This window comes from Cupriavidus sp. IDO (assembly GCF_000812465.1).
Taxonomy (GTDB): Bacteria; Pseudomonadota; Gammaproteobacteria; order Burkholderiales; family Burkholderiaceae; genus Cupriavidus.
The window spans coordinates 55,090-164,090 of sequence record NZ_JWMA01000018.1 but is presented as its reverse complement, the minus strand read 5'-3'; the positions used below and the strand labels follow the sequence as shown (position 1 = coordinate 164,090).

Genomic DNA, 109,001 nt, shown 5'->3' with positions numbered 1-109,001 from the left:
CACGGCGCCGCAAAGTTAACATTGCGGCTCACGGTTTACAACTGCTTCTGCGGCTAACAACGAAAAATGCCGTTCAGCGCTTAACTGAACGGCATTACACCCGAGGGTGCCTTTTTCGTTGGTGCCACGCAAGCCGTCAGGCCTGCGCGCCGAAGTTGGGGTCGTTGCGATCGCTGGAGTCGCCGGACTTCTTGTCGCCCTTGACCAGGTCCTCGCGCTTCACGCCCAGCCACATCGCCAGCGCCGCCGCCACGAACACCGACGAGTAGATACCGAACAGGATACCGACCGTCAGCGCCAGGGCGAAGTAGTGCAGCGTCGGGCCGCCGAAGAAGAACATCGACAGCACCATCATCTGGGTCGAGCCGTGGGTGATGATGGTCCGCGAGATGGTGCTGGTGATCGCGTTGTCGATGATCTCGTGCGTGGTCATCTTGCGGTACTTGCGGAAGTTCTCGCGCACCCGGTCGAAGATCACCACCGATTCGTTCACCGAGTAGCCCAGCACCGCCAGCACCGCCGCCAGCACCGACAGCGAGAATTCCCACTGGAAGAAGGCAAAGAAGCCCAGGATGATCACCACGTCGTGCAGGTTGGCGATGATACCCGCCACCGCGAACTTCCATTCGAAGCGGAACGACAGGTAGATCACGATGCCGACCACCACGCACAGCAGTGCCAGCAGGCCGTCGGTGGCCAGTTCCTTGCCCACCTGCGGGCCGACGAACTCCACGCGCTGGAGCTTGACCTCAGGCGTGGCGGCCTGCAGCGCGCCCATGACCTGCTCGCTCTGCTGGGCCGAGGTGACGGGCTTGCCGTCCGGGCCCTTCTGCAGCGGCAGGCGGATCATCACGTCGCGCGAGGTGCCGAAGTTCTGCACCTGCACGTCGGTGTAGCCGAGCTTGCCCACCTGGCCGCGGATCTTTTCCAGATCGGCCGCCTGCTGGTAGTTGACCTCCATCACCGTGCCGCCGGTGAACTCGATCGACAGGTGCAGGCCCTTGTGCCAGAGGAAGAACACAGCGGCGGCAAACGTCAGGAAGGAGATCACGTTGAAGACCAACGCGTGCTTCATGAACGGAATGTCGCGCCGGATGCGGAAGAATTCCATGTTGAATCCTGTTTCGTACTGCTGATTGTTCTGCTAATCGTTCTGCTGATCGGCTGCCGCGGCCCGGGCTTCGTGCGGCGGCAGCCTCGTGCCTTACTTGGCGACCGGCGTGTCGGTGGCGTTGCCCGGCTTCCAGATCTGGCCGATGGCGACGCTCTGCAGCTTCTTTTTGCGGCCGTACCAGAGGTTGACCAGGCCGCGGTTGAAGAATACCGCCGAGAACATCGAGGTCAGGATGCCCAGGCAGTGCACCACGGCAAAGCCGCGCACCGGGCCCGAACCGAAGGCCAGCAGTGCCAGGCCGGCGATCAGCGTGGTCACGTTCGAGTCGAGGATGGTCGCCCAGGCGCGGTCGAAGCCGACCGCGATGGCCATCTGCGGCGAGGCGCCGCCGCGCAGTTCCTCGCGGATTCGCTCGTTGATCAGCACGTTGGCGTCGATGGCCATGCCCAGCACCAGCGCGATAGCGGCGATGCCCGGCAGCGTCAGCGTGGCCTGCAGCATCGACAGCACCGCGATCAGCAGCAGCAGGTTGATGCCCAGCGCAGCCACCGAGAACATGCCGAACAGCATGTAGTACAGCATCATGAAGACGGCGATCGCGCCAAAGCCGTAGGCGACCGAATCAAAGCCCTTCTGGATGTTGTCGGCGCCCAGCGACGGGCCGATGGTGCGTTCTTCGATGATCTCCATCGGCGCGGCCAGCGAGCCGGCGCGCAGCAGCAGTGCCAGGTCGTTGGCGGCTTCGGTGGAGTAGGAGCCGGTGATCTGGAAGCTGGAGCCCAGTTCGGACTGGATCGTCGCCACCGTCAGCACTTCGCCCTTGCCCTTTTCGAACAGCACGATGCCCATCGGCTTGCCGATGTTCTCGCGCGAGACGTCGCGCAGCACGCGGCCACCCTGGGCGTCGAGCTTGATGTTGACTGACGGGCGCTGGTTCTGGTCGAAGCCGGCCGATGCGCTTTCAATGCGGTCGCCGGTGAAGATCACCTGCTTCTTCAGCACGACCGGGGCACCATTGCCCTGCGTGAAGAGTTCGCTGCCGAACGGGATCGGGTCGCCCGGACGCGGGTTGCGCGGGGCGTCGGGATCGGCCAGGCGGGCTTCCAGCGTGGCGGTGCGGCCGATGATGTCCTTGGCCTTGGCGGTGTCCTGCACGCCGGGCAGTTGCACCACGATGCGGTCAGAGCCTTGCTGCTGGATCACCGGCTCGGCCACGCCAAGCTCGTTCACGCGGTTGTGCAGGGTGGTGATGTTCTGCTTGACGGCGGCGTCCTGCACGGCCTTGCGGGCGGCGTCGGTGAAGGTGCCGACCACGTTGGTGCCGTCCATGGCGAACGACAGTTCGCGCAGGTTGTCGGCCAGCACGGCACGCGCGCGGCCGGCCTCGTCGGCGTTGTTGAAGCGGACCGTCAGCTTGTCGCCGTCGCGGTCGATGCCGCCGTGGCGGATGCTCTTGTCGCGCAGCAGCGTGCGGGCATCGCCCGAGAGGCTGTCGAGCTTCTTGTCGACGGCGCCCTTCATGTCCACCTGCAGCAGGAAGTGCACGCCGCCGCGCAGGTCCAGGCCCAGGTACATGGGCAGGGCGTGCAGCGCGGTCAGCCAGCGCGGCGAACCGGACAGCAGGTTCAGCGCGACGACATAGGTGGGATCGTTCGCGTCAGGGTTGAGCGAGCGCGAGAGGACGTCCTTGGCCTTGAGCTGCTCGTCGGTGGTGCGGAAACGCGCCTTGACCGAGCCGGACTGGCCGGCGAGATCGAAGAAGATGCCGTCCGGCTGCAGCTGGTTCTGCGCCAGGATTTCTTCGACATGCTTCTGCATGCTCAGGTCGACCTTGACGGTAGCCTTGCCCGACGATACCTGTACGGCAGGCGCCTCGCCGAAGAAGTTCGGCAAGGTATAGGTGATGCCGATGGCCAGGGCCACCAGGATCACGAGGTATTTCCAAAGCGGATAACGATTCATCTCTGGCCAGTCATTCTTCGGTTGGCGGGGCCGGCGGAGGCGTCAGCGGCACATCGGCGCGGCCGAACCGGTTGGCAAACAGCCGCCTGGCAGCCACAGAAAGGAACCGGATGCGGTCCTCGGGCTGGATCAGGCGGCTGCCAGGGCATGCGCAAAGGGGCATGCCGGAAAAGACAAAGGGCGGTGTCGCGCGGCGATCAGAGCGACTTCAGCGAGCCCTTCGGCAGGACCGTCGTCACGGCGTTCTTCTGCACGGTGATCTCGGTGCCTTCGGCGATTTCCAGGCTGACGTACTGGTCGGTCACCTTGGTCACCTTGCCGAGAATGCCGCCGGCCGTCACGACTTCGTCGTTCTTGGCGAGGGCTTCCAGCATGGCCTTGCTTTCTTTCTGGCGCTTCATCTGCGGGCGGATCATGATGAACCACAGCACCGCAAACATCAGGATGATGGGCAGAAAGCTCATCAGGCCGCCCGCCGCGCCGCCGGCACCGGCAGTCTGGGCAAATGCGTTAGAAATCAGCACGTCGCTTCTCCGTCACAAAAGTCAGTCAATTAATCGATCATTCTACCATCCGCACTTTGCCTGATCTGGCATTCTAGGGCGGAATCCGGGTTTGTTCGGGTGCTTTCCGGCCGACTCCCGGCAGATGCCGGAAGCCGCATGCGGCAGACCCGCGTATTCGACCGGGCAGGGCCGGAAAGTTCGCGATACCCGGGAATTACTGCGTGCCACGCGCCCGGTCGGCTGCGAACTGGCGGCGGAAGGCATCGAAGCGGTGGTGCTCGATGGCCTCGCGCACTTCGCGCATCAGCTGCAGGTAGTAGTGGAGATTGTGGATCGTGTTCAGCCGCGCGCCCAGGATTTCGCCCACGCGGTGCAGGTGGTGCAGGTAAGCGCGGGAGAAGTTGCGGCAGGTATAGCAGGCGCAGCTCTCGTCCAGCGGGCGCGGGTCGTTGCGGTGGGCCGCGTTCTTGATCTTGACGTCGCCAAAGCGCGTGAACAGCCAGCCGTTGCGGGCATTGCGGGTCGGCATGACGCAGTCGAACATGTCCACCCCGGCCGCCACGCCGGCCACCAGGTCTTCCGGCGTGCCCACGCCCATCAGGTAGTGCGGCTTGTCGGCTGGCAGGCGCGGCGCCACATGCTCCAGCACCCGCATCATGTCTTCCTTGGGCTCGCCCACCGACAGGCCGCCGATGGCAAAGCCGTGGAAACCCAGCTCGGACAGGCCGGCCAGCGACTCATCGCGCAGGTCTTCGAACATGCCGCCCTGGACAATGCCGAACAGCGCGTTCGGGTTGGCCAGCCGCTCGAACTCGTCGCGCGAGCGCTTGGCCCAGCGCAGGCTCATGCGCATCGACCTGGCGGCTTCTTCGTGCGTGGCGGGGCGGCCGTCGATCTCGTAGGGCGTGCATTCGTCGAACTGCATGACGATGTCCGAGTTCAGCGTGCGCTGGATCTGCATCGAGATCTCGGGCGACAGGAAGAGCTTGTCGCCATTGATCGGCGACGCGAACGTGACGCCATCTTCAGTGATCTTGCGCAGATCACCGAGCGAAAACACCTGGAAGCCGCCGGAATCGGTCAGGATCGGCTTGTCCCAGCCGACAAAGCGGTGCAGGCCGTCGTGGGCGTTCACCACCTCCAGCCCGGGGCGCAGCCACAGGTGGAAGGTGTTGCCCAGGATGATCTGCGCGCCGATCTCGTTCAGTTCGAGCGGCGACATGGCCTTGACCGAGCCATAGGTGCCCACCGGCATGAAGATGGGCGTCTCGACCACGCCGTGGTTCAGGGTGATGCGGCCGCGGCGGGCGTTGCCGTCGGTGGTGATGAGTTCGAAATTGAGCATGGCGGGTTCGGTTCAGGCCTCGGGGCTGGCGGCGGGCTGGCGGGTCAGCAGCATGGCGTCGCCGTAGCTGAAGAAACGGTAGCGTGCCTCGACCGCGTGGCGGTAGGCGGCGCGGATGGCTTCCACGCCGGCCAGCGCCGACACCAGCATCAGCAGGGTCGACTTGGGCAGGTGGAAGTTGGTGATCAGGGCATCGACCAGGCGGAACTGGTAGCCCGGCGTGATGAAGATATCGGTGTCGCCGCTGCCGGCGGCAAGCGTGCCGTCCGGCCGCGCGGCCGATTCGAGCGCGCGCAGCGAGGTGGTGCCGACGGCGATCACGCGGCCGCCGCGGGCATGGGTGTCATTGACGGCCTGCGCCAGCCCCGGGGAAATGGCATACCACTCCGAGTGCATCTTGTGCTCGGCCAGGTTCTCGGTGCGCACGGGCTGGAAGGTGCCGGCGCCCACATGCAGCGTCAGGAAGGCGCGGCGCACGCCGGCGGCGTCGAGCCGGGCGAACAGCGCGTCGTCGAAATGCAGGCCGGCGGTCGGCGCCGCCACCGCGCCCGGGTTGCGGGCATAGACAGTCTGGTAGCGGGTTTCGTCGTACGCGTCGGGATCGTGCGTGATATAGGGCGGCAGCGGCAGTCGGCCGTACTGCTCGATCAGGTCCAGCGCGGGCGCGGGGAAGCGCAGCGTGAAGAACTGGTCGACGCGCGGGCCCACGGTGACTTCGAAGGCATCTTCGGCCAGGCGCAGCTTGCTGCCCTCGGGCGGCGTCTTGGAGGCGCGCACCTGGGCCAGCACGGTATGGCTGTCCAGCACGCGCTCGACCAGCACTTCGATCTTGCCGCCGCTGGCCTTCTGGCCGAAAAAGCGGGCCTTGATCACGCGGGTGTCGTTGAAGACCAGCAGGTCGTCGGGGCGCAGGTAGTCGATGATGTCGCTGAAAGCGCGGTCGACCAGCCGGATCGCGTCGGCCTGCTCGCCGGGCGCCAGCCGTTCGACCACCAGCAGCCGGCTGGCGCTGCGGTCGGGCAGGGCGCTTTGTGCGATCAGTTCGGGCGGCAGGGGAAAGTCGAAATCGGACAGCGTCAACATGATGGAAACAGCAGGCACCGGCATGGCGCCGCGCTTGGCGGCAGCCGGGATAGGTACAATCGGCGAATCCGATATTGTAAGGCTTGGGCGCCAGGCGCCGCCCGGGTGCGCGTGATACCGCGTATTTCTCTCACCTCTCACTAGCCCGTTTCTACCGCCGAATTGCCGCCGATGCCCGGAACCGTTCCCGACCCGACCCTGGATCCTGCCGAAGCCCCGGACACCGCAACGCCCGCCAGAGCGAAGACGGCGCCCGGCAGCGGCAAGCCATCGTCCGCGGCGGCACGGCTGGCCAAGATGGGCCTGCGGCGCAGCGTCGACCTGGTGCTGCACCTGCCGATGCGCTATGAGGACGAGACCTCGCTGATGCCGGTTGCCGAGGCGATCCGCCGCGCCGGCCTCGGCCAGCCCGCGCAGGTCGAGGGCGAAGTGGTTTCCAATGAAGTCACCTTCCGGCCGCGGCGCCAGCTCGTGGTCAAAATCGCCGATGACACCGGCGAACTGACGCTTCGTTTCCTCAATTTCTACGGCAGCCAGACCAGGCAGATGGCGGAAGGCGTGCGCCTGCGCGTGCGTGGCGAGGTGCGCGGCGGATTTTTTGGCGCCGAGATGGTCCATCCGACCGTGCGGCCGGTGGCGCCCGGCGAGGCATTGCCGGACCGGCTCACGCCCGTCTATCCAGCCACGGCAGGCATTTCGCAGGCTTATCTGCGCAAGGCCATTGGCGGCGCGCTGTCGCGCACGCCGATGCCGGAGACGCTGCCCCGGCCCGTGCTGGACGGCCCGCTGGCACGGCTGAAGCTGCGTCCGCTATCCGATTGCCTGCGCCTGTTGCACACGCCGCCTCCGCAAGAGAGCGAAGCGGCGCTGGCCGACCGCTCGCACCCGGCCTGGCAGCGCATCAAGCTCGATGAACTGCTGGCCCAGCAGATTTCGCTGCGGCGCGCCCATGCGGCGCGCCGCGAGAAGAATGCGCCCACCATGCCGCGGCGCGAGGGCGGCCTGCTGACCAGCTTCCTGGCCGTGCTGCCGTTCCGGCTCACCGGCGCGCAGCAGCGCGTGGTGGAAGAGATTGCCGCCGACATGACGGCGCCGCATCCGATGCACCGGCTGCTGCAGGGCGACGTCGGCAGCGGCAAGACCATCGTCGCGGCGCTGGCGGCCTGCCAGGCGATCGATGCCGGCTACCAGGCCGCGCTGATGGCGCCCACCGAAATCCTCGCCGAGCAGCACTTCCGCAAGCTGTCCGCGTGGCTCGAACCGCTTGGTGTGCCGGTGGTCTGGCTGGCCGGCAGCCTGAAGGCGCGCGAGAAGCGAGAGGCCGTCGCGCGCGTGGAGTCCGGCGAGGCGAAGCTGGTGATCGGCACGCATGCGCTGATCCAGGACACGGTGCGCTTCGCGCGGCTGGGTTTGTCAGTGGTCGACGAACAGCATCGCTTCGGCGTGGCACAGCGGCTGGCATTGCGCGGCAAGGCCGGCGCCGCCGCCGGTCCCGAGCCCGCATCCGACACCGTTCCGCACCAGCTGATGATGTCGGCCACGCCAATCCCGCGCACGCTCGCCATGACGTACTACGCGGATCTCGACGTCTCGGTGATCGATGAACTGCCGCCGGGCCGCACGCCCATCGTCACGCGGCTGGTCAACGACGCGCGGCGCGACGAGGTGATCGAGCGCGTGCACCATGCCGCTGCCGAGGGCCGGCAGGTCTACTGGGTCTGCCCGCTGATCGAGGAAAGCGAGGCCCTGCAGTTGCAGACTGCGGTCGAGACCTACGAGACGCTGGTCGCCGCGTTGCCGGACCTGCGAGTCGGGCTAGTGCACGGGCGCCTGCCGCCGGCGGAAAAAGCCGCCGTCATGGACGATTTCAGCGCCAACCGCCTGCAGGTCCTGGTCGCGACGACCGTGATCGAGGTTGGCGTGGATGTTCCCAATGCATCGCTGATGGTGATCGAGCATGCCGAGCGTTTCGGCCTGGCGCAGCTTCACCAGTTGCGCGGCCGGGTAGGGCGCGGTAGCGCGGAATCGGTGTGCCTGCTGATGTACCAGGCGCCGCTTTCGCCCACCGCGCGCGAGCGGCTTGCCACCATGCGCGAGACTACCGACGGCTTCGAAATCGCCCGGCGCGACCTGGAAATCCGCGGTCCCGGCGAGTTCCTCGGCGCGCGGCAGTCCGGCGAGGCCATGCTCCGCTTTGCCGACCTGCAGACGGATGCCTGGCTGGTCGAATACGCGCAGGCTGCGGCGGAAATGATGCTGGAGCGCTTCCCGGATGCGGTCGAAACGCATCTTTCGCGCTGGCTGGGCGGCCGCGAACACTACTTGAAAGCATGATCCTGCCACGCATCGCGCACATGTCACGCATCTGTTGCCGTGCATTACGCATGGCTCTGACAGAAAGCGGCAATCGAAGGTAAAATCTATCGCCAACCGCAAATTGATAAGTCATGACGCTCACAGAACTCAAGTACATCGTCGCCGTGGCGCGAGAGCGCCATTTCGGCCGGGCCGCCGAGGCCTGCTTCGTGTCGCAGCCGACCCTGTCCGTTGCCATCAAGAAGCTGGAAGACGAACTCAACGTGCAGATCTTCGAGCGCGGCACCTCCGAGGTGTCGGTGACTTCCATTGGCGAACAGATCGTGGCGCAGGCCCAGCGCGTGCTGGAGCAGACCATGGCGATCCGCGAAATCGCCAAGCAGGGCAAGGATCCGCTGGCCGGCCCGCTGCGCGTGGGCGTGATCTATACGATCGGGCCGTATCTGCTGCCGTCGCTGGTCAAGCAGATGATCGAGACCGTGCCGCAGATGCCGCTGATGCTGCAGGAGAACTACACCGTCAAGCTGATCGAACTGCTCAAGCAGGGCGAGATCGATTGTGCGGTCATGGCGGAACCCTTCCCGGATTCCGGCCTGACGGTGCGGCCGCTCTATGACGAACCCTTCGTTGTGGCCGTTCCGCGCGGCCACCAGCTGGCGCAGGCGCAGCATGTCGATCCGGACGAGCTGAAGCGGCAAACCATGCTGCTGCTGGGCAGCGGCCATTGCTTCCGCGACCACGTGCTGGGCGTGTGCCCGGAACTGTCGCGTTTCTCGCAGGCGGCGGACGGCATCCAGAAAACTTTTGAAGGCTCGTCGCTGGAGACGATCCGTCATATGGTGGCCAGCGGCGTCGGCATTACCGTGCTGCCCCGGACCTCGGTGCCCGACATGAAGGCCAGGGGCGACATGCTGTCCTATGTGCCGTTTACCGATCCGGTGCCGGATCGCCGTGTGGTGCTGGCCTGGCGCAAGAGCTTTACCCGCCTGCCGGCCATGGAGGCGCTGGCGAACGCGGTGGCCGCCTGCGATCTGCCCGGCATACGCAAGCTCGACGCCAAGGAACTGGCCGAAGCCGCCTGAAGTCCCCCGAGGCGGCCTGCGCCGGCCGCCTCCTCTATTCTTCCCCTCCGTGCCGGCGACCACCCGGCTGCCCTCCTCCTGCCCTCAGCGCTTCACAGAGCTGCGCCATGATCCGGCCGCAAAAGCAAATAGATTTGACCTAATTCATAGGTTTAAATAATTAAATTCTGTTTTTGATAGTGCCTTGGTAGGCTTCTTCCATCGATGCGGATTGCGTCGGTTCAGCAAGGAGTCGATCATGAGCAGCCACCGCCCGCAGCCCAGCAGCCACAATTTCAGAACGTCGATCCGCTTCGCCACGCTGCGCGGCCTGCTTGATTGTCTCGCTTGTTACGCGGGCGCAAACTGACGCGGCCGTCCGTTCCCCGTGCCACCCACAAAGAGGAAATGATGAGCAAGAAGGACACTCTCACCACCGCCGCCGGCGCTCCGGTCGCCGACAACCAGAATTCGCAGACGGCCGGTCCTCGCGGCCCGATGCTCCTCCAGGATGTGTGGTTCCTAGAGAAGCTTGCCCACTTCGACCGCGAAGTCATTCCCGAGCGCCGCGTGCATGCCAAGGGTTCGGGCGCATATGGGACCCTCAAGGTCACGCACGACATCACGAAGTACACCAAGGCTTCCGTCTTTGCCCAGGTCGGCAAGGAAACGCCGCTGTTCATCCGCTTCTCGACCGTGGCCGGCGAGCGTGGCGCGGCCGATGCCGAACGCGATGTGCGCGGCTTCTCGATCAAGTTCTACACCGACGAGGGCAACTGGGACGTGGTCGGCAACAACACGCCGGTATTTTTCGTGCGCGACCCGTTGAAGTTCCCCGACTTCATCCACACCCAGAAGCGCAACCCGCGCACCAACCTGCGCGACCCGATCGCGGTGTGGGATTTCTGGTCTCGCCACCCGGAATCGCTGCACCAGGTCACCATCCTCATGAGCGATCGCGGCCTGCCGCAGAACTATCGCCAGATTCATGGCTTCGGCTCGCACACGTACTCGTTCATCAACGCCAGCAACGAGCGTTTCTGGGTCAAATTTCACTTCAAGTCGCGCCAGGGCATTGCCAACTGGACCAACGAGGAAGCCGCCAAGGTGGTCGCCACCGACCGTGAAAGCGCCCAGCGCGACCTGTACGAGAACATCGAGAAGGGCAATTTCCCGAGCTGGAACCTGCGCGTGCAGATCATGCCGGAGGCCGATGCGGCCAGGTACCACCTCAATCCGTTCGACCTGACCAAGGTCTGGCCGCACAAGGACTATCCGCTGATCGACGTGGGCGTGGTGGAACTGAACCGCAACCCCGAGAACTACTTTGCCGAAGTCGAGCAGGCGGCGATGAATCCGGCCAACGTGGTGCCGGGCATCGGTTTCTCTCCCGACAAGATGCTGCAAGGGCGGTTGTTCTCGTACGGCGATACGCAGCGCTACCGCCTGGGCATCAACCACAACCAGATCCCGGTGAACGCGCCGAAATGCCCGTTCCACAACACGTTCCACCGCGACGGTGCGATGCGCGTGGACGGCAACCAGGGCGGCAAGCTCAATTACGAGCCGAACCGCGAGAGCGCCTACGCGGCCAGCGAACGGGCCGGTGAGCCGCCGCTGGCGCTGGACGGCGCCGCCGATCGCTGGGACCACCGCGTGGACACGGACTACTACAGCCAGCCCGGCGCGCTGTTCCGCCTGTTCGACGAAGGCCAGCGCCAGCGCCTGTTCGCGAACATCGCGGCAGCGATGCAGGGCGTGCCGGAAGAGATCGTGCGCGTGCAGCTCGAGCACTTCACCAAGGCTGACCCGGCCTATGGCGAAGGCGTGAAGCGCGCGCTGAACCTGAAGTAAGACGATGAAGGCCGGCGGCCCTTGCCGGGGCTGCCGGCCGGCGGAGAGCGAAAATGGCGATGATCCGTTTGTTTGTGAGCGAATGGCGCCAGCTGTGGCACGACGGTCATGACGATCCCGCCCGCAGCGATGCCGCGCGGCTGCGGCACAAGATGTGGCGCAAGGAAATCGGCGTTGCCGTCATTGCGATCGGCGCCGCCGTGATGTTCGTCGAGGTAGCCAAGGGTTTTAAACTGTAGCCAGATTCTACGATCAAACCTACTCATTTTCACCCGCAACGCGGCGTAACGGAGTCAGGTGCAGTTGTTTTCGATCGGTGAGTTGGCGCAGATGCTGGGTGTGGCAGTGATTACGTTACGCCGTTGGCACAAGGCAGGCAAGTTGGTGCCGGCGTGCCGTACCATCGGTGGGCACCGTCGTTACGACGCCATGAAGGTGCGTGAGGTGATGGGCATGACGACGCCAGCGGCGGGCAAAACGATTGCCTACGCCCGCGTCTCCTCGCACGACCAGAAGGAACAGTTGCAAAGCCAGGCGATGCGGCTACGGCGACATTGCGAGGCCCAGAAATGGGACGGCGTCGAAGTCATCACCGATCTAGGTTCAGGCCTCAACTACAAGAAGAAAGGTCTACTGAAGCTGCTGACCGAGATCCTTCATCACCGTGTACGGCGCCTCGTGCGGGTGACCAAGGACCGTCTGCTGCGCTTTGGCTCGGAGTTGCTGTTCCGCATCTGCGCGATATACGGCGTCGAGGTCGTGATTCTGGATGCGGACGAAGATATCCCGAAAGAGCAACAACTCACGAAGACCTCGTTGAGATCCTCACCGTGTTCTCGTCAAGGTTATACGGCTCACGCAGTCGTAAAAACTTGCGCGCACTTGCGTCATAGGCATAATTGCGGTCACCTTTACCCCATTGCTCACTTCGTGCAACTCACTACCCAGACCCGGCCGACCATCACGCCTGAGGCAGCCCTCGTGCTGGCCAGGCTCGTCGGTCATTACGGGATGCAGTTGCGCAAGCTGTATGCGGTGGTGGCCGCCAAGGGCGGCAAGGTGAAGGATCACAAGACTGAGTTCTGCAAGGCCCACGGCATCACCGCTCGATACTTCAACGGTCTTGCGAACGATCTGCAAGGCTCCATCGACAGCGTGCGCGAGTTGCTCAAGCAGAACGTCAAGGACAGAAATGCTGCGCTCAAAAAGCTGAAGAAGCGAGTCGCAGGTTTTGACAAGAAGTTCGCGGATCTCGACGCGAAGCGGATTGCCGTTACCACAAAGGTTTTCCGACGTTGGACAGCGCAGCAGCGCAAGTTGCAACTGAAGGTCAAGCGCCTGGAGCACAAGATCGCGGAACTTCAGCGGCGCCTAAAAGCCAATGTCCCGGGCATCTGCTTTGGTTCTCGAAAGCTTTTCCAGAAGCAGTTTAATCTAGCGGAGAGCGGCTACAGGAATCGCGCCGAGTGGCTGGCCGACTGGCGCGCGGCGCGGGATCACCAATGCTTCTTCCTCGGCTCCGGCGACGAGACTGGCGGCAATCAATCTTGCACGCTCTCGGTGGGCGAGGATGGACTGCTCGCGCTTCGGATTAGACTGCCCGATGCGGTGATTGCTGCGGGCAAAGAAAAGTCTGAATGCGATGGTAGTCCCGTGGAGAAGCCCACGGGCAAGGACAAGTATCTGGTGCTTGGCGGCCTTTCCTTCCCGTACGATGAGCCCGCGCTGCGCTGGGCCCTGCGTGAGGGCAAGCCGCTTTCGTGGCTGATCCACAAGGACCACAAGGGCTATCGGCTGATAGTGTCGTTCGCCCGCCCGGCCGCGCCCATCTCCACGCTCAGCGCCAAGTTTGGTGCGATCGGGATTGACTTCAATGCGGACCATCTGGCTGTCACGGAGACCGACCCCGGCGGCAACATGATCCGGTCTTGGCGGGTCGAGCTGCCGCTGGAGGACAAGAGCACGGGCCAGCGCGCGGCCCTCCTGTCGGATGCCCTGGAGGGCGTGGTCGAGCATGCACTGCAAGCGGGAAAGCCCATTGCGGCCGAAGACCTCGACTTCACCGACAAGAAAAAGGACATGTCGGCGATGAGCCCGGCGCAAGCGCGGGCGCTGTCAGGCCTGTCCTACGCAAAGTATCAACAGTTGCTCGCGTCGAAGTGCCACCGACGCGGGGTGGAGTTGATCAAGGTGAATCCGGCCTATACCTCGCTGGCCGGGCAGATCAAATACGCGAAGCCACGCGGGCTAAGCGTGCATAAAGCGGCTGCGGGCGTAATTGCCCGGCGGTCGCAGGGCTACAAGGAGTGCATTCCAAGGCTGAAATCGACACCGGTTTCGGTCAAGGGCGTGACCGTCCTCTTCCAGCTACCTGCAAGGAATCGCGCGGAAGGCGGCGGCACATCCTGGGATGAGCTCCACGTGGCTCTGGGTAAGTTCCGGCGCGCAATCGTTGCCGCACAGAAGAAAACGTCTGTAGCGCGAAAGGTCGGAACGTCCCGCGGCAAAATGCCGCGAGGGCCAAGCGGGGGCACCGTGACCCCTGCGGGAAACAAGTCTAGCCGCTCACCGGATCGCGGTGAGCAGATTTGTTCTTGGTGAAGTTAGCGGTAGTGCAATAATGTGGGAGTTGCGCCGCCCGGCCAGACCGTGTGGCAGTCCTCGTGGCTTTACCAGAATGGAGCGTACCTACCATGGCAAAGAAGAATGAGATGAGCGTGAATATCGGGATCTCCGACAAGGATCGCAAGAAGATCGCCGAAGGCCTATCCAAGCTGCTGGCGGACACCTACACCCTCTACCTCAAGACCCACAACTTCCACTGGAACGTGACGGGTCCCATGTTCAACACGCTGCATCTGATGTTCGAGACGCAGTACAACGAGCTGGCGCTGGCCGTCGATTCAATCGCCGAGCGCATCCGTGCGCTGGGCTACCCGGCACCCGGCACGTACAAGGAGTACGCACGCCTGTCGTCGATCGCGGAAGAAGACGGCGTGCCCGAGGCCACAGAAATGATTCGCAAGCTGGTGGAAGGCCAGGAAGCCGTGGTTCGCACCGCGCGCTCGATCTTCCCGCTGGTTGACGCAGCCGCTGACGAGCCTTCGGCCGACCTGCTGACCCAGCGCATGCAGACGCACGAAAAGACCGCGTGGATGCTGCGCTCGATGCTGGCCTGACGGCCAGAGAGCCTGATACGGCTGCCGTGGCTGCCGGTCCTGCGCGTCGCAGCTGGCCGGGCTGCGGCGCGTTTTCGTTGAGCCGTCCTGGTTTCCTGCATCGTGCTTTCCCTCTCGCCCCTCCCGCCTGCGTCCATGCTTGAACGCCTCTCCCTTTACGCGCGCCTCGTGCGCATCGACAAGCCGATCGGCACGCTGCTGCTGCTGTGGCCTACGCTGTGGGCGCTGTGGATGGCGGCGGGCGGCCTGCCGGACTGGAAGGTGTTCGTGATCTTCTTTGCCGGCACCCTCCTGATGCGCTCGGCCGGCTGCGCGGTCAACGACTGGGCGGACCGCGACTTCGACAAGCACGTGAAGCGCACCAAGGAGCGGCCGCTGACTGCCGGCAAGATTGCCGCATGGGAAGCGCTGGCAGTGGCGGCGGTGCTGGCGCTGATCGCCTTCGCGCTGATCCTGCCGCTCAACGCGCTGACCAAATGGCTGGCGGTCGTGGCAGCGGTGGTAGCTGGCACCTACCCCTTCTTCAAGCGATTCTTTGCAATTCCGCAGGCCTACCTCGGCATTGCGTTCGGCTTCGGCGTTCCGATGGCGTTTGCCGCCGTGCAGGACCAGGTGCCGCTGGTGGCGTGGCTGATGCTGGCGGCGAACGTGTTCTGGGCGGTTGCGTACGACACGGCCTATGCGATGGTTGACCGCGACGACGACCTGCTGATCGGCATCAAGACCTCGGCCATCACCTTCGGCCGCTTCGACGTCGCCGCCATCATGCTCTGCTACGCGGCCTTCCTGGGCCTGATGGCGTGGGCGGGGGTGCTGCTGGGGCTGGGCTGGCCGTACTGGCTGGGGCTGGTAGCGGCCGCGGGATGTGCGGGCTACCACTACACCCTGATCCGCGACCGCGATCGCATGCAGTGCTTTGCCGCGTTCCGGCATAACAACTGGCTGGGTGCCTGCGTGTTTGCGGGGACTGCCATAGCGTACGCTATCCGCTGATTGGTTGACCTACCGCCGGTTTGCTCCCCTCTCCCGCTTGCGGGAGAGGGGCCGGGGGAGAGGGCAGAGGCCTCTCGAAGCGTGGTGCCTTGCCAAACCACCCCCTCTCCCCAGCCCTCTCCCACTGAGGGGAGAGTGGGAAACAATTGGCGTATGGCTGCCCTCAGTCCTTGCCGAACTCCGCCCCCATTTCCTTGCCGCGCGCCGCCGCGGCATGCATGGCACGCACAAACGCGTCGCCGATCCCCGCACCTTCCATCGACGTCAGCGCCGCATAGGTCGTGCCACCCTTCGAAGTCACGCGCTCGCGCAGCGTGGCCACGGGTTCGGGCGACTGACCCGCCAGGGTAGCGGCGCCAAGGAAGGTCTCAACCGCCAGCTGGCGCCCTTGTTCGGCGCTCAGGCCGAGTTCGGTCGCGGCGCGTTCCATCGCTTCGATAAAATAGAAGACATAGGCCGGGCCACTGCCGGAAATGGCGGTGACAGCGTCGATCTGGTCATCGCCATCCACCCACAGGCACTTTCCCACGGCTTCGGCCACGGCCGTCGCGATGGCGCGGTCTTCCGCCGACAGTGCTGCCGGCGAGGTCAGCCCGGTCATGCCCATGCCGGCGAGCGCCGGCGTGTTCGGCATCGCGCGCACCAGACGGGTGCGTCCGCCCAGCCAGCGCTGCATGTCCTGCAGCCGGATGCCGGCCGCCACGCTGATGACCAGGTTGCCCTTGCCCGTGGCGGGCAGGTGCGGGAGCAGTTGCGCAGCCGCCTCGCGGAACTGCTGCGGCTTGATCGCCAGCACCAGCACGTCGCTGGCGCCGAACGCTGCGTCGGCGGCGCCGCTGGCGTGTACGCCCAGGTCGCGTGCCAGCCGCTGCTGCGCTTCGGGGAAGGGGTCGACGACGCGGATCGAGCCGGCGGGCACGCCGCGCGCGATCAGGCCGCCGATCAGGGCAGTGGCCATATTGCCGCCGCCAAGGAAGCCGAAAGTCAGGGTATCGAGCATATCCGTCTCTGGAGGTAGTCTCTGAAAGGGGGGGCGGACGCCGTCAGGCGCGTGCGCCGAAGATGGCCGTGCCGATCCGCACGATGGTGGCGCCTTCCGCAATGGCGGCCTCCATGTCGGCCGTCATGCCCATCGACAGGGTATCCACGTCGAGGCCGGCTTCGCGCAGTGCCGCCAGCAGTTCGCGCATGGCGGCAAACGGGCGCCGCTGCGCCGCCGGGGCGCTGGCGGGTTCGGGAATCGCCATCAGCCCGCGCAGCCGCAGGCCGGGCAGGCCCGCCACCGCGCGCGCCAGTTCCAGCGCCTGCGCGGGCGGCACGCCGCTCTTGCTGGCCTCGCCGCTGATATTGACCTGGATGCAGACCTGCAGCGGTGCCATGCCGGCCGGGCGCTGAGCCGACAGCCGTTCGGCGATCTTGAAGCGGTCGAGGGCGTGCACCCAGTCGAAATGCTCCGCCACGAGCCGGGTCTTGTTGCTTTGCAGCGGTCCGATGAAGTGCCACTCGAGCTGGCTGCGCAGGTCGGCCAGCGCGACGATCTTGTCCACGCCTTCCTGCACGTAGTTCTCGCCAAAAGCGCGTTGTCCGGCGTCGAATGCGGTCCGCACCACGGTGGGCGGAACGGTCTTGGCAACGGCCAGCAGGGCCACGTCCAGGGGCTGTCTTCCGGCCTGTTGTGCGGCCGCCGCGATGCTCCGGTGAACGGCTTGCAAGTTGGCGGCGATTACAGACATAATCCGGCGGACATACAGAAGAAGTACGAAAAGTACTAACAATTATCAGGGTGGGGTCATTATAGATGGACATCGCACAGCTATTGTCTTTCGCCGTCAAGAACAAGGCGTCCGATCTTCATCTATCGTCGGACATGCCGCCGATGGTGCGTATTCACGGCGACATGCGCCGTATCAATATCGCGCCGATGGGGCACAAGGATGTCCACGCCATGGTGTACGACATCATGAGCGACTCCCAGCGCAAGACCTACGAAGAACGGCTCGAAATCGATTTCTCGTTCGAGATCTCGGGGCTGTCGCGTTTCCGAGTCAACGCCTATAACACGCAGCGCGGCGCCGCCGCGGTATTCCGTACGATTCCGTCCAAGGTGCTGACGCTGGAAGACCTGCGCGCACCGGCGGTGTTCGGCGATCTGTGCATGAAGCCGCGCGGCCTCGTGCTGGTGACCGGCCCGACTGGTTCCGGCAAGTCCACCACGCTGGCGGCGATGGTCGACCATCGCAATGAAAACGACATGGGTCACATCCTGACGGTGGAAGACCCGATCGAATTTGTCCACAACTCCAAGAAGAGCCTGATCAACCAGCGCGAACTGGGGCCGCACACGCATTCGTTTGCCAACGCGCTGCGCTCCGCGCTGCGTGAAGACCCGGACGTGATCCTGGTGGGCGAACTGCGCGACCTGGAAACCATCCGCCTGGCGCTGACCGCGGCGGAAACCGGCCACCTGGTCTTCGGCACGCTGCACACCAGTTCCGCGGCTAAGACCATCGACCGTGTGGTCGACGTGTTTCCGCCCGAAGAGAAGGACATGGTGCGCACCATGTTGTCCGAATCGCTCGAGGCGGTCATCTCGCAGACGCTGCTCAAGACCCGCGACGGCAACGGCCGTACCGCGGCGCACGAGATCATGATCGCCACGCCGGCCATCCGCCACCTGATTCGCGAAAACAAGATCGCACAGATGTACTCGATGATGCAGACCAGCAGCGGACTGGGCATGCAGACGCTGGACCAGTGCCTGTCGGACCTGATCAAGCGCAGCATGATCAGCTACAACGACGCGCGCGCGATCGCCAAAAATCCGGACGCGTTCATGGGCTGAGGCTCGCGCCAACGCCGCCAAGCCTTCTGGCCGCTGCCACCGCGCAGCGGCCGCATTCCTGCAGGACACCGCCATGCTCGATCGCGATTCCGCCGCCAAGTACATCAACGACCTGCTGGAGCTCATGGTGAGCAACCGCGGCTCGGACCTGTTCATCACCTCGGACTTTCCGCCCGCCATCAAGGTCGACGGCAAGATCACGCCGGTTTCGCAGCAGCCGCTCAACCCGACCCAGGCACTCGGCCTGGTGCGCTCGATCATGAACGAGCGGCAGGCGAGCGAATTCGACGTCAGCCGCGAATGCAACTTTGCGATCACTGCGCCCAAGGCCGGGCGCTTCCGCGTCTCGGCCTTCATCCAGCAGGGCAAGGCAGGGATGGTGGTGCGGACCATCAACACGCAGATCCCGTCGGTGGCCGATCTTGATCTGCCGGAATCGCTGCACGAGATCGTGATGTCCAAGCGCGGCCTGGTGATCGTGACCGGCGCGACGGGCTCGGGCAAGTCGACCTCGCTGGCCGCGATGCTGGATCATCGCAATGCGCACTCGTACGGCCACATCATCACCATCGAGGACCCGATCGAATATGTGCATGCCCACCAGAACTGCATCGTTACGCAGCGCGAGGTCGGCATCGATACCGAGTCCTGGCACATCGCGCTGAAGAACACGCTGCGTCAGGCGCCGGACGTAATCCTGATCGGCGAAATCCGTGACCGCGAAACGATGGAATACGCGATGCAGTACGCGGAAACCGGCCACCTGTGCCTGGCCACGCTGCACGCCAACAATGCCAACCAGGCCATCGACCGCATCGTCAACTTCTTCCCCGAGGAGAAGCGCCAGCAGTTGCTGATCGACCTGTCGCTCAACCTGAAGGCGATGATCTCGCAGCGCCTGCTGCCGCGCGCCGGTCGCAAGGGCCGCGTGCCGGCGGTGGAAATCATGATCGGCACGCCGCTGGTGGCAGACCTCATCTTCAGGGGCGAGATCCACGAGCTCAAGGAGGTGATCAAGAAGTCGCGCGAGCAGGGCATGATCTCGTTCGACCAGGCACTGTTCGATCTCTACGAGGCCGGCAAGATCACCTATGAGGACGCGCTGCGCAATGCCGATTCGCTCAATGACCTGCGGCTGATGATCAAGCTGCACAGCGCCAGCTCCAAGGACACCGATCTTGGTGCCGGCACCGAGCATCTCAATGTCATCTGACGTCGTGCGCGCCCGGCCCCGCGGCGGTATGCTTCATTCACACAGAGGAGTCCGCCATGAGTAACGTCTATCAGTTCGAAGCCAGTTCCCTTGCCGGCCAGCCGGTGCCGCTGTCGAAATTCCAGGGCAAGGTGCTGCTCATCGTCAACACCGCCAGCGAGTGCGGATTCACGCCGCAGTACGCGGGCTTGCAGAAGCTGCAGGATGAATATTCCGGGAAGGGGATGGAGGTGCTGGGCTTTCCGTGCAACCAGTTCGGCAAGCAGGAGCCGGGCGATGCGCAGCAGATCGGCCAGTTCTGCGAGTCGCGCTTTTCCGTGACGTTCCCGATGTTCGCCAAGATCGACGTGAACGGTCCGGAAGCGCACCCGCTCTACCAGTGGCTGACCAGCGAGAAGCGCGGCGTGCTCGGCACGCAGGCGATCAAATGGAATTTCACAAAATTCCTGCTGCGCCGTGACGGCACCATCTACAAGCGCTACGCGCCGATGACCAAGCCGGAAGAGATCCGCGGCGATATCGAGACGCTGCTGGCTGACCCTTCGGCCTAACCCGCACCACTGGCCCGCACTGCGCGCAGGAAGCCATTGAGCGAGCGGTCCGGCGTTTCGTGGAAGTGGTCGTCCAGCATCCGGATCGCGCGGCACCGGTCCAGCCGGAAGCTGCGGTAGTCGGTGCGGGTCGTGCACCACGCCGCCAGCAGCCACGCGTTGCCCCAGAAGAAGAGCCCCAGCGGCTGCACCACGCGCTCGGTCACGCGCTGCTGCGCGTCGCAGTAGTCGAGCAATAGCAGCTGCTGCGCGTTCAGTGCGCCGTGCACGACGTCGAAAGCCTCGCGCACCTGCGCCTGGTTGACATACTCGGGCGCGAACACGCGGCTCTGCTGCGCCGCCAGGCGGCGCGGCGGCGGCAGCGCGGCCATCAGCTTTTCCAGCGCGGGATCGGCAGCGGCTGCCAGGTTGCCGCCGCCCCAGGCCTTCAGCAGGCGCAGGCCGGCCACCAGGGCTTCAACTTCCAGTGCGGTGAACATCAGCGGCGGGACATCGAAATCGGCACGCAGCCGGTAGCCGATGCCGGCCTCGCCTTCGACCGGCACGCCTGACAGCGAGAGCGCCTGGATGTCACGGTAGACCGTGCGTTCCGACACGCCGAGCCGCTGCGCCAGCAGCGCCGCCGTGGTCAGGCGGCGCCCGCGCAGGACCTGGACGATCTGGAAGAGGCGGTCGGCGCGGCGGCTCACAGGCGTTCCGGTCAGCCGGCGATCGGCTCGTGCAGCCCGATGCGGTTGCCTTCGCTGTCGGTGATATGCGCGATGCGGCCGATGTCGCCCGGCAACTGCAGCGGGCCGAACACGGTCTTGCCGCCGGCCTGGGTGGCGCGCGCCAGCAGGGCATCGAGCGCCGGCGCGTGCAGGTACGGCACCGGCCCGTAGTAGTTGCTGGGGCGATAGCCCTCGCCGGCCACCAGCGCGCCACCCGGGTCCGGATGCGGAAAGACGGCCATGTCGATCTGGCTCATGGTCTCGCGCTTGAGTTGGGTCTGGAATACCTGCTCGTAAAAGTGCACGGCACGGTTCATGTCGACGACGGGAATTTCGAGCCAGTTGATCAGGCGGTTGCTCATGATGGACTCCTCGGTCACAGGGATGGGAGATCGCATCATGAGCGGGGGCTGCTGACAGCGTACTGTCAGGAGGCTGTCAGTGTGGCATCCAGGCGGCCAGCACGGGCACCATGATGGCCGTCAGCACGCCATTCAGGCCCATGCCCAGCGCGGCGAACGCGCCAGCCTCCTGGTTCACCTGGAACGCGCGCGCGGTGCCGATGCCGTGCGCGGCCACACCGGTGGCAAAGCCGCGCACGCTGTAGTCGCGAATGCGCAGCAGGTTCAGCACGCTGGTCGCGCTGATGGCGCCGATGATGCCGGTGGCCATCACCAGCACGGCCGTGAGCGAGGGCAGCCCGCCGATCTTCTCCGCCACGCCCATCGCGATCGGGATGGTGACCGACTTTGGCGCGAGCGAGCGCACCGTTTCCGGCGACGCGCCCAGCAGGTACGCGATGCCGACCGCCGACACCACCGCCACCACCGAGCCCGCTACCAGCCCGATCAGCAGCGGCAGCACATGCGTGCGCAGCTTGGGCAGTTGCAGGTAGAGCGGCACGGCCAGCGCCACCGTGGCGGGGCCGAGCAGGAAGTGCACGAACTGCGCGCCGTCGAAGTAGGTCTTATACGGCGTGCCGGTGACGGTCAGCACCGTGACCAGCAAAGCCACCGCGATCATCACCGGATTGGCCAGCGGCGAGAAACGCGAGCGCTCGTAGATTCGGAACGCGAAGACGTACGCCAGCAGCGTTGCCGTCAGCCCCACCAGCGGGCTGGCGGCCAGATAGACCCAGATCTCGTTGAGGCGGGGCGTCATCATGCCTGGTCTCCCTTGATGGCCGTGTCGGCAGGCTGCGCCGAGGGCTCGGACGGCTTGCGCATCAGCATTCGCGTGACCACGGCGGTGGTGGCGATCGCCAGCCAGGTGGAGATCACCAGCGAGATCAGGATCGGCATCCACTCGCCTTCGATGCGGTTGGCGTGGACCATGATGCCGACGCCGGCCGGCACGAACAGCAGCGAAAGATGCTTGAGCAGTTCGGTGGTGGTGCCCTGGATGATGGGCAGCAGGCGGTCGTCAAAGACGAGCCAGCCGAACAGCAGGATCATGCCCAGCACGGGGCCGGGCACGGGCAGGTGCAGCGCGTAGCTGATCACCTCGCCGACGGATTGGAAAACCAGGAGGATGGCAAAAGTCTGGAGCATGGGGCGTTCTTTGTCTGGATATCATGCGCAGCCGTGCGGAGGCACGCCGAGCCGCCCCATGCTACGCGCTTCAGCCGAGCATGCGGTCCACCAGCTCGATCCAGTGCATCACCGGCGTTTCGGTGCCGCTCTGCAGATGGGTGATGCAGCCGATATTGGCCGACACGATGGCTTCGGGCTGCGTGGCCTGCAGGTTGGCGAGCTTGTCGTCGCGCAGGCGGTAGGCCAGTTCCGGCTGCAGCACCGAATACGTGCCCGCCGAGCCGCAGCACAGGTGGCTGTCAGCGCAGAGTTTGACCTCCACGCCGAGGCCGGTCAAGAGCGCTTCCACTTTGCCGCGGATCTGCTGGCCGTGCTGCAGCGTGCAGGGCGGGTGCCAGGCCACGCGCCGGTTGTCGCGCGGCACCGCCCCGGCCTGTGCGTGCAGGTCGCCGGCAAAGTCGGGCAGGATCTCCGACAGGTCGCGCGTGAGCGCCGACACGCGGCGCGCACGTTCGGCGTACTTCGGATCGTCGCGCAACAAATGGCCGTAGTCCTTCACCAGCGCGCCGCAACCGGATGCCGTCATCACGATGGCTTCCGCGCCGGCTTCGATATGCGGCCACCATGCATCGATATTGCGGCGCATATTGTCGAGACCGCCGTGGTGGTCGCCGGTGTGAAAGCGGATGGCGCCGCAGCAGCCGGCCTCGCGCGCCACGATGAGTTGGACGCCGACGCGGTCGAACACACGCGCGGTTGCGGCATTGATGTTGGGCGACATCGATGGCTGCACGCAACCGTCGAGCAACAACATCTTGCGCGCGTGTACATTGCGCGGCCACGTGCCGGGCTCGGACGTATGGTTCAGTGCCGGCACCTTGTTGCGCAATGTTCCGGGCAACATCGGCCGTACCATCTGCCCGAACTTCAGCGCCGGGCCGAACAGGGCAGGCCGCGTCAGCCCTTCGCGCAGCACCCAGCGCGCGATGCGCTCGCGCGCCGGGCGGCGGATGCCCTCGGCTTCCAGGCGGTCGTCCACGATCTGGCGGCCGATATCCACCAGGCGGCCGTATCGCACGCCCGACGGGCAGGTCGATTCGCAGTTGCGGCAGGTCAGGCAGCGGTCCAGGTGCAGCCGCGTGCTTTCGGTGATCGCATTGCCTTCCAGCACCTGCTTCATCAGGTAGATGCGCCCGCGCGGGCCATCCAGTTCATCACCGATCAGCTGGTAAGTGGGGCAGGTGGCGGTACAGAAGCCGCAATGCACGCACTTGCCGACGATGGACTTGGCTTCCTCGCCTTCGGGGGTGTTGCGCAGAAAATCGGCCAGGGTCGTTTGCATGATGTGGGGTGGGGTTGCCTGGGCGTTGAACGGATGCTGAACCTGGTCTAGAGGCCGGGATACATGCGCCGCGGGTTGAAGATGCCCGCCGGGTCGAACGACGCCTTCAGCCGGGTATGGATCGCAGCCAGCGGCGACGACAGCGGCGTGAACACGCCCACAGACTTGTCGCCGTTGCGGAACAGCGTGGCGTGGCCGCCGGCAGCCTGCGCCACGGCGCGTACCGTGCCGGCGTCGGTGCTGTCGTCAGGCAGCCACCAGCGCTGGCCGCCGCCCCATTCGATCAGCTGGGCGCCGGGCAGGTCGAGCGGCGCGGCCGTGGGCGGCATGGCAAGACGCCACAGCGCGCGGCCACCGAGCGCGGGCGCAAAGAAGGGATGCGCCTGCTCGCGCAGCGATTGCCACAGCGCAATCGCTTCCGCTTGATCGAACGGCTCGCCGCCGAGCTTTTCACGCGCGGCACGCACCGCGGCGGCTGCACCGGAGAGCCGCACATGCAGCACGCCGTCATGCCACGCGGAGGCCGCGATCGGTAGCGGCTGGCCGCCCCACTGGTTGAGGCGGTCGATGGCTTCCGCCTGCGTCATGGCAAAGCGCAGCGTGGCGTCGTCGAAGGGCGCGGGCAGCACCTTCAGCGATACCTCCAGGATCAGGCCCAGCGTGCCGAGCGAACCCGCCAGCAGACGCGACACGTCATAACCGGCCACGTTCTTCATCACCTGGCCGCCGAAGTTCATCACCTCGCCGCGGCCGTCCATCAGCTGCGCGCCCAGGACGAAGTCACGCAGCGCGCCGACCGACTGCCGGCGCGGCCCCGACAGGCCCGCTGCCACGGCTCCGCCGATGGTGGCGGCGCTGGCCTGTCCAGGCGCGGCGAAGTGCGGCGGCTCGAAGGCCAGGATCTGGCGCTTTTCCGCCAGCGTGGCTTCGATCTCCGCCAGCGGCGTGCCGCAGCGCGCCGTGATGACCAGCTCGGCCGGATCGTATTCGACGATGCCGCGATAGGCACGGGTGTCCAGCACCTGGCCCTCCAGGGCCTGGCCATAGAAGTCCTTGCTGCCGCCACCGCGCAGGCGCAGTGCTGTGTGGGTATCCGTGGCATGCCGGACGGCATCGCTGAAGGAGTCGAGGATGGCTTGCATGTGGGTCCGGGTATGGGTTCTCGTTGGTCGCTCAGGCGTCTTTCCGGCTGCTGCCGGCCGCGCCGCCCGGCACCTCCGGACGATCGTTCTGGTATGCCGGCAGATGGCTGCCGCAGTGCTTGCAGTACTGCGCGTCGGGTTCGTGGCCCTCGGTCAGGCAATGCGTGCAGGTGCGCGTGGTCAACGGCCGCTTCATGATACTGGCCGCCAGCTCGGCGCCGACGATGCCGGTAGGGAAGGCAATGATGCCGTAGCCCAGCAGGATGGTCAGTGAAGTGATGAACTGCCCCAGGGGCGTCTTGGGCACCATGTCGCCGAAGCCCGTGGTGGTAAGCGTAACGACCGCCCAGTACATGCTGACGGGGATGCTAGTAAAGCCGTGCTGCGGGCCTTCCACCACGTACATCACCGTGCCGAGGATCACGGTGATGATGAACACCGTGCCCAGGAACACGAAGATCTTGCGGCGGCTGTTGGCCAGCGCGCGATAGAGGATCTCGGCTTCCTCGAAGTACACCGTGAGCTTGAGGATCCGGAACACGCGCAGCAGCCGCAGCAGCCGGACGTCGATCAGGAACGCCAGCTCGGGCAGGAAGAAGGCGAGCCACGTCGGCATGATCGAGATGAAGTCGATCACGCCGTAGAAGCTGAACACGTAGCGCCATGGCCGCCGCACCACCAGGATGCGCATCGCATACTCGGCGGTGAAGAACAGTGTGAACATCCATTCCAGCACCGTGAACAGCGTGCCGAGCCGGTCGTGCACCGCGGGCAGGCTGTCCAGCATCACCACCAGCACGCTCGCCACGATGGCGATCAGCAGCGCAACGTCGAACAGCCTGCCGTCGCGCGTGTCGGCTTCGAAGATGATGGTGTACCAGCGCTGGCGCCAGCCCGATTCCGGGCGGCCCAGGCGCTGGCGGGTGAATTCGGTCTGCTGCTTCTGGCTGCGGTGCGGCATCTGCAATGGGCGCCGGCTTCAGAAGCGCGGCAGGTCGGGATGAGGGAGCAGGCCCTTCTTCACGTGCATCTTGCCGTACTCGGCGCAGCGCGCGAGGGTGGGAATGGCCTTGTCCGGGTTAAGCAGGCGCGCCGGGTCGAAGGCCGCCTTCACGCTGAAGAACATGTCGCGTTCCGAAGGCGAGAACTGCACGCACATCGAATTGAGCTTCTCCACGCCCACGCCATGCTCGCCGGTGACGGTGCCGCCCAGTTCCACGCAGGCTTCCAGGATGTCGGCGCCGAACAGCTCGGCGCGGTGCCATTCGTCCTGGTCCGCGCCATCGAACAGGATCAGCGGGTGCATATTGCCGTCGCCGGCATGGAACACGTTGATGCAGCGCAGGGCGTACTTGCGCTCCATTTCCTCGATGCGCTTGAGCAGCGTGCCGATGTGCTTGCGCGGGATGGTGCCGTCCATGCAGTAATAGTCCGGCGAGATGCGGCCGGCGGCGGGGAAGGCGTTCTTGCGCCCGCTCCAGAAGCGCAGCCGCTCGGCTTCGTTCTGCGACACCACGATGCGCGTGCAGCCGGACGCCGTCAGCACCGCGCTCATGCGTTCGATTTCCTCCGCCACCTCTTCCGGGGTGCCGTCGGACTCGCACAGCAGGATGGCGGCGGCATCCAGGTCGTAGCCGGCGTGCACGAATTCCTCCACCGCGGCCGTGGCCGGCTTGTCCATCATCTCCAGCCCAGCCGGGATGATGCCGGCGGCGATCACGTCCGCCACCGCGTTGCCGCCTTTCTCGACATCGTCGAAGCAGGCCATGATCACCTGCGCCAGCTGCGGCTTGGGAATCAGCTTGACGGTGACCTCGGTCACAACCGCCAGCATGCCCTCGGAACCGATCAGCACGGCCAGCAGGTCCAGGCCCGGGGCGTCGGGCGCTTCGGAGCCGAACACGACGACTTCGCCTTCCATCGTCACGGCACGCACGCGCAGCACGTTGTGCACGGTCAGGCCGTATTTCAGGCAGTGCACGCCGCCGGAATTCTCGCTGACATTGCCGCCGATGGTGCAGGCGATCTGCGAAGAGGGGTCCGGTGCGTAGTAGAGGTTGTATGGTGCGGCGGCATCGGAGATCGCCAGGTTGCGCACGCCCGGCTGGACCACCGCGGTGCGCGAGCGCGGATCCACGCTCAGGATGCGCTTGAACTTGGCCAGCGACAGCACCAGTCCTTCGGCGATCGGCATCGCGCCGCCGGACAGGCTGGTGCCGGCGCCGCGCGGCACGACCGGGACGCCCAGCTTGTGGCACAGGCGCAGGATTGCGCAGACCTGTTCCTCGGTGTCCGGCAGCGCCACGGCCATCGGCACTTGCCGGTAGGCGGCCAGGCCGTCGCATTCGTAGGGAACGGTGTCCTCGGGTTTCCACAGCAGAGCTGCGTCCGGCAGGATCTGCGCCAGTCCGGCGAGCAGCGCGCTGCGGCGGCCGTCGGCAATGCCGGCGCTGTCGCTGGCGATCTTCGGGGCATCGTGCGGGGCATTCATGGCAACTCCTGAGGTGGCCCTGGCGGCGTTGTGCCGTGCGGCCGGGCGGGACGGGTGACTATAGCGCAGGCATGTCGCCGCCAGCGCTCCCGCGTACGTGAATTCGGCATGCCAGGCCGATCAAAAATCCTCATCATGACGAGAGTAGCACCGCCTGCCGGTGCCGGTAATGCCGCCCTCAGCTTGCCGGGGCGTCGGCGGCGGCAGGTAGCCGGCACACCATGTCGAGCTTGTCGTAAAAGTGCGGTGCCACGTACAGCGCGTCGGGCTCCAGCCCGAAGCGGACAAAGCCGAGGGACTCATACAGGCGGATCGCGCCGGGGTTCGCGGCGTTGACGCATAGCGTTACCTGGCGCACGCCCGGCATGGTGGCGGCCAGCTTCATCGCGCGTTCCATCATCTGCCGGCCAAGCTTGCGGTCGCGGTATCCGGGCGCCACGTACATGCCATAGATGAAGGCCTTGTGCCGATGCTTTGCCTTCTCCTCGCGCATCAACCCGACCACGCCAACCAGCGCCGCCCCATCGAACGCGCCGAAGACCGACTTGTCCGCGGTGGCCGCCAGCCTCGCGGCCACGGTTTCCGGCGGCAGGTCGCGTTCTTCTTCGAGGCTGGAAGCGAAGGCTTCCGGCGCTTCCAGCAGCCCGGCCAGGCGCAGGTCCTTGAAGGCGGCGGCATCGGCGGGAGTGAGCAGTCGGATCTGCATGGCGGATAGTGTGTGCAGGGCTACCAGTCCAGGCTCAGCAGCCAGTCAACGAAATAGCGCGCTTCCGGCTTGAGCGGTGCCTGTTCCCGTTCGACGATGTAATAGCCGTGCGGCGAGACCGACTCCACGTCAAGCAGGCGCACCATCTGGCCCAGCGACAGCCAGTGCCGGGCCATGCGCTGGCGCACCAGCGCCACGCCCTGGTTGGAGGCGATGGCTTCCAGCATCAGGCCGATATCATTGAACTGCGGCCCCGTCTGTGGCTCGGGCCAGTCCAGGCCGGCGGTCTCGAACCATGGCTTCCAGGGTTCGAGCGGGCTGCGCAGCAGGACCAGGTTGTGCAGATGCTCGGGCTTGGTGACGGCCCGGCCGTTAACGCGCTCGTAGTACTCGCGCCCGCAGGCAGGGAACACTGGCTCGACGAGGAGCTTGGTGGTCTTCAGGTCGGGATAGCGCCCCGTGCCGTAGCGGATCTCCACATCGGTGTCTTCGGCCTTCACGTCCAGGAACGGAATGGCCAGGTGCAGCTCAAGGTCGATATGCGGGTATAGCGTGCCGAACTCTGGCAGGCGCGGCACCAGGTGCTGGCGGCCGAAGGTTGGCGGGATCGCCACCCGCAGCCGCGTGCGCAGCTTGTTGTACTCGGGCCGCGCCAGTTCGTTGAGCGACTTGAGCGCATCCTGCACGTTGCGCAGGTAGCGCGTGCCGGCCGCGGTCAGGCGCAGAGCGGCGTTGGAGCGCACGAACAGGTCTTCGCCCCACAGCTCCTCGAGGTTCTTGATACGGTGCGAGACCGCGCTGGGCGTAACTGACAGCTCTTCGGCCGCGCGCGCAAAGCTGCCAAGGCGCGCGGCAGCTTCGAACGCGATCAGCAGGTGCAGCGGCGGAACGCGGTTGAACATGGAGGCCATCCCGAGCGCCGCTTACTGTGCGGGGCCGCGCGTGGCGCTGAAGATCTTGCCCGGGTTCAGGATGTGGTTGGGATCCAGCGCATCCTTGATGACGCGCATCAGGTCCAGCGCGTCCTCGCCATGCTCCTGCACCAGGAAGCCCATCTTGTGCAGGCCCACGCCGTGCTCGCCGGTGCAGGTGCCGCCCATGGCCAGCGCGCGCTCGACGATGCGACGGTTGATGACCTCCGCCTCGGCCATTTCCTCGGGCTTGTCCGGGTCGACCAGGATCGCCACGTGAAAGTTGCCGTCGCCGACATGGCCGACGATGGGGCAGGGCAGCGACGACGCGTTCAGGTCCTTCTCGGTCTCGGTGACGCAGTCGGCCAGGCGCGAGATCGGCACGCACACATCGGTGGTCACCGACTTGCAGCCCGGTTTGAGTTGCAGCATGGCGAAGTACGCGGTATGGCGCGCGTTCCACAGCCGGCTGCGGTCTTCCGGGCGCGTGGCCCATTCGAAGCCCTGGCCGCCGTGCTCGGCGGTGATCTGCTGCACGGTCTCGGCCTGCTCGCGCACGCCGGCCTCGGTGCCGTGGAATTCGAAGAACAGGTGCGGCGTTTCCGGCAACGTCAGGTTGTCGTGGCGGTTGATCGCGCGGATTGCCAGCGCGTCGACAAACTCCACGCGCGCAACGGGCACCCCGAGCTGGATGGTTTCGATCACCGCTTGCACGGCGCTGCCCATGCTGGGGAAGGCGCAGACTGCGGCGGAGATGGCTTCCGGCTGCGGATACAGGCGCACTGTCACCTCGGTGATGATGCCGAGCGTGCCTTCGCTGCCGACAAAAAGACGGGTGAGGTCATAGCCGGCCGAAGACTTGCGGGCATGGGTGCCGGTGCGGATGATGCGGCCGTCGGCCGTCACCACGGTCAGCGCCAGCACGTTCTCGCGCATGGTGCCGTAGCGCACCGCGTTGGTCCCCGACGCGCGCGTGGCGCACATGCCGCCCAGCGAGGCATCCGCGCCGGGATCGATCGGGAAGAACAGGCCGGTGTCCTTGATCTCCTGGTTGAGCTGCTTGCGCAACACGCCGGTCTGGACCGTCACGGTCAGGTCCTCGGGCTGCACCGACAGGACCTTGTTCATCTGCGACAGGTCGAGGCTGATGCCGCCGGCCACGGCGAGCAGGTGGCCTTCGAGCGACGAGCCGGCGCCGTAGGGAATCAGCGGCACGCCATGCTGGTTGCACAGCCTCGCTACCTCGGCGACTTCCTCGGTGCTGTGCGCGAATACCACGCCATCGGGCAGTTCCGGCGGGAACGGAGACTCGTCGCGGCCATGGTGCTCGCACACGCCTGCCGAGGTGGTGAACCGATCGCCGAAGCGGGCTTCAAGGGCTTCGCGCACGGCAGGCGGAAGCGGGCGGCGTGCCAGCGCGGCGTGGGGCGTGGGGTGGTTCATGCGGGTCTCCGTCGGGTCGGCCTGGCGGCGTGGAGCCCTCCGCGAGTGAGCGGCGGGTGCCGGCGGGCGGGAGCGCGACCCGGTTGTCAGTTTGACGAATGCAGCCATTTTACGCCGCGCGGCGCCTGATGCACCCCCGTGAGCGGCGATACCCGCCTTCGGCACGGGCCGGCAGCGTACCGGCGGGCGGCAAAGCGCGCCATAATTCGCCATTTCCATGGCCCCGCACTTCGGCGGCAGCGCCATGGCCACATTGTTTCTTCGGAGGAGACCGGCATGGGCCACCGCCTGTCCAAGATTGCCACCCGCACCGGCGACGCCGGCACCACCGGCCTCGGCGACGGCAGCCGCACCGGCAAGGACAGCCTGCGCATTGCCGCCATCGGCGACGTGGACGAGCTGAACTGCCACGTCGGCGTGCTGCTGACCGAATCGCTGCCCGAGGACGTGCGCGCCGCGCTGCTGCACGTCCAGCACGACCTGTTCGATCTGGGTGGCGAATTGTCCATCCCGGGCTACACCCTGCTCAAGGCAGAGCAGGTGGCCCAGCTCGACACCTGGCTGGCCGGCTACAACGCCAACCTGCCCCGGCTGGCCGAATTCATCCTCCCCGGCGGCAGCCGCGCCGCCGCGCAGGCTCACATCTGCCGCACCGTCTGCCGGCGCGCCGAACGGGCGCTGGTGGCCCTTGGCGCCGCCGAAGCGCTCAACGAGGCGCCGCGCCAGTACCTGAACCGACTGTCCGACCTGATGTTCGTTTTGGCGCGGGTATTGAACCGTGCCGCGGGCGGCAGCGACGTGCTTTGGCAGCGCGAGCGGAAGTCCGCTGAAAAGTGATGAAAATCCGTCATTTGACGGGTTTCGACGTACGGGGGGAAGCTAGCGGCTCAAGGCCAGCGTCCGGCTGCCGTTGTCCGAAAGGATTAGCCGAGAAAATTACTCGGAATTGCCGCTTCCGCCCTTGAAAAGCCCTCGGACGGCCACATTTCGCCATCAGGTTGAATTGCAGCCGCGCGGATAGCGAGGCTCAAGAGGAGAGAATAATGGGTAAGATCATCGGTATCGACCTCGGTACCACCAATAGCTGCGTCTCGATCCTGGAGGGCAACACCCCCAAGGTCATCGAAAATTCCGAAGGCGCCCGCACCACCCCGTCGATCATCGCCTACATGGAAGACGGCGAGATCCTGGTCGGGGCACCCGCCAAGCGCCAGGCCGTCACGAACCCGCGCAACACCCTGTACGCGGTGAAGCGCCTGATCGGCCGCAAGTTCGAAGAGAAGGAAGTCCAGAAGGACATCGGCCTGATGCCGTACTCCATCGTCAAGGCCGACAACGGCGACGCATGGGTGTCGGTGCGCGACCAGAAGCTGGCGCCGCCGCAGGTTTCCGCCGAAGTGCTGCGCAAGATGAAGAAGACGGCCGAGGACTATCTCGGCGAGCCGGTGACCGAAGCCGTGATCACCGTGCCGGCGTACTTCAACGACTCGCAGCGCCAGGCCACCAAGGATGCCGGCCGCATCGCCGGCCTGGACGTCAAGCGCATCATCAACGAGCCGACCGCGGCCGCGCTGGCGTTCGGCATGGACAAGAACGAGAAGGGCGACCGCAAGATCGCCGTGTATGACCTCGGCGGCGGTACCTTCGATATCTCGATCATCGAGATCGCGGACGTGGACGGCGAGAAGCAATTCGAAGTGCTGTCGACCAACGGCGATACGTTCCTGGGCGGCGAAGACTTCGACCAGCGCATCATCGACTACATCATCAGCGAGTTCAAGAAGGACCAGGGCGTCGACCTGTCCAAGGACGTGCTCGCGCTGCAGCGCCTGAAGGAAGCCGCTGAAAAGGCCAAGATCGAGCTGTCGAGCTCGCAGCAGACCGAGATCAACCTGCCGTACATCACGGCCGATGCCTCGGGTCCGAAGCACCTGAACCTGAAGATGACCCGTGCCAAGCTCGAATCCCTGGTGGAAGAGCTGATCACGCGCACCATCGAACCGTGCCGCATCGCCATCAAGGATGCGGGCGTCAAGGTGAGCGACATCGACGACGTGATCCTGGTCGGCGGCATGACCCGCATGCCCAAGGTGCAGGAACAGGTCAAGGAGTTCTTCGGCAAGGAAGCGCGCAAGGACGTGAACCCGGACGAAGCCGTGGCCGTGGGTGCCGCGATCCAGGGCTCGGTCCTGTCGGGCGACCGTACCGACGTGCTGCTGCTGGACGTGACGCCGCTGTCGCTGGGTATTGAAACCCTGGGCGGCGTGATGACCAAGATGATCACCAAGAACACCACCATCCCGACCAAGCATGCGCAGGTGTTCTCGACGGCTGACGACAACCAGCCGGCAGTGACCATCAAGGTGTACCAGGGCGAGCGCGAGATGGCGACCGGCAACAAGCTGCTGGGCGAGTTCAACCTCGAAGGCATTGCGCCGGCACCGCGCGGCATGCCGCAGATCGAAGTCTCGTTCGACATCGACGCCAACGGCATCCTGCACGTGGGCGCCAAGGACAAGGCCACCGGCAAGGAAAACCGGATCACCATCAAGGCGAACTCGGGCCTGTCGGAAGATGAGATCCAGCGCATGGTGAAGGACGCCGAGGCCAACGCCGAGGAAGACAAGAAGGCCCGCGAGCTGGCCGATGCCCGCAACCAGGCCGACGCGCTGATCCACTCGACCAAGAAGGCGCTGACCGAATACGGCGACAAGCTGGAAGGCGGCGAGAAGGAAAAGATCGAAGCTGCGATCAAGGAACTGGAAGACGCCGCGCGCGGCGGCGACAAGGCCGAGATCGACGCCAAGGTCAACGCGCTGTCCGAAGTCAGCCAGAAGCTGGGCGAGAAGGTCTACGCCGACATGCAGGCCAAGTCCGGCGAAGCCGGCGCGGCCGGTGCGGCCGGTGCGGCCGGTGCGGCCGGTGGCCAGCAGCAGGCCCAGCCGCAGGACGACAACGTTGTGGACGCCGAATTCAAGGAAGTCAACGACAAGAAGTAATCGGGCCGGCGGAGAGTGATCTCCGCCTCCCCGACGCCGGGCGACGGACATCGGACCAGGTGGGTAACCACGGTCGGATGCCTCGCTCGGCTTTTTTGCTATTCGCCAGGCCTGCGCCGGACGCGCATGCCAGGCCAATCAGGTAAGAGCCACCATGGCAAAACGTGACTACTACGAAGTGCTCGGGGTAGGCAAGAACGCGAGCGACGACGAGATCAAGAAGGCTTATCGCAAGCTCGCGATGAAGTACCACCCGGACCGCAATCCGGACAACAAGGAATCCGAGGAAAAATTCAAGGAGGTCAAAGAGGCCTACGAGATGCTTTCCGATTCGGAGAAGAAGGCGGCATACGACCAGTATGGCCATGCCGGCGTGGATCCGAACATGGCTGGCGGCTTCGGCGGCGGCCAGGGTTACGGCGGCTTTGCCGAGGCGTTCGGCGACATCTTCGGCGACATCTTCGGCCAGCAGGCCGGTGGCCGTCGCGGTGGCGGCGGCCCGCAGGCCTACCGTGGCGCCGACCTGCGCTACAGCATGGAGATCTCGCTGGAGCAGGCCGCGCACGGCCACGAGGCGCAGATCCGCGTGCCGCACTGGGACGAATGCGATCACTGCCACGGCAACGGCGCCGAGCCGGGCTCGAGCGTCGAGACCTGCCCGACCTGTAACGGCGTGGGCCAGGTGCGCGTGTCGCAGGGCTTCTTCACCATGCAGCAGACCTGCCCGAAGTGCCACGGCAGCGGCAAGTTCATTCCCAAGCCGTGCACCAAGTGCCACGGCCAGGGCAAGCTGAAGTCGCAGAAGACGCTGGAAGTGAAGATCCCGGCCGGCATCGACGAAGGCATGCGCATCCGCTCGTCCGGCAACGGCGAGCCTGGCATCAACGGCGGCCCCCCCGGTGACCTGTACGTGGAAGTCCACATCAAGCCGCATGCCGTGTTCGAGCGCGACGGCGACGACCTGCACTGCCAGATGCCGATCTCCTTCGCCACCGCGGCGCTGGGCGGCGACCTGGAAGTGCCCACGCTGGGCGGCAAGGCCAGCTTCCCCGTACCGGAAGGCACGCAGGCCGGCAAGACCTTCCGCCTGCGCGGCAAGGGCATCAAGGGTGTGCGTTCGGGCTATCCGGGCGACCTCTACGTGCATGTGAACGTGGAGACGCCCGTGAAGCTGACCGAGGCGCAGAAGGACATGCTGCGCCAGTTCGACCGCTCGGTGCACGAAGGCGGCTCGCGCCACAGCCCGCAGGAGCAGTCCTGGCTGGACAAGGTGAAGAGCTTCTTCAGCTGAATCGGTGTGTTGTCAGAGACCGGCCATGTGAAAGCGTGGCCGGTTTTTTGTTTTGTGGACAACGTTGCCCGGCCCCCACTGTGTGTTCCTCCCCTCTCCCGCTTGGGGGAGAGGGGCCGGGGGAGAGGCAGGCGCTGCCATCGCTACCAGCCCAGTCAATTACCTCACGCTCTTCCGCCGCGCGATAATGCGTCGTTGTCCCGCCGTTTCCTCCTCGCGCTCGCAGTTCTGTCTTTCCTGAAGATTTTCCCGTGGTAGCAAGCATCCAGCCTCCGCCCTCACCCCCGGCCCCTCTCCCGCAAGCGGGCGAGGGGAGCACACCGCCAGCCGGAGAAGAGGTCTTCGTCCTTCTCGATGACGCCACGGCACCGGCGGGGCAAGCCGCGTCGCGCCTCTATACCGGCTTCGCACGCGAAGACGTCTTCGCGGTCGGCAGCGATGTCGCGCAGATCGATGCCATGCTCGCTGACGGCTGGCGCCGAGGCTGGCACGCTACGCTATTTGCCCCGTACGAATTCGGCGGCCCGCTGGTGGGCGCGCCCGTCCACACGGGAACCGGCTTGCCGTTCCACGACGGCGCGTTGCGGCTGCTGTGGTTCCGTCAGCTGCGGCGCATGGATACGCAGGGCGTGGCTGCATGGCTGGCGGAACAGGCCGAGGCCCAATCCCCGGCGGGAATGATGAACGTAGCCTCCGACACCTCGCGCGAGGCATTCGACGAAGGCATTGCCCGTATCCATCAGTGGATCGAGGCCGGCGACACATACCAGGTCAACTTCACGCAGCGCCTGCGGTTCTCCGCCTTCGGCGATCCCATGGCTTTGTTCGCCGCGCTGCGTGCCGCCCAACCCGTGCCGTTCGCGGCGCTGGCCTGCCTGCCCGGTGACGGATGGGTGCTGTCGCTTTCGCCCGAGCTGTTCGTGAGCCATGATGGCCACGGCCATCTGCTGACGCGCCCGATGAAGGGCACCGCGCCACGCTCCGGCGATCCCGCGCGCGATGCCGAAGCCGCGGCGGCGCTGGCGGCCGATGCCAAGAATCGCGCCGAGAACGTGATGATCGTCGACCTGCTGCGCAATGACCTCGGACGCGTCGCGCAGCCCGGGAGCGTGGCGGTGCCGGAGCGCTTTTCGGTGCAGCCCTTCGGCGCGGTGCTGCAGATGACTTCCACCGTGACAGCCACGGCGAGGGCGGGCACGGCGTTCTCCGAACTGCTTGCAGCGTTGTTCCCATGCGGCTCGATCACCGGCGCGCCCAAGCGTCGCACCATGCAGATCATTGCCGAGCTGGAAGCGGCGCCGCGCGGACTCTACACGGGGGCGATCGGCTGGCTGGATGCACCGGTTGCCGCCGACAGCGGAATCGGTCCCTTTGCTCTGTCTGTCGCGATCCGCACGCTGGTGCTTGCCGCGCCGGCTGCGGACGGCCTGCGCGCGGGCGAGATGGGCGTGGGCGGCGGCATCGTGCATGACAGCGTGGCGGCCGAAGAATTTGCCGAATGCGGCTGGAAGGCCCGCTTCCTGACGCGCCACGATCCCGGTTTCACGCTGTTCGAAACCATGCGCGCGGAAGACGGCAGATGCCTCCGGCCGGAACGGCATCTGTCCCGGCTGGCGGCATCGGCCGCGGCCTTCGGCTTTGCGTTTGATCTTGCGGCGGCAAGGGCCGCGGTGCAGGCCGAGGCGGTGCGCCTTGGCGCGGGCACGTGGCGCCTGCGCATGAGCGTGAACAAGGCGGGAGCACTGACCTTCGCCAGCGGAGCACTGGCGCCGCTCGGCGCATCACCTGTCATGGTCGACCTGGCCGCGGAGCCGCTTGCGGACGCCGATCCGATGCGCCGCCACAAGACCAGCGCACGCGCGGTCTTCGATGCCGGCTGGCAGGCCGCCGAGCGCGATGGCTGCTTCGACCGCCTCTTCTTCAACACGCGCGGCGAGCTGCTCGAAGGCGGGCGCAGCTCCGTCTTCGTCAAGGTGGATGGCCGCTGGCTGACGCCGCCGCTCTCGGCCGACATCCTGCCGGGCGTGATGCGTGCGGTGATGCTGGAAGAGGGCGATGCGTTGTTCGACACGCCTGCGTCGGAGGCAGTCATCACCCGCGCCATGCTGGCGCGGGCGGAATCGATCGTGGTGGCCAATGCCCTGCGCGACGCGATGCCAGCGAAACTGAAGCTGTCCGTTGACTAGCGGTGATGCGTATCGAGGTGGCCGTCGCCCAGCTTCCAGCGCACCACGCCGGGCAGGTTGATCAGGTCGCGGTCATGGCAGATCATCACCACGGTCCGGCCTTCGTCGGCGAGTTCGCGCACCAGCGCAATGACCTGCTCGCGCGCGTGGCCGTCGAGGCTCGAGGTGGGTTCGTCCAGCAGCAACAGTTCCGGCTCCAGCACCTTGGCGCGCGCCAGCGCCACGCGCTGGACTTCGCCGCCTGACAGGCGCTCCGGCGCGGTGTCCTGCACGTGCGAGATGCCGGCCCAGCCGAGCGCCTCGCCAACCCGGCGCGCAACTTCATGACGCGGAAGGCCCCGCGCACGCAGCCCGTAGGCGATATTCTCGCGTACCGAGGTGCGGAACAGATACGGATGCTGGTGCAGGTAGGCGATGCGCTGGCGCAGTTCTAGCGGGAACGGGTCCAGCGGTGCACTGCGAGATGAGCCGTGTGTGTCGGTCCAGTGTGCCGTGGCGCCGGGCGCCGGCTCCAGCCCGGCCACCATGCGCAGCAAGGTGGATTTGCCCGCGCCGTTGACGCCGGTCAGCACGATGGCCGTCGCGCGCGGAAATGCGAGCTCTGTGATATCGAACAGGCGGCGCGCGCCGATGGTGCGTGCCAGTCCGCGTACGGTCAGAACCGGAGACGATGCGGCGTTCATCGGCGGAATCCTCCGGCGCCTTGCAGCCAGGACAGTCCGATGTTGACCAGCAGCGCCAGCGCCACCAGCACGATGCCCAGCGCAATGCCCTGTGCGAATTCACCCTTGCTGGTTTCGAGGGCGATGGCGGTGGTGATGGTGCGGGTCGAGCCTTCGATATTGCCGCCGATCATCAGCGCCGAGCCCACTTCGGCAATGACCCGGCCGAAGCCCGCCACCACCGCTGCCATCAGCCCGAAACGCAGTTCGCGGATCACCGTGACGAAGGTGCGCCAGTGGCCTGCGCCCAGCACCCAGGCGGTTTCGCGCAAGCGTGCATCAGCGCCCTGCAGCGTGGACAGCGAAAACGCCAGCACTACCGGGAAGCCGATTACGGCCTGTCCGAGCACCATGCCCGAAGGCGTGAACAGCAGTCCGAAGCTGCCCAGCGGCCCCTGTCGCGTCAGCAACAGGTAGAGGATCAGCCCGACCAGCACGGTCGGGAAGGAGAGGAAGGCCTGCGCCACCACCACCACGGCGCGCCGGCCCGGGAACCGGTGCGTGGCGATCAGCCAGGCCGCGCCGACCGCCGGCGCCGTCGCAATCGCCAGTCCCAGCACCGCCACCATCAGCGAAGTCCATACGATGAACCACAGCGCGGCGTCGCCGCTGGCGAGCAGGCGGAAGGCTTCGGCGGTGGCGGTTCCGATCTCCACCGGCGGTCAGGCCGAGAAGGTGTGCTCGGCGGCCGGGAAGCTGCGGTCCTTCACCGCGGCGACGTACGCGCGTACGGCGCCCTCGATCGAGGTCTGGCCTTCCATGAAGTTGCGCACGAACTTGGCCTTGCGGCCGGGATAGACGTTGAGCATGTCCTGCAGCACCAGCACCTGGCCGGAGCAGTCCACGCCAGCGCCGATGCCGATGGTGGGGACCGTCAGCAGTTGCGTGATCTCGCCGGCCAGCGTTGCCGGCACGGCTTCCATCAGCACCACCTGCGCGCCGGCGGCCTGCAGCGCGAGCGCGTCGCGCTTGAGCTGCGCCGCGCTTTCGCCGGTCTTGCCCTGCACCTTGAAGCCGCCCAGCGCGTGGACCGACTGCGGCGTGAGGCCAATGTGCGCGCATACCGGAATGCTGCGCTCGACCAGGAACTTGACGATGGGCGCGAGCCAGTCGCCGCCTTCGAGCTTGACCATCTGCGCGCCGGCCTTCATCAGCGTAACGGCGCTGGTAAAGGCGGTTTCCGGCGTGGGGTAGGTGCCGAACGGCAGGTCCGCCATCACCAGCGCGGTCTGGTTGCCGCGGGCCACGCATTCGGTGTGATAGGCCATCTGTTCCAGCGTGACCGGCAGCGTGGTCTGCTGGCCCTGCATCACATTGCCGAGCGAGTCGCCGACCAGGATCACTTCCACGCCGCAATAGTCGAGCAGCGCGGCGAAGCTGGAGTCGTAGGCGGTCAGCATCACGATCTTTTCGTCGGCGGCGCGCATGGCCTGCAGCCTGGGGATCGTGACGGTCTTGCGGGAGGGATCGAGGAGGTAGCTCATGGCGGTGCCCGTCTATGACGGCTGTTGGCGGCGCCGGGAGCGGCCGGTGCGGACCCGGGGCGCGTCGCGCACGCGGATGCCGGGCCGGGAGGCCCCCTGCGCGGCAACAACTGCTGTCGTTATTGTGTATGTCTGCCAGGCGGGGCCTGTCAGGGCGCAGCGAGATTGAGAAAGGCCTTGCGGCCGCGCATGTTTTCGATGCGCGACAGTAGTGTACGGAAATCGCCGTCGTTGTCCACCGGATTGAAGTGGGCGGTGTCCACGATCAGCACGGGTGCTTCGTCGTAGCGGTGGAACAGCTCACCGTAGGCATCGGTCAGCCGTTGCAGGTAGTTTTCGTCGATGCCGGCCTCGGCCGGGTCGCCGCGCCGGGCGATGCGCTCGCGCAGCAGGGAAGGCGTGGCCTGCAGCATGATCACCAGGTCCGTGCGCTGCGGCGGCAGCTTCAGCCTGGCGGCGATGGCGTCATAAATGGCCAGTTCGTCCTCGGGCAGCGTCAGCGCGGCGTAGAGACGGTCCTTCGCAAAGAGGAAATTGCTCACCATGCGCTGGCCGGCCAGCAGGGCGTTCTGCCACTGCTGCAGCTGGTCGGCGCGCTGGTTGAGGCAATGGAGCTGCATCGGCAGCGCGTAGCGCGCCGGCTCGCGATAGAAACGTTCCAGGAACGGATTGTTGCGTGCGCCGTCAGGCAGTTCTGCCGTGTGCAGCGTATGAGCCAGCCGCTGGGCCAGCGCGGTCTTGCCGGACCCGACGGGGCCTTCAACCACGATGCGGCGCAGGTGTTCGAGCATGGCGATCGGGCGGTTCAGCGGCGGTGCAGCGAGCGCGCGCCTGTGGTGTTCAGCCGGCAGCGCCAGCGTCGCCGGCGGACGACAGGCGCAGGCATTTGCAGGTGGAGATCTTCTCGATCCGCTGGTCCTCCACGCCCGGCAGATGGTCGGCGGCGCGGCCGAAGCCGGGGATCACCAGTTCCGGATCGAGCTCGAGCAGCGGCACCAGCGTGAAGGCACGTGCCGTCACGCGCGGGTGCGGCACGGTCAGATTGTCTGCGGTGTGCTGTTCGTTGCCGAATACCAGCAGGTCGAGGTCCAGCGTGCGCGGCGCGTTGCGAAAGGGACGCTCCCGGCCGAACTGGTCTTCGATGTGGTGGCAGATGCGCAGCAGCTGCGCGGCGGTGAACGAGGTCTGCACCTTGACCACCGCGTTGTAATAGTCGTCGCCGGTGGCATCGACAGGCGCCGTACGGTACATCGAGGAGCGCGCCAGCACCGTGATGCCGACCTGCTGGGCCAGGCACACGATCGCGTCCTTGAGCGCCTGGCTGGCATCGCCCAGGTTGGCGCCGATGCCGATAAAGGCAAGTGTCATTTACGAATCCTCCGGCTGGCCGCGGCCGGGATTTGCATCCTGTCCAGCGTCCGTGTCGCTCCGGGAGGACACTTTATCCGATTTCCGCGGACTGCGCCGGCGGCGCTTCTTGCGCGCCGGTGCCTCGCCATCGGCCGCCGGGCCGCGCGCGGCGCGCAGCGAATCGATCAGGTCTTCGCGCTGGTCCGGCGCCGCATCCTGGAACGCCTGCCACCATTCGGCCAGCTCCGCCGGCAGCTCGCCCGACTGGCAGCGCAGATGCAGGAAGTCGAAGCCGGCGCGGAAACGCGGCGACTCCAGCAGGCGGAACGGCATGCGGCCCACGCGCTTCTCGAAACGCGGCTGCATGCCCCAGATATCGCGCATGTCCGTGACAAAGCGGCGCTGGATCGCCAGCTGGCCGGTCTGCCGTTCCAGCACCATATCCATGGCCGTATTGAGCGCGGCGATGGCGTGCTCGCCTTCCTCGCGCAGCTTGCTCCAGCGCTGCAGGACGTGGTGCCACAGCAGCGCGGCAAACAGGAAGCCGGGCGATACCGGCTTGCCGGCCTGGACGCGGCGATCGGTGTTGTCCAGCGCCAGCTGCACGAAGCGCTCGCCCATCGGCTGCTCGAGCGCCACGTCCAGCAGCGGCAGCAGGCCCTTGTGCAGGCCGGCCTTGCGCAGTTCCTGCAGCGATGCCCAGGCGTGGCCCGACATCAGCAGCTTGAGCATTTCGTCGAACAGGCGCGCGCTCGGCACGTTGTGGATCAGCGACGCGAGCCCGGCGATCGGCTGGCGCGTGGCCTCGTCGATGTCGAAGCCGGTCTTGGCCGCGAAGCGCACCACGCGCAGCATGCGCACCGGGTCCTCGCGGTAGCGCGTGACCGGGTCGCCGATCATGCGCAGCGTGCGGGCGCGGATGTCTTCCATGCCGTGATGGTAGTCATGCACGGTCTGCGCGGCCGGATCGTAGTACATCGCATTGATGGTGAAGTCGCGGCGTTCCGCGTCCTCGGCCTGCGAGCCCCACACATTGTCGCGCAGCACGCGGCCCGAGGCGTCGATCGCGTGCGTCTTCGTATCCAGCTCGGCACGCTTCATGCGGCGGCCTTCCGGCAGCGTTTCGCTGGCAATGGCATCCACCAGCGCGCGGAAGGTCGAGACTTCGATGATTTCCTGTTCGCGCCCGCCGTAGAACGTCACGTGCACGATCTGGAAACGCCGCCCGATGATGCGCGAACGGCGGAACAGCGCCTGCACCTGGTCCGGGGTGGCGTTGGTGGCGACGTCGAAATCCTTGGGCTTGATGCCCAGCAGCAGGTCGCGAACGGCGCCGCCCACGATAAAGGCCTGGTAGCCGGCCTGTTGCAGTGTGGAAGTGACCTTTACGGCATTGCGCGAAAGCAGCGTCGGATCGATGCGATGTTCGTCGACGGTAACGATGCGCGGCGTATGGGCGCGGCCGATACGCCGCTGCTTCGGGCCGGGTTTGCCCAGCAGCCGGTTGATGAGTTTTTTTATCACGTCAGAACAGATCCATGATGCGCCAGCCGGCCGCGGCGGCGTGATGGCGCAGGCGATCGTCCGGGTTGGTGGCGATCGGCTCGCTGACTTTTTCCAGCAGGGGCAGGTCGTTGGCCGAATCGCTGTAGAAGGTGGTGGTCTCGAAGTTTTCCCACTGCGCGCCCTGGCTCTTGAGCCATGCGTCGACGCGGGTGATCTTGCCCTCGCGGAAGCTTGGCATGCCATCGACTTCGCCGGTGAACTGGCTTTCCGGCTTGCCGTCGACGGTGGCGGGCTCGGTGGCGATCAGGTGCTTGATGCCGAAGGCCGCCGCGATCGGCGCGGTGACGAAGCTGTTGGTGGCGGTGACCACGGCGCACAGGTCGCCGGCCTCCAGGTGCTTGCAGACCAGTGCGCGGGCCTGCGGGGTGATGACCGGGTCGATCACCTCATGCATGAAGCGGGCGCGCATCTCGTCCAGGCGGTCGCGCGGATTGGCGGCCAGCGGTGCCAGCGCGAAGCGCAGGAAGGCCTGGATATCCAAGGTGCCGGCCTTGTAGTGGCCGTAGAACTCGTCGTTCTTGCGGCGGTAGATTTCCTCGTCGACAACGCCCAGGCGGACCAGGAAGCGCCCCCATTCGTGGTCGCTGTCGGTCGGGATCAGGGTGTGGTCGAGATCAAAGAGTGCCAGATTCATGGGCGGCGATTTTACCTTAAGGGGAGTTGGCCGGTCGGTGACGTGGGCGCCATGTGCCCGGCCGTGGCGGTTTCACGGGATCAGTCCCGGAATTCCGCGAACATTTCGCGCAGCAGCGGCAGGGTCACCGGCCGTTTGCGTTCCAGCGAGTAGGTGTCGAGTGCGTCAAGCAGGGCCATCAGGCTCGGCATGTCGCGGTAGTGGCGGGTCACCAGCCAGTGCGCGATCTCGGGCGAAAGCTGCAGCCCGCGTTCGCGCGCCGCCTGCAGCACGGCCGCCATCTTGTCTTCGTCGGACAGCGGGGCGACCTGGTACACCAGGCCCCATCCTAGGCGGGTGCGCAGGTCCTCGCGCACGGGCATCGCGCGCGGCGCCATGCCGCCGGCCACGACCAACGCCGTGCGCACGTGGGCCCGGACCTCGTTATACAGCGAGAACACCGCGATCTGGCGGGCCTCGTCGAGCAATTCGACGTCGTCCACCGTGTAGAGCTGGCAGGACGGGTCGAACAGGAAATCGGACAGCGGGTGGTGCGGGCTCAGGTAGCGGCAGTTGATGCCGGTCTGCGGGGTCGCTTCGCATACTGCGTGCAGCAGGTGGGTACGGCCGCAGCCCACTTCGCCCCAGAGGTAGACCAGCCGGTCGGTGGCGCGCTCCTGCGCCACGGCGGCGGGTAGGTCGCGCAGGCGCTGCACCGGCTCGCGGTTCGACGCGACGACGAAGTTCTCGAAGGTCGAAGGCGGTGGGCTGCCAAGCTCGAGCGATAGTTGCTTGGGACGCGGGGACATGACGGTTGGCTAACTTGCGGGGTGGCTTTTCGGTCGCTTGCGCCTGGCTCGGGGCGCAGACAACCGGTTATTTTCGCTTATTTTCGGTAGAGGTCGCTGGCCAGGTAAACGCGACGCAACTGCCTGGCGCCGACCAGCAGCACCGCGCAGGTGGGTAGCGCCAGCAGCACGCCGAAGAACCCAAACAGCTGGCCAAAGGCAAGCAGGGCAAATATCACCACCAGCGGGTGCAGCCCGATCCGCTCGCCCACGAGCCGTGGGGTCAGGTAGAAGCTTTCGACGAACTGGCCGATGCCATACACCACCGCCACCGCCGCCAGTCCGTACCAGCTGCCGAACTGCAGCAGCGCCGCGACAATCGCCATGGCCAGGCCGACCCCGAAGCCAATATACGGGATAAATACCGCCAGGCCGGTAAAAACACCCACCGGCACCCCGATATCGAAGCCTGCGATGGTCAGGCCGATCGAATAGATCGCGGCCAGAATCACCATCACCAGGATCTGGCCGCGCAGGTATTGCGACAGCAGCGCATCGGTCTCGTTGCTCAGTTCCCGCACTTTTGGCACCCAGCGCCGCGGCACCACGCCCTCGATCCGGCGCATCACCATATGCCAGTCCATCATCAGGTAGAACATGACGATGGGGACGATGAACACGATGCCTGCCACCGTGATCAGCGCGGTGCCGGACACCTTGACGTAGTTCAGCAGCACCGCCAGCAGGTCTTCCGGGCTGGCGGAAAAGCGGTCCGACAGCATGTTGCGTAGGCCGGGGAAGTCAAAGCGCACGCGTACGCCGAACTCGGCCAGGCGCGGCGCCACCACCGAATTGAGCTTTTTCAGCAGGACCGGCAACTGTTCGCGGACCTGGGGAATCTCCCGTTGCAGCACGGCGATAAACAGCAGTACCAGCATGACGCAGATCACCGTCAGCAGCAGGATCATCAGCGTCACGCCGATGGCGCGCGGCACGCGGCGGCGCTCCATCCAGTCCACGCCCGGATTGAGGATGTAGGCGAAGATGAAGGCGAACAGGAAGGGGGTGAGTACCGGCGCCAGCGCGACGATGGCGGCGAAGAGTGCGATCGCTACGACGATCCAGAGCAGGACGCGTTTGGTCTCTTGGGTCAGCAGCGGGGCGTTCATCAATGGGCGGCTATGGCGGCGCTGGCGGGTTTCTGGCGCGGAACTGGCGCAAATCTGGCCGGAAACTGGAAGCCGGGTGCCTCTATCCGTTAAAATTGCGATTCTACTGGACTCGCGCCCGCCCTCCGCACCTGACAGGCTCGCCCGAGCGCCGGATTCCTCACTTTACTTCCTCAAAGACAAGCAGGTTCTCATGAGCGCATCCCCGACCGCCGGCCAGGCAGGCCTTTCCTACCGCGACGCCGGTGTTGACATCGATGCCGGCGACGCGCTGGTCGACCGCATCAAGCCGTTTGCCAAGCGCACCATGCGCGAAGGCGTGATGGCGGGCATCGGCGGGTTCGGTGCGCTGTTCGAACTGTCGAAGAAGTACCAGGAGCCCGTGCTGGTTTCGGGCACCGACGGCGTGGGCACCAAGCTCAAGCTGGCCTTCCAGCTCAACCGCCACGACACCGTCGGCCAGGACCTGGTCGCCATGAGCGTCAACGACATCCTGGTGCAGGGCGCCGAGCCGCTGTTCTTCCTCGACTACTTCGCCTGCGGCAAGCTCGATGTGGACACCGCCGCCACCGTGATCCAGGGCATCGCCCGCGGTTGCGAACTGGCCGGCTGCGCGCTGATCGGCGGCGAAACCGCTGAAATGCCGAGCATGTACCCGGACGGCGAATACGACCTGGCCGGCTTTGCGGTTGGCGCGGTCGAGAAGAAGAAGATCATCGACGGCAGCACCATCACCCCGGGCGACGTGGTGCTGGGCCTGGCCTCGTCGGGCGCGCATTCAAACGGCTACTCGCTGGTGCGCAAGATCATCGAGGTCGCCAGGCCGGACCTGAACGCCGACTTCCATGGCCAGCGCCTGCAGGACGCCATCATGGCGCCGACGCGCATCTACGTGAAGCCGCTGCTATCGCTGATCGAAACGCTGCCGGTCAAGGGCATGGCCCACATCACCGGCGGCGGCCTGACCGAGAACGTGCCGCGCGTGCTGGCGCAGAACGTGACCGCCGTGCTGCAGCGCGACGCCTGGACGCTGCCGCCGCTGTTCCAGTGGCTGCAGGCACAGGGCCGCGTGGCCGACGATGAAATGCACCGCGTGTTCAACTGCGGCATCGGCATGGTCGTCATCGTGGCTAAGGAAGACGCCGAACGTGCGGTTCGCCATCTGCAGGCTGCCGGCGAGGCGGTCTGGGAGATCGGCGAAATCCGCGAGCGCGCTGAAGGCCAGGCGCAGACCGTGGTGGTCTGAGCACGGCGAGCCGGCACCGGCCGGCTTCAAGCCAATAAGAAAGGCACATGCGATGGCATGTGCCTTTTTTGTTTGCCGTAAACCCCGCTTATTCCGGCGAGCCGAGCCGTGTCAACGCTTCGCCCGTGACCCGGCAGATGCGCCAGTCTGGCATGACATCGGCGCCCATCGCCTTGTAGAACTCGATCGAAGGCGTGTTCCAGTCAAGCACCGACCACTCGAAACGCCCGCAGCCGCGCTCGACCGCCAGCGCCGCAAGATGCCTGAGCAAGGCCTTGCCAAGGCCGTGACCGCGCCAGGCTGGATCGACGTACAGGTCTTCCAGGTACAGGCCGGGTTTGGCGAGGAAGGTCGAGAAGTTGTGGAAGAAGAGGGCAAAGCCGACGGGTTGCACGCCGGCATCGGTCGCGACTTCGACCAGCACGGCCTCGGCCAGCGGGCGCGGGCCGAACAGCGCCTGCTCGATCTTCTGCGGCGTGGCTTCGACCAGGTGGGTCAGTTTCTCGTACTCGGCCAGTGCAGAGATCAGGTTGAACAGCGCGGTGCTGTCGGCGGCCGTGGCGGCGCGCAGGGCGAAGGTGTGGGAAGACGAAGACATGGAACGTCGGCAGAGGAAAGGACGAACGCCGATTATCGTCTAATCGTCACAAACTGGCGATGGCCGAATCAGTGCGTCAAGTCAGCCAGTCTCGCGACCTGCGCGACGTAGTCCGGCGCCAGGCAATCCACCACGAGCCGCTCCGGCGTGCTGCGCAGCCAGGTCAGCTGGCGCTTGCAAAGCTGGCGCGTGGCGGCCAGCCCGCGTTCGCGCATGGTGTCGTAGCCGGTCTCGCCGTCCAGGTACTCCCACACCTGCCGGTATCCTACGCAGCGGATCGACGGCAGACCCGGATTCAGGTCGCCACGCGCGCGAAGCCGTTCGACCTCTTCGATGAAGCCGCCTTTGAGCATGGCGTCGTAGCGCGCTTCGATGCGTGCGTGCAGCACGGCGCGGTCCGACGGCTCCAGCGCGATCACGCGGTAACGCTGGTCGGCCGCGCCGGTGAAGGTGCGCTCGTCGGCCTGCCGCGCCAGCAGCGCGGACATGGGCTGCCCGGACAGGCGGTGGATCTCCAGCGCGCGCTGGATGCGCTGGGCATCGTTGGGCGCCAGCCGTGCGGCAGTGACCGGATCGACTTCCGCCAGCATCGCGTGCAGCGCCGGCCAGCCGCGCTCGGCCGCGAGCGCGTCGAGCTCCGCGCGCAGCGCCGGATCGGCCTGCGGCAGGTCGTTCAGGCCCTGCGTCAGCGCCTTGTAGTACAGCATGGTGCCGCCGACGATCAGAGGCACGTGGCCCCGTTGGCGAATCTCACCGATCAGCCGCTCGGCATCGGTGACGAATTGCGCGGCCGAGTAGCTGTCGGCGGGATCGATGATGTCGATCAGGTGGTGCGGCGCGGCGGCCAGCTCATCGGGCGTCGGCTTGGCGGTGCCGATATCCATCTCGCGATAGACCAGCGCGGAATCCAGGCTGATGATCTCGACAGGTGCCTGCTGCGCGAGCGCCAGCGCGGCCGCGGTCTTGCCGGAGGCGGTGGGGCCGAGCAGGCAGACGACGGGAGCGGGCTGGGTTGTGGCGGACATCGGCAATGCGGGGACGCAGGTACTGGAGAATCGTGAGGCGGGGGCGGAAGCTTACTGCCCGCGCAGGAACAACCGGTCAAGCTCCGCCACCGACAGTTGCACCCAGGTCGGCCGGCCGTGGTTGCACTGGTCGGCACGCTCGGTCTGTTCCATCTGGCGCAGCAGCGCGTTCATCTCTTCCAGCGTGAGCTTGCGGTTGGCGCGCACCGCGCTATGGCAGGCGAGCGTGGCCAGCAGTTCGTTGCGGCGCTCGGCCAGCACGCGCGAGCCTCCGTAGGCGTGCAGGTCGCGCAGCACGTCGCGGGCCAGCGCCTCGGCATCGGCCTGCTGCAGCAGTGCCGGCACGGCGCGCACCGCCAGCGTGGTGGGCGACACCGGGGCGATGTCGAAGCCCAGCAGCGTCAGCGTTTCCTGGTGTTCTTCGGTGGCGCCGACCTCGACCGGGCTGGCGGGCAGCGTGACAGGAATCAGCAGCGGCTGCACGGCGAGGTCGCGGGCATCGAGTCCGGCCTTGATCTGTTCGTACAGGATGCGTTCGTGCGCGGCATGCATGTCCACCAGCACCAGTCCGCGGGCGTTCTGCGCGAGCACGTAGATGCCGTGCAACTGGGCGATGGCATAGCCAAGCGGATGTTCGTCGGTCTGGTGGTCCTGCCCGGCATTGCCATTCGCTATTGCGGCGCCGGCCGGCAGGCGGTCGAGCAGCCCGGGGGGATCCTCGGCGCGGGCGGCCTGGGCATCGGCGAGCCATGCGGGCGGCTGGGACGACGGCATGTAGGGCCGCGACATCGCCGGGCTGGTGGCTTCGCGCACCATGCCCAGGTACGCCTGGCGGGGCTGGGCGATGCCAAGCTCGGTCTGCCGCGCGGCCGAATAGTTGATCCACTGGCCGCCGGCGCCCTGGCCGGGGCGCGGGGACGGCGCGTAGCCGCCATTTCCCATCACCGGCATGGCCGCTGCGGCGCGCGCCTCCGCGTCGGTATGCAGGCTATCGCCGTTCTCGCCCGCCTGGCGGGCCAGGCAGCGCTGGACCGCGTGATAGACGAACTGGTGCACCGCGCGCGATTCGCGGAAGCGCACTTCGATCTTGGACGGGTGGACGTTCACGTCGACCATCTCGGGCGGCAAGTCCAGGCACAGCACGTATGACGGGAAGCGGTCGCCGTGCAGCACGTCCTGGTAGGCGCTGCGGACGGCGTGCGTGAGCAGCTTGTCGCGCACGAAGCGGCCGTTGACGAAGAAATACTGCTGGTCGGGCCGCCCGCGCGAGGCCGTCGGCAGGCCGGCAAAGCCATAGAGGTGGAGCGTGTCGGCCGCTTCGTCCAGCGGCAGGCGCGCGCGCGCGAAATCGCTGCCTAGCACCTGCGCGGTACGGGTGGCGACGTCGCCGGCGTTCCAGTGCTCCAGCGGCTTGCCGTTGTGATGGACCGAAATGGCCACGTCCGGCCGCGCCAGTGCGGCCCGCCGCACCATCTCCAGGCAATGTCCCAGTTCGGTCTGTTCCGATTTGAGGAACTTTCTGCGCGCTGGCGTGTTGAAGTAGAGATGCTGTACGTCGACGGTTGTGCCGACGCCGCCCGAGGCGGGCTGCAAGGTGCCGGTATCGGCGCTGACCTGGGTGGCATGCGGGTCGGCTGCGGTCCGGCTGGTCAGGCTCAGTTGCGAGACCGAGGCAATCGAGGCCAGCGCCTCGCCGCGAAAGCCGAGCGTCAGGACCGCTTCCAGTTCATCGAGCGATGCAATCTTGCTGGTGGCATGCCGCATCAGGGCAACCGGCAGTTCGCCGGCAGGAATGCCGCAGCCGTTGTCGGTGATGACGATGCGGCGCACGCCGCCTTCTTCCAGCCGGACGCCGAGCTGGCTGGCGCCGGCGTCAAGTGCGTTCTCGAGCAGTTCCTTGACCACTGACGCCGGGCGCTCCACCACTTCGCCGGCGGCGATCTGGCTGATGAGCTGGTCGGGCAGCGGCCGGATCGGGCGAGGCGGCTGGGCGGTGCGGGAGGCGGAAACTGGCATGCGGCGATTATACGTGCGCGGGCCGGTTTCTCAGGGGACACCCCGTCGGGTGACCAATGCGTCGGGCGGCTCTTGTATGATGCTGCGTTAGGCTTATTACCAATACCTGAAACGGGGAACGACTTGGATCTCGCTTTGCAGTTCATCGACATGCTGCTGCACGTCGACAAATACCTGGGTACCGTCATTCAGCAGTATGGCGCCTGGGTCTACGCCCTCCTGTCTGCGATCGTGTTTGCCGAGACCGGGCTGGTCGTGGTGCCGTTCCTGCCGGGCGATTCCCTGCTGTTTATCGCCGGGGCGTTCTGCGCCACTGGCGCCATGAACGAATGGGTGCTGATCGGGTTGCTGCTGGTGGCGGCGATCGGTGGCAACACCGTGAACTACATGATCGGCAGCTGGATCGGGCCAAAGGTGTTCGATCACCAGTGGCGCTTCCTCGACCAGAATGCGCTGCGTCGCACGCACGATTTCTACGAGCGGCATGGCGGCAAGACGCTGATCATGGCGCGCTTCGTCCCCATCGTGCGTACCTTTGCGCCGTTCGTGGCCGGCGTATCGCAGATGACGTTCGCGCGCTTCCAGTTCTTCAACGTGATCGGGGCCGTGGGCTGGGTTGCCGGCCTGGTGTTCGCCGGCTATTTCTTCGGCAACCTGCCTTTCATCAAGCAGTACCTGAACCTGATCGTGCTGGCCGGCATCGGCGCGGCCGTGGTGCCGCTGGTGCTGGGCGGCCTGTGGAAGCTGGTGCGGGGCAACAAGCGCCCCTCGCAAGCAGAGCGATAGGACTCAGACATTGCCGCGGCCTTAGTTAAGGCTGCGGCTCATCATCCGCAGCGCCGGCATGCGGTCGCGAATCTGGGTGATGTCGGCCGCATCGGGCCGCGCCTGGACATAAGCTTCCAGATCGGCCAGCGCCGGGCGGAAACACTCCAGGTTGGCATACGCCAGTCCGCGGTCGCGGACTTCCTCGATCGATCCCGGCAGCAGGATGACCAGCCGGTTCTGCACCGCCAGCAACCGCTGCCAGCGCGATTCCTGCAGATAGATCGCCTTCAGGTTGCGCAGCATGCGCGCAACGATCTCCCGATGGCTCGCCGCCTGCAGGAACAGCCCCAGCGGCACCTGGTTGGGGTCGGCAATGCCTTCGCGCTCCAGGTGCGGATCGAGCATCTCCTGCAACTGCTCCTTCGAAAGCGTTTCGCCGGTGAGCGGGTCCAGCACCACTTCGCCGGCCGGAATCGACATGCGCACCAGGAAATGGTTGGGGAAGGACACGCCCTTGAGCGGCAGTCCGATCTGCTGGCCCAGTTCCATGTACAGGACCGCCAGTGAAATCGGGATGCCGCGCCGCTGCTTCAGCACGACGTTGAGGTAGGAGTTGTCAGGATCGTAGTAGTCGTTCGCGTTCGGGCCGAAGCCCAGGTCGCGGTAGAAGAAATGATTCAGCAGACGCAGCCGCTGGATGGCGGGGGTGCCTTCGGCAATCCTGCGCTTCAGGCGAAGTGCCAGCACGTCCAGCGCCGCCAACTCCCCTTGTATGTCCAGATCCGGGTAGGCGTCCTGCGCGACCGACAGCGCGGTTTCGGTCAGCGGGATGCCGTTTTCGTCTGCCACGAGGCTGGCGAAGTAATCCAGGACTTTCGTGGTTGTCATCGCGGGTTCCTGATGCGGCCGGCTGATTTCACTGCACCTTAGCCGGCCCGGCGCTTGAAGGCTGAAAATCTCAGGCCCATGAGCCACAGTGTACCGAAGTAGACAACCGCCGCAAGTACCAGGCAGGAAGCCAGCAGCGCGATGCGCAGCAGCGGTGTGGCGCCCAGGCCGATCCAGTCATAGTTGCGCGCAAACCAGAGCAGCATGCCGGCGAGCAGCAGTACAGAGGTGGTCAGTTGCGCCAGGAACAGCCACCAGCCAGGCCCCGGCTTGTACAAGCCGCGCCGGCGCAGGCCGAAGAACAGGAGCAGGGCGTTGATCGAGGCGCCGACGCTGATCGACAGCGCCAGCCCCGCGTGGCCGAGGTAGGGCACGAACAGGTAGTTGCACAGCTGCGTGATGACCAGCACCAGCAGCGCGATCTTGACCGGCGTGCGGATGTCCTGCCGCGCATAAAACCCGGGCGCGAGGATCTTGATGACGATCAGGCCGAGCAGGCCGGTGCCGTACGACACCAGCGCCTGGCGCGTCATCTCCACCGCGTGGGCATTGAACTTCCCGTAGTTGAACAGCACGGCGGTCAGCGGTGCGCCGAACACGAACAGGCCGACCGCGCACGGCACGGCCAGCAGGAAGGTCAGGCGCAGGCCCCAGTCGAGCAGTCCGGAGTACTCCCCGCGGTCACCTTGCGCGCTGGCCTTCGACAGGCTTGGCAGCAGGATCGTGCCCAGTGCAACGCCGAGCAGGGCGGTTGGGAACTCCATCAACCGGTCGGCATAGGTCAGGTACGACACGCTGCCGGCAGCCAGGTGCGAGGCGATATTGGTGTTGATGATCAGGCTGATCTGTGCCACCGAGACCGCGAGCAGTGCCGGGCCCATCTGGCGCAGCACGCGCCGCACGCCCTGATCCGCCCACGCTGCGCGCATATTGAAGCGTATGCGCGGCATTACGCCCAGGCGCTTCAGCGCCGGGACCTGGATCACCAGCTGCAGGATGCCGCCGACCAGCACGCCCCACGCCTGCGCATAGATGGGCTGCTGCATGTGCGGGCCGACGAACAGGGCGGCGAAGATCAGGCACAGATTGAGCAGCACCGGCGTGAAGGCGGGCACCGCAAATTTGCGCCAGGTGTTCAGGATGCCCGAGGCCAGCGCCACCAGCGAGATCAGCCCGATGTACGGGAACATCACCCGGGTCATGAACACGGCGGCGATGTAGGTCTCGCTCTGCCCGCGAAAGCCCGTTGCCACGGCGGTCATCACGAGCGGCGCGCCGATCACGCCCAGCAGGGAGACCGCCATCAGCGCCCACGTCATGACGGTGGCGACGGAATCGATCAGTTGCCGGGTCTCGGCTTCGCCGCGCTTGCCGTGGTATTCACCCAGGATCGGGACGAACGCCTGGGAGAACGCGCCTTCGCCAAAGATCCTTCGCAGCAGGTTGGGGATGCGGAAGGCCACGTTGAAGGCGTCGGTCATGTCCGAGGCGCCGAACGCGCGAGCGATCAGGATCTCGCGCACAAGCCCGGTGATGCGCGAGAGCATCGTCAGGCTGCTTATGGTGGCAAGCGCTTTGAGCAGGTTCAAGATGGGTCGGGAATCGGGTGAATCGGGCGGGGAAGTGACGCAGGCACCCCTGGGTGCGGCGCCGGGACGCTGTTCAGACGCCATCCGGGCGGCAAAGTTGCCGGGGCGCCACGCCGTCCCGGCCGATGTGGCGCATATTATACGGACCGGCCGGCGCGGAAGCCCTCGCCAGAATCTGGGCTGCCGGCAGCCTTGCGCCGCGTGCGTTGCTGTGTGTATAATTGCCGATTCACAAGGACAGTTGCGTTCCGGATTCGTGTGTCAGTGCATCCCGGGTCGCTTGATATGACTTAATTGTTGTGTCCCCCGCGGCACGCATCTGAATTCAAGGTACTTATTTAAATGGCAAATTCCGCACAAGCCCGCAAGCGCGCTCGCCAAGCCGTTGCCCAGAACGCTCACAACTCCAGCCTGCGCTCGCGTCTGCGTACCGCCGTCAAGGCTGTCCGCAAGGCGATCGACGCCGGCGACAAGGCCGCTGCTGCCGAGATCTTCAAGAACTCGCAAGCCGTGATCGACAGCATCGCTGACAAGAAGATCGTGCACAAGAACAAGGCTGCACGTCACAAGTCGCGCCTGTCGGCCGCTATCAAGTCGATGGCTGCCTGATAGTTGCCTGGGCCGCTTCGGCGGCCCTCCGGTGGATGCCTCAGGTATCCGCCCACAAAAAAAGCTCGTCGTCAGACGAGCTTTTTTGTTTTCCGGCTCCGGTCGCCAGTGCCGCTTATTCCAGCGAACAGGCCTCGACCAGCTGCAGGTTGTTGTCGCGCGCGAAGTTCAGCACGAAATCCAGCGCCTTTGGTTCGATCTCGCGCAGGCGCACATCCACCACCACGCATTTCACGTTGCCGGCGAAGATCGGGCGGACGTAGGGAGAGTAGGTCAGGCGGGGGTCGCCGCTATCGCCCTCGGGGCGGAATTGCGCCATCACGCCGCACAGTCGTTCAGCCCAGTCGCTCGGGCGGAAGGTCTTGCCTTCCTTGGTAATGCCTTGAATGAAATATTCGCGAACGTTGGGGGTCATGAGACTGGACACTGCGGGTGAGGCTGGAGACTCGACGGTAAACCCGCGAAACGCGCGCCCGTTTGACGCGGCCGGAGAGCGTTTGGTTCGCTCCTTTTTCCAGCCGGGATGGCGGGGCGTCGGTGTCTGCGGGGGCACTTTTGATGCCGGCGGCGGGCGGCGGCAAGGGTATGCCGGGCCCCGCGTGAATCAGCGAGTATTATATCTTATATAAGAGTTGCGCATAGGGCCGGGGGGCGGCGAATTCCTGTCAGAAACCTGTCAATGCGCGCCGGGGCGGGTTGGCCCGGGCTCGCCAAAGCAGGAATAATCCCTTATGATTCTTGCAGTTAAATGGCGCAAGCGACGCGAAAGGCGGCTCCGCGACACGCTCCGGCATGAATTCCTCGTGACGGCGTGTCCCCACCGAGCCGCCTTCTTTGTTTTATGAGCTCAACCCCGATCAAGCATTACCTCCAGTTCAGCGATCTCACTCCCGACGAGTACGAGTACCTGCTGGATCGCGCACGGATCCTGAAGGCCAAGTTCAAGAACTACGAGACATGGCATCCGCTGCACGACCGCACGCTGGCCATGATCTTCGAGAAGAATTCAACGCGCACGCGCCTGTCGTTCGAGGCCGGCATCCACCAGCTGGGCGGCCACGCGGTGTTCCTGAACACCCGTGACTCGCAGCTGGGCCGCGGCGAGCCGATCGAAGATGCCGCACAGGTCATTTCGCGGATGGTGGACATCATCATGATCCGCACCTTTGGCCAGGACATCATCGAGCGTTTTGCCGCCCACTCGCGCGTGCCGGTCATCAACGGCCTGACCAACGAATACCATCCGTGCCAGGTGCTGGCCGACATCTTCACCTACATCGAGCAGCGCGGCAGCATCCGCGGCAAGACGGTGGCGTGGATCGGCGACGCCAACAACATGGCGTACACCTGGATCCAGGCCGCCGAGCGTCTCGGCTTCACCTTCCATTTTTCGGCGCCACCGGGGTACCAGCTTGATTCGGCCATGGTGCCGGCGTCGGCGGCGGGCCTCGTCAAGGTCTTCGACGATCCGCTGGCGGCCTGCCAGGGCGCGAGCCTGGTCACCACCGATGTCTGGACCAGCATGGGCTTCGAGGCCGAGAATGATGCCCGCAAGCGCGCCTTCCAGAACTGGATGGTGACGACGGCGATGATGGACCGTGCCGAACCCGACGCCCTGTTCATGCATTGCCTGCCGGCGCACCGCGGCGAGGAAGTCGAGGCCGCGGTCATCGACGGCCCGAAGAGCGTGGTGTGGGAAGAAGCGGAAAACCGCCTACACGTGCAGAAGGCGCTGATGGAATACCTGCTCTGCGGCCGCTACTGAGCGTCGCGGGCCAGCAAGAGAACACCTGAGGGGCCGGCATGGCCCCTCTTTTTACGTCTTTCGTACAGACACCCAAGGAGATGGAAGTGAGCCAATTCGACAACGTATCAGTCGTCAAGAAAGCCAATCTGTATTTCGATGGCAAGTGCGTGAGCCACACCGTGCTGTTTGCCGACGGCACCCGCAAGACGCTGGGCGTGATTTTCCCGGCCAGCCTGACCTTCAATACCGGCGCGCCCGAGATCATGGAAATCAACGCCGGCGTCTGCCGCGTCAAGCTCGCGGGTTCGGATACGTGGGAAACCTATGGCGCTGGCCAGCAGTTCAGCGTGCCGGGCAACAGCAGCTTCGATATCGAAGTGCAGGAAACCCTCGACTACGTCTGCCATTTCGGCTGATCGGCGAGGGCCGGGGCGTTAGAGCACGACTGGTTCGGGCTCGATCCGCACGCCAAAGCGCGCTTCCACCGTATCCGCGATGCGGTGGGCCAGCGCCAGCAGCGCGGCTCCCGTGCCGCCGCCATGGTGGACCAGTACCAGTGCCTGCTTGCCGTAGACACCCACCGGGCCGTCGCTGACGCCCTTGAATCCGCACCGGTCGATCAGCCATCCGGCGGCCAGCTTGAAGCTGCCGTCGGGTTGCGGGTAGCTGACGAGGTCGGGATTCGACTGCAGCAGTGCCGCGCGTTGCCCGGCGCTGACCAGCGGATTCTTGAAGAAGCTCCCGGCGTTGCCGACCTGCGCCGGATCGGGCAGCTTGCGAGAGCGGATCGCGATGACCGCTTCCCGGATCGCCGCGGCGTCGGGCGCGGGATTGGCTTCCAACTCGCGCGCGAGTTCGCCGTAGGCCAGCACAGGTTGCCACTGGCGCGGCAGGCGCAGCGTCACCGCCGTGATGATGTAGCGGCCATACCCGGCCTGCTTGAACAGGCTGTCGCGATAGCCGAACTCGCACTGCTGCAAGTCCAGGGAGACGAACGTCCCGGTCTGGCGGTCATAGGCGCGCAGCCCGGCGAAGCGCTCGCGCAGTTCCACGCCATAGGCGCCGATGTTCTGGATCGGCGCCGCGCCGGCCGTGCCGGGAATCAGCGCAAGGTTCTCCAGGCCTGGCAGGCCATCGGCGATGGTGCGCCCGACCAGGTCGTTCCAGTTCTCGCCGGCGCCGGCCGTCACCCGCCACGCTTGGTCATCGCTTTCGATCTGGTAGCCGGGAATCTCCATCAGCAGCACCAGCGCCTCGAGATCGCCAGTCAGGACCACGTTGCTGCCGCCGCCAAGCACCACCAGCGGCAGGCCGTGGCCACGCGGGTCTGCAAGGGCTGCCAGCAGGTCAGCTTCGCTGCGCACATGCACGGCAAAGCGCGCGCGGACGTCGAATCCGAATGTATTGTGGCGACGCAGGGGATAGAATTCGTGGAAATCTGCCATGCAAGAGAAAGGTGACGCGGCCGCCGCTGCTGGTGAGCCAGCGACCCGGAACTGCGAAGTAGGCTGGATTATACGGAAGTGCCGGCGCGGCCCGCGAAGGGCGCCCGGGCTCCGGGCATATGGATCAAAAGGAGAATGCAATGCCGTCGTTTGACGTGGTGTGCGAAGCGAACATGGTCGAGGTGAAGAATGCGGTCGAACAGGCCAACAAGGAAATCTCGACGCGCTTCGATTTCAAGGGCTCCGACGCCCGGGTCGAGCATAAGGAAAATGAGCTGACCGCCTTTGCCGACGACGATTTCAAGCTGGGCCAGGTCAAGGACGTCCTGATCAGCAAGATGGCCAAGCGCAACGTTGACGTGCGCTTCCTGGACTACGGCAAGACCGACAAGATCAGCGGCGACAAGGTCAAGCAGGTCATCACCATCAAGAAGGGCGTGACCGGCGACCTGGCCAAGAAGATCGTGCGCATGATCAAGGACAGCAAGATCAAGGTGCAGGCCAGCATCCAGGGCGACGCCGTGCGTGTCTCCGGCACCAAGCGCGACGACCTGCAGAGCGTGATCGCACTGTTGCGCAAGGACGTTTCCGAAGCGCCGCTGGACTTCAACAACTTCCGCGACTGAGTCGCGCGCGCCGGTATCCCGCCGGCGCCACAGTTGGCCGCGGCGCTCAGCGCGCCTGCGGCAACCCGCCGATCTTCGCGCCGGACTTGATGCCCTTCTGCGCGAACCATCCCTTGTTCATTTCCAGCGCGTAGCGGATTGCCGCCTTCGGGCAATGGTTGTCTTCGGTCTGGGGCGCCATGTCTTCGATATTGACGATGGTGCCATCGTCGGCCAGGAAGGCAATCGACAGCGGCAGGTCGGTGTTCTTCATCCAGAAGCAGTGCCCGGCCTTCTGCTCGAAGACGAACAGCATCCCGGCGTTGGCAGGCATTGCCTTGCGGTACATCAGCCCTTGCTCGCGTGCCGCGGGCGTGGCGGCGACTTCCGCATTGATCGCAAACATCCCCGCGGTCAGCGGGACCACGGGCAGGGCTGCCTGCGCATTGGCCACGCCAGCGGTCATGGCGGCCAGGAGGGTGCAGTGTGACAGCAGGGTCTTGAACACGGATGGCATGGCGAACGAAGGTTGGATTCGGCGGCAGGCGCAAGCATAGCGCACGATCCCGTCGCATTGGCGACTCGGACCAATGGTTCTCAGCCCGGGCCGGGCAACAAAAAAGGCAGGCTGCGTTGGCAACCTGCCTTGTCGTGCCTGCTGCCCGTCCTCCGGGCGGCAGGACGCGCCGACGGCTTACTGCGCAGCCGGGGCCGAAGCAGCCGGAGCCGAGGCGGCCTTCTTGGCGTGCTTCTTGTGGCTCTTCTTCTTGGTGGTGGTGGTGCTCTTCGGGGCTTCCTTGGCAGCAGGTGCTGCTTCAGCGGCAGCAGGAGCCGAAGCCTGGGCGAAAGCGCCGGTGGCGAACAGGCCAACAACCAGGGCAGCGATCAGTTTTTTCATGGCAATTACCTCGAAGTTTGAATGCAGTCGGAAGAGATGACCCGCAATTTGACGTGTCCCCGACAAAAACGAGGGGCCATGTGCTGTCGTTGACGCGCCAATTGTTAGATTTTGTAACAGCGACGTCGCGTCGTGGGCTTCACCTGTCTGGCCGAGGGAACAATGCGTCGGTCCGGGCGAAGCGCTGCCAGCCCGACATCTTCGGGCGCAATCTCGCACGACTGGCCTGGCTCAAGCCGCAGCGCGCGCAGATCGAGGCCGCCAATGCCGACGCGCACCAGCCGCAGCGTGGGGAAGCCAACCGCTGCCGTCATGCGGCGAACCTGGCGGTTCTTGCCTTCGCGGATCTTCAGTTCCAGCCAGCTGGTCGGGATCGCGGCCCGGAATCGCACCGGCGGATTGCGCGGCCACAGCCAGGCGGGTTCTTCGATGGGGCTTACCGTCGCCGGCATCGTCACGAAATCGCCAAGATCGACGCCCTGGCGCAGCCGGGCGAGCGCCGCTGCATCCGGAATACCCTCGACTTGCGCGAGATAGGTCTTGAGCAGCTTGTGCCGCGGATCGGCAATCCGGGCCTGCAGTGGGCCGTCATCGGTCAGCAGCAGCAGGCCTTCGCTGTCCGCGTCGAGCCGGCCGGCGGGGTAGACGCCGGGCGTTGCCACGCAATCCGCCAGCGTGGGCCGCGACGGATGGGGCGAGAACTGGCTCATGGTGCCAAACGGCTTGTTCAGGGCGATCAGGGTCATGGGGCCGAAGTATGCCGCAGCGGACGCCAGCCGGTCCGAGTCCGGGCCGTTCCGCATGGCAGATCATGAAAATTTGCTGCATAATACAAAATTAGTCTTGTGTCTTATATAAGACCTTGGGTTGTGCGATGCAGCACAGCTGAGCGCCTGATGCTCGCTACAATGCCTTGCGCCATCCCCGATCTCGCCGTCGGTCACGAACCTGGCGGCCGTTATAAACCGTTCCGTACTGGAGACGTCATGTATCAACACATCAAGGTTCCGGCTGGCGAAAAAATCACGGTCAACAAGGATTTTTCGCTGAACGTTCCGGACAATCCGATCATTCCTTACATTGAAGGCGACGGCACGGGCTTCGATATCACCCCGGTAATGATCAAGGTCGTGGACGCGGCCGTGGCCAAGGCCTACGCCGGCAAGCGCAAGATCTCGTGGATGGAGATCTACGCCGGCGAGAAGTCGACCAAGGTGTACGGCCCGGACGTGTGGCTGCCGGATGAGACCCTGCAGGTCCTGAAAGACTATGTGGTTTCGATCAAGGGCCCCCTGACGACCCCGGTCGGCGGCGGCATCCGTTCGCTGAACGTGGCCCTGCGCCAGCAACTCGACCTCTACGTATGCCTGCGCCCCGTGGCGTACTTCAAGGGCGTGCCTTCGCCGGTGCGTGAGCCGGAGAAGATCGACATGGTGATCTTCCGCGAGAACTCGGAAGACATCTACGCCGGCATCGAATGGGAAGCCGAAAGCGATCAGGCCAGGAAGCTGATCGCCTTCCTGCAAAACGAAATGGGCGTGAAGAAGATCCGTTTCCCGGAAACCTCGGGCATCGGCGTCAAGCCTGTATCGAAGCAGGGCACCCAGCGCCTGGTCCGCAAGGCCATCCAGTACGCCATCGACAACGACAAGCCGTCGGTGACCCTGGTGCACAAGGGCAACATCATGAAGTTCACCGAAGGTGGCTTCCGTGACTGGGGCTACGAGCTGGCCCAGAAGGAATTCGGCGCCGAGCTGATTGATGGCGGTCCGTGGTGCAAGTTCAAGAATCCGAGGACCGGCAAGGAAATCGTGGTCAAGGACGCCATCGCCGACGCCTTCCTGCAGCAGATCCTGCTGCGTCCGGCCGAATACTCGGTGATCGCCACGCTGAACCTGAACGGCGACTATATCTCCGACGCGCTGGCGGCGCAGGTAGGCGGCATCGGTATCGCCCCGGGCGCCAACCTGTCGGATTCCGTTGCCATGTTCGAGGCGACCCACGGCACCGCGCCGAAGTATGCCGGCAAGGACTATGTGAACCCGGGTTCGGAAATCCTGTCGGCGGAAATGATGCTGCGCCACATGGGCTGGACGGAAGCCGCCGACCTGATCATTTCGTCGATGGAAAAGTCGATCCTGTCGAAGAAGGTCACGTATGACTTCGCCCGCCTGCTGGAAGGCGCGACCCAGGTCTCGTGCTCGGGCTTCGGCCAGGTCATGATCGACAATATGTAAGCACGGACATCCCGCGAAAGCGGGATCCTGCCTGGGAGAACCCCGGTTGCCGTCATAACGGCAACCGGGGTTTTTTCTTGCGCACGCCGGCGAGCTTGCCTAGAACGTCTGGGATTGCATCCCGGGAAGGAGTCAGGCATGGAAGATCCGTTTCGCCGGACCGCGCTGGGCGCGGCCATCTTTTACAAGGACCCGCTGGCCGCCCTGGACTGGCTCGAACGGGCATTCGGCTTTCGGCGGTCGATGGTCATTACGGATGATCAGGGCAATCTTGCCCATTCGGAAATGCGATTCGGGGACAGTTACCTGATGGTCGGCAGCGAGTGGGCCGACTATACCGCCAGCCCGGCTTCGATCGGGGGCAAGAACACCCAGTCGGTCCATGTGCACCTGCAGGACGGGCTCGATGCCCACTGCGAACGCGCTCGCGCCGCCGGGGCGGTGATCATGCGCGAGCCGGAGGATCAGTTCTATGGTGACCGGGTCTATGTCGCCAGCGACCTGGAGGGCCACGTCTGGACTTTCGGCCAGACCGTGCGCAAGGTCACACGGGAGGAAGCCGAGCGGGCCAGCGGGCTCAAGATCGACGGCTGGGCCTGAGCGGCACGGGTGCCTAGAAGCGGAGAGCCCGGCGCGAGGCCGGGCTTTCCGTCGGATGCGGTAGCGTGCAGCTGAGGCACGCGCAGGGCCGGCGGCGCTTGCCCTGAGAGCAGCGGCGCAGCAAGCCCTGGCGTGGATCCCGTTCCGGGGGAGTTCCCCCCGCATCCTTGGGGACCGCCCGGGGCTCTGTCGGCCCGGGTGCGGTCGCGGCGCGCTTAGGTGGCGTCCTGGATGTTGGTGGCTTGCTTGCCCTTGGGGCCCTGCACCACCTCGAACGAGACGCGTTGACCTTCCTTTAGCGTCTTGAAGCCCGACATCTGGATTGCCGAAAAGTGCGCAAACAGTTCTTCGTCGCCCTCGTCCGGCTTGATGAACCCGAACCCCTTGGCGTCATTGAACCATTTGACGATACCGCTTGCCATATACTCCCCCAACGAAATAGCAGATTTCAAGCGGGGAAGCCGCCGCCCGGCCGGATGACACGGGCTGCGGCGTCACGGCGGCCGCCTCGCTGAGGATGCGGCCGGCGATGACGCGCGGTTGGGTGTATCGCGTGGCGGGCAGTCAGGCTGCCGATTATTGCTGCTGACTACCCGCCACCGGGTCGTGGGCCTCCCTGCTCACGGATCACCCGGCACCGCCTTTTTGCTTGGCTCGCAGGCTGGCGCCGGGTGTGCAACCGATTCTTCTGGCAAACCAACATACTGTCAAGCTGGCGGATTCCCCACTCCCCGTAGGGTGTGGCGGGAATGGAACGGCGGTCGGTGGTACCTTGGCAAGGTATTGGAATGACCGTCATTGGGGCGTGCCGGCAAGCACCGGTCACGTGCATTGCAGTGCCTTTGGCGCTGCCTCGTCATCAGGAATCGCGCGACCCGGCCCTTGAATCCGGCGCCTTTTCCCCAAATTGCAGAGTTGCGAGTAAGGGTTAGAATAAAGCCATGGCTACACGGCTGGCGAATGTCCCACAACGCGAAGCAGGCACCATTCTGGAGCGGAAAGAGCAGGCGCTCAAACCGCCTGCCATGTTCAAGGTGGTGCTGCTTAATGACGACTACACTCCGATGGAGTTTGTAGTCATGATCCTGCAACAGTATTTCAGCAGGGACCGGGAAACGGCGACGCAGATCATGCTCACCGTGCACCGGGAAGGAAAGGGCGTCTGCGGTATTTACACCAGAGATATCGCGGCGACAAAAGTCGAGCTGGTGTCAACGCACGCGCGGCAGGCGGGGCACCCCTTGCAGTGCGTGATGGAGGAAGCATGATTGCGCAAGAATTGGAAGTGAGCCTGCACATGGCGTTTGTTGAGGCCAGGCAGGCACGCCACGAGTTCATTACCGTGGAGCACCTGCTGCTGGCATTGCTCGACAATCCCACGGCAGCTGAAGTCTTGCGCGCCTGCGCGGCCAATATTGAGGACCTGCGCACCAGCCTGAAGAACTTCATTGCGGATAACACGCCGGTCGTGCCGGGTACCGACGAAGTCGATACCCAGCCCACGCTGGGCTTCCAGCGCGTGATCCAGCGCGCGATCATGCACGTCCAGTCCACTTCCAACGGCAAGAAGGAAGTGACAGGTGCCAACGTGCTGGTCGCCATCTTCGGCGAGAAGGATTCGCACGCGGTCTACTACCTGCAGCAGCAGGGCGTGACGCGCCTGGACGTGGTCAACTTCATCAGCCACGGCATCCGCAAGGACCAGTCCGAGCCGGCCAAGCACGGCGACGCCGCCGGGGAAGGCGAGGGCGGTGACGGCAAGGAAAGCCCGCTCGAGCAATATACCCAGAACCTGAACGCGCTGGCCAAGGCCGGCAAGATCGATCCGCTGATCGGCCGCGAAAGCGAAGTCGAGCGCGTGGTCCAGGTCCTGTGCCGCCGGCGCAAGAACAACCCGCTGCTGGTGGGCGAGGCCGGCGTCGGCAAGACCGCGATCGCCGAAGGCCTGGCGTGGCGCATCACCAAGAACGAAGTGCCCGACATCCTGGAAAAGGCCGTCGTGTACTCGCTCGACATGGGCGCGCTGCTGGCCGGCACCAAGTACCGCGGCGATTTCGAGCAGCGCCTGAAGGGCGTGCTGAAGTCGCTCAAGGACAACCCCAACGCGATCCTGTTCATCGACGAAATCCACACGCTGATCGGCGCGGGCGCTGCATCGGGCGGGACGCTGGACGCCAGCAACCTGCTCAAGCCGGCGCTGTCGTCGGGCCAGCTCAAGTGCATCGGCGCAACTACCTTCACCGAATACCGCGGCATCTTCGAGAAGGACGCGGCGTTGTCGCGGCGCTTCCAGAAGATCGACGTGGTCGAGCCCTCGGTTGACCAGACCGTGCAGATCCTGCGCGGCCTGAAGTCCCGCTTCGAGGAGCACCACGGCGTCAAGTACGCAGCCTCGGCGCTGACCGCGGCGGCGGAACTGTCGGCACGCTTCATCACCGACCGTCACCTGCCCGACAAGGCGATCGACGTTATCGACGAAGCCGGAGCGGCCCAACGCATCCTGCCGAAGTCGAAGCAGAAGAAGACCATCGGCAAGGGCGAGATCGAGGACATCGTCTCGCGCATCGCGCGCATCCCGCCGCAGAGCGTCAACCAGGACGATCGCAGCAAGCTGCAGACGCTCGATCGCGACCTGAAGTCGGTGGTGTTCGGCCAGGATCCGGCCATCGAGGCACTGTCGTCGGCGATCAAGATGTCGCGCGCGGGCCTGGGCAAGACCGACAAGCCGATCGGCTCGTTCCTGTTCTCCGGCCCGACCGGCGTCGGCAAGACCGAAGTGGCCAAGCAGCTCGCCTTCATCATGGGTATCGAGCTGCTGCGCTTCGATATGTCGGAGTACATGGAGCGTCACGCCGTCAGCCGCCTGATCGGCGCGCCGCCGGGATACGTGGGCTTTGACCAGGGCGGCCTGCTGACCGAGGCCGTCACCAAGAAGCCGCACTGCGTGCTGCTGCTGGACGAAATCGAGAAAGCGCATCCGGATATCTTCAATATCCTGCTGCAGGTAATGGACCATGGTTCGCTGACCGACAACAACGGCCGGCGCGCCGACTTCCGCAACGTGATCATCATCATGACCACCAATGCGGGAGCGGAGACCATGAACCGCGCCTCCATCGGCTTCACCAGCTCGCGCGAGCAGGGCGACGAGATGGCCGACATCAAGCGCATGTTCACGCCGGAGTTCCGCAACCGGCTGGATGCCATGATCAGCTTCCGCTCGCTGGACGAGGAAATCATCCTGCGCGTGGTGGACAAGTTCCTGATGCAGCTGGAAGAGCAGCTGCACGAGAAGAAGGTCGAAGCTACTTTCACCGACAAGCTGCGAAAGTTCTTGGCACGCAAGGGTTTCGACCCGCTGATGGGCGCCCGGCCGATGCAGCGCCTGATCCAGGACATGATCCGCAAGGCGCTGGCCGACGAGCTGCTGTTCGGCAAGCTGGTGTCGGGTGGCAAGGTAGTGGTCGATCTCGACGATCAGGACCAGATCAAGCTCGACTTCTCCGAGGCCGACCCGGAACCGCCGGAGGCCCCGGAAAGCGAGCAGCGCGCCGAAGCCTGACCGGCGTCCGGGGCACGTTGCCTGCAGTTCGGGCGATCCTCGGGCAAAATACGGGGGGCGGCAGAGATGCCGCCCCTTCTTTTTTGTTCCGGCGGCCTCCTGGCCGCCCTTGTCCGAGTACCCGATGTCCCGTCCCGAACGCACGCGGCTGCGCCGCCTGCTGCTCAAATCCCTGCCGCTGGGCGCAATGCCCTTGCCCGTGATGCACGCGGTCGCCGCAACCGCGACTGCAGCCACTGCCGCTGCCGAGCCCGCTGCCAGCGGGCGACCGATCTCCATGGTGTTGCCGTTCCCGCCGGGCGGCAGCGTCGATATCGTCGCGCGGCAGCTGCAGCCTGGCCTGAAGACGACGCTGGGGCAGACTGTGGTGGTTGACAACAAGCCCGGCGCCGGCGGGCTGATCGCCACCAGCACCGTGGCGCGGGCCCGGCCGGACGGCAACACGCTGCTGATGGCATTCGACACGCATGCCATCAATCCCTTCGCGTACAAGCAACTGCCGTACGACACCTTCAAGGATTTCACGCCGATCACGCAGCTGGTGCGCTTCCCGCTGGTGATTGCCGCCAATCCGGCGCTGCCAGCCTCCAATGTGCGCGAGCTGGTGGCGCTGGCCAGGTCCAGGCCCGAGGGCGTGCGCTATGCTTCGTCAGGTATCGGCAGCCTCAATCAGCTCGCGGCCGAGGCACTGGCGACCGAGGCCGGCGTGCACATGCTGCATGTGCCGTACAAGGGCGGCGGCCCGGCCGTGCAGGCGGTGCTGTCGAACGAGGTCGATATCTTCTTCAGCAGCTACGCTGCCGTGCAGGCGCATGTGGCCGCGCGCACCATCAAGATCCTCGGTGTGACCGGCACCAGCCGCCTGCGCCAGTTGCCGCAGGTGCCCACCGTGGCAGAGCAGGGTATGCGTGGTTTCGAGGCGTATTCCTGGATCGGCGTATTCGGTCCGGCTGGCATGACGGCTGCGCAGGTGACGCGCCTCCACGACGCGCTGACCGAATCGCTGCGCCAGCCGCGCGTGGTAGACGCTCTGGCTGCGCAGGGCTTCGAGATTGTCGGCGGCACGCCTGCGGAGCTCGGCAGCCTGGTTCGCCATGAGCACGACAAATGGCAGGCGGTGGCGCGCAAGGCCAATATCCAGTTCGAATGACGATGGCAGGTTTGGGAGAGACCGAGGCGATGCCGATGGCAACCAAAGCGGAAATGTTCGACCACGCCGTAGTGGTCTGTCCCGATCTCGACGCGAGCGTTCAGGCCTGGCGCAAGCTTGGCTTCACGCTGACGCCACGCGGCTACCATACGCTTGGCTCGCAGAACCACTGCATCATGCTGCAGCGGGACTATCTGGAGCTGCTGCACGTCACCGCGCCCAGTCCCAGCCGGCAGTATTACTGGGATGCGCAGGCCGGTGGCGGCGGCTGTGCGGCCATGTCGTGCAAGAGCTCGGATGCCTTCGAGACCGCTGCGCGGCTGCGGGCGGGCGGCTGGCACACGTCCGAGCCGATCGAGTTCTCACGCCCGGTCAGCCTGGACGACGGCAGCCAACATGCGGCCACCTTCCGCGTGACCGCGCTCGACGATGCGCCGGGCGCCCGTTACTTCGTCTGCGAACATCGCACGCCCGAATTGCTGTGGCGGCCCGAATGGATGGCGCACGCGAATGGCGCGCAGGGAATCGCATCGATGTTCCTGGTCGTGGCGCCGGCGCTGGTGGAAGCCGCGGGACGCGCCTACGCCGAGCTGACTGGCGCCGAGCTGACCCAGCTCAGCGACCATGTCTGCAGCCTGTCGCTGGACGATGCCACGCTGGTCGTGAGCACGCCACAGGCGCTCGCCTCAGCCACCGGCGCCGCGCACGTGCAGCGTGAAGTGCCGGGTTACGCGGCCATCCGCCTGCGCACCACCTCGCTCGACGCCGCCCGGGCCGGTTGGCGCTCAGCCGGTGTGCCGGCCCAGGACCTGGGTCCGCACGAAACGCTGATCCCGGCCCATGCGGCCGGTGGCGTGGCGCTGCTGTTCGAACAGCAGGCCTGAAACGCAAACTGGCGCCGTATTCGGCGCCAGTCTCAATTCTCAGCAGGTTCCGGGAGCCGGGATCAGGCGCTGGCCTTGGCGTGATGCACGCCGGTCGAGCCAAAGCCACCCGCGCCGCGCGCGCTGCCTTCCGTGAATTCGTCCACCGTGGTGAACACCGGCCGCAGCACCGGCACGAACATCATCTGCGCGATGCGCTCGCCCGGCTGGATCACGATCGGCTCGGTGCCCGCCGCATTGCGGTTCCACACGCTGACCATGATCTGACCCTGGTAATCGGCATCGATCACGCCGATCGAGTTGCCCAGCACCAGGCCCTTCTTGTGGCCCAGCCCCGAGCGCGGCACGATCGTCGCGGCCATGTACGGATTGCCCATATGCACGGCGATGCCCGCCGGCACCAGCTGGGCAGCGGTGCCCGGCGCGATGGAAACGGGCGCGTCCACGCAGGCATGCAGGTCGATGGCGGCAGCCATGTCGCTCTGGTAGGCCGGCAGGCCCCATTCGTTCAGGCGTGCGTCCAGTACCTTGATTTCGACGGACGGGTTCAGTTCAGTGGTCATGGCAGGTCAGTTCGGCAAGTTCGTTGGCAGGGCGGATGATAGCCCGGCCGGGTTCAGTCTTCGGTCGAGAGCTCGAAGGCTTCGGCCAGCAATTCATAGGTGCGCAGCCGCGCGGCATACGTCGCGGTCACGCTCAGCACGACCAGCTCATCGGCGGCGAACTGTTCGCGCAAGGCCTGCATCCGCGCGGCCACGCGTTCCGGCGTGCCGCAGATCGTGCGGGGACGCTCGCGATCGATGATGAGGCGGTCGCGCTCCGTAGGTGTGTGTCCGGCCGCCTGTTCCAGCGACGGGATCGGCGCGTTTACGCCATAGGCCATCTGCAGGCGGCGCAGGTCCACGGCGCGCTCGAGCTCGGCCGCTTCGGCGTCGGTATCCGCGCAGATCACAAAAATGGCTGCCGCGCTGTATGGCTCGGCTTCATAGCCGGGCGCGAAGTCGGTGCGGTACTGCTGCGCCACCAGATGGCCGGCGTGCGCATTGATGAAATGCGCGAAGGCGAAGCGCAGGCCCAGCCGCGCCGCCAGCGCACCGCCGTAGTCGCTCGATCCGAGCACCCACAGTTCCGGCCGCGTATCCACGACAGGTTGCAGCAACACGCCTTCGGCGATGTGACCGGGCGGCACTTCGCCGCGCAGCAGGCAGGACAGGTCGCGGACCTGCTCCTCGAATTGCGCGCCGCGGTCGTACTGGCCCATCGCCACTGCCTGGGCAGTCCGCATGTCGCCACCCGGCGCGCGACCGACACCGAGGTCGATCCGGTTCGGGAACAGCCCCTCCAGCATGCGGAACTGCTCCGCCACCTTGAATGGGCTGTAGTAGGGCAGCATGACGCCGCCCGAGCCCAGGCGGATGCGTTTCGTCACGCTGCCGATGCGCGCCAGCATGACTTCCGGGGCCGGGTTGCAGACGCCGCGCAGGCCATGGTGCTCGGCGCACCAGTAGCGGGTATAGCCGAGCGAGTCGGCCATCTGCGCCAGGTCGACGGTGGCGGCCAGCGCATCGCGCGCGGTGTGGCCGGCAATGACCGGGCTCTGGTCCAGCACCGACAGGCGCATCCTTGGCTTGATAGCGGACATGGTTGGGGGCGAAATCAGGGGCGGGGCCGCGCGGGCAGGCGCTGGCCGATGGCGGCGACCAGCTGGCGCGCCAGCGACAGCTTGTCGGCGCGCGGCAGTCTCGTCATGCCGGCAGCGTCGAACAGCACGATCTCGTTGTCGTCCAGGCCGAAGGTGTGGTGGCCGATATTGCCAACCAGCAGCGGCACACCCTTGCGCTGGCGCTTCTGCTCGCCGTACTGTTCCAGGTTCTCGCTTTCGGCAGCGAAGCCGACGCAGTAGGGCGCATCGGCCCGGGCCGCGACGGTGGCCAGGATGTCGGGGTTCTGCACGAACTGCAGGGCCGGCGTATCGGTATCGTTGGCCTTCTTCAGCTTCTGCTGCGAAAACTCGGCCGGGCGCCAGTCGGCCACGGCTGCCACCGCGACGAAGACATCCACACCGCGCAGTTGGGCCAGCACGGCATCGTGCATCTGCTGCGCGCTGCGCACGTCGGTGCGCGCCACGCCGCGCGGCGTCGGCAGGCTGGTCGGGCCGGCTACCAGCAGCACGTCGGCGCCGGCTTCACGCGCGGCGCGTGCGATCGAGAAGCCCATCTTGCCGGACGACAGGTTGGTGATGCCGCGCACCGGGTCGATGGCCTCGAAGGTCGGGCCGGCGGTGATCAGCACGCGCTTGCCTGCCAGTGGCTTTGGCTGGAAGAAGGCGACGATGTCCTCGAGCAGCTCTTCCGGCTCCAGCATGCGGCCGTCGCCGACTTCGCCGCAGGCCTGGTCGCCGCTGCCGGGGCCCAGGATGGCGACGCCGTCCGCGCGCAGCCGGGCGACGTTGCGCTGGGTGGCGGGCGCCGCCCACATCTGGCGGTTCATCGCCGGCGCGACCAGCAGCGGGCAGTCGCGCGCGATGCACAGCGTGCTGAGCAGGTCGTCGCACAGGCCGTTGGCGAGCCGGGCCATGAAATCTGTCGAAGCCGGAGCGATGACGATGGCGTCGGCCTCGCGCGAGAGGTCGATGTGCGCCATGTTGTTGTCGATCCGGGCATCCCATTGCGACAGGAAGACCGGGCGGCCCGACAGCGCCTGCATGGTGACCGGCGTGATGAAATGCGTCGCCGCCTCGGTCATCGCCACCTGCACGGTGGCGCCGGCCTTGGTCAGCAGGCGGACCAGTTCGGCCGACTTGTAGCAGGCGATGCCGCCGGTCAGGCCGAGAACGATGTGCTTGCCGCGCAAATCCATGGGAAGGCTCGTCAAAGGGTGAGAATCGGCATGATACCGGCTGGGCGCCACCTGCACAGGTCTGGCAGCGCTCAGTGGCGCCGCACCCGCCGCAGCTCGTCCACGATCAGCAGCACCGCGCCGACCGTGATCGCGCAGTCGGCCACGTTGAAGGCCGGCCAGTGGTAGTTGCGCAGGTAGAAATCCAGAAAGTCGACCACATGGCCATAGACCACGCGATCCACCACATTGCCGACCGCGCCGCCCAGGATCAGCGACACCGCAAAGCAGAACAGGCGTTGCCCGGTGTGACGGTACAGCAGCCACACGATAAAGGCCCCGACCGCCACGCCAAGCGCCGTGAAGAACCAGCGCTGCCAGCCGCCGGCGTCAGCCAGGAAGCTGAACGCCGCTCCCTTGTTGTAGACCAGCACCAGGTTGAAGAAGCTGGTCACCGGGCGCGATTCACCATAGGTGAAGGTGCGCACGATGACGATCTTGAAGAACTGGTCGAGCACCACCACCAGCAGCGCAAAGGCCATCCACAACAGCGGCGTGGTGCCGCTGGAGGCCTTGTTGTTGCGGCGGGCGGGGCGCGCGGAACGGGTCGTGGTCGATGCCATCAGGCATGGCTCCTGTGTTCACCGGCGCCGAACAGGTTGCTGTCGCAGCGGCCGCAGAGGGTGGGATGGGCCGGATCGTGGCCGACATCGGCGCGATAGTGCCAGCAACGTTCGCATTTGGCGTGCTGCGAGGCTGCCACCGTCACCAGCAGATCGCCGGCTTCGGGCGCGGGCGCGACCTTGGCGGCCGACGTCAGCAGCACGAAGCGCAGGTCGTCGCCCAGGCTCCGCAGGGCTTCGAGCACCGGGCCGCCGGCCTGGATGGTGACCTCGGCCTGCAGCGACGAGCCGATCTCGCCTTCCACACGCACGGCTTCCAGTTGCTTGGTGACTTCGGCGCGCACTTCGCGCAGCGTGTGCCACTTCTGCAGCAGGTCGTCGGCGCCATCCACGTCGGGCACCGCGTAGTAGGTGCTGGTGAAGATGGTGTCGGTATGGCTGGTGCCGTGAGCGAACACCTGCCAGGCTTCCTCGGCAGTGAACGACAGGAACGGCGCCATCCAGTGCAGCATCGCCTGGGTGATGTGGTACAGCGCGTTCTGCGCCGCGCGGCGGGCCTTTGAGTCCGCGGCAGTGGTGTAGAGGCGGTCCTTCAGCACATCCAGGTAGAAGCCGCCCAGGTCTTCCGAGCAGAACGTCTGCAGCTTGGCGACCACCGGGTGGAACTCGTACGACTCGTAGTGCGACAGCACTTCCTTCTGCAGCTGCGCGGTGAGCGCAACGGCGTAGCGGTCGATCTCCAGCCATTCCGAAGCCGGCAGCGCATGCTTCGCGTGGTCGTAGTCGGACAGGTTCGACAGCAGGAAGCGCAGCGTATTGCGGATGCGGCGATAGCTTTCCACCACGCGCTTGAGGATCTCGTCGGAGATCGACAGCTCGCCCGAATAGTCGGTCGACGCCACCCAGAGGCGGATGATCTCGGCGCCCATCTTGTTGGAGATGTCCTGCGGCGACACGGTATTGCCGACCGACTTGGACATCTTGCGGCCCTCGCCGTCGACGGTAAAGCCGTGCGTCAGCAGCGCCTTGTAGGGCGGCTTGCCATATAGCATCGACGCGGTCAGCAGCGACGAATGGAACCAGCCGCGGTGCTGGTCCGAGCCTTCCAGGTACAGGTCAGCCTGGCGGCCATCAGGCGTATCGGCGGACGGGTCATACAGGTCGTCACGGTGCGAGCCGCGGATCACGGTCCAGTGGGTGGTGCCCGAGTCGAACCACACGTCGAGCGTGTCGCGGTTCTTCTCGTACTGGCTGGCTTCGTCGCCAAGCAGTTCCTTCGGGTCCAGCGTCTGCCACGCCTCGATGCCGTGCTGTTCGACGCGCCTGGCCACTTCCTCGAGCAGCTCCGGCGTGCGCGGATGCAGCGCGCCGGTTTCCTTGTGGACGAAGAAGGCCATCGGCACGCCCCACTGGCGCTGGCGCGACAGCGTCCAGTCCGGGCGGTTGGCGATCATGTTGTGCAGGCGCTGCTTGCCCCAGGCCGGGTAGAACTCGGTGGCATCGATGCCGGCCAGCGCCGTTTCGCGCAACGAAGGGCCATTGTCTGCCGGGTCCACATCCATGCCCGCGAACCACTGCGAGGTGGCACGGTAGATGATCGGCGTCTTGTGGCGCCAGCAGTGCATGTAGCTGTGGGTGTATTTGTGCGAATTGAACAGGTTGCCCGAGGCCTCCAGCGTTTCGACGATCTTCGGGTTGGCATCCCAGATCGACAGGCCGCCGAACAGCGGCAGCGTGCCGGCGTACACGCCGTTGCCCATCACCGGGCTGATGATGTCGTGGTCGCTCATGCCGTGCGCCTTGCACGACTGGAAGTCTTCCACGCCGTAGGCGGGCGCCGAGTGCACGATGCCCGAGCCGGTGTCGGTGGTGACATAGTCGCCAAGGTAGACCGGCGACAGGCGGTCATAGCCGGCGTCCATCCTTGCCAGCGGGTGATGGAAGCGGATTTCAGACAGCGCCGCACCGGTGGTGGTGGCAACGACCTCGCCTTCCAGCTCGTAGACCTTCAGTTGTTCCTCGACGCGCTCGGTCGCCAGGATCAGGAAGCCACGCGGCGTATCGACCAGCGCGTACTCCACTTCCGGGTGCACGTTGAGGGCCTGGTTGCTGGGGATCGTCCACGGGGTGGTGGTCCAGATCACGATCCAGCCGGGTTTGGCGTTCAGCTGCTCGAGCGGCACCTTGAAGGCGTGGGCCAGCTTGTCGGTCTCGGCGAACGGGAAGCCCACGTCGATCGACAGGTCGGTCTTGTCCTTGTATTCGACTTCCGCTTCGGCCAGTGCCGAGCCGCAGTCAAAGCACCAGTTCACCGGCTTCAGGCCGCGGAACACGTAGCCCTTCTCCATGATCTTGCCGAGGGCGCGCAACTCGTCGGCCTCGTTGCTGTAGTTCATGGTCAGGTAGGGGTGGTCCCAGTCGCCGAGCACGCCGAGGCGCTCGAAGTCCACCATCTGGCGCTTGATCTGCTCGGTGGCGTACGCGCGCGCCTTGGCCTGGACTTCCTGCACCGGCAGCCCCTTGCCGAACTGCTTTTCGATCTGGATCTCGATCGGCATGCCGTGGCAGTCCCAGCCCGGCACGTAGACGGCGTCCAGCCCGGTCAGGCCGCGCGCCTTGACGATCATGTCCTTCAGGACCTTGTTGACGGCGTGGCCGATGTGGATGTCGCCATTGGCGTACGGGGGGCCGTCATGCAGGATGAACTTCTTCGCACCCTTGCGAGCCGCGCGGATCTTCTTGTAGAGCTGTTTTTCCTGCCACTGCTTGACCCACTGCGGCTCGCGCTTGGGCAGGTCGCCACGCATCGGGAAGGGCGTGTCGAGCAGGTTGACCGGGTATTTGCTTTTCTCGGGCTTGGCGCGTTTGTCGTTTGACATGTGGATTCTCGGGGCAATTCGGTTGGTGCGCGGCAGGCCCGTGGGGCGAGCGCGCGCGAAAAGGTGGGGCGGGGCGCGAACCGGGGCCCGCGGCAGCGGGCGCCGGCCGCTAGCTAATTCGGTCGGTCGCGGAGGTGGCGAAATCCCGCTTGCCACTGCCTTCCGAGGTGCCCTCGGGCGCGTCCGGCGCGGTCAGGCCAAAGAAGCCGCGCGCTTCGGCGCTGTCCTTTGCGATGGCTGCCGTCAGGGCGTCCAGGCTGTCGAAGCGCGCTTCGTCGCGCAGCTTCTTCATGAATTCCACCCGGATCAGCTTGCCGTACAGGTTCTCGTTGAAATCGAACAGATGCACTTCGAGCAGCACCCGGCCGGCGTCCTCGATGGTCGGACGCACGCCGATGCTGGCCACGCCGGGCAGCGGGTGGTCGGCAATGCCGTGCACCTGGACCACGAAGATGCCGCTCACCGCCGGGCGCTTGTGCGAGATGCGCAGGTTCAGCGTCGGAAAACCGAGGTCGCGGCCGAGCTTGCGGCCGTGGATCACGTGGCCGCTGATCGCGTAGCCATGGCCGAGCAGGCGGCGGGCGTGCTCCAGGTCGCCATCGGCCAGCGCCTGCCGTACGGCTGAGCTGGAAATGCGGATGCCGCCTTCCGAGACCGAGCCCATTTGCTCGACATCGAAGCCGAAGCGCTTGCCGGCGTCCTGCAGGTAGGCAAAATCGCCGGCGCGCCTGGCGCCAAAGCGGAAATCATCACCCACCAGGACCCAGCGCGCGTGCAGGCCGTGCCACAACACGTTCTCGACAAATTCCTGCGGCGACTGCCCGGCAAAGTGGGCGTTGAAGTGCTCCACCACCACGCGGTCGACGCCGTTGCGGCGCAGGCTTTCGAGCTTGTCACGCAGCAGGGCGATGCGGGTGGGGGCCTTGTCCGGCGTGAAAAATTCGCGCGGGTGCGGCTCGAACGTCATCACGCACAGCGGCAGCCCGCGTGCGTCGGCCGCCGCGCGCGCGCGCGCGAGCAGCGACTGGTGGCCGCGATGCACACCGTCGAAATTGCCGATGGTGAGCGCGCAGGGCGCCCGGCTCTCGGCGTTGGGCAGGCCGCGGAAGACTTTCACGGGGACGGCGAAAAACGTTTCGGGTAAAGCGAGCATTATAAGGCGAATGGGTCCGCTTGCCCTTTCCGGTGTCGCCTCGGGTGTGCCGCGTTGGTGTTTTTGTGCCGCAGCCGGCCCCCGGCATGGCGCAGCGCGGCAAAAGGCGGCATGATATGCGGCAACCAGAAGACTGGCGCGCAAAGCACATGCGGCGCGCGGCGCGACCCCGGGATCGGATCGCACCCCGCCATGCCTGTACGTTAGCGGCCGCCGCCCACGCCAGCCACCTTGAACGCGCTGCCAAACCGATACCTGTCGCGGTTCCTGTCGCGACTACTGCCGCCCCCAAGCGCCGAGCTCGATACCGAGACCCGGGCCAAACTGCTGGCGATCGTCCACAAGGCTTCGCCGTCAGGCATCATCGCGCCCATCCTGCTTCCCCTGCTGACGGCCGTGGCATTCTGGGGCCAGGCCAATCACGCCGCGCTGCTGGGCTGGTGTGCCGTCATGCAGGTGCTCACCGCAGGGGGCACGTGGTTCTACCTCGGCTACCAGCGCGACAGCGCTACCATGAGCCGCTCGGCGCACACGCGCAAGTGGTGGAACAACATGCGCGCCGTGGCCTTCCTGACCGGGCTGACGTGGGGAAGCTCCGCGCTGCTGCATTTGTATACAGACTCGGTGCTGTTTTCCAGTGTGCTGTACCTGCTGACGCTGGGCGTGCTCGCCGGCGGCGCCATGTCGCAGTCGCCGGTGCCGTCGAACCTCGTCTATGCCGGCGTGCCAATCCTGGTGCCGAATATCCTGCTGGCCGAGTTTGCCTTCCCGGGCCACGGCGGCTATGTGCAGGTACTGCTGGTGATCTACGCGCTGATGCTGTCGCGCCACGCCCTCAACCTGCAGCGCACGCTGGTGCGCGCCATCCAGCTGGAAGGCGACAGCCGGCGCCTGGCCAGGCAGTTCCAGGACGAGAAGGAGCGGGCGCTTCATGCGAGCGAGGAGAAATCCCGCTTCCTGGCTGCCGCCAGCCACGATTTGCGCCAGCCGGTGCACGCCCTGGTCATGCTGGTGGAGGCACTGCGTGCGCGTAACCAGTCGAGCGCGCTCCATCCGCTGGTGGAGCAGGTGGCTGCCGGGACGCAGACCATCGACCTGCTGTTCCGCTCGCTGCTGGACCTGTCCAAGCTCGAAGGCCGCAAGGTCCTGCCGACGCTGGAGCCGTGCGAACTGGGCGCGCTGATCCGCGATGTGATGAGCCAGTTTGCCGCCGACGCGAGGGAGAGCGGCCTGACATTGACCCCGCGCGTGCCCGATGAGCTCTACGCCATGGCCGAGCCGGTGCTGCTGCGCAGGGCGTTGTTCAACCTGGTGCAGAACGCGCTGCGTTACACCCAGCGCGGCGGCGTGCTGGTGACCGCGCGCCAGCGCCGCAAGCATGTCCGGCTAGAAGTTTGGGATACCGGCGCCGGTGTCACGCCCGAACACCTGCCGGAAATCTTCTCCCCTTACTACCAGGTCCACAACCCGCAGCGCGACCCGTCGCAAGGCCTCGGGCTGGGCCTGGCGATCTTCAAGGAATGCGTGCGCCTGATGCGCGGCACTTATGGTGTGCGCTCGGTGCCCGGCAAGGGCTCGGTATTCTGGTTTGCGCTGGGACCGGTGCCGGCCGAGACCGTGGCCAACGTGCGCGAGATGCGTGCATTGGCGCAGGCGGAGGAGGCGAAGCCCGACCGGTTGCGGGGCACCGTGCTGGTGGTCGACGACGACAGCCAGATCCGCAAGGCGTGGATTGCGCTGATGGAGGCCTGGGGCATCCGCGTCGCGTGCGCCGCGCATGGCGCGGAGGCTGACGCGCTGTTTGCCAAGGGTTTGCGCCCGGACATTATCTTCTGCGACCTGCGTCTGCCAGGCAGCGAGAACGGCCTTGACCTGCTGGAGCGCTGGCAGAACACGCAGCCGCAGGCGCGCAGCGCGCTGCTGACCGGCGACCTGAAGTCCGCCGCGCTGGCGGCGGCGGAAGAAGCGGGGTATTTCGTCTTGCCCAAGCCGGTCGATCCGGCTTCCCTGCGGCTGTTGCTGCGGCGCTGGCTGCGCGCCGCCTGAACGGAGAGGCCCGCGGCGGCCGGCGCAACTACTGGCGCAGGCGGAAGCGTTCCATCCGCGACATCACCTGCATGCGGGTGCGCACGCCCAGCCGCTGCAGGATTGCCGACACGTGTTCCTTGACCGTGTTCTCGGTCAGTCCCAGTCGGCGCGCAATCACTTTGTTGGGCAAGCCCTCGAGCACCAGCGCAAGCACCGACCCCTGGCGCGGCGTAAGGCCGAGTTCCGCCGGCGTAACCGGAATGCCGTGCGCGGGGCCGAATGACTGGGCGCGGCCGTTCAGGGCTTCATCGGAAGGGAAGGAAGTGTCGCCGGCCAGTACCTTGCGCACGGCGGCGGTAAATGCGTTCGCATCCAGGTGCTTGCCGACAAAGCCGCAGGCCGACAGCGCGCGGGCGCGGCCGACGATTTCGGGCGTGGCCTCGGCAGACATGAAGATAAAGCGGGCGCCCGGAATAACGGTCTTGAACGCCTGCATGGCATCGAAGCCGGTACCGTCATTCAGCCAGATATCGAGCAGCACGATATCCGGGCGCAGCCCCTGCTGCAGGCTGCTCAGCGCTTCCTTGGCGCTACCTGCGGCGTGTACCGCAACGTCCGGCATCACTTCTGCAAGGAAGGCAGTGGTGCCTGACAAGGCCATAGGATGATCATCGACCACCAACAACGTCGGTGCAGCGTTCGACATGCGTATTCCCGTCTAATTTCCCGTTTCGTCCTTGTTGTCACCAGCATGCACTAGCATGGCGCGTGGACGTAGGGCCCACTCTAGCAGAGCGGGCGAGGCGTCACAATCCATCAGTCGGGGGTATCCGGCCCTATTGCCCATGTCAGCCCCATGTGTCGCGCAAGGTTCCTGTGAATTAAGCACCTAATGTATACGCATTCGCGAAGTTTAGTGCTTCACTTGGTAGAATTGCGCGATGAAAAAAATCGTAATCCTGATTTCCGGGCGTGGCACCAATATGGAAGCCATCGTCCGAGCCTGCGCTGCCGGAGGCTGGCCGGCGCGCGTGGCGGCAGTACTGTCTAACCGGCCAGAAGCCCCCGGCCTGCAATTTGCTGAAAGCCACGGCATTGCCACCGGCGTGGTGGATCATCGCCAGTATCCTGACCGCACCAGCTTTGACGCCGCGCTGGCCGCGGCCATCGATGCCCACGAGCCGGATCTGGTCGTGCTGGCGGGCTTCATGCGCATCCTGACTTCCGGTTTCGTCGACCGCTACGCGGGCCGGTTGCTGAATATCCATCCGTCGCTGCTGCCGTGCTTCCCGGGGCTGAATACTCACAAGCAGGCGCTGGAAGCTGGCGTCAAGCTGCATGGCGCGTCGGTGCATTTCGTTACGCCCGAGCTCGATCACGGCCCAATAGTGATCCAGGCGGCACTCGACGTGCTGCCGACCGATACCCCCGACACGCTGGCGGCGCGCTTGCTGGAATGCGAGCACGTCATTTATCCGCGTGCCGTGCAATGGTTCGTGGAAGACCGCCTGCATCTGCAGGACGGCGTTGTACAAGTCATCAACCCGGCCGAGCCGCAATTGCTCATGGCCATCTCCGCCGGCACGCCGGCGGCAGGAGTGTAGCCATGAGCCGCAACCAGACAGGCGCCCGACAGGAGCGCAGCGAAGGGCGACAGCCCGCCCACAAGAAGAGCGGCAGGGGCAAGTCCAGCCCGATCCGCAGGCCGGCCGACGGCTCGCCGGTGCGCACGCACGGCAGCCTGCATGCTTCCCATATCCAGCATATCGATCGCCTGCTCGGCAAGGTGATGCTGTTTGCACGCCCGGCAGATGCCGTGGTGAGCTATTACTTCCGCGAGAACAGCAAGCTCGGCCATCGCGAGCGCGGCATCATTGCCGAGGCGGTCTACGCGGTGTTGCGCCGACGCGTCGAGTTTGCCCAGTTCGCGGAAAGCGGCAGCGGTGCCACGTCGCGTCGCCTCGCTTTGCTTGGCCTGGCCTCGACGCTGGGCCGCGACGCCCTGACGCCCTTCCTGTATCCGGAAGAGGCGGAGTGGCTGGACCGGCTGACCACCATCGAGCGCTCGAGCCTGGCACCGCGCGTGCGGGCCAACCTGCCCGAGTGGCTGTTCGATGAACTGGCAAAGCGCCACGGTGAAGCATTCGCCGCCGCGCTTGGCGATGCCTGGCTGCGCCCGGCGCCGCTCGACCTCCGGGTCAATCTGGGCAAGACTTCGCGCGAGGCTGCGTTGGCCGAGCTGGAAGCTGCCGGCCTTGGCGCAGAGCCGACGCCGATGGCGCCCGCAGGCATCCGCATGGCCGGCAAGCCGGCACTGAACCAGCTGCCGATCTTCGTCAATGGCCTGGTCGAGGTGCAGGACGAAGGCAGCCAGTTGCTGTGTAACCTGGTCGCACCGAAGCGCGGCGAGATGGTGGTGGATTTCTGCGCCGGCGCCGGCGGCAAGACGCTGGCACTGGGCGCCGCGATGCGCTCGACCGGTCGCCTTTATGCATTCGACGTATCCGAGAAACGCCTGGCCAACCTGAAGCCCCGGCTGGCGCGCAGCGGCTTGTCCAACGTGCACCCGGTCCTGATCGATTCGGAGCGCGATGCCAAGATCAAGCGCCTCGCCGGCAAGGCCGATCGCGTGCTGGTCGACGCGCCCTGCAGCGGCCTGGGCACGCTGCGCCGCAATCCCGACCTGAAGTGGCGCCAGACGCCACAGTCGGTGCTGGAACTGACCGCCAAGCAGAGCGCAATCCTGGATTCGGCCGCGCGGCTGGTCAAGGGTGGCGGTCGCGTCGTCTATGCCACCTGCAGCGTGCTGGAGGCGGAGAATGAAGCGATCGTGCGCGATTTTCTCGCTTCGCATCCGAATTTCCGGCTGGTGCCGGTCAGCGAAGTGCTGGCCGAGCAGAAGATCGAAGTTCCCGCGTTGGCTGCGGATACCGGCATGTTCGCGCTGTATCCGCACCTCCACCAGACCGACGGCTTCTTTGCCGCGGTGCTCGAGCGCACCAGCTAAGACAGCCAAACCTGCGCCACCCGCCAGACTTCAGCATTCCCGGCTCACCAGCCGGGAATGCCGTCCGTACGCGCAAGCTATCCCTTGCGTAGCTGCGCGATCCGCATAGTTCGAGTTTTCAGATGAACGGCAATCCACTGTCCGATCTCAAGGCCTCCCATTCCATGTTCGGCAAGATGCTCGAAGACCTGATCCACGATGCGGGCGGTCCGGGCTTTATCTGGCAGCTTGCCGTGCTCGGTGGCTGCCTGCTGGTGGCCTGGCCTCTGGCACGCTTTGTCGTGAAGCGCCTCGAGGCCCGCTACGCGGCTTCCAGCTTCTCGATGCGCTTCGCGGCGGTCAGCCTGGAGCGGGCCATGTTCCCGCTGTTCGGCTGGCTGCTGGTGATGGTGGCCCGCTACAGCCTGGAACCGGTGATCGCTGTCAGCGTGCTGCGGCTGGCGCTGGTACCGTTATTCGGCATTACCTTCCTGAACTTCGCCTTCTACATCCTGCGTCGGGTGCTGTCTGGCAGCGGTCAGTTGCACGGCATGCTGCTGCTGGTGGAAAAAGTCCTCACTACCCTGACGTGGGTGGCCATGGCTCTCTATGTGCTGGGCCTGCTGTGGGACGTGGTCGGCTGGATGGAGGCCGTGCGCTTCTCGATCGGCGGCAAGCAGAAGATCAACCTGGCCGATACGCTGATGGCGGTGGTGTGGATCCTGCTGACCGTGCTGGTCGCGATGTGGTTCGGATCCTGGCTGGAAGAGCGGCTGATGCGCTCGACCAACCTCGACGGCAATCTCAAGGTTGTGCTGACGCGGATCGCCAAGGCGCTGCTGCTGCTCGTTTCGTTGCTGCTGAGCCTGTCGCTGGTCGGCATCGACCTGACGGTGCTGTCTGTGTTCGGCGGCGCGCTCGGCGTGGGCCTGGGTCTGGGTCTGCAGAAGATTGCCAGCAACTATATTTCCGGGTTCATCATCCTGCTCGACCGCTCGGTAAAGCTGGGCGACCAGATCACGGTCGACAAGTACACCGGCATCGTCTCGCAGATCCGCACCCGCTACACGGTGGTGCGCAACGGGGATGGCGAGACGCTGGTGCCGAACGAGCAATTGGTCGCCCAGTCGGTGCAGAACCATTCCTTCTCCAATACCAACGTTCGCGTCGCCACGCGGGTACAGGCTGACTACTCGGCCGACCCGGAAACCGTGATCGCGCTACTGGCGAACTGTGTGCGCGATATTCCACGTGTGCTGAAGGAGCCGGAGCCTGCCGCGTTCCTCGTATTGTTCGCCGACAGCGGCATCGAGTACGAAGTTGCCGTCTACATCGCCGATCCGCAGAACGGAAAGCTTGGGGTTCAATCGGCGATGAACCGTGCAATCTGGCGGACGTTGCGTGAAAACAGCATCTCGATTCCCTATCCGCAGCGTGAAGTCCGCGTTCTGGGCGAGATTCCCTTGTCAAATGCGGAATCGGCGCCACATCTGGAGCAGGGCAGAACGGTGGAATCGGCATAAGCGTCCAGCGGGGCGACGCATGCGGCACCCCCTGGAACGAAAGGCCTTGTGCCCCGTCAAACTCGGGAAAAAGCGGATGCCTGCTGCTTGTCGAATCCGGTAGAATACTGGGTTGTCGCGGGTTGTATGCATCCCGCTCCCACATCAGACAGCCGCCAGATTGCAGCGGCTCGTACCTTGTCCCGCCAGCTCCGGCCGGCGCCAGACTCGCGTGCCGGGAGCCCCGACCAGATTCGGGTCCCGTGGCAGGCGCCAAAGATATTAGCAATCACCTGATTTGCAGTCTTTTTTCTGCGCGCCTTTGTGGATTTGTGCGCCGCGCTTTCGCGCCGCACGGGAAAGACCCTGTTTAACCGACGGAGAACAGTTTGTTCGACACTATTCTTGACTGGGCCGCCAACGGCCTTGCCAACTGGTCCTGGTGGGAGATCGTGATCTACACCCTGGTGATGACGCACATCACCATCTCGGGCGTCACGATTTTCCTGCACCGCTGCATGGCGCACCGGTCGCTGGACCTGCACCCGATTGCCCAGCATTTCTTCCGCTTCTGGCTCTGGCTGACCACCGGCATGGTGACCCGCGAGTGGACCGCCATCCACCGCAAGCATCACGCCAAATGCGAAACGGAAGACGATCCGCACAGCCCGCAGACCCGCGGCATCCGCAAGGTGTTGCTGGAAGGCGCCGAGCTATATCGCGAAGAAGCCAAGAACAAGGAAACCGTCGCCAAGTTCGGCCACGGCTGCCCGAATGACTGGATCGAGCGCAACGTGTACTCGCGCTTCGGCTGGCAGGGCGTTGGCCTGATGCTGATCATCGACCTGGCGCTGTTCGGCGTGATCGGCATGACCGTGTGGGCCGTGCAGATGCTGTGGATTCCGATCCACGCAGCCGGCATCATCAATGGCCTTGGCCACTGGTGGGGCTATCGCAACTACGATTGCGAAGACGCTTCGACCAATGTCTCGCCGTGGGGCCTGATCATCGGCGGCGAAGAGCTGCACAACAATCACCACACCTACCCGACGTCGGCCAAGTTCTCGATCAAGTGGTACGAATTCGATGTGGGCTGGGGCTATATCCGCGCGATGCAGGCAGTTGGCCTGGCCAAGGTCAAGAAGACGCCGCCCAAGGCTCGCCTGGTCGAGGCTCGTCCGGTCGATCACAACACGCTGGAAGCGATCATCGCCAACCGCTATGACGTGATGGCCCGCTACGCCAAGGCAGTGAAGGGCGCGTTCCGCCAGGAGCTGGAAAAGCTCAAGGAAGGCCGCGTTGCCGAGTACCGCAGCTTCAAGCCCGCCAGCAAGTGGTTCCACCGCGAAGAGACCAAGCTGGCCGCGCCGCAGCGCGAACAGCTGGCCAGCATCGTCGAGCAGAACAAGGCGCTGGAGACTTTCGTGGAAATGCGTCGCGAACTGGCTGCGATCTGGGGCCGTTCGAACCTGACGCGCGAACAGCTGCTGCAGCAGCTGCAGGCCTGGTGCCACCGCGCCGAGGCCAGCGGCATCCAGGCGCTGCAAGATTTTTCGCTGCGCCTGCGCCGCTACGCCTGATACAATCGGGCCCGCGCCCGAATGGCTTCATAAGGCCCCGCCCATGGCGGGGCTTTTGTTTTAGTTAAACTCCCCAATGTTCTGGCTGGCCGCATGGTTCCACATGGCGGAGGTCAAGAGGAGTACCGGAGATGACCCCACAATCGATCAAGACCGTCGAGTTCGAGAAACCGAACCTGGCGGATGCCGAAAACGCCACTGGAGGCAGCTGCGTGGCCCATGCCTGGGCCAAGGTGCCGCCGGTGCTTTCGCCTGACGAGCGCCAGGCGCTCAAGGCTCGCATCAGGCGCCTACTGAAGGAGCGCAACGCGGTCCTGGTGGCGCACTATTACGTCGATGCCGACCTGCAGGACCTGGCCGAGGAAACCGGCGGATGCGTCTCGGATTCGCTCGAAATGGCGCGCTTTGGCCGCGATCATGAAGCCAGGACGCTGGTGGTTGCCGGCGTGCGCTTCATGGGCGAGACCGCCAAGATCCTGAGCCCCGAAAAGACGGTGCTGATGCCGGACCTCGACGCGACCTGCTCGCTGGATCTCGGTTGCCCGGCCGACGAGTTCGCTGCATTCTGCGATGCCCATCCTGATCGCACGGTGGTGGTGTATGCCAACACCAGCGCGGCGGTGAAAGCACGGGCCGACTGGATGGTGACGTCAAGCATCGGCCTGAAGATCGTCGAGCACCTGCACGCGCAGGGCAAGAAGATCCTGTGGGCGCCGGACAAGCATCTGGGCGGCTATATCCAGAAGCAGACCGGCGCAGACATGCTGCTGTGGCAGGGCTCCTGCCTGGTCCACGACGAGTTCAAGGGCATCGAACTGGATCTGCTGCGTCGGGAATTTCCGAACGCCAGGATCCTGGTGCACCCGGAGTCGCCGGCCAACGTGGTGGCGCAGGCCGACGTGGTCGGATCGACTTCGCAGCTGATCGCAGCCGCCCAGCAGCTCGACGCCAAGGAATTCATCGTGGCGACCGACAACGGCATCCTGCACAAGATGCGGATGGCCGCACCCGGCAAGCACTTCATCGAAGCGCCGACGGCCGGCAACAGTGCCACCTGCAAGAGCTGCGCGCACTGCCCGTGGATGGCGATGAATGCGCTGACCAATCTGGCGGAAGTCCTGGAGACGGGCCGCAACGAGATCCATGTGGATCCGGTGATCGGGCGGCAGGCCGTGACCTGCATCGACCGCATGCTGGATTTCGCCGCCCAGCAGAAGGCCAATGTGCGCCCCGCCGCTGACCTGGCGAAGGAGCAGGCGCTGTTCCAGGGGATCGGCCCGGCATGAGCGTGAATCCCGTTTTCGACAGCTATGGCCCGGCCCTGAAGGCTGCGCTGGAATCCAACGTCAAGGCTGCGATCGCCGAGGACGTTGGCAGCGGTGATTTGACCGGCCTGCTGGTGCCGGCCGGCAAGCGCGCCCAGGCGCGCGTCATGGTGCGCGAGGAATCCGTACTGTGCGGCCAGCCGTGGTTCGAGGCCTGCATGCGCGCAGTCGACCAGCAGCTCGACGTGCGCTGGCTTCAGCAGGAAGGCGCCCGCATGGAGAAGGACTCGGTGGTCTGCGAGATCTCCGGCCCGGCGCGGGCATTGCTGACGGCCGAGCGGCCTTCTCTCAATTTCCTGCAGCTGCTTTCCGGCGTGGCCACGGCCACGCGCCGCTATGCCGACCTGATCGCCGGCACCCGCGCGCGCGTGCTCGATACCCGCAAGACGCTGCCCGGCCTTCGTCTGGCGCAGAAATATGCGGTCAAGATGGGCGGCGGCGAGAACCAGCGCCTGGCACTGTACGACGGCATCCTGATCAAAGAGAACCATATCGCGGCGGCCGGCAGCATCACGGCGGCCATGCGCGCGGCGCAGGCTCTCGGTTCGGACGCACCTGTGCAGATCGAGGTGGAATCGCTGGCGGAGCTGGAAGAAGCCCTGGCTGCGGGTGCGAAATCCATCCTGATCGACAACTTCACCGTGCCAATGATGCATGACGCGGTGAAGATCAATCAGGGAAGGGCGCTGCTGGAAGTGTCTGGCGGGGTGAGCTTCGACACCATCCGTACGTATGCCGAGACCGGCGTGGACCGTATCTCGGTCGGGGCGCTGACCAAGGACGTGCGCGCCACCGACTATTCGCTGCGGATCACGGGCTAGTCCGCGGGCGAGTCCTGACTGCCAGGATCAGACGGGGTGGGGCGAAAGCCGCCACCCCGTTTTGTTTTGTGGCCAGACGGGTTATTTCCGGCGAATGGCGGCCGGCTGGATCACCGTGGGCAGCGCCTTGGGCAGCGAGTCCGGGTAGTCGCGGCTGAAATGCAGGCCCCGGCTTTCCTGGCGCGAATACGCGCTGTCGACGATCAGCGACGCAACCTCGACCAGATTACGCAGCTCGAGCAGGTCGCGCGTGACGCGGAAGTTGGCGTAGTACTCGGTGATTTCCTCGCGCAGCAGCCCGATGCGGTGCTGCGCGCGCTCCAGCCGCTTGCTGGTGCGCACGATGCCGACGTAATTCCACATCATGCGGCGCAGCTCATCCCAGTTGTGCGAGACCACGACTTCCTCGTCGGCATCCGCCACCCGGCTTTCGTCCCAAGCGGGCAGCGTGATGTCGGGCACGCCGGCCTTGTCTTGCGCAGCGATGTCTTCAGCGGCGGCCCGGCCGATCACCATGCATTCCAGCAGCGAGTTCGAAGCCAGGCGGTTGGCACCATGCAGCCCGGTGCAGGCCGTTTCGCCGACCGCGTAGAGATTGCCGAGGTCGGTGCGGCCCGAGGTGTCGGTCACCACGCCGCCGCAGGTGTAGTGCGCGGCCGGCACGACCGGAATCGGCTGGCGCGTGATGTCGATGCCGAGTTCCAGGCAGCGGGCGTGGATGGTAGGGAAGTGTTCCTTCAGGAAGGCTTCAGGCTGGTGCGTGATGTCAAGATAGACGCAATCCAGGCCGCGCTTCTTCATTTCGAAGTCGATCGCGCGTGCGACCACGTCACGCGGCGCCAGTTCGGCGCGCACATCATGCTCCGGCATGAAGCGGGTGCCATCGGGCAGCTTCAGCAGGCCGCCTTCGCCGCGCACCGCTTCGGAGATCAGGAAGGACTTGGCGTACGGGTGGTACAGGCAGGTCGGGTGGAACTGGATGAACTCCATGTTCGAAACGCGGCAGCCTGCCCGCCACGCCATCGCAATGCCGTCGCCGGTCGCGGTGTCCGGGTTGGTGGTGTAGAGATAGACCTTGCCGGCGCCGCCGGCAGCCAGCACGGTGTGGGTGGCCGTGATGGTGCGCACCTCGCCGGTGCTGTCGTCGAGCACATACAAGCCATAGCAGCGGTTGCCCGGCAGCCCGAGCTTGGCGGACGTGATCAGGTCGATCGCAAACTGGTCTTCGAGGATCGTGATGTTCGGGTGATTGCGCGCCTGCTCGGAAAGTGTGCTGACCACCGCATGGCCGGTGGCATCGGCGGCATGGATGATGCGGCGGCGGCTGTGGCCGCCTTCACGCGTCAGGTGGAAGCCGAGCTCGGCCTGCTCGTCCTTGGTGAAGGGCACCCCGCGGTCGATCAGCCACTGGATGGCTTCGCGGCCGTGCTCGACGATGAAGCGCGTTGCACCTTCATCGCACAGGCCGGCGCCCGCAACCAGGGTGTCCTGCGTGTGTTCATCGTGGCTGTCGCCGGAATCCAGCACGGCGGCGATGCCGCCCTGGGCCCAGTCGCTGGCGCCCTGTGTCATGGAGCGCTTGCTGAGGATGACAACCCGGTGGGTGTCGGCCAGTTGCAGCGCGACCGTAAGGCCGGCCAGCCCGCTGCCGACGATGGCGACGTCGAAGTTCATGGTGCAGATAGCGCGGGGGCGCGCATGGCGTGGGGTAAAACGGCAAAGTCTACACCTGAGCGCCGGGGTCCGCATCTACATGGACAGGCTCCTGGGCGCCTATCGCACCGCGGTGACGGGTGGGCGCAGCGCTGTCAGGCCGGGATCACTCCGGTGCCACTGCGGCATGAGGCCGGAAAACAAAAAGCCCCGCGTAGGGCGGGGCTTTTCTGTCGGATACCTTGATCAATTACTTGATCTTGGTTTCCTTGTAAGCGACGTGCTTGCGGGCGACGGGATCGAACTTCATGATCTCCATCTTTTCCGGCATGGTGCGCTTGTTCTTGGTGGTCGTGTAGAAATGACCCGTACCTGCGGTCGATTCCAGCTTGATCTTGTCGCGTCCGCCTTTGCTAGCCATGATGTACTCCTAATTAGACTTCGCCGCGTGCACGCAGGTCGGCGAGCACGGAGTCGATGCCTTTCTTATCGATCAGGCGCAGGCCGGCGTTCGAGACGCGCAGGCTCACCCAGCGGTTTTCGGATTCAACGAAGAAACGACGATTCTGCAGGTTGGGCAGAAAACGGCGCTTGGTCTTGTTGTTTGCGTGGGAAACGTTGTTGCCGACCATCGGCGCTTTCCCGGTCACTTGACAGACGCGTGCCATGAAGCACTCCTAACTCTTCTATTCGTGGACAATGTTCGCAACAGATCAACAAAAGGCGCGCGGGCCCGGACTGCAGCGGTTGAGACTTCAGCAAAACGGGCATTATAGACCGGAAACCATCGGCGAATCAATGCCTTCTGTGCTTTTGCCTTCCTGTTGTTGCTGCCGTGCAGCCGGCATCACAGCGCTGGCCGGAGTTGCTGATGCTCCGCGAACGAGTGGATGGACGTGTCGGCAACGATGAAATGATCGAGCAGCCGCACATCGATCAGTTCCAGCGCGCGCCAGCAATTGTGTCATCTGCAGGTCGCTCGGGCGTGGCGTGGCCACGCCCGAAGGGTGGCTATGCGCCACGATGACCGACGCCGCATTATAGACCAGGGCCTGGCGGGCCACTTCGCGCGGATGGACGCTGGTGTGGGTCAGCGTACCCCGGAACAGCTCTTCGCTGGCGATCAGCCGGTTGCGCGCGTCGAGGAACAGGCACAGGAACACCTCGTGATGCAGCGGCGACAGCGTCAGGCGCAGGTAGCTGCGCACCGCCCCCGGCGAATCGAATCCCTGCGGCAGCCGCAACGACTCCGCCAGCGCCCGCCGCGCCAGTTCGGGGATGGTTAGGATCTGCGCGTACTTGGCAGCACCCATCCCCCGATCGCCAGGAGGGCCGGCGCATCGGCGGCAAACAGCCGGGTCAGCGAGCCGAAACGGGCCATCAGCTCGCGCGCAAGGTCCACGGCATTCTTTCCGGCGGCGGCCACGCGCAGGAACACGGCCAGCAATTCGGCGTCTGACAGGGCGGCGGCGCCACACTCGAGCAGTTTCTCGCGGGGCCGCTCGCAGGGCGGCCAGTCGGTGATGGTCATGGTTCGGGATTCCGGGGTGGCAGCGTCGGCTCGCCAGGCGTATTCGGGCATGGCCGGGCAGGGCGCTGGATGGTCCAGTCGAATACAATATGGGTTGTTCCCCGGTTGATCACCCATGAATTTGCAAACTTTTGCGTCGGAATCCGACGGCGGCACGGCTGGCCGCAAGACAGTCCAGGCAGACTCCTTCCTGACGCTTCACTACAGCATCTCCCTCGAAAACGGCACCGAAGTCGTCAGCACGTTCGAGGAAAAGCCTGCCACGCTGCTGCTGGGCCAGGACCAGTTCGCGCCTACACTGGAGCAGGCACTGCTCGGCATGCCCGAGGGTGAGCGCATGACGTATCGGCTGGCGCCGGAGCAGGCCTTCGGTCCGCGCAATCCCGAACTGCTGCAGTGGGTGTCGCTCGCGACGCTGCGCGAGAACAGCTCGTTCGAGGAAGATTACAGCCCGGGCGACCTGGTCGAATTCAATGCGCCGGGCGGCGGCAAGTATGCCGGCGTCCTCAAGGAGATCGGCGAGACCGCAGCGCTGTTCGACTTCAACCATCCGCTGGCCGGGCAGACCATCCTGTTCGACGTGCAGCTGATCGGTATTCTCTGATTGCGCGCCTTTGCCCTGACATTGCAGCATGCCTGACCTGACCACCGCACCCGACGCCGAGATCCTGATGGCGCAGCCGCGCGGCTTCTGCGCCGGCGTCGACCGCGCCATCGAGATCGTCGAACGTGCGCTCGCGCGCTTTGGCGCCCCTATCTACGTTCGCCACGAGATTGTTCACAACGCCTACGTCGTCGCCGACCTGCGCCGCAAGGGCGCGGTGTTCGTGCATGGACTGGACGAGGTACCGGCCGGCGCCACCGTCATCTTCAGCGCCCACGGTGTCTCCAGGGAGGTGCGCGCCGATGCTGCCTCGCGTGGCCTGAACGTGTTTGACGCAACCTGCCCGCTGGTGACCAAGGTGCATGTCGAAGTCGGCAAGATGCGCGCCGAGGGCTGCGAAATCGTGATGATCGGCCACCGCGGTCACCCCGAAGTCGAGGGCACCATGGGCCAGGCCGAGGGTGGCATGCTGCTGGTGGAATCCGTGGCGGACGTGGCTCGCCTGGAAGTTTCCGATCCCACGCAGCTGGCCTACGTGACACAGACGACGTTGTCGGTCGATGAAACACTTGAGATCGTGGCCGCGTTGAAGGCGCGATTCCCGCTGATCCGCGAGCCGAAGAAGCAGGACATCTGCTACGCGACGCAGAACCGGCAGGATGCCGTCAAGTTCATGGCGCCCAAGGTCGAAGTGGTGATCGTGGTGGGCAGCCCGAACAGCTCGAACTCGAACCGCCTGCGCGAGCTGGCGGCGCGGCTCGGCGTGCCGGCCTACATGGTCGACGCACCGGAACAGGTGCGCCCGGAGTGGGTTGCCGGCAAGCGCCGCATCGGCCTGACGGCCGGCGCCTCGGCGCCGGAAGAGCTGGCGCAAGCCATTGTAGAGCGCCTGCGCGCGCTGGGTGCCAGCCACGTTCGCGCCCTCGAAGGCATCGAGGAAAACATGGCCTTCCCGCTCCCGCGGGGTCTGCAGGCCGCCAGCGCCACCGCCTGACTTTCCTCTCCGTGGCGCCCCGTCCGGCGGCGCCCGCTTCCACGCTTTATCCCCTGTCCCTGCGCCGGCGAGCAGCTGTCGCCGTTGTGCGCTATATGACACTCGCTGCCTGGGAATAATCTCAGAAGTCTGCCCAATTAGTACCACCATAATGCACGCCGATGGTGCGCCCAATAACGTGCCTGTCCATGCAACAAGACAAATAGGGGTAATCCCCCGGACTGGGGTTTTCCCTATTATGGTGCGGCGCTACATTCTGCACATTAGAGATCGGTGCATAAGTATTGAAATGAAACACCTAATTAATAGACAGCGATTATGGGTGACGCCGGCAGAGCTTATTCTGGCGCAGAGGAGGCTCAGGCACGATTCTTGTAAGCATAGGAGACTGCCCTGCTGTATGGGCGGGAATTGCCCCAATCCGTGCATTGGGGAAATTCCCTAGCTCATTTGACGGGTAAATCGTTAAAGATGTTGCGTCGCATATTGCATCTGCAAAGAAAGGGGATACAATGCGCGCGTTTCAAATTGAAACTAAACAAAGGCGGTCCAGGGAAACGCCCGGGAGGCGTTGCAAATCCCTGTTTTTGTGAATCCTAGGAGATCACTCATGCAAATCACGTTTGCCAAGATTCTGCCGATCGCGGCCGCAGTGGCGCTGGTTGCAGCTTGCGGCAAGAAGGAAGAGAAGCCGGCCGAGTCGGCATCGGCACCCGCGGCTGCCACCGCCCCTGCAGGCGGCGGCGAAGTCGTCGTCAAGATCGGTCACGTGGCACCGCTCACCGGCGGCATTGCGCACCTTGGCAAGGACAACGAAAACGGCGCCCGCCTGGCCGTGGAAGAAGTCAACAAGACCGGCCTGGAAATCGGTGGCAAGAAGATCAAGCTGGAGCTGGTCGGCGAAGACGACGCCGCCGATCCGAAGACGGGTACCGCCGTGGCGCAGAAGCTGGTCGATTCCAAGGTGGTTGCGGTGGTCGGCCACCTGAACTCGGGCACCTCTATCCCGGCCTCGAAGATCTACAGCGATGCCGGCATCGTCCAGATCTCGCCGTCCGCGACCAACCCGGACTACACCAAGCAAGGCTTCAAGACCACGTACCGCGTGGTGGCCACCGATGCCCAGCAGGGCCCGGCACTGGCCAACTACGCGGCCAAGACCCTGCACGCTAAGAGCGTGGCCATCGTCGACGATGCCACCGCATACGGCAAGGGCCTGGCCGACGAGTTCGAGAAGACTTCCAAGGCAGCCGGCGTGAATGTGGTCGCGCGTGAAGCCACCAACGACAAGGCGACTGACTTCAAGGCCATTCTGACCAAGATCAAGGGCAAGAAGCCTGACGTCATCATGTACGGCGGCATGGACGCCACCGGCGGCCCGTTCGCCAAGCAGGCCAAGGAACTTGGCATTCCCGCCAAGATCGTAGGCGGCGACGGCGTCTGTACGGACAAGGTGGCCGAGCTGGCCGGCGACGCCGTGTCGAACATCATCTGCTCGGAGGCTGGCCTGGCGCTGTCGAAGATGGAGAAGGGCGCCGACTTCGAGAAGAAGTATCAGGCTCGCTTCAATGCCCCGGTGCAGATTTACGCCCCGTTCACGTATGACGCGGTGATGGTCATCGTCGACGCCATGAAGCGCGCTAACTCGACCGAGCCGGCCGCTATCCTGGCCGAGATGCCCAAGACCAACTACAAGGGACTGATCGGCAACATTGCCTTCGACGAGAAGGGCGACATGAAGGAAGGCACCATCACCCTGTACGAGTACAAGGACAAGAAGAAGTCCGTGCTTGACATCGTGAAGATGTAATCCGGGCTTACCCGCCCTTATGTATGGACGGCACCGTGAGTACCTTGCGGTGCCGTTATTTTTAGCCTAGCCATATGTAATAGCGCCCTTACCATGGGCGGAACGCGGCAGGCCGCTTACCAGCAACCACCTCACCCACCACCCATAAACACCAACGCCCACCCTGGCATCTACACCATGCCGAGCGGTCGGGGCAGAAGCAGGAGTTTTCATGGATATCCTTATCCAGCAGATCGTGAACGGCCTGGTGATTGGCAGCATCTATGCGCTGATCGCACTGGGCTACACCATGGTCTACGGTATTCTCGGCATCATCAACTTCGCCCATGGCGACGTACTGATGATCGGCGCGCTGACCGCCCTGTCAGCCATCCTTGGTCTGCAGAAAATTGCCCCGGGGCTGCCCGAATGGCTGACGCTGGTCATCGCCACGCTGGTCGCCATGCCCGTCTGCGCCATGCTTTCGTTCACGATTGAGCGGGCCGCCTACCGACCGCTGCGCAATGCGCCGCGGCTGGCCCCGCTGATTACCGCGATCGGCGTTTCCATCATCCTGCAGACAGTGGGGATGATGATCTGGTCGCGCAATCCGCTGACCTTCCCGCAACTGCTGCCTTCCGCACCGATCGATATCGGCACGACCGGCGCCACCATCACCGGCAAGGAGATCGTGATCATCGCCATGGCAGTGCTGGTGATGGGCGGCCTGCTGCTGCTGGTCAACCGCACCAAACTCGGCCGCGCAATGCGCGCCACCGCCGAGAACCAGAAGGTGGCCGGCCTGATGGGCGTCAACCCGAATTTCGTGATCTCCGCCACCTTCATGATCGGCGGCGCGATGGCCGCGCTGGCTGGCGTGATGATGGCTACCAACTACGGCAACGCCCACTTCTACATGGGTTTCATCCCGGGGCTGAAGGCGTTTACCGCCGCAGTGCTTGGCGGCATCGGCAATCTGGCCGGCGCCATGATCGGCGGCATGCTGCTTGGCCTGATCGAAGCACTGGGCGCCGGCTACATCGGCGACCTTACCGGCGGCATCTTTGGCTCCAACTACCAGGATGTGTTTGCCTTCATCGTGCTGATCACGGTTCTGGTGTTCCGTCCGTCCGGCCTGATGGGCGAACGTGTTGCCGAGCGCGCCTGAGGAGAGAGAATCCATGAATACCCCGATTCCATCCACGGCGGCGGTTGCAGCACCGTCCAGAGTACCGGCCAAGACCCTGGCCGCGCTGCTGTCCTTCCTGGTGGTCGCCATGTGCGCGCCGTTCATCGTGCAGACGCTGGGCGGCAATTACTGGGTGCGCGTGCTCGACTTTGCAATGCTGTACATCATGCTGGCGCTTGGCCTGAACATCGTGGTGGGCTTTGCCGGCCTGCTCGACCTGGGCTATATCGCGTTCTACGCGGTGGGCGCCTATCTGATGGCCTTGCTGGGCTCGCCCCATCTGGCCAACCAGTTCGAGGCGATCCACGCCCTGTTCCCGCACGGGTTGCACCTGAGCATGTGGTTTGTGCTGCCAATCGCGTTGCTGGTGGCAGCCACGTTCGGCGTGCTGCTTGGCGCACCGACGCTCAAGTTGCGCGGCGACTACCTGGCCATCGTGACGCTGGGCTTCGGCGAGATCATCCGTATCTTCATGAACAACCTTGACCGTCCGGTGAACATCACCAACGGCCCGAAGGGCGTCACCGCGATCGACCCGGTCCATATCTTCGGCTTCGACTTTTCCAAGACTCACGAGATCTTTGGGCTCAAGTTCACGCCGGTGTTCATGTACTACTACCTGCTGGTCGCGCTGGTGATCGTCATCGTGTTCGTCTGCCTGCGCCTGCAGAACTCGCGTATCGGCCGCGCCTTTGTGGCGATTCGCGAAGATGAGATCGCCGCCAAGGCGATGGGCATCAACACCCGCAACATCAAGCTGCTGGCCTTCGCCATGGGCGCCTCCTTTGGTGGCTCCTCTGGTGCCGTGTTCGGCGCTTTTCAGGGTTTCGTCTCGCCCGAATCGTTCACGCTGTGGGAGTCCATCTACGTGCTGGCGATCGTGGTGCTGGGTGGCATTGGCCATATCCCGGGCGTGATCCTGGGCGGCATCCTGCTGGTCGGCTTCCAGGAACTGCTACGCGCGGTGGCCGAACCGGTCCAGCACGCCATCTTCGGTCATGTAGTGATCGATGCCGAAGTGCTGCGCCAGCTGCTGTTCGGCCTGGCCATGGTGGTGGTGATGCTGTACCGCCCGGCCGGCTTGTGGCCGTCGCCGCGCAAGGAAGACCGGCCGGTGGCGCGCCGTGCTGCCGCCAGCGTGGGCCGTTTCTAATCAGGAGGACGAAAGATGAGCAATGACAACTTCCTCCTGTCGGTACAGGGGGTCAACAAGCGCTTCGGCGGGTTGCAGGCCTTGTCGGAAGTAGGCCTGCAGATCAAGCCGGGCGAGATCTATGGCCTGATCGGGCCGAATGGCGCCGGCAAGACCACCTTCTTCAATGTGATCACGGGCCTGTACACACCGGACTCTGGCGAGTTCGTGCTGGACAGTAAGCCGTACCAGCCCACCGCGGTGCATGAAGTGGCCAAGGCCGGCATCGCCCGCACCTTCCAGAACATCCGCCTGTTCGGCGACATGACCGCGCTGGAGAACGTGATGGTGGGGCGCCACGTGCGCACCAAGGCCAATCTGCTGGGCGCGGTGTTTCGCCCGCCCTCGGTGCGGCGCGAAGAAGAGGCCATCGAGGACATGGCGCACGACCTGCTCGACTATGTCGGCATCGGCAAGTACGCCAACTTCACCTCGCGCAATCTCTCCTATGGCCACCAGCGACGGCTCGAGATTGCCCGCGCGCTGGCTACCGAGCCCAAGCTGCTGGCGCTGGACGAGCCCGCGGCCGGCATGAACGCCACCGAGAAGGTCGAGCTGCGCGGTCTGCTCGACAAGATCCGCTCGGACGGCAAGACCATCCTGCTGATCGAGCACGACGTGAAGCTGGTGATGGGCCTTTGCAATCGCATGACCGTGCTCGACTACGGCAAAGTCATCGCGCAGGGCCTGCCGCATGATGTCCAGAACAACCCCGCGGTGATCGAGGCCTACCTCGGCACTACGGCCCACTGACGGGGGAGCTGCAGATGAAAGACACAGTATTGAAGATCTCGGGCCTGAAGGTCGCTTATGGTGGCATCCAGGCGGTCAAGGGCATCGACCTCGAAATCAAGGACGGCGAGCTGGTCACGCTGATCGGCGCCAACGGCGCGGGCAAGACCACCACTATGAAGGCCATCACCGGCCTGCAGGGCTGGGGCGGCGGCGATGTCGAGTACATGGGCAAGTCCATCAAGGGCGTACCCAGCTATGCGCTGCTAAAGCACGGCATGGCGATGGTGCCGGAAGGCCGCGGCGTGTTCGCCCGCATGACCATCACCGAAAATCTGCAGATGGGCGCCTACACGCGCAACGACGAAGCCGGCATCAAGGCTGACGTCGACCGCATGTTCGGCATCTTCCCGCGCCTGAAAGAGCGTGCCAACCAGCTGGCCGGCACCATGTCCGGCGGCGAGCAGCAGATGCTGGCGATGGCGCGCGCGTTGATGAGCCAGCCGAAACTGCTGTTGCTGGACGAGCCTTCGATGGGCCTCTCGCCGATCATGGTCGAGAAGATCTTCGAGGTCGTGCGCGACATCTCGGCGCAAGGCGTGACCGTGCTGCTGGTGGAGCAGAACGCGCGCCTGGCACTGCAGGCCGCGCATCGTGGCTACGTGATGGAGTCCGGCCTGATCACCATGAGTGGCGAGGCCAAGCAGATGCTGGACGATCCGAAGGTGCGGGCCGCCTACCTGGGCGAGTAAGCTCCAAAGCCATTCGAACTAGCCTAAGCAATGTGTTCTCCCTCTCCCCTCAGGGGGAGAGGGTTGGGGAGAGGGGTGGTCTAGCAAGGAGTCACAGAGAGCGAGGCCAACTGTTTTTACCCATAGACCTCAGCCTTTGACGCTCCTGCCCTCTCCCCCGGCCCCTCTCCCGCAAGCGGGAGAGGGGAGCAAACCTGCAGCATGCAGTGTTTGCCAGCAGCCCTGAAGCCTCGCTCTCGCGAGGCTTTTTTCGTCAGGCCAGCTTCTTCAGCAGCGTGCGCAGCATGCCGGTCATCTGGTCGATCTCTTCGCGCGTCACGTTCAGTGCGGGCATGAAACGCAGCAGGTTGGGGCGCGGCGCGTTCAGCAGCAGACCGTGCGGGCCCATGTCGCGCGCTTCTTCCACCAGTTGCGGGCCGATGTCCTTGTCCAGCAGCAGCGCGCGCAGCAGACCTTCACCGCGCTCACCGCCCAGGCCGAATTCGGACGACAGCGCCAGCAGCTGCTCGCGCAGGTAAGCGCCCTTGGCCTTCACGTCGTCCAGGAAGCCGGGTGCCGTCAGCTGCTCGATCACCGAGCTGCCGACTGCCGTCATCAGCGGGTTGCCGTTGTAGGTGCCGCCCTGGTCGCCGGCCTCGAAGCTGGCGACTTCCGCCTTGCACAGCAAGGCCGACAGCGGCACGCCGCCGCCGATGCCCTTGCCCAGCGTCATGATGTCCGGCTCCACGCCCGACAGCTCGTAGGCGAACAGCGTGCCGCAGCGGCCGCAACCGGACTGCACTTCATCCACGATAAACAGCAGCTTGTGCTTGTCGGCCAGCGCGCGCAGGCCTTGCATGAATTCGCGCGTGGCGGGAATCACGCCGCCTTCGCCCTGCACCGGCTCCAGCATGATGCCGACAGTCTTGTCGGTGATCAGCTTTTCCACCGAGGCCAGGTCGTTCAGCTCGGCCTTGGGGAAGCCCGGCACCTGCGGCGCGAAGATGGTGTCCCAGCCGGCCTTGCCCGATGCGCTCATGGTGGCGAGCGTGCGGCCATGGAAGCTGTGGTCCATGGTGATGATCTCGTAGGCGCCGTTCTTGTGCTTGCGGCCCCATTTGCGCGCCAGCTTGATCGCGCCTTCGTTGGCCTCGGCGCCGCTGTTGGCGAAGAAGACCTTGTCGAAGCAGCTGTTGTCGGTCAGCTGCCCGGCCAGCTTGAGCATCGGCTCGTTGTAGAAGGCCGGGCTCGGGTTGATCAGCTTGTGCGACTGCGCGGTCAGCGCGTCGATCATGCCCTGGTTGGAGTGGCCCAGGCTGTTGACTGCCCAGCCCTGCACGAAGTCCAGGTATCGCTTGCCGTTGTGATCCGTCAGCCAGGAGCCCTTGCCCTCGGTGAAGACGAGTTCGGGCCGGTTGGTGATGTACATCAGGGATTGGACGGGATACTCAGCAAATGCCATGGCGGACTCCAGGGGTCGGCTTTAAACGATGGACGGACGGGCGCAAAACCGGAACAAAAAACAAAAAGCCACGGGGGTTGCCCGTGGCTTGTTGACCTGAACAGACGCTGTCGACGGTCAGCCGCGCGGCACCCTGGTGGGGAGCGACGTACGGAAGCTGCGTCGGATCAAGGTCGTGTTCATGCGGGCAAATATAAGGCGCATGGGCCCGGGTGTCAAAACGAATTTTGGCGGACCCGGGCATTGTTGTGCGGACGGAACGGCTGGGAAGCGAGGCGGCCCGGTCAGGCCGCCGGTGCCGAACCGGCCGGGTGCATGTCCGCTTCGGACGTGAACGAATCGGCGAAGAATGCGTCCTCGTGCAGCTTGCACTGCTTCGTGAAGTCACTGCGGGCGGCGTTGATCATCACCGGCGCGCCGCAGGCGTAGACCTCGTGGCCCGACAGGTCCGGATAGTCGGCCATCACGGCCTGGTGGACGAAGCCGGTGCGGCCTTGCCAGTTGTCTTCCGGCAGCGCATCGGACACGACCGGCACGTACTTGAAGTTGGGCAGGTCGCGCGCCCACTGCTCGCACAGCGCGTGCATGTACAGGTCGTGCGGACGGCGGCCGCCCCAGTACAGCGTCATCGGGCGCTGGATGCCGGTATAGGCGGCATGTTCGACGATGGCCTTGATCGGCGCGAAACCGGTTCCGGAGGCCAGCAGGACGATCGGCGCCTCGGACTCTTCGCGCAGGAAGAAGCTGCCGAGCGGGCCTTCGAAGCGCAGGATGTCGCGCTCCTTCATCGCCGCCACGCCTTCCTTGGCGCCGAACACGTAGTCGGTGAACGCGCCGCCAGGCATATGGCGGATGTGCAGCTCAATCGGGCCTTCCTCATGCGGGGCCGTCGCGATCGAGTAGCTGCGGCGCTTGCCGTCGCGCAGCAGGAATTCCACGTACTGGCCGGCCAGGTATTGCATGCGCTCGGTGGCCGGCAGCTGCAGGCGGACCGAGATCACGTCGTCGGCCAGCCGCTCCATGGTGGCTACGCGGCAGGGCACCTTCTTGATGGGGATGTCACCGGCGCCATGCACCTCGCGGCATTCGATGGTGATATCGGTGCCGGCGTTGGCGCAGCAGAACAGGGCGCGGCCTTCGGCTTTTTCCTGCGCGGTCAGGGCCGCAGGAGCGTGATCGCCCTGTACGATGGTGCCTTCCAGCACGCGGCCCTTGCACGAGCCGCAGGCGCCGTTCTTGCAGCCGTACGGCAGGCCGATGCTGTGACGCAGCGCTGCGCCGAGAATGGTTTCATCGGCGGCCACTTCGAACTTGTGGCCGCTGGGCATGACGGTTACTTGATAAGCCATAATTAGTCTATGAGCCAAATTCTGTCGCCGCTTCAGGCATCACGCCGCCCGGGCCCTGCTGCTCGGCTGGGCCGCCCGCGCCTGCTGATCGTGGGTTGCGGGGATGTGGGGACGCGGTGCCTGCGAATCCTGTCGGCGCGCATGCGTATTTTTGCCGTGACCTCGCAGCCTGCACGGCGCGCGGCATTGCGCGAGGCCGGCGCGGTGCCGCTGGTCGCCGACCTCGACCGGCCTGCCACGCTGGCGCGCCTGCGAGGCCTGGCTGACCGGGTGCTGGACCTGGCGCCTCCTCCCGCGAAGGGCGAGGACGATCCGCGCACGCGTGCCTTGCTCGCCGCACTGCGCCGCGCGGCCTGGCGCCGCGCCAGGTCACAGGCGGGCAAGCCCGTCATTCTACCTGAGCGGAACAGGCCCCGCGCTGCGTTTGTCTATGCCAGCACCTCGGGCGTCTATGGCGACCGCGGCGGTGCCCGCGTGGCGGAATTTGCCGCCGTGCGGCCGCAGACCGGCCGGGCGCGGCGGCGTGTGGCGGCAGAGCGCGCGGTACGCGAGTTCGGGCGCCACGGGGGCTGGCGTGCCAGCATCGTGCGCATTCCGGGCATCTACGCCGAGGACCGCCTGCCGCTGGCGCGGCTCACCAAACGCACGCCGGCACTGGCGCCGCAGGACGACGTCTACACCAGCCATATCCACGCCGACGACCTCGCCCGCACCATGATCGCGGCACTGTTCCGTGGCCGGCCCCAGCGCGTTGTCCACGCCAGCGACGACACCGAGCTGCGCATGGCCGACTATTTCGATCTGGTTGCCGACCGCCGCGGCCTGCCGCGCCCGCCGCGCATCTCCCGCCACCAGGCCCGCGAAGTGCTGGAGCCGACGCTCCTGAGCTTTATGAGCGAATCGCGCCGGCTCGACAACCAGCGGCTCAAGCGCGAACTGCGCCTGCGGCTGCGCTATCCCACCGTCTCCTCCTTCTTCGACGCCTGAACGGCTGCACCCGTGCCGCGGCAATGCCCGGCACGGTCCTTGCGCCCGGAGATCGCCGTCAGAACCTGTCTATACAGGAAAGCGGGAGATTGCACCGATGGTGCACTATCGGCGCCTTCCCGGTGCAGGCATATAAATGTGAGCCACCGAAAAAGCGCATTATCATTGCGCTAAGCGGCGATTCATCCTCATCTTTTGCCTAGTGCAACTACTGCATTGACTTGTATATACAGGCTTGTTAAATTGCCCCGGAACCGAGCGGCGCCACACGCATGGCGCGGCCACGACCGACACACCAAAGGAGCCGACAGATGAGGATTCACAGCCGTATTGCTGGTCAGACCGCAGTGCGTGCGGCCCGCGCGTCACTGGCCGCAGTCGCCATTGCCGCCGCCGCAACCGGGACCGCCCATGCCCAGAACACGCCCGTGACGCTTGGCATGAGCGGCTGGACCGGGTTTGCGCCGCTCACGCTGGCCGACAAGGCAGGGATCTTCAAGAAGCATGGCGTCGACGTCGACATCAAGATGATTCCTCAGAAGGACCGCCACCTCGCGCTGGCCTCCGGCGCGATCCAGTGCGCGGCTACGACGGTCGAGACGCACGTGGCCTGGAACGCCAACGGCGTGCCCATCACCCAGATCGTGCAGCTCGACAAGTCCTATGGCGCCGACGGCCTGGCCGTGCGCGCGGACGTCAAGAGCTTTGCCGACCTCAAGGGCAAGACCATCGGCGTCGATGCGCCGGGCACCGCGCCTTACTTCGGCCTGGCCTGGATGCTCAAGAAGAACGGCATGACTCTGAAGGACGTCAAGACCACCACGTTGTCGCCGCAGGCCGCCGCGCAGGCGTTCGTTGCCGGCCAGAACGACGGCGCCATGACCTACGAGCCGTACCTGTCGACGGTCCGCCAGAATCCGGACAAGGGCAAGATCCTCGCCACCACGCTCGACTACCCGATGGTGACCGACACGCTGGGCTGCGCACCCAAGTGGCTGAAGGACAATCCGAAGGCCGCCCAGGCGCTGGTCGACAGCTACTTCGAAGCGCTGGAGATGATTCGCAAGGAACCGGAGAAGGCCAACGACATCATGGGCGCGGCCGTCAAGCAGACCGGCGAGCAGTTCGCCAGGTCGTCCGCCTACCTGCGCTGGCAGGACCGCGAGGCCAACCGCAAGTTCTTTTCCGGCGAACTCGCCAGCTTCAGCAAGGAAGCGGCGGGCGTGCTGCTGGACATCGGCGTAATCCGCCAGGTGCCCGACGTGACGGCGCTGTATGACGCGCGTTTCCTGAAGTAAGCGAGAGGCATCGTCATGACACAAGCCCGACTTGGTTCATCAGCTCCGGCCACCGTAGTGGCGGCAGCCGGCCCGAGCGCCGCGCCCGTGCGCCGGCGCCATCCGTGGCTGGCGCCGCTGGTGCCGGTGTCGCCGAATCTGCGCTGGATGCTCGGCCTGTCCTTCTTTGTGCTGTTCTTCGGGATCTGGGCCGTGGTGACGCTGGGCGGCTTTGTGCCGCGCACGTTCCTGGCCGATCCGATGACGATGGCCAAAGAGGGCGTGATCCTGTTCACGCAGTACAACTTCATCGGCGATATCGGCATGACGGTCTGGCGCGTGGTCGGCGGCTTCGTGCTGGCCGCGGTCCTCGCCGTGCCGCTGGGCATCTTCATGGGCGCGTACAAGGCGGCCGAAGCATTCTTCGAGCCCTTCGTGTCGTTCTGCCGCTACCTGCCGGCGTCGGCCTTCATCCCGCTGCTGATCCTGTGGGCGGGCATCGGCGAAACGCAGAAGCTGCTGGTGATCTTTATCGGCTCGTTCTTCCAGATCGTGCTGATGGTGGCGGTGGCCGTCGGCGGCGCGCGCAAGGACCTGGTGGAGGCCGCCTACACGCTCGGCGCAAACAGCGCCGGCATCGTGCGCCGCGTGCTGATTCCCGGCGCGGCGCCCGAGATTGCCGAGATCCTGCGGCTGGTGCTGGGCTGGGCCTGGACCTACGTGATCGTGGCCGAGCTGATCGGCTCGTCGTCGGGCATCGGCCACATGATCACCGACAGCCAGGCGCTGCTCAATACCGGGCAGATCATCTTCGGCATCATCGTGATCGGCTGCATCGGCCTGGTCTCCGACCTTGTCTTCAAGCGCGCCAACCAGCGCCTGTTCCCGTGGAGTTCGATCCAATGAGCGCACTGTCCATCCAGCAGGTCTCGCGCACCTTCGCCAACCCGCGCGGCGGCCAGACGCTGGCGCTGCAGCCGGTCGATTTCGAGGTCCGCGACAACGACTTTGTGACCATCCTCGGGCCCTCGGGCTGCGGCAAGTCCACGCTGCTGCGCATCGTGGCCGGCCTGGACACGCCCTCCAGCGGCCGCGTGCTGCTCGACGGCCAGCCGGTGTCCGCCCCCGGCGCCGACCGCGGCATGGTGTTCCAGTCGTACACGCTGTTCCCGTGGCTGACGATCGAGCAGAACGTGCGCTTCGGCCTGCGCGAGCGCGGCATGAGTGCGGCCGAGCAGAAGGAGCGCAGCGACTTCTTCATGCAGCGCGTCGGCCTGCGCGGCTTCGAGCATCACTACCCGAAGCAGCTCTCAGGCGGCATGCAGCAGCGCACGGCGATCGCACGCGCCCTGGCCAACGACCCCAAGATCCTGCTGCTCGACGAGCCCTTCGGCGCGCTCGACAACCAGACCCGCGTGCTGATGCAGGAATTGTTGCTCGGCATCTGGGAAGCCTCGCGCAAGACGGTATTATTCGTGACCCATGATATCGACGAGGCCATCTTCATGGCCAACCGGGTGGCGGTGTTTTCCGCCAGGCCGGGTCGGATCAAGAGCGAGATTGCGGTGGAATTCCCGCATCCGCGCCATTACACGATCAAAACCTCTCCCGAGTTTTCCGCGCTCAAGGCGCGCCTGACGGAGGAGATCCGCGCCGAGGCCATGGCCTCGGCCGAGCACTGAAACGCCATGAACCACGCCGTCGGCACCGCATCTTCCGCTTCCGCCTCTCCCACCGCGCTCTACCAGCAGGTGAAGGAGTACATCGCCCGCCAGATCCAGAGCGGTGCGTGGCAGCCGGGCGACCGGGTGCCGTCGGAGCAGGAGCTGGTCAGCCGCTTCGGCGTCTCGCGCATGACCGTCAACCGGGCGCTGCGCGAGCTGTCCGAGCAGGGCCGGGTGGTGCGCGTGGCCGGCGTGGGCACCTTCGTTGCCGAGCACAAGCCTCAGTCGACGCTGCTGAGCGTGGTCAACCTGCAGGACGAGATCCGCATGCGCGGGCATGACTACGCGTGCGACGTGATCCTGGTCGAGCGCGTTTCGGCATCGATCGAAGTGGCCGCCGCGCTGGAGCTGCGCACCGGCGAATCGGTCTTCCACTCGGTCTGCGTGCATCGCGAAGACGGCGTGCCGGTGCAACTGGAAGACCGCTACGTCAATCCGCGCGTGGCGCCGGACTTCATCAGCCAGGACTTCAGCCTGGTCAAGCCCGGCGAGTACCTGCTGCGCAACGTACCTTACGACCAGGTCGAGCACGTGGTCGATGCCATTTCGGCCACGCCGGAGCAGGCTGTCCAGCTGGAGATGCCGCCGACGCAGCCGTGCCTGATGCTGACGCGCCGCACCTGGACCGGCGGCGTGCCCGTGACCTTCGTGCGATGCCTGCATCCGGGCAACCGCTACCGCCTCGGCAGCCGCTTCCGCGCCGACGGCAATCCCGCTTTCGGCTGATTCCCCGACGGATCAGCCCGATGGTTCAATTTTTACCCTAAGCTGTATAGACAGGAACATACAAATGACTGCGAGCGAACAAGCAAGCCAACACGACCAAGCCTCCCGCCCGCTGCTGACCCTGCAGCCGGGCCATGTCACCCTGGCCGACCTGCGCCGCATCTACCGTGGCGAAGTGCGCCTGGAGATGGCCGACTCGGCCTGGGCCGGCGTGCGCGCCGCGCAGGCCACCGTGCAGGACATCATCGATGCCGACGCCGTGGTCTACGGCATCAACACCGGCTTCGGCAAGCTGGCGCAGACTCGCATCCCGCACGACAAGCTGGCGCAGCTCCAGCGCAACCTGGTGCTGTCGCACAGCGTGGGCACCGGCCCGGACCTGGCGGCCGATACCGTGCGCCTGATCCTGGCCACCAAGGCGGTGAGCCTCGCGCGCGGCCATTCGGGCGTGCGTCCGGAACTGATCCAGGCGCTGCTGGCGCTGGCCAACCACGGTGTCACGCCGTGCATCCCCGCCAAGGGTTCGGTCGGCGCCTCGGGCGACCTCGCGCCGCTGGCACACATGTCGTGCACGCTGATCGGGGTGGGCGACGTCCTGATCGATGGCAAGCGCCTGCCGGCCGCCGAAGGCCTGGCCCATGCCGGCCTGAAGGCGTTCGAACTGGGCCCGAAGGAAGGCCTGGCGCTGCTCAACGGCACGCAGGTATCGACCGCGCTGGCGCTGGCCGGCCTGTTCGGCGCCGAAGACGCCTTCGCCGCCGGGCTGGTGGCGGGCGCGCTGTCGCTCGAAGCGATCAAGGGTTCGGTCAAGCCGTTCGACGCCCGCATTCACGAAGCGCGCGGCCAGGCCGGCCAGATCGCCGTAGCCAGCGCCGTGCGCGCGATGCTGGACGGCAGCGAGATCGTCGACTCGCACAAGACCTGCGGCCGCGTGCAGGATCCGTACTCGATCCGCTGCCAGCCCCAGGTGATGGGCGCATGCCTGGACAACCTGCAGCACGCCGCGCGCATCCTGCAGATCGAAGCCAATGCCGCCTCGGACAACCCGCTGGTCTTCTCCGAGCAGGGCGACGTGGTGTCCGGCGGCAACTTCCACGCCGAGCCGGTAGCCTTTGCCGCCGACATCATCGCGCTGGCGATCGCCGAGATCGGCGCCATTTCCGAGCGCCGCCTTGCGCTGCTGCTCGATACCGGCCTGTCGGGCCTGCCACCGTTCCTGGTGCGTGAAGGGGGCTTGAACTCGGGCTTCATGATCGCGCAGGTCACCGCCGCCGCGCTCGCGTCCGAAAACAAGTCGCTGGCGCATCCGTCCAGCGTCGACAGCCTGCCGACCTCGGCCAACCAGGAAGACCACGTGTCGATGGCCACCTATGGCGCGCGCCGCCTGGGCGATATGGCTGCCAACACCGCGGTGGTGGTGGGCATCGAAGCCATGGCTGCTGCGCAAGGCATCGAATTCCATCGGCCGCTGAAGTCGTCGCCGCTGGTGGAGCAGGAACTGGCGCGCATCCGTGCGCGTGTGGCCTTTGTCGAAGAGGATCGCTACCTGGCGCCGGATATTGAAGCGATGAAGCAATGGGTGGTGCAGGGCGATGCGGGCGCGGGCTGGCCCGACGCCGTGCGCGCCATCCTGCCGACCAACCTGTCGGAACGCACGCAATAAACCGAAGCGCCGGCGCGTCCGGCGCGATGACCCAGACACAGCAAGCCAAGACACGCAGCAGGAGATCCAGACATGAACGCCAGCGAAACCCAATTCATCCAGCGCGGCCAGCGCGAAATCCGCGCCCCGCGCGGCAGCCAGCTGCATTGCAAGAACTGGCTGATCGAAGCCGCCTACCGCATGATCCAGAACAACCTCGACCCGGACGTGGCCGAGCGCCCGCAGGATCTGGTCGTGTACGGCGGCATCGGCAAGGCCGCGCGCAACTGGGAGTGCTTCGATGCGATCCTCGACAGCCTGCGCCGCCTGGGTGAAGACGAATCGCTGCTGGTGCAATCGGGCAAGCCGGTCGGCGTGTTCCGCACGCATGCCGACGCGCCGCGCGTGCTGATCGCCAACTCGAACCTGGTGCCGCACTGGGCCAACTGGGACAAGTTCAACGAACTCGACCGCGCCGGCCTGATGATGTACGGCCAGATGACGGCGGGCTCGTGGATCTACATCGGCACCCAGGGCATCGTGCAGGGCACCTACGAGACCTTTGTCGAAGCCGGCCGCCAGCACTACAACGGCGACTTGTCGGGCAAGTGGATCCTGACCGCGGGTCTCGGCGGCATGGGCGGCGCGCAGCCGCTGGCGGGCGTGCTGGCCGGTGCCTGCGTGCTGGCGATCGAGTGCCAGGAATCGCGCATCGACTTCCGCCTGCGCACGCGCTACGTCGACAAGAAGGCCACCACGCTCGATGAGGCGCTGGCGATGATCGCCGAGGCCACGCAGAAGAAGGAAGCCATTTCGGTGGGCCTGCTCGGCAACGCCGCCGAGATCCTGCCGGAACTCGTGAAGCGCGCGCAGGCCGGCGGCATGCGCCCGGACATCGTCACCGACCAGACTTCGGCGCACGACCTGGTCAACGGCTATCTCCCGGCGGGCTGGACCGTCGGGCAATGGGAAGCCGCGCGTACGAATGATCCCAAGTCGGTGGAAGCCGCCGCGCGTCCGTCCATCGTGAAGCACGTGCAGGCCATGCTCGACTTCCAGAAGATGGGCGTGCCGACGGTCGACTATGGCAACAACATTCGCCAGGTCGCGTTCGACGAGGGCGTGAAGAACGCGTTCGATTTCCCGGGGTTCGTGCCGGCCTATATCCGTCCGCTGTTCTGCCGCGGCAAGGGCCCGTTCCGCTGGGTGGCGCTGTCGGGCGATCCCGAGGATATCTACAAGACCGATGCCAAGATGAAGGAGCTGTTCCCCGAGGACAAGCACCTGCACCGCTGGCTCGACATGGCGCACGACCGCATCGCCTTCCAGGGCCTGCCGGCACGCATCTGCTGGGTGGGGCTGGACGAGCGCCACCGCGCCGGCCTGGCCTTCAACGAGATGGTGAAGTCGGGTGAGCTGAAGGCCCCGGTCGTGATCGGCCGCGACCACCTCGACTGCGGCTCGGTGGCTTCGCCCAACCGCGAGACCGAAGCGATGCGCGACGGCTCGGACGCTGTCTCCGACTGGCCGCTGCTCAACGCGCTGCTGAACACGGCAGGTGGTGCAACATGGGTCAGCCTGCACCATGGCGGCGGCGTGGGCATGGGCTTCTCGCAACACTCCGGCGTAGTGATTGTGTGCGATGGCACCGACGCTGCCGCCAAGCGCATCGAACGCGTACTGTGGAACGATCCGGCCACCGGCGTGATGCGCCACGCGGATGCGGGCTACGACATCGCCATCGAATGCGCGCACGAGAAGGGCCTGAACCTGCCGATGGTGAAGGGCGCATGAGCATGACGCTGCCAAGGCGATTCGCGCTGGCCGATATCGCGCCCACGCGCTGGAAGAACGGCGGCGGCAACACGCGCGAGATCGCGCTGTGGCCACCGGGCGCCGGCATGGACGATTTCGTGTGGCGCCTGAGCGTGGCCGATATCGAAACGGATGGACCGTTCTCGGCGTTTCCCGGCATCGATCGCCAGATCGTGCTGCTGGAGGGCGGCGGCGTGATGTTGCGCGCAGACGATGGCAGTTTCAGCCATCGCCTCGAACACATCGGCGAGCCGTTTGCATTCTCGGGCGAGGCCAGCCTGCAGGCCACGCTGATCCACGGGACCACGCGCGACTTCAACGCGATGACGCGTCGCGGCCGTTGCCGCGCCCGTGTCGATGCCTTCCGGCAGGGGTTTTCCATCAACACCGTTGGCGATACGGTGTGCCTGTTTGCCGTGGCTGGCGAATGGCACGAGCAGGACAAACAGCAGGCGGGTATCTCGCTGCGTGCGGGCGAAGGCGCGCTGTATGCTGCCGGAGCGACCGCAGGCTGGCACGCCTTCGCACCAGCCGGTGACGACGCGCTGTGCCTGTGCATCACCCTCGAAACGGAGCCTGATCAATGACGCTGTCATCCGCAATCAGCGCGGACGGTATCTGGCACAACTGCCACCTCCTGCCCGACGCAGATCCCGCGCAGGCGATTCGCGATGCCGCGCTCGTGGTTGAACACGGACGTATCGCCTGGCTTGGCGCTGCCGCCGAGCTGCCTGACGCATTCCGCGGCCTGCCGCGCCATGACGCCAACGGCGCATGGATCACGCCGGGTCTGGTCGACTGCCATACACATCTGGTCTACGGTGGCCAGCGTGCCGACGAGTTCGCCATGCGGCTGGCCGGCGCCGGGTACGAAGAGATCGCGCGCGCCGGCGGCGGCATTGTCTCGACCGTGCGCGCCACCCGCGCCGCGGATGAAGACACCCTGTTCGCGCAGGCCGCCGCACGGCTGATGCCCTTGCTGGCCGAAGGCGTCACTGCCATCGAGATCAAGTCGGGCTATGGGCTCAGTCTCGAAGCCGAGCGCAAGCAACTGCGCGTGGCGCGGCGCCTGGGCGAGCAGTTCGGCGTCTGCGTCCACACGACCTTCCTCGGCGCGCATGCCTTGCCGCCTGAATATGCCGGCCGTGCCGACGACTACATCGATCTGGTCTGCAACACCATGCTGCCCGCGCTGGCCGAGGAAGGGCTGGTCGATGCCGTGGATGCCTTCTGCGAATCGATCGGCTTTTCGCTTGCGCAGACCGAACGCGTGTTCGATGCCGCGGCTCGCCACGGGCTGCGCGTCAAGCTGCATGCCGAGCAGCTCAGCAACCTCGGCGGCGCCGCGCTGGCGGCTCGGCATCAGGCCCTCTCCGCCGATCACCTCGAGCATCTCGACGAGGCCGGCGTCGCCGCCATGGCGGAAGCGGGCACGGTAGCGGTGCTGCTGCCTGGCGCCTATTATTTCCTGCGAGATACGCATTTGCCGCCCATTGCGCTGCTGCGCCAGTACGGCGTGCCGATGGCGATCTCGACCGATCACAATCCGGGTACCTCGCCGGTCACTTCGCTGCTGCTGATGATGAACATGGCCTGCACCCTGTTCCGCCTGACCGTACCGGAAGCGCTGGCCGGCGTGACCGTGCACGCCGCGCGTGCACTGGGCGCGTCCGAGCGGCACGGGCGGATTGCCGTGGGACGGGTAGCGGAGTTTGCGCTGTGGCGAGTCGATTCGCCCGCCGAGCTGGCTTACTGGTTCGGCCGCAACCCGGTTGCCACGGTCGTGCGGCAGGGGCGCGTGTATCACGCCGGCTTGGCGCAGGGAGGCATATCGGCATGAGCGCCACGCAACTCTTTGCTCCATACGCGCTGCTGCCAACCGGCTGGGCGCGCGACGTGCTGCTGGCATGGGACGAACACGGACGCATGACCACCGTGCAGGCCGGTGCAGCGGAAACGCCTGACGTACCGCGTGCCGCCGGCCCCGTGCTGGCAGGCATGCCGAACCTCCATTCGCACGCTTTCCAGCGCGGTTTTGCCGGGCTCACCGAGTACCGCAGCAGCCCGCAAGGCGACGATCCTGCAGGCGCCGATTCATTCTGGAGCTGGCGCACGCTGATGTACCGCTTTGCGCAACGGCTGTCACCCGACACGCTGGAGGCCATTGCCACGCAGCTCTACATCGAGATGCTGCGTGCCGGCTACACCAGTGTGTGCGAATTCCACTACGTGCATCACGATGTCGGCGGCAAGTCCTATGCCGATGCGGCGGAGATGTCGCTGCGCCTGCTGCGCGCGGCGCAGCGCACCGGCATCGGCATGACGCTGCTGCCGGTGCTTTACCAGACCGCGGGCTTTGGTGCCAAGCCGCCGCTGGCCGAGCAGCGCCGCTTCCTGCATGACACCGATGCCATGCTCGCCCTGCTGGAGCGGCTGATGCCTGCGTGCGCGCAGTCGGGCGCGCGGCTCGGACTCGCGCCGCACTCGCTGCGCGCGGTGCCAGAAAAGAGCCTCACCCATGCACTGGCCGGCTTGCAGGCGCTCGATGCGCAGGCCCCCATCCATATCCACATTGCCGAGCAACAGCGTGAGGTCGACGACTGTATCGCATGGTCCGGCACGCGTCCGGTCGAGTGGCTGCTCAACCATGCCGACGTCGATGCGCGCTGGTGCCTGGTGCATGCCACGCATATGGACTGGGATGAACGCCGGCGCCTGGCGCACAGCGGCGCGGTGGCCGGCATCTGCCCGACTACCGAGGCCAACCTGGGCGACGGTGTGTTCGAGGCCGCGCCGTACATGGCGCAGCATGGCGCATGGGGCATCGGCTCCGACAGCCATGCCAGCGTCAGCGTGGCCGAGGAATTGCGGTTGTTCGAATATGGCCAGCGTCTGGGCCTGCAGCGGCGCAACGTGCTCGCGTCGGACACGCATGCGCAGGTGGCTGACCGCCTGTATCTCGAAGCCGTGTCCGGCGGCGCCCGCGCCGCGGGGCGCGCGGTCTCCGGACTGGCGCCCGGGCAACAGGCCGACTTCGTGGTGCTCGACGGCAGCCATCCCACGCTGGCAGGCCTGAACGGGCCGCAAGCGCTGGCCACGCACGTGTTCGCCTGCCACGGACATGAGACACTAGCGGAAGTCCGCACCGCAGGCCGCCGCCGCGTGCAGCATGGCGCGCATCCGCTCCAGGCGGAAGCCGGCAAGCTGTTCGCCGCAGCGCGCGCAAGCCTGCTGACCGACTGAATCCGGCGCGTGGCCAGCCACGCGCCTTCGCCTCGCTCCCTGAACATGTCCTTCTCTACCGATACCCCCGCTTTTACCCTGCATCGCGGCAGCCGCCCGCTGCTGGTATCGATGCCGCATGTCGGCACGCATTTGCCCGCCACGGTCTCGCAGCGGCTGACCGCCGAGGCCCGCACCGTGCCTGACACCGACTGGCACCTGGAACGCCTCTACGATTTCGCCCGCGAACTCGGCGCCTCGGTGCTCGTCGCCACGCATTCGCGCTATGTGGTGGACCTGAACCGCCCGCCCGACA

The 109,001-nt window shown here is 65.5% G+C and carries 101 protein-coding genes and 2 pseudogenes (1 of these 103 running past the window's edge); 52 read left to right on the top strand and 51 right to left on the bottom strand.

Annotation, left to right across the window (positions count from 1 at the left end; all coding sequences use genetic code 11):
- Positions 1-136 precede the first annotated feature (136 nt).
- The 5 genes from secF to queA all read right to left on the bottom strand — a co-directional run bounded on the left by secF (position 137) and on the right by queA (position 6,010).
- Positions 137-1,111 (bottom strand): protein translocase subunit SecF, encoded by a 975-nt coding sequence (gene secF, locus RM96_RS06910; protein ID WP_039009112.1) that lies wholly within the window; start codon positions 1,109-1,111, stop codon positions 137-139.
- Between the two features lie 93 nt (positions 1,112-1,204).
- Positions 1,205-3,076, bottom strand: coding sequence for a protein translocase subunit SecD (secD, locus tag RM96_RS06905; RefSeq protein ID WP_039009110.1), 1,872 nt, complete (start codon positions 3,074-3,076; stop codon positions 1,205-1,207).
- A 197-nt stretch (positions 3,077-3,273) separates the two neighbouring features.
- Positions 3,274-3,600, bottom strand: a complete 327-nt coding sequence (yajC, locus tag RM96_RS06900) for a preprotein translocase subunit YajC (protein WP_039009108.1) — start codon at positions 3,598-3,600, stop codon at positions 3,274-3,276.
- Positions 3,601-3,796: 196 nt separating this feature from the next.
- A complete protein-coding gene (gene tgt, locus RM96_RS06895; protein ID WP_039009104.1) occupies positions 3,797-4,927 on the bottom strand; it encodes a tRNA guanosine(34) transglycosylase Tgt in 1,131 nt (376 codons plus the stop codon).
- A 12-nt stretch (positions 4,928-4,939) separates the two neighbouring features.
- Positions 4,940-6,010, bottom strand: coding sequence for a tRNA preQ1(34) S-adenosylmethionine ribosyltransferase-isomerase QueA (gene queA / locus RM96_RS06890; RefSeq protein WP_039009154.1), 1,071 nt, complete (start codon positions 6,008-6,010; stop codon positions 4,940-4,942).
- A 171-nt stretch (positions 6,011-6,181) separates the two neighbouring features.
- Here queA and recG point away from each other — a divergent pair, with 171 nt between their 5' ends.
- From recG to ubiA, 8 genes and pseudogenes are all read left to right on the top strand, one after another.
- The gene (recG, locus tag RM96_RS06885; RefSeq protein WP_039009102.1) at positions 6,182-8,344 is read left to right on the top strand and encodes an ATP-dependent DNA helicase RecG; all 2,163 of its coding nucleotides are present in this window, start codon (positions 6,182-6,184) and stop codon (positions 8,342-8,344) included.
- A 113-nt stretch (positions 8,345-8,457) separates the two neighbouring features.
- Positions 8,458-9,408 carry a LysR substrate-binding domain-containing protein gene (locus tag RM96_RS06880; RefSeq protein ID WP_039009100.1) on the top strand — a complete coding sequence of 317 codons (951 nt, stop codon included), beginning with the start codon at positions 8,458-8,460 and terminating at the stop codon, positions 9,406-9,408.
- A 390-nt stretch (positions 9,409-9,798) separates the two neighbouring features.
- Complete coding sequence (locus tag RM96_RS06875; protein WP_039009098.1) at positions 9,799-11,241, top strand: catalase; 1,443 nt, start codon at positions 9,799-9,801, stop codon at positions 11,239-11,241.
- A gap of 53 nt (positions 11,242-11,294) precedes the next feature.
- Complete coding sequence (locus RM96_RS06870; protein WP_039009096.1) at positions 11,295-11,480, top strand: hypothetical protein; 186 nt, start codon at positions 11,295-11,297, stop codon at positions 11,478-11,480.
- Positions 11,481-11,571: 91 nt separating this feature from the next.
- A pseudogene (locus RM96_RS36800) lies at positions 11,572-12,134 on the top strand (IS607 family transposase).
- 118 nt (positions 12,135-12,252) lie between these two features.
- Positions 12,253-13,842, top strand: a complete 1,590-nt coding sequence (locus tag RM96_RS40675) for an IS200/IS605 family accessory protein TnpB-related protein (protein ID WP_039009152.1) — start codon at positions 12,253-12,255, stop codon at positions 13,840-13,842.
- Positions 13,843-13,934: 92 nt separating this feature from the next.
- Positions 13,935-14,420 carry a Dps family protein gene (locus RM96_RS06860; protein WP_039009095.1) on the top strand — a complete coding sequence of 162 codons (486 nt, stop codon included), beginning with the start codon at positions 13,935-13,937 and terminating at the stop codon, positions 14,418-14,420.
- A gap of 135 nt (positions 14,421-14,555) precedes the next feature.
- Complete coding sequence (gene ubiA / locus RM96_RS06855; protein WP_039009093.1) at positions 14,556-15,413, top strand: 4-hydroxybenzoate octaprenyltransferase; 858 nt, start codon at positions 14,556-14,558, stop codon at positions 15,411-15,413.
- A 163-nt stretch (positions 15,414-15,576) separates the two neighbouring features.
- Here the strand turns inward: ubiA and proC are convergent, their stop codons facing one another.
- Together proC and RM96_RS06845 are read right to left on the bottom strand one after the other, a co-directional pair.
- Positions 15,577-16,413 (bottom strand): pyrroline-5-carboxylate reductase, encoded by an 837-nt coding sequence (gene proC, locus RM96_RS06850; protein ID WP_039009091.1) that lies wholly within the window; start codon positions 16,411-16,413, stop codon positions 15,577-15,579.
- 43 nt (positions 16,414-16,456) lie between these two features.
- Positions 16,457-17,146: a YggS family pyridoxal phosphate-dependent enzyme gene (locus RM96_RS06845; protein WP_039009088.1), complete on the bottom strand. Its 690-nt coding sequence runs from the start codon at positions 17,144-17,146 to the stop codon at positions 16,457-16,459.
- A gap of 65 nt (positions 17,147-17,211) precedes the next feature.
- Between RM96_RS06845 and RM96_RS06840 the strand changes: the two genes are divergently transcribed.
- The 3 genes from RM96_RS06840 to RM96_RS06830 all read left to right on the top strand — a co-directional run bounded on the left by RM96_RS06840 (position 17,212) and on the right by RM96_RS06830 (position 20,019).
- Positions 17,212-18,255 carry a type IV pilus twitching motility protein PilT gene (locus RM96_RS06840; RefSeq protein WP_039009087.1) on the top strand — a complete coding sequence of 348 codons (1,044 nt, stop codon included), beginning with the start codon at positions 17,212-17,214 and terminating at the stop codon, positions 18,253-18,255.
- A gap of 73 nt (positions 18,256-18,328) precedes the next feature.
- A complete protein-coding gene (locus tag RM96_RS06835; protein WP_039009084.1) occupies positions 18,329-19,468 on the top strand; it encodes a PilT/PilU family type 4a pilus ATPase in 1,140 nt (379 codons plus the stop codon).
- A gap of 56 nt (positions 19,469-19,524) precedes the next feature.
- Complete coding sequence (locus RM96_RS06830) at positions 19,525-20,019, top strand: glutathione peroxidase (RefSeq protein WP_039009082.1); 495 nt, start codon at positions 19,525-19,527, stop codon at positions 20,017-20,019.
- Here RM96_RS06830 and RM96_RS06825 read toward each other — a convergent pair.
- The 11 genes from RM96_RS06825 to RM96_RS06775 all read right to left on the bottom strand — a co-directional run bounded on the left by RM96_RS06825 (position 20,016) and on the right by RM96_RS06775 (position 30,296).
- Positions 20,016-20,708, bottom strand: coding sequence for a helix-turn-helix transcriptional regulator (locus RM96_RS06825; protein WP_039009080.1), 693 nt, complete (start codon positions 20,706-20,708; stop codon positions 20,016-20,018). The two genes, RM96_RS06830 and RM96_RS06825, sit on opposite strands and share 4 nt — an antisense overlap.
- An 11-nt stretch (positions 20,709-20,719) precedes the next feature.
- On the bottom strand, positions 20,720-21,091 hold the full coding sequence (locus tag RM96_RS06820) for a VOC family protein (RefSeq protein WP_193752404.1): 372 nt from the start codon (positions 21,089-21,091) through the stop codon (positions 20,720-20,722).
- A gap of 76 nt (positions 21,092-21,167) precedes the next feature.
- Positions 21,168-21,893 (bottom strand): LrgB family protein, encoded by a 726-nt coding sequence (locus tag RM96_RS06815; protein WP_082016439.1) that lies wholly within the window; start codon positions 21,891-21,893, stop codon positions 21,168-21,170.
- The gene (locus RM96_RS06810; RefSeq protein ID WP_039009077.1) at positions 21,890-22,279 is read right to left on the bottom strand and encodes a CidA/LrgA family protein; all 390 of its coding nucleotides are present in this window, start codon (positions 22,277-22,279) and stop codon (positions 21,890-21,892) included. Before RM96_RS06810 ends, RM96_RS06815 begins: the two co-directional genes overlap by 4 nt.
- Before the next feature lie 70 nt (positions 22,280-22,349).
- Positions 22,350-23,603: a glycolate oxidase subunit GlcF gene (glcF, locus tag RM96_RS06805; RefSeq protein WP_039009075.1), complete on the bottom strand. Its 1,254-nt coding sequence runs from the start codon at positions 23,601-23,603 to the stop codon at positions 22,350-22,352.
- A gap of 47 nt (positions 23,604-23,650) precedes the next feature.
- Complete coding sequence (gene glcE / locus RM96_RS06800; RefSeq protein ID WP_039009074.1) at positions 23,651-24,745, bottom strand: glycolate oxidase subunit GlcE; 1,095 nt, start codon at positions 24,743-24,745, stop codon at positions 23,651-23,653.
- Positions 24,746-24,776: 31 nt separating this feature from the next.
- Entirely contained in the window at positions 24,777-25,706 is a 930-nt protein-coding gene (locus RM96_RS06795) for an ion transporter (protein ID WP_039009072.1), read from the bottom strand.
- Between the two features lie 18 nt (positions 25,707-25,724).
- Complete coding sequence (locus tag RM96_RS06790) at positions 25,725-27,236, bottom strand: FAD-linked oxidase C-terminal domain-containing protein (RefSeq protein ID WP_039009070.1); 1,512 nt, start codon at positions 27,234-27,236, stop codon at positions 25,725-25,727.
- A 178-nt stretch (positions 27,237-27,414) separates the two neighbouring features.
- Positions 27,415-27,942, bottom strand: a complete 528-nt coding sequence (locus RM96_RS06785) for a GNAT family N-acetyltransferase (RefSeq protein WP_039009068.1) — start codon at positions 27,940-27,942, stop codon at positions 27,415-27,417.
- A gap of 20 nt (positions 27,943-27,962) precedes the next feature.
- On the bottom strand, positions 27,963-28,853 hold the full coding sequence (locus tag RM96_RS06780; RefSeq protein ID WP_039009066.1) for a LysR substrate-binding domain-containing protein: 891 nt from the start codon (positions 28,851-28,853) through the stop codon (positions 27,963-27,965).
- A gap of 12 nt (positions 28,854-28,865) precedes the next feature.
- A complete protein-coding gene (locus RM96_RS06775) occupies positions 28,866-30,296 on the bottom strand; it encodes an FAD-binding oxidoreductase (protein ID WP_039009063.1) in 1,431 nt (476 codons plus the stop codon).
- 276 nt (positions 30,297-30,572) lie between these two features.
- Here RM96_RS06775 and RM96_RS06770 point away from each other — a divergent pair, with 276 nt between their 5' ends.
- From RM96_RS06770 to pabB, 4 genes are all read left to right on the top strand, one after another.
- On the top strand, positions 30,573-31,133 hold the full coding sequence (locus tag RM96_RS06770) for a cob(I)yrinic acid a,c-diamide adenosyltransferase (RefSeq protein WP_039009062.1): 561 nt from the start codon (positions 30,573-30,575) through the stop codon (positions 31,131-31,133).
- A gap of 206 nt (positions 31,134-31,339) precedes the next feature.
- Positions 31,340-33,295 carry a molecular chaperone DnaK gene (gene dnaK, locus RM96_RS06765; RefSeq protein ID WP_039009059.1) on the top strand — a complete coding sequence of 652 codons (1,956 nt, stop codon included), beginning with the start codon at positions 31,340-31,342 and terminating at the stop codon, positions 33,293-33,295.
- Between the two features lie 154 nt (positions 33,296-33,449).
- Entirely contained in the window at positions 33,450-34,586 is a 1,137-nt protein-coding gene (dnaJ, locus tag RM96_RS06760) for a molecular chaperone DnaJ (protein WP_039009058.1), read from the top strand.
- A gap of 251 nt (positions 34,587-34,837) precedes the next feature.
- Positions 34,838-36,772 carry an aminodeoxychorismate synthase component I gene (gene pabB / locus RM96_RS06755; protein WP_039009056.1) on the top strand — a complete coding sequence of 645 codons (1,935 nt, stop codon included), beginning with the start codon at positions 34,838-34,840 and terminating at the stop codon, positions 36,770-36,772.
- Here pabB and RM96_RS06750 read toward each other — a convergent pair.
- From RM96_RS06750 to RM96_RS06710, 9 genes are all read right to left on the bottom strand, one after another.
- The gene (locus RM96_RS06750) at positions 36,769-37,455 is read right to left on the bottom strand and encodes an energy-coupling factor ABC transporter ATP-binding protein (RefSeq protein WP_039009054.1); all 687 of its coding nucleotides are present in this window, start codon (positions 37,453-37,455) and stop codon (positions 36,769-36,771) included. The genes pabB and RM96_RS06750 overlap by 4 nt on opposite strands.
- Positions 37,452-38,150 carry an ABC transporter permease gene (locus tag RM96_RS06745; protein ID WP_039009052.1) on the bottom strand — a complete coding sequence of 233 codons (699 nt, stop codon included), beginning with the start codon at positions 38,148-38,150 and terminating at the stop codon, positions 37,452-37,454. Before RM96_RS06745 ends, RM96_RS06750 begins: the two co-directional genes overlap by 4 nt.
- A 6-nt stretch (positions 38,151-38,156) precedes the next feature.
- Positions 38,157-38,978 (bottom strand): 3-methyl-2-oxobutanoate hydroxymethyltransferase, encoded by an 822-nt coding sequence (panB, locus tag RM96_RS06740; protein WP_039009050.1) that lies wholly within the window; start codon positions 38,976-38,978, stop codon positions 38,157-38,159.
- 149 nt (positions 38,979-39,127) lie between these two features.
- Positions 39,128-39,769 (bottom strand): deoxynucleoside kinase, encoded by a 642-nt coding sequence (locus tag RM96_RS06735; protein ID WP_039009048.1) that lies wholly within the window; start codon positions 39,767-39,769, stop codon positions 39,128-39,130.
- Between the two features lie 49 nt (positions 39,770-39,818).
- Entirely contained in the window at positions 39,819-40,346 is a 528-nt protein-coding gene (folK, locus tag RM96_RS06730) for a 2-amino-4-hydroxy-6-hydroxymethyldihydropteridine diphosphokinase (protein WP_039009046.1), read from the bottom strand.
- Positions 40,347-41,852 (bottom strand): polynucleotide adenylyltransferase PcnB, encoded by a 1,506-nt coding sequence (pcnB, locus tag RM96_RS06725; RefSeq protein ID WP_039009045.1) that lies wholly within the window; start codon positions 41,850-41,852, stop codon positions 40,347-40,349.
- Position 41,853: 1 nt separating this feature from the next.
- A complete protein-coding gene (locus RM96_RS06720; protein WP_039009043.1) occupies positions 41,854-42,528 on the bottom strand; it encodes an HAD family hydrolase in 675 nt (224 codons plus the stop codon).
- 80 nt (positions 42,529-42,608) lie between these two features.
- A complete protein-coding gene (gene hda, locus RM96_RS06715; RefSeq protein ID WP_039009041.1) occupies positions 42,609-43,316 on the bottom strand; it encodes a DnaA regulatory inactivator Hda in 708 nt (235 codons plus the stop codon).
- A gap of 77 nt (positions 43,317-43,393) precedes the next feature.
- Complete coding sequence (locus tag RM96_RS06710; RefSeq protein WP_039009039.1) at positions 43,394-44,464, bottom strand: AI-2E family transporter; 1,071 nt, start codon at positions 44,462-44,464, stop codon at positions 43,394-43,396.
- 193 nt (positions 44,465-44,657) lie between these two features.
- Between RM96_RS06710 and purM the strand changes: the two genes are divergently transcribed.
- Positions 44,658-45,710 carry a phosphoribosylformylglycinamidine cyclo-ligase gene (gene purM / locus RM96_RS06705; protein ID WP_039009037.1) on the top strand — a complete coding sequence of 351 codons (1,053 nt, stop codon included), beginning with the start codon at positions 44,658-44,660 and terminating at the stop codon, positions 45,708-45,710.
- An 88-nt stretch (positions 45,711-45,798) separates the two neighbouring features.
- On the opposite strand, the gene RM96_RS06700 is transcribed toward purM, so the two are convergent.
- From RM96_RS06700 to mutL, 3 genes are all read right to left on the bottom strand, one after another.
- Positions 45,799-46,308 (bottom strand): GNAT family N-acetyltransferase, encoded by a 510-nt coding sequence (locus RM96_RS06700; protein ID WP_039009034.1) that lies wholly within the window; start codon positions 46,306-46,308, stop codon positions 45,799-45,801.
- A 68-nt stretch (positions 46,309-46,376) separates the two neighbouring features.
- Positions 46,377-47,333: a tRNA (adenosine(37)-N6)-dimethylallyltransferase MiaA gene (gene miaA, locus RM96_RS06695; RefSeq protein WP_039009031.1), complete on the bottom strand. Its 957-nt coding sequence runs from the start codon at positions 47,331-47,333 to the stop codon at positions 46,377-46,379.
- Positions 47,334-47,384: 51 nt separating this feature from the next.
- Positions 47,385-49,349 (bottom strand): DNA mismatch repair endonuclease MutL, encoded by a 1,965-nt coding sequence (mutL, locus tag RM96_RS06690; RefSeq protein ID WP_039009029.1) that lies wholly within the window; start codon positions 49,347-49,349, stop codon positions 47,385-47,387.
- A gap of 135 nt (positions 49,350-49,484) precedes the next feature.
- Between mutL and RM96_RS06685 the strand changes: the two genes are divergently transcribed.
- Positions 49,485-50,135 carry a VTT domain-containing protein gene (locus tag RM96_RS06685; protein ID WP_039009026.1) on the top strand — a complete coding sequence of 217 codons (651 nt, stop codon included), beginning with the start codon at positions 49,485-49,487 and terminating at the stop codon, positions 50,133-50,135.
- 21 nt (positions 50,136-50,156) lie between these two features.
- On the opposite strand, the gene RM96_RS06680 is transcribed toward RM96_RS06685, so the two are convergent.
- Both RM96_RS06680 and murJ read right to left on the bottom strand, forming a co-directional pair.
- On the bottom strand, positions 50,157-51,005 hold the full coding sequence (locus RM96_RS06680; RefSeq protein WP_039009025.1) for a SirB1 family protein: 849 nt from the start codon (positions 51,003-51,005) through the stop codon (positions 50,157-50,159).
- Positions 51,006-51,043: 38 nt separating this feature from the next.
- Positions 51,044-52,594: a murein biosynthesis integral membrane protein MurJ gene (murJ, locus tag RM96_RS06675; protein WP_039009023.1), complete on the bottom strand. Its 1,551-nt coding sequence runs from the start codon at positions 52,592-52,594 to the stop codon at positions 51,044-51,046.
- Positions 52,595-52,936: 342 nt separating this feature from the next.
- Between murJ and rpsT the strand changes: the two genes are divergently transcribed.
- On the top strand, positions 52,937-53,203 hold the full coding sequence (gene rpsT / locus RM96_RS06670; protein ID WP_010815010.1) for a 30S ribosomal protein S20: 267 nt from the start codon (positions 52,937-52,939) through the stop codon (positions 53,201-53,203).
- Positions 53,204-53,318: 115 nt separating this feature from the next.
- Here rpsT and RM96_RS06665 read toward each other — a convergent pair whose 3' ends face one another.
- Positions 53,319-53,618 (bottom strand): DUF3579 domain-containing protein, encoded by a 300-nt coding sequence (locus RM96_RS06665; RefSeq protein ID WP_039009020.1) that lies wholly within the window; start codon positions 53,616-53,618, stop codon positions 53,319-53,321.
- A gap of 426 nt (positions 53,619-54,044) precedes the next feature.
- Here RM96_RS06665 and argF point away from each other — a divergent pair, with 426 nt between their 5' ends.
- Positions 54,045-54,968, top strand: coding sequence for an ornithine carbamoyltransferase (gene argF, locus RM96_RS06660; RefSeq protein WP_039009018.1), 924 nt, complete (start codon positions 54,045-54,047; stop codon positions 54,966-54,968).
- An 86-nt stretch (positions 54,969-55,054) separates the two neighbouring features.
- Positions 55,055-55,366, top strand: coding sequence for a pyrimidine/purine nucleoside phosphorylase (gene ppnP / locus RM96_RS06655; RefSeq protein WP_039009016.1), 312 nt, complete (start codon positions 55,055-55,057; stop codon positions 55,364-55,366).
- A gap of 18 nt (positions 55,367-55,384) precedes the next feature.
- Here the strand turns inward: ppnP and murB are convergent, their stop codons facing one another.
- On the bottom strand, positions 55,385-56,395 hold the full coding sequence (gene murB / locus RM96_RS06650) for a UDP-N-acetylmuramate dehydrogenase (protein ID WP_039009013.1): 1,011 nt from the start codon (positions 56,393-56,395) through the stop codon (positions 55,385-55,387).
- 140 nt (positions 56,396-56,535) lie between these two features.
- On the opposite strand from murB, the gene RM96_RS06645 reads away from it, so the two are divergent.
- Complete coding sequence (locus tag RM96_RS06645; protein WP_039009011.1) at positions 56,536-57,021, top strand: YajQ family cyclic di-GMP-binding protein; 486 nt, start codon at positions 56,536-56,538, stop codon at positions 57,019-57,021.
- Positions 57,022-57,067: 46 nt separating this feature from the next.
- Here RM96_RS06645 and RM96_RS06640 read toward each other — a convergent pair whose 3' ends face one another.
- The 3 genes from RM96_RS06640 to RM96_RS06630 form a co-directional block, all read right to left on the bottom strand.
- Positions 57,068-57,517 carry a DUF192 domain-containing protein gene (locus tag RM96_RS06640; protein ID WP_039009010.1) on the bottom strand — a complete coding sequence of 150 codons (450 nt, stop codon included), beginning with the start codon at positions 57,515-57,517 and terminating at the stop codon, positions 57,068-57,070.
- Positions 57,518-57,694: 177 nt separating this feature from the next.
- A complete protein-coding gene (locus RM96_RS06635; RefSeq protein ID WP_039009008.1) occupies positions 57,695-57,898 on the bottom strand; it encodes a hypothetical protein in 204 nt (67 codons plus the stop codon).
- A gap of 104 nt (positions 57,899-58,002) precedes the next feature.
- Positions 58,003-58,644 (bottom strand): pseudouridine synthase, encoded by a 642-nt coding sequence (locus RM96_RS06630; RefSeq protein WP_039009148.1) that lies wholly within the window; start codon positions 58,642-58,644, stop codon positions 58,003-58,005.
- A gap of 240 nt (positions 58,645-58,884) precedes the next feature.
- Between RM96_RS06630 and icd the strand changes: the two genes are divergently transcribed.
- Both icd and RM96_RS06620 read left to right on the top strand, forming a co-directional pair.
- The gene (icd, locus tag RM96_RS06625; RefSeq protein ID WP_039009006.1) at positions 58,885-60,135 is read left to right on the top strand and encodes an NADP-dependent isocitrate dehydrogenase; all 1,251 of its coding nucleotides are present in this window, start codon (positions 58,885-58,887) and stop codon (positions 60,133-60,135) included.
- A 138-nt stretch (positions 60,136-60,273) separates the two neighbouring features.
- A complete protein-coding gene (locus RM96_RS06620; RefSeq protein WP_039009004.1) occupies positions 60,274-60,735 on the top strand; it encodes a VOC family protein in 462 nt (153 codons plus the stop codon).
- A gap of 215 nt (positions 60,736-60,950) precedes the next feature.
- Here the strand turns inward: RM96_RS06620 and RM96_RS06615 are convergent, their stop codons facing one another.
- Positions 60,951-61,157 (bottom strand): cold-shock protein, encoded by a 207-nt coding sequence (locus RM96_RS06615; protein ID WP_039009002.1) that lies wholly within the window; start codon positions 61,155-61,157, stop codon positions 60,951-60,953.
- Positions 61,158-61,676: 519 nt separating this feature from the next.
- On the opposite strand from RM96_RS06615, the gene clpS reads away from it, so the two are divergent.
- The 4 genes from clpS to RM96_RS06595 all read left to right on the top strand — a co-directional run bounded on the left by clpS (position 61,677) and on the right by RM96_RS06595 (position 66,331).
- Entirely contained in the window at positions 61,677-62,003 is a 327-nt protein-coding gene (gene clpS / locus RM96_RS06610; RefSeq protein ID WP_010814998.1) for an ATP-dependent Clp protease adapter ClpS, read from the top strand.
- Complete coding sequence (clpA, locus tag RM96_RS06605; RefSeq protein WP_039008999.1) at positions 62,000-64,297, top strand: ATP-dependent Clp protease ATP-binding subunit ClpA; 2,298 nt, start codon at positions 62,000-62,002, stop codon at positions 64,295-64,297. The genes clpS and clpA overlap by 4 nt, the downstream gene beginning before the upstream one ends.
- Before the next feature lie 124 nt (positions 64,298-64,421).
- The gene (locus tag RM96_RS06600; protein WP_039008997.1) at positions 64,422-65,447 is read left to right on the top strand and encodes a tripartite tricarboxylate transporter substrate binding protein; all 1,026 of its coding nucleotides are present in this window, start codon (positions 64,422-64,424) and stop codon (positions 65,445-65,447) included.
- Between the two features lie 35 nt (positions 65,448-65,482).
- A complete protein-coding gene (locus RM96_RS06595; RefSeq protein ID WP_039008995.1) occupies positions 65,483-66,331 on the top strand; it encodes a VOC family protein in 849 nt (282 codons plus the stop codon).
- 62 nt (positions 66,332-66,393) lie between these two features.
- Here RM96_RS06595 and dut read toward each other — a convergent pair whose 3' ends face one another.
- The 6 genes from dut to RM96_RS06565 form a co-directional block, all read right to left on the bottom strand.
- A complete protein-coding gene (dut, locus tag RM96_RS06590) occupies positions 66,394-66,894 on the bottom strand; it encodes a dUTP diphosphatase (RefSeq protein WP_039008993.1) in 501 nt (166 codons plus the stop codon).
- Between the two features lie 53 nt (positions 66,895-66,947).
- Positions 66,948-67,973: an LLM class flavin-dependent oxidoreductase gene (locus RM96_RS06585; RefSeq protein WP_039008991.1), complete on the bottom strand. Its 1,026-nt coding sequence runs from the start codon at positions 67,971-67,973 to the stop codon at positions 66,948-66,950.
- A 14-nt stretch (positions 67,974-67,987) separates the two neighbouring features.
- Positions 67,988-69,190, bottom strand: a complete 1,203-nt coding sequence (gene coaBC / locus RM96_RS06580; protein WP_039008985.1) for a bifunctional phosphopantothenoylcysteine decarboxylase/phosphopantothenate--cysteine ligase CoaBC — start codon at positions 69,188-69,190, stop codon at positions 67,988-67,990.
- A gap of 71 nt (positions 69,191-69,261) precedes the next feature.
- Entirely contained in the window at positions 69,262-69,792 is a 531-nt protein-coding gene (gene lspA / locus RM96_RS06575) for a signal peptidase II (RefSeq protein ID WP_039008983.1), read from the bottom strand.
- Positions 69,792-72,671: an isoleucine--tRNA ligase gene (gene ileS, locus RM96_RS06570; RefSeq protein ID WP_039008981.1), complete on the bottom strand. Its 2,880-nt coding sequence runs from the start codon at positions 72,669-72,671 to the stop codon at positions 69,792-69,794. The genes lspA and ileS overlap by 1 nt, the downstream gene beginning before the upstream one ends.
- Positions 72,672-72,780: 109 nt before the next feature.
- On the bottom strand, positions 72,781-73,788 hold the full coding sequence (locus RM96_RS06565) for a bifunctional riboflavin kinase/FAD synthetase (RefSeq protein WP_039009146.1): 1,008 nt from the start codon (positions 73,786-73,788) through the stop codon (positions 72,781-72,783).
- Between the two features lie 267 nt (positions 73,789-74,055).
- Here RM96_RS06565 and RM96_RS06560 point away from each other — a divergent pair, with 267 nt between their 5' ends.
- The gene (locus RM96_RS06560) at positions 74,056-75,870 is read left to right on the top strand and encodes a hybrid sensor histidine kinase/response regulator (protein WP_039008980.1); all 1,815 of its coding nucleotides are present in this window, start codon (positions 74,056-74,058) and stop codon (positions 75,868-75,870) included.
- Between the two features lie 28 nt (positions 75,871-75,898).
- Here the strand turns inward: RM96_RS06560 and RM96_RS06555 are convergent, their stop codons facing one another.
- The gene (locus RM96_RS06555; RefSeq protein WP_039008977.1) at positions 75,899-76,558 is read right to left on the bottom strand and encodes a response regulator; all 660 of its coding nucleotides are present in this window, start codon (positions 76,556-76,558) and stop codon (positions 75,899-75,901) included.
- Positions 76,559-76,793: 235 nt separating this feature from the next.
- Here RM96_RS06555 and purN point away from each other — a divergent pair, with 235 nt between their 5' ends.
- From purN to nadC, 6 genes are all read left to right on the top strand, one after another.
- Positions 76,794-77,456, top strand: a complete 663-nt coding sequence (gene purN, locus RM96_RS06550) for a phosphoribosylglycinamide formyltransferase (RefSeq protein WP_039008975.1) — start codon at positions 76,794-76,796, stop codon at positions 77,454-77,456.
- A gap of 2 nt (positions 77,457-77,458) precedes the next feature.
- Complete coding sequence (locus RM96_RS06545) at positions 77,459-78,859, top strand: RsmB/NOP family class I SAM-dependent RNA methyltransferase (RefSeq protein ID WP_039008974.1); 1,401 nt, start codon at positions 77,459-77,461, stop codon at positions 78,857-78,859.
- A 122-nt stretch (positions 78,860-78,981) separates the two neighbouring features.
- Positions 78,982-80,361: a mechanosensitive ion channel family protein gene (locus tag RM96_RS06540; protein WP_039008972.1), complete on the top strand. Its 1,380-nt coding sequence runs from the start codon at positions 78,982-78,984 to the stop codon at positions 80,359-80,361.
- 368 nt (positions 80,362-80,729) lie between these two features.
- Complete coding sequence (locus tag RM96_RS06535) at positions 80,730-81,920, top strand: DesA family fatty acid desaturase (protein WP_039008970.1); 1,191 nt, start codon at positions 80,730-80,732, stop codon at positions 81,918-81,920.
- 131 nt (positions 81,921-82,051) lie between these two features.
- Positions 82,052-83,206: a quinolinate synthase NadA gene (nadA, locus tag RM96_RS06530; RefSeq protein WP_039008967.1), complete on the top strand. Its 1,155-nt coding sequence runs from the start codon at positions 82,052-82,054 to the stop codon at positions 83,204-83,206.
- Positions 83,203-84,066 (top strand): carboxylating nicotinate-nucleotide diphosphorylase, encoded by an 864-nt coding sequence (gene nadC, locus RM96_RS06525; RefSeq protein ID WP_039008965.1) that lies wholly within the window; start codon positions 83,203-83,205, stop codon positions 84,064-84,066. Before nadA ends, nadC begins: the two co-directional genes overlap by 4 nt.
- Before the next feature lie 81 nt (positions 84,067-84,147).
- On the opposite strand, the gene nadB is transcribed toward nadC, so the two are convergent.
- The 4 genes and pseudogenes from nadB to radC all read right to left on the bottom strand — a co-directional run bounded on the left by nadB (position 84,148) and on the right by radC (position 87,250).
- Entirely contained in the window at positions 84,148-85,740 is a 1,593-nt protein-coding gene (gene nadB / locus RM96_RS06520) for an L-aspartate oxidase (protein WP_039008963.1), read from the bottom strand.
- A gap of 229 nt (positions 85,741-85,969) precedes the next feature.
- Positions 85,970-86,140: a 50S ribosomal protein L33 gene (gene rpmG / locus RM96_RS06515; protein ID WP_010814980.1), complete on the bottom strand. Its 171-nt coding sequence runs from the start codon at positions 86,138-86,140 to the stop codon at positions 85,970-85,972.
- 13 nt (positions 86,141-86,153) lie between these two features.
- A complete protein-coding gene (rpmB, locus tag RM96_RS06510; protein ID WP_006575661.1) occupies positions 86,154-86,387 on the bottom strand; it encodes a 50S ribosomal protein L28 in 234 nt (77 codons plus the stop codon).
- Between the two features lie 179 nt (positions 86,388-86,566).
- Positions 86,567-87,250: pseudogene (gene radC / locus RM96_RS06505) on the bottom strand (RadC family protein).
- Positions 87,251-87,365: 115 nt separating this feature from the next.
- Here radC and RM96_RS06500 point away from each other — a divergent pair.
- From RM96_RS06500 to RM96_RS06470, 7 genes are all read left to right on the top strand, one after another.
- A complete protein-coding gene (locus RM96_RS06500; protein ID WP_039008956.1) occupies positions 87,366-87,854 on the top strand; it encodes an FKBP-type peptidyl-prolyl cis-trans isomerase in 489 nt (162 codons plus the stop codon).
- Between the two features lie 28 nt (positions 87,855-87,882).
- A complete protein-coding gene (gene ispH / locus RM96_RS06495; protein WP_039008954.1) occupies positions 87,883-88,848 on the top strand; it encodes a 4-hydroxy-3-methylbut-2-enyl diphosphate reductase in 966 nt (321 codons plus the stop codon).
- A gap of 610 nt (positions 88,849-89,458) precedes the next feature.
- Positions 89,459-90,658: a branched-chain amino acid ABC transporter substrate-binding protein gene (locus tag RM96_RS06490; RefSeq protein WP_039008952.1), complete on the top strand. Its 1,200-nt coding sequence runs from the start codon at positions 89,459-89,461 to the stop codon at positions 90,656-90,658.
- Between the two features lie 211 nt (positions 90,659-90,869).
- Positions 90,870-91,805: a branched-chain amino acid ABC transporter permease gene (locus RM96_RS06485; protein ID WP_039008950.1), complete on the top strand. Its 936-nt coding sequence runs from the start codon at positions 90,870-90,872 to the stop codon at positions 91,803-91,805.
- Between the two features lie 13 nt (positions 91,806-91,818).
- The gene (locus tag RM96_RS06480) at positions 91,819-92,979 is read left to right on the top strand and encodes an ABC transporter permease subunit (RefSeq protein ID WP_039008948.1); all 1,161 of its coding nucleotides are present in this window, start codon (positions 91,819-91,821) and stop codon (positions 92,977-92,979) included.
- 15 nt (positions 92,980-92,994) lie between these two features.
- Positions 92,995-93,771 carry an ABC transporter ATP-binding protein gene (locus tag RM96_RS06475; RefSeq protein ID WP_039008946.1) on the top strand — a complete coding sequence of 259 codons (777 nt, stop codon included), beginning with the start codon at positions 92,995-92,997 and terminating at the stop codon, positions 93,769-93,771.
- Between the two features lie 14 nt (positions 93,772-93,785).
- On the top strand, positions 93,786-94,502 hold the full coding sequence (locus RM96_RS06470; protein WP_039008943.1) for an ABC transporter ATP-binding protein: 717 nt from the start codon (positions 93,786-93,788) through the stop codon (positions 94,500-94,502).
- Between the two features lie 253 nt (positions 94,503-94,755).
- Here RM96_RS06470 and RM96_RS06465 read toward each other — a convergent pair whose 3' ends face one another.
- A complete protein-coding gene (locus RM96_RS06465; protein ID WP_039008942.1) occupies positions 94,756-95,943 on the bottom strand; it encodes an acetylornithine transaminase in 1,188 nt (395 codons plus the stop codon).
- A 284-nt stretch (positions 95,944-96,227) separates the two neighbouring features.
- On the bottom strand, positions 96,228-97,292 hold the full coding sequence (locus tag RM96_RS06460; protein ID WP_039008940.1) for a CDP-6-deoxy-delta-3,4-glucoseen reductase: 1,065 nt from the start codon (positions 97,290-97,292) through the stop codon (positions 96,228-96,230).
- Positions 97,293-97,301: 9 nt separating this feature from the next.
- On the opposite strand from RM96_RS06460, the gene RM96_RS06455 reads away from it, so the two are divergent.
- The 11 genes from RM96_RS06455 to hutG all read left to right on the top strand — a co-directional run.
- Entirely contained in the window at positions 97,302-98,279 is a 978-nt protein-coding gene (locus tag RM96_RS06455; protein ID WP_039008938.1) for an NAD-dependent epimerase/dehydratase family protein, read from the top strand.
- 311 nt (positions 98,280-98,590) lie between these two features.
- Positions 98,591-99,577: an ABC transporter substrate-binding protein gene (locus RM96_RS06450; protein ID WP_052279350.1), complete on the top strand. Its 987-nt coding sequence runs from the start codon at positions 98,591-98,593 to the stop codon at positions 99,575-99,577.
- 15 nt (positions 99,578-99,592) lie between these two features.
- On the top strand, positions 99,593-100,462 hold the full coding sequence (locus RM96_RS06445) for an ABC transporter permease (RefSeq protein WP_039008936.1): 870 nt from the start codon (positions 99,593-99,595) through the stop codon (positions 100,460-100,462).
- Positions 100,459-101,238: an ABC transporter ATP-binding protein gene (locus tag RM96_RS06440; RefSeq protein WP_039008935.1), complete on the top strand. Its 780-nt coding sequence runs from the start codon at positions 100,459-100,461 to the stop codon at positions 101,236-101,238. The genes RM96_RS06445 and RM96_RS06440 overlap by 4 nt, the downstream gene beginning before the upstream one ends.
- Before the next feature lie 6 nt (positions 101,239-101,244).
- A complete protein-coding gene (hutC, locus tag RM96_RS06435) occupies positions 101,245-102,006 on the top strand; it encodes a histidine utilization repressor (protein WP_039008933.1) in 762 nt (253 codons plus the stop codon).
- Positions 102,007-102,070: 64 nt separating this feature from the next.
- On the top strand, positions 102,071-103,669 hold the full coding sequence (hutH, locus tag RM96_RS06430; RefSeq protein ID WP_039008931.1) for a histidine ammonia-lyase: 1,599 nt from the start codon (positions 102,071-102,073) through the stop codon (positions 103,667-103,669).
- Between the two features lie 72 nt (positions 103,670-103,741).
- Positions 103,742-105,442: a urocanate hydratase gene (hutU, locus tag RM96_RS06425; RefSeq protein WP_039008928.1), complete on the top strand. Its 1,701-nt coding sequence runs from the start codon at positions 103,742-103,744 to the stop codon at positions 105,440-105,442.
- Positions 105,439-106,050, top strand: coding sequence for a HutD/Ves family protein (locus RM96_RS06420; RefSeq protein ID WP_039008927.1), 612 nt, complete (start codon positions 105,439-105,441; stop codon positions 106,048-106,050). The genes hutU and RM96_RS06420 overlap by 4 nt, the downstream gene beginning before the upstream one ends.
- Entirely contained in the window at positions 106,047-107,303 is a 1,257-nt protein-coding gene (gene hutI / locus RM96_RS06415) for an imidazolonepropionase (RefSeq protein WP_039008925.1), read from the top strand. Before RM96_RS06420 ends, hutI begins: the two co-directional genes overlap by 4 nt.
- On the top strand, positions 107,300-108,706 hold the full coding sequence (locus RM96_RS06410) for a formimidoylglutamate deiminase (RefSeq protein ID WP_039008923.1): 1,407 nt from the start codon (positions 107,300-107,302) through the stop codon (positions 108,704-108,706). The genes hutI and RM96_RS06410 overlap by 4 nt, the downstream gene beginning before the upstream one ends.
- Positions 108,707-108,751: 45 nt before the next feature.
- Positions 108,752-109,001: the 5' portion of an N-formylglutamate deformylase gene (gene hutG / locus RM96_RS06405; protein WP_039008921.1), read on the top strand. It continues 566 nt past the right edge of the window; only the first 250 of its 816 coding nucleotides appear in the window; it begins with the start codon at positions 108,752-108,754; its stop codon lies beyond the right edge, outside the window.

Coding starts and splice junctions, on each gene's coding strand:
- secF (WP_039009112.1), bottom strand. CDS start 1,111: ATGGAATTCTTCCGCATCCGGCGCGACATTCCGTTCATGAAGCACGCG.
- secD (WP_039009110.1), bottom strand. CDS start 3,076: ATGAATCGTTATCCGCTTTGGAAATACCTCGTGATCCTGGTGGCCCTG.
- tgt (WP_039009104.1), bottom strand. CDS start 4,927: ATGCTCAATTTCGAACTCATCACCACCGACGGCAACGCCCGCCGCGGC.
- queA (WP_039009154.1), bottom strand. CDS start 6,010: ATGTTGACGCTGTCCGATTTCGACTTTCCCCTGCCGCCCGAACTGATC.
- recG (WP_039009102.1), top strand. CDS start 6,182: ATGCCCGGAACCGTTCCCGACCCGACCCTGGATCCTGCCGAAGCCCCG.
- RM96_RS06880 (WP_039009100.1), top strand. CDS start 8,458: ATGACGCTCACAGAACTCAAGTACATCGTCGCCGTGGCGCGAGAGCGC.
- RM96_RS06875 (WP_039009098.1), top strand. CDS start 9,799: ATGAGCAAGAAGGACACTCTCACCACCGCCGCCGGCGCTCCGGTCGCC.
- RM96_RS06870 (WP_039009096.1), top strand. CDS start 11,295: ATGGCGATGATCCGTTTGTTTGTGAGCGAATGGCGCCAGCTGTGGCAC.
- RM96_RS40675 (WP_039009152.1), top strand. CDS start 12,253: ATGCAGTTGCGCAAGCTGTATGCGGTGGTGGCCGCCAAGGGCGGCAAG.
- RM96_RS06860 (WP_039009095.1), top strand. CDS start 13,935: ATGGCAAAGAAGAATGAGATGAGCGTGAATATCGGGATCTCCGACAAG.
- ubiA (WP_039009093.1), top strand. CDS start 14,556: ATGCTTGAACGCCTCTCCCTTTACGCGCGCCTCGTGCGCATCGACAAG.
- proC (WP_039009091.1), bottom strand. CDS start 16,413: ATGCTCGATACCCTGACTTTCGGCTTCCTTGGCGGCGGCAATATGGCC.
- RM96_RS06845 (WP_039009088.1), bottom strand. CDS start 17,146: ATGTCTGTAATCGCCGCCAACTTGCAAGCCGTTCACCGGAGCATCGCG.
- RM96_RS06840 (WP_039009087.1), top strand. CDS start 17,212: ATGGACATCGCACAGCTATTGTCTTTCGCCGTCAAGAACAAGGCGTCC.
- RM96_RS06835 (WP_039009084.1), top strand. CDS start 18,329: ATGCTCGATCGCGATTCCGCCGCCAAGTACATCAACGACCTGCTGGAG.
- RM96_RS06830 (WP_039009082.1), top strand. CDS start 19,525: ATGAGTAACGTCTATCAGTTCGAAGCCAGTTCCCTTGCCGGCCAGCCG.
- RM96_RS06820 (WP_193752404.1), bottom strand. CDS start 21,091: ATGAGCAACCGCCTGATCAACTGGCTCGAAATTCCCGTCGTCGACATG.
- RM96_RS06815 (WP_082016439.1), bottom strand. CDS start 21,893: ATGATGACGCCCCGCCTCAACGAGATCTGGGTCTATCTGGCCGCCAGC.
- RM96_RS06810 (WP_039009077.1), bottom strand. CDS start 22,279: ATGCTCCAGACTTTTGCCATCCTCCTGGTTTTCCAATCCGTCGGCGAG.
- glcF (WP_039009075.1), bottom strand. CDS start 23,603: ATGCAAACGACCCTGGCCGATTTTCTGCGCAACACCCCCGAAGGCGAG.
- glcE (WP_039009074.1), bottom strand. CDS start 24,745: ATGCAAGCCATCCTCGACTCCTTCAGCGATGCCGTCCGGCATGCCACG.
- RM96_RS06795 (WP_039009072.1), bottom strand. CDS start 25,706: ATGCCGCACCGCAGCCAGAAGCAGCAGACCGAATTCACCCGCCAGCGC.
- RM96_RS06790 (WP_039009070.1), bottom strand. CDS start 27,236: ATGAATGCCCCGCACGATGCCCCGAAGATCGCCAGCGACAGCGCCGGC.
- RM96_RS06785 (WP_039009068.1), bottom strand. CDS start 27,942: ATGCAGATCCGACTGCTCACTCCCGCCGATGCCGCCGCCTTCAAGGAC.
- RM96_RS06780 (WP_039009066.1), bottom strand. CDS start 28,853: ATGGCCTCCATGTTCAACCGCGTTCCGCCGCTGCACCTGCTGATCGCG.
- RM96_RS06775 (WP_039009063.1), bottom strand. CDS start 30,296: ATGAACCACCCCACGCCCCACGCCGCGCTGGCACGCCGCCCGCTTCCG.
- RM96_RS06770 (WP_039009062.1), top strand. CDS start 30,573: ATGGGCCACCGCCTGTCCAAGATTGCCACCCGCACCGGCGACGCCGGC.
- dnaK (WP_039009059.1), top strand. CDS start 31,340: ATGGGTAAGATCATCGGTATCGACCTCGGTACCACCAATAGCTGCGTC.
- dnaJ (WP_039009058.1), top strand. CDS start 33,450: ATGGCAAAACGTGACTACTACGAAGTGCTCGGGGTAGGCAAGAACGCG.
- RM96_RS06750 (WP_039009054.1), bottom strand. CDS start 37,455: ATGAACGCCGCATCGTCTCCGGTTCTGACCGTACGCGGACTGGCACGC.
- panB (WP_039009050.1), bottom strand. CDS start 38,978: ATGAGCTACCTCCTCGATCCCTCCCGCAAGACCGTCACGATCCCCAGG.
- RM96_RS06735 (WP_039009048.1), bottom strand. CDS start 39,769: ATGCTCGAACACCTGCGCCGCATCGTGGTTGAAGGCCCCGTCGGGTCC.
- folK (WP_039009046.1), bottom strand. CDS start 40,346: ATGACACTTGCCTTTATCGGCATCGGCGCCAACCTGGGCGATGCCAGC.
- RM96_RS06720 (WP_039009043.1), bottom strand. CDS start 42,528: ATGAATCTGGCACTCTTTGATCTCGACCACACCCTGATCCCGACCGAC.
- hda (WP_039009041.1), bottom strand. CDS start 43,316: ATGTCCCCGCGTCCCAAGCAACTATCGCTCGAGCTTGGCAGCCCACCG.
- RM96_RS06710 (WP_039009039.1), bottom strand. CDS start 44,464: ATGAACGCCCCGCTGCTGACCCAAGAGACCAAACGCGTCCTGCTCTGG.
- purM (WP_039009037.1), top strand. CDS start 44,658: ATGAGCGCATCCCCGACCGCCGGCCAGGCAGGCCTTTCCTACCGCGAC.
- RM96_RS06700 (WP_039009034.1), bottom strand. CDS start 46,308: ATGTCTTCGTCTTCCCACACCTTCGCCCTGCGCGCCGCCACGGCCGCC.
- miaA (WP_039009031.1), bottom strand. CDS start 47,333: ATGTCCGCCACAACCCAGCCCGCTCCCGTCGTCTGCCTGCTCGGCCCC.
- mutL (WP_039009029.1), bottom strand. CDS start 49,349: ATGCCAGTTTCCGCCTCCCGCACCGCCCAGCCGCCTCGCCCGATCCGG.
- RM96_RS06680 (WP_039009025.1), bottom strand. CDS start 51,005: ATGACAACCACGAAAGTCCTGGATTACTTCGCCAGCCTCGTGGCAGAC.
- rpsT (WP_010815010.1), top strand. CDS start 52,937: ATGGCAAATTCCGCACAAGCCCGCAAGCGCGCTCGCCAAGCCGTTGCC.
- RM96_RS06665 (WP_039009020.1), bottom strand. CDS start 53,618: ATGACCCCCAACGTTCGCGAATATTTCATTCAAGGCATTACCAAGGAA.
- argF (WP_039009018.1), top strand. CDS start 54,045: ATGAGCTCAACCCCGATCAAGCATTACCTCCAGTTCAGCGATCTCACT.
- murB (WP_039009013.1), bottom strand. CDS start 56,395: ATGGCAGATTTCCACGAATTCTATCCCCTGCGTCGCCACAATACATTC.
- RM96_RS06645 (WP_039009011.1), top strand. CDS start 56,536: ATGCCGTCGTTTGACGTGGTGTGCGAAGCGAACATGGTCGAGGTGAAG.
- RM96_RS06640 (WP_039009010.1), bottom strand. CDS start 57,517: ATGCCATCCGTGTTCAAGACCCTGCTGTCACACTGCACCCTCCTGGCC.
- RM96_RS06635 (WP_039009008.1), bottom strand. CDS start 57,898: ATGAAAAAACTGATCGCTGCCCTGGTTGTTGGCCTGTTCGCCACCGGC.
- RM96_RS06630 (WP_039009148.1), bottom strand. CDS start 58,644: ATGACCCTGATCGCCCTGAACAAGCCGTTTGGCACCATGAGCCAGTTC.
- icd (WP_039009006.1), top strand. CDS start 58,885: ATGTATCAACACATCAAGGTTCCGGCTGGCGAAAAAATCACGGTCAAC.
- RM96_RS06620 (WP_039009004.1), top strand. CDS start 60,274: ATGGAAGATCCGTTTCGCCGGACCGCGCTGGGCGCGGCCATCTTTTAC.
- RM96_RS06615 (WP_039009002.1), bottom strand. CDS start 61,157: ATGGCAAGCGGTATCGTCAAATGGTTCAATGACGCCAAGGGGTTCGGG.
- clpS (WP_010814998.1), top strand. CDS start 61,677: ATGGCTACACGGCTGGCGAATGTCCCACAACGCGAAGCAGGCACCATT.
- clpA (WP_039008999.1), top strand. CDS start 62,000: ATGATTGCGCAAGAATTGGAAGTGAGCCTGCACATGGCGTTTGTTGAG.
- RM96_RS06600 (WP_039008997.1), top strand. CDS start 64,422: ATGTCCCGTCCCGAACGCACGCGGCTGCGCCGCCTGCTGCTCAAATCC.
- RM96_RS06595 (WP_039008995.1), top strand. CDS start 65,483: ATGGCAACCAAAGCGGAAATGTTCGACCACGCCGTAGTGGTCTGTCCC.
- dut (WP_039008993.1), bottom strand. CDS start 66,894: ATGACCACTGAACTGAACCCGTCCGTCGAAATCAAGGTACTGGACGCA.
- RM96_RS06585 (WP_039008991.1), bottom strand. CDS start 67,973: ATGTCCGCTATCAAGCCAAGGATGCGCCTGTCGGTGCTGGACCAGAGC.
- coaBC (WP_039008985.1), bottom strand. CDS start 69,190: ATGGATTTGCGCGGCAAGCACATCGTTCTCGGCCTGACCGGCGGCATC.
- lspA (WP_039008983.1), bottom strand. CDS start 69,792: ATGGCATCGACCACGACCCGTTCCGCGCGCCCCGCCCGCCGCAACAAC.
- ileS (WP_039008981.1), bottom strand. CDS start 72,671: ATGTCAAACGACAAACGCGCCAAGCCCGAGAAAAGCAAATACCCGGTC.
- RM96_RS06555 (WP_039008977.1), bottom strand. CDS start 76,558: ATGTCGAACGCTGCACCGACGTTGTTGGTGGTCGATGATCATCCTATG.
- purN (WP_039008975.1), top strand. CDS start 76,794: ATGAAAAAAATCGTAATCCTGATTTCCGGGCGTGGCACCAATATGGAA.
- RM96_RS06545 (WP_039008974.1), top strand. CDS start 77,459: ATGAGCCGCAACCAGACAGGCGCCCGACAGGAGCGCAGCGAAGGGCGA.
- RM96_RS06540 (WP_039008972.1), top strand. CDS start 78,982: ATGAACGGCAATCCACTGTCCGATCTCAAGGCCTCCCATTCCATGTTC.
- nadA (WP_039008967.1), top strand. CDS start 82,052: ATGACCCCACAATCGATCAAGACCGTCGAGTTCGAGAAACCGAACCTG.
- nadC (WP_039008965.1), top strand. CDS start 83,203: ATGAGCGTGAATCCCGTTTTCGACAGCTATGGCCCGGCCCTGAAGGCT.
- nadB (WP_039008963.1), bottom strand. CDS start 85,740: ATGAACTTCGACGTCGCCATCGTCGGCAGCGGGCTGGCCGGCCTTACG.
- rpmG (WP_010814980.1), bottom strand. CDS start 86,140: ATGGCTAGCAAAGGCGGACGCGACAAGATCAAGCTGGAATCGACCGCA.
- rpmB (WP_006575661.1), bottom strand. CDS start 86,387: ATGGCACGCGTCTGTCAAGTGACCGGGAAAGCGCCGATGGTCGGCAAC.
- RM96_RS06500 (WP_039008956.1), top strand. CDS start 87,366: ATGAATTTGCAAACTTTTGCGTCGGAATCCGACGGCGGCACGGCTGGC.
- ispH (WP_039008954.1), top strand. CDS start 87,883: ATGCCTGACCTGACCACCGCACCCGACGCCGAGATCCTGATGGCGCAG.
- RM96_RS06490 (WP_039008952.1), top strand. CDS start 89,459: ATGCAAATCACGTTTGCCAAGATTCTGCCGATCGCGGCCGCAGTGGCG.
- RM96_RS06485 (WP_039008950.1), top strand. CDS start 90,870: ATGGATATCCTTATCCAGCAGATCGTGAACGGCCTGGTGATTGGCAGC.
- RM96_RS06480 (WP_039008948.1), top strand. CDS start 91,819: ATGAATACCCCGATTCCATCCACGGCGGCGGTTGCAGCACCGTCCAGA.
- RM96_RS06475 (WP_039008946.1), top strand. CDS start 92,995: ATGAGCAATGACAACTTCCTCCTGTCGGTACAGGGGGTCAACAAGCGC.
- RM96_RS06470 (WP_039008943.1), top strand. CDS start 93,786: ATGAAAGACACAGTATTGAAGATCTCGGGCCTGAAGGTCGCTTATGGT.
- RM96_RS06465 (WP_039008942.1), bottom strand. CDS start 95,943: ATGGCATTTGCTGAGTATCCCGTCCAATCCCTGATGTACATCACCAAC.
- RM96_RS06460 (WP_039008940.1), bottom strand. CDS start 97,292: ATGGCTTATCAAGTAACCGTCATGCCCAGCGGCCACAAGTTCGAAGTG.
- RM96_RS06455 (WP_039008938.1), top strand. CDS start 97,302: ATGAGCCAAATTCTGTCGCCGCTTCAGGCATCACGCCGCCCGGGCCCT.
- RM96_RS06450 (WP_052279350.1), top strand. CDS start 98,591: ATGAGGATTCACAGCCGTATTGCTGGTCAGACCGCAGTGCGTGCGGCC.
- RM96_RS06445 (WP_039008936.1), top strand. CDS start 99,593: ATGACACAAGCCCGACTTGGTTCATCAGCTCCGGCCACCGTAGTGGCG.
- RM96_RS06440 (WP_039008935.1), top strand. CDS start 100,459: ATGAGCGCACTGTCCATCCAGCAGGTCTCGCGCACCTTCGCCAACCCG.
- hutC (WP_039008933.1), top strand. CDS start 101,245: ATGAACCACGCCGTCGGCACCGCATCTTCCGCTTCCGCCTCTCCCACC.
- hutH (WP_039008931.1), top strand. CDS start 102,071: ATGACTGCGAGCGAACAAGCAAGCCAACACGACCAAGCCTCCCGCCCG.
- hutU (WP_039008928.1), top strand. CDS start 103,742: ATGAACGCCAGCGAAACCCAATTCATCCAGCGCGGCCAGCGCGAAATC.
- RM96_RS06420 (WP_039008927.1), top strand. CDS start 105,439: ATGAGCATGACGCTGCCAAGGCGATTCGCGCTGGCCGATATCGCGCCC.
- hutI (WP_039008925.1), top strand. CDS start 106,047: ATGACGCTGTCATCCGCAATCAGCGCGGACGGTATCTGGCACAACTGC.
- RM96_RS06410 (WP_039008923.1), top strand. CDS start 107,300: ATGAGCGCCACGCAACTCTTTGCTCCATACGCGCTGCTGCCAACCGGC.